Source organism: Pseudomonas sp. R84, from assembly GCF_009834515.1.
In the GTDB taxonomy this organism is placed as follows: Bacteria; Pseudomonadota; Gammaproteobacteria; order Pseudomonadales; family Pseudomonadaceae; genus Aquipseudomonas.
This window is the reverse complement of sequence record NZ_CP019426.1, coordinates 1,767,916-1,882,758: the sequence shown is the minus strand read 5'-3', so window position 1 is coordinate 1,882,758 and position 114,843 is coordinate 1,767,916. Positions and strand designations below refer to the sequence as shown.

Genomic DNA, 114,843 nt, shown 5'->3' with positions numbered 1-114,843 from the left:
GCGAACCCAACAGGCACACAGCAAAACGGCGATCCAAAGATCGCCGTTTGCATTCACTGCCCGAACTGCTTGCCCAACCCCGGTGGCACGCCGTGGACGTTGGTGTCTTCCCACGGGCCGTTGGGGCTGACCGAGCGGCTCCAGCCGTTGTTCCAGCGGTAGTAGGTGCGCTGGCGGTAGAAGGTGTTGGTCTGGTCGTCGAGGACGTAGACGCCGAGTTTCTGATCCCAGTGGCTGTTGCCGCCCGGTGGTGGTGCGAAGCTGGCTGAGGTGCGCGGCACTGGTTTGGTTGGTTTCGCCGGGATGCTTTTGCCTGGGGTCGGCGAGGTCGACGGGGTCGGGCTTGGCTGCGACGGTGGGATTGGCGGCAGGTTGGTGGTCGGTTCCGGTCGTTGCACCGCACATGCACTCAAGCCCAGGGCCAGTGTGAGGACTGTGATTCGGGCGATGGTGTGCATGGCGGTGCTTTCCTGTTGTGTCCGGCTATTGGTCCGGGCTGTCGATGGTCAGTTTTTGTAGCGCAGTGGTGCTGCTGGCCAGAGGGCCGCTGCGACCGACCCACTCACCGGCGGTCGGTTGACCAGCCCGTGAGATGCGCGCAACCAGTTGGACTTCAGGGAAGTTCGACAGTTTCAACTGCGGCATCATTGCGTCAGCATCGCCCAGTTCGACGGTCACCGGCAGATCGGCCACGGTCAGGCGTTTGGCCGCCAGCGGTGCTGGTGGGCCGGAGGTGGCGCGAGCGAAGATGAACACGCTGTCGCCCGGTTTCACTTTGCTTCTGAGTTCGCTGGCCAGATCGACGCTGACTTTCAACAGCGCGGCTTTCGCGGCTACCGGTGCCTGAGCGACTTTGCCGCCACTGGCTTCCAGACGCTCGGCGGCGCGTTTGATCCCGCCTTGCAGCGCAGCGCGGGAGCTGTCCTCCGGCGGCAATTGCGCGAGCAAGCGGTTCCAATAATCGATAGCCTCCTGATAACGCTCGCCTTCAAACGCAGCGATGCCGAGCAGGCCGAGGCTGGTGACTTCTTTCGGATCCGCCTTCAGCGCTTCGTCAGTCAGCGCCTGAATCTTCGCCGACCATTTCTTGCCATCCGCAAAGTACTGCGCCTGTGCCCACTGGCCGAGCAGTTCCGGCTGACGACCCGCCAGATTGGCGGCGCGTTCGAACATCTTTGCTGCGTCCGCCGGGCGCTCTTGCGCCATGTAGGTGCGGCCAAGGAAATACAGTCCTTCTGCAGAATCCGGTTGCGCTGCAACAGCACGCTCCAGACGCTGGGTCATCTCTTCCATCGACTGCGGCGCCTGGGCGAATTCGCGGGTCAGTTCGACTTTGTCGGCAGCGCCAAAATGCAGATACAGCCCCAGGCCCAACACCGGCACCAGCACAGCCGCCAACAACGGCAACGGTTTACCCAGTCGGGAAACCCGTGGCGCGCTGACGCCTTCGGTATCTGCCAGCAACTCACGTGCAGCCTCGGCACGACCACTGTCCATTTGCGCAGCGTCGAGCACGCCTTCAGCCTGTTGCGCTTGCAACTCGGCGACACGCTCCTGATACAGCGCGACGTTCAGGGCAGTACGATCCTCTTCACGCTGGGCGCGACGCTCACGCAGCACCGGGATCAGTAGAAAACTCAGGGCGACCAGAAGCAACAGCCCTGCGGCAAGCCAGAAATCAATCATTCTTGGTTTTTATCCAACAGTTGGTCGAGGCGCTGACGCTCTTCGCTGGACAGCGCTTGCGGTGTCTCGGCACGCTGGCCGCGACGACGGCGGACGATCACCGCGATCACCACCAGACCACCGAGCAGCAGGCCGGCCGGGCCGAACCACAGCAGTGCGGTCTTGGCATTGAGTGCCGGTTTGTAGCGGACGAAATCACCGTAGCGATCGACCATGAAGTCGATGATCTGCTGGTTGTCCTTGCCCTCGCCGAGCATGCGGAAAATCTCTTTGCGCAAGTCAGCGGCAATCGGCGCGTTGGAGTCGGCGATGTCCTGGTTCTGGCACTTGGGGCAGCGCAGTTCCTTGGTCAGTTCGCGGAAGCGCTCGCGATCGCCTTCTTTGGCGAACTCATACGTATCGATGGCAGCATGGGCGACACCGGCCAGACTCAAGCCCAATACCAGCGCCGCTAAAAAACGCTTCATGGCTTGGCCTCATCGACCAGTGCCTGATACTTGGCCGCGAGTTTTTCACGCCAGACCTGCTCGTCGATCACACCGACGTACTTGTCGCGGATGATGCCCTTGGCGTCGATGAAGAAGGTTTCCGGCGCGCCGTAAACCCCTAGGTTGAGGCCCAGCGAGCCTTCGTCGTCGCGGATATCCAGCGCATACGGATTGTGGAATTCGGCCAGCCATTTCAAGGCATCGGCGTTGGTGTCCTTGTAGTTGATGCCGTAGATCACCACGCCGCGCTCGGCGAGTTTGTTCAGCACCGGATGCTCGACCCGGCAGGAAATGCACCAGGTGCCCCAGACATTGACCAGTGCCGGTTTGCCGAGAATGTCAGCCTTGGTCAGGCTCTTGTCGCCCTGCACATTTGGCAGGGAAAACTCCGGGAACGGCTTGTTGATCATCGCCGACGGCAGCTCCGCCGGATCGAGGTACAAACCGCGATAAAGAAACACCGCCACCAGCAGGAAAATCGCCAGTGGTACCAGCATCAACCAACGTCTCATGCTGCCGCTCCCGTCATGCCCAGCGCTTCACGCACCTTGGCTTTCACCTTGACCCGATAACGTCGATCCAGCGCCGCCAGCAACCCACCGAAACCAGTCAGCAGCCCGCCGAACCAGATCCAGCGCACGAACGGTTTGACGTGTACGCGTACAGCCCAGGCGCCGTTGTCCAGCGGTTCGCCGAGGGCGACGTAAAGGTCACGGGTGAAACCGGCATCGATGCCGGCTTCGGTCATCATCGAACTCTGCACGGTGTACAGGCGCTTTTCCGGGTGCAGCACGCTGATTTCCTTGCCGTCGCGGATCACCCGAATGGTGCCCTTGTCGGAGGTGAAGTTCGGCCCTTCAAAGTGCTTGGCGCCTTCGAAAATGAAGTGATAACCGGCCAGGTTCATCGATTCGCCCGGCGCCAGACGCAGGTCGCGCTCGGCACTGTTTTGACTCGACAACACTACGCCCAGCGCGCACACCGCGATGCCGAGGTGAGCGATCTGCATGCCCCAATAACTGCGGGTCAGCGTTGGCAAGCCTTTGATCAGGCCTCTGTGGCGAGTCTTGTCGAAGATGTCACGGACACCGGCGAGCAATACCCACGCCGCGAGCAGGAAAGTCGCGATCACCGCCCAGTTGAAATCGCCGTAAGCGACACCGGCCACCACCGCCAGCGCGACGCTGCCAAGCAGCACTGGCGTGAGCATGCTGCCCAGCCATTTCACCGGGGTGTCCTTCCAACGCACGATCACGCCGACCGCCATCACCATCATCAGCAATGCCATCAACGGAATGAAAAGCGCGTTGAAGTAAGGCGGGCCGACTGACATCTTCGCACCGCTGAGGGCATCGAGGATCAGCGGATACAGCGTGCCGAGCAGGATCATCGACGCCGCCACCACCAGCACCAGGTTGTTGCCCAGCAGCAGGGTTTCCCGCGACCACAGGTTGAAACCGACCTGACTCTTGACCACTGGCGCGCGCAGGGCGAACAGGGTCAGCGAGCCGCCGACCACGAACAACAGGAAGATCAGGATGAACACGCCGCGCTCCGGATCAGAGGCAAACGCGTGCACCGAAGTCAGCACGCCGGAGCGCACCAGGAACGTACCGAGCAGGCTCAGCGAAAACGCGGCAATCGCCAGCAACACCGTCCAGCTCTTGAACACGCCACGTTTTTCGGTGACCGCCAGCGAGTGGATCAGCGCGGTGCCGACCAGCCACGGCATGAACGAGGCGTTTTCCACCGGGTCCCAGAACCACCAGCCACCCCAGCCGAGTTCGTAATAGGCCCACCACGAACCGAGGGTGATGCCGATGCCGAGGAAGGCCCAGGCAACGATGGTCCATGGACGCGACCAGCGCGCCCACGCGGCATCCAGTCGACCGCCCATCAACGCCGCGATGGCAAAGGCAAACGCCACCGAAAAACCGACGTAACCCATGTACAACATTGGCGGGTGCACGATCAGGCCGATGTCTTGCAACAGTGGATTCAAGTCAGCGCCATTGCTCGGCATTTGCGGCAGGATGCGCTTGAACGGGTTGGACGTCAGGATCAGGAACAGCAAGAAACCGGTGCTGATCATGCCCATCACCGCCAGTACACGAGCGAGCATGACTTGCGGCAACTGCCGCGAGAACACCGACACGGCGAAGGTCCAGCCGCCGAGGATCAGGGCCCACAGCAGCAACGACCCTTCGTGGGCGCCCCACACCGCGCTGAATTTGTAATACCACGGCAACGCGGTGTTGGAGTTGTTGGCGACATAGGCGACGGAGAAGTCATCAGTCATGAATGCGTAGGTCAGAATGCCGAACGCAAATAGCAAAAAGGCAAACTGACCCCACGCCGCCGGCTGTGCCAGGCTCATCCAGAAACGATCGCCGCGCCAGGCACCGATCAATGGCACCACGGCCTGCACCAGCGCAAAACACAGCGCCAGAATCATCGCCAGATGACCCAACTCAGGAATAAAAATCGCCGAGGTCATCGATCAACCCTCCTTCGCAGGCGTTGGTGCCGATTGACCGCTGTCTTTCAAGGCTTTGGTCACTTCCGGCGGCATGTATTTTTCGTCGTGCTTGGCCAGCACTTCATCGGCCACCACCACGCCGTCGGCGTTGAGCTTGCCGAGGGCGACGATGCCCTGCCCTTCGCGGAACAGATCCGGGAGGATGCCGCGATAGGCGATGGTCACGGATTTATTGAAGTCAGTGACGACGAATTTGACGTCCAGCGAATCCTTCGAGCGCTGCAGCGAACCGGCCTCAACCATGCCGCCGGCGCGGATGCGCGTGTCTTGCGGCGCTTCGCCATTGGCGATCTGCGTCGGCGTGTAGAACAGATTGATGTTCTGCTGCAGGGCGCTGAGGGCCAGGCCGACGGCAGCGCCGACCCCGACCAGAATGGCCAGAATGATGATCAGACGTTTCTTGCGCAGCGGATTCACTTGCCGTTCTCCCGGCGCAGACGACGCGCCTCTTGTTGCAGATAGCGCTTGCGGGCCGCAATCGGCGCCACCACGTTGAGGATCAGCACCGCCAGACAGATGCCATAGGCCGACCAGACATACAGGCCATGATGGCCCATGGCGAGGAAGTCGCCGAATGAAGCAAAACTCATCGAGCGGCCTCCAGACTGTGCTGCACTTCTTCTTTCACCCAACTGGCGCGGGCTTCGCGCTTGAGCACTTCCAGACGCATGCGCAGCAACAGCACGGCGCCGAAGAAGCAGTAGAAACCCAGCACCGTCAGCAACAATGGCAGCCACATTTGCGCCGGCATCGCCGGTTTTTCAGTGAGGGTGAAGGTCGCGCCTTGGTGCAGGGTGTTCCACCACTCCACCGAGTATTTGATGATCGGGATGTTGATCACACCGACGATGGCCAGCACGGCGCAGGCCTTGGCGGCGCTGTCGCGGTTGCTGATCGCATTGCCTAGCGCGATCACGCCGAAATACAGGAACAGCAGAATCAGCATTGAGGTCAAGCGCGCATCCCAGACCCACCACGAGCCCCAGGTCGGTTTGCCCCAGATCGCCCCGGTGACCAGCGCCACGGCGGTCATCCACGCGCCGATCGGTGCCGCGCATTGCAGGGCGACGTCGGCCAGTTTCATCTTCCACACCAGCCCGACCACACCGCACACCGCCAGCATCACGTAGATCGACTGAGCGAGCATCGCGGCAGGTACGTGGATATAGATGATGCGAAAGCTGTTGCCTTGCTGATAATCCGGCGGCGCGAAGGCCAGGCCCCAAACGACGCCGACGCCGATCAGTAGCAACGCTGCGATGCTCAACCATGGCAGGAACTTGCTGCTGATGCCGTAGAACCACTTGGGCGAGCCGAGCTTGTGAAACCAGGTCCAGTTCATACTGTTTCCATCACGGATGCCGCTCATCGGTGTGAGCTGGCATAGGGTCATGCTTTTATTAAAAAGCGGTTAATTTTAACCAGACCTCATTATTATTCGCCGACGCTGATCTTCAGGCCAGCAGCTATTGCAAAGGGTGTCAGGGTGATCGCCAGTGCGGTCAGGCTCCCAAGCCACAGCAGATACCCGGTCGCCGGCATGCCTTGGAGGGCTGCCTGCAAGGCGCCACTGCCAAGGATCAACACCGGGATGTACAACGGCAGAATCAGCAGCGCCAGCAACAGGCCGCCGCGTTTCAAACCGACCGTCAGTGCCGCGCCCACCGCGCCGAGCAAGCTCAGCACCGGTGTTCCCAGCAGCAACGAAAACAGCAAAACCGGCAGGCAGGCGGCAGGCAAACCGAGCATCAACGCCAGCAGCGGTGAGAGCAGAACCAGTGCCAGCCCGGAGAAAAGCCAGTGTGCCAGCACCTTGGCCAAGACCAGAAGTGGCAGCGGGTGCGACGAAAGGACCCACTGTTCCAGCGAGCCATCCTCGAAATCACTGCGGAACAGCCCGTCCAGCGAGAGCAGGACCGACAACAGCGCCGCCACCCAGACTAACCCGGGGGACAGGTTTTGCAACACTTGAGTTTCCGGGCCGACGGCCAGCGGGAACAAAGCAATGACGATGGCAAAGAAAATCAGCGGATTGGCCAGCTCCGCCGGGCGGCGAAACAGCAATCGGGATTCACGGGCAACCAGCAGGCCAAACACACTCATACTGCCCAGTTCCCCAGATCGATGTCGCGATAACCGGCAGGCATCCGGCTCAGCGTGTGGTGCGTGGTCAACACCACCAGACCACCGCGTTCGCAGTGTCCGGCCAGATGCTCTTCGAGCTGCGCCACACCTTGTTTGTCCAGAGCGGTAAACGGCTCATCGAGAATCCACAATGGCGGGCTGTCGAGATACAAACGCGCCAGCGCCACGCGACGTTGCTGACCGGCGGACAGGCTGTGGCAGGGAACATCTTCGAAACCGCGCAATCCTACAGCTGCCAGCGCTTGCCAGATGGCCTCGCGTTCGGCGGGATGATGCAGGGCACAAAGCCAGGAAAGGTTCTCTTCCGGGGTCAGCAGGTCCTTGATCCCGGCGGCGTGGCCGATCCACAGCAGGTTGCGTGCGAGTTCGCTGCGTTGTTCGGTCAGCGGCTGGCCATTGAGCAGGACGTGCCCGGCGGTCGGCTGCATCAGCCCGGACAACAGGCGCAAAAGGCTGGTCTTGCCGCTGCCGTTGGGTCCGCTGATCTGCACCATATCGCCGCTGGCGAGTCTCAATTCGAGATTTTCGAAGAGCAGCCGCAGATCACGTTCACACGCGAGGGCAACGGTTTGCAGGACAGGACTGGTCAAGGGATCACGGGCCTTATACGGTTCAAGTCGGCTCTGGCGCGGCCGTTAAAGAGATGCAGCATAGATGCATTGACGGCTCGATCTAGAGAGCTGGGTCAAACAATTGCTATGTTTTTTATTCGAAGCGCAAGACGGGCGGCATTATACATGTCGTGCCTTACTCTCAAGAGTGCATTTTCCTCAGGTTGTGTCCGCGTATGACAGGCGAAATGAACATCCTCCCGCTCCTGCCCACCACCCCGGCGACCGTGCGTCCGCAGGTCGGTGAGCTGCTCAAGCTGCTGACCCCGGTCGAAGGCCTGATCGGCGCCGGGCAAAGCGCCAAAGCCGAGGTGTTGTCGCTCAAGCAGGCGGATCAGACCTTTCAGTTATTGCTCAAGGTGACCGTCGACGGCGGACGCCAGACCACCGTGCAGGCGACCAGCAATCTGCCATTGCCGCAAGGCACCAGTCTGGCGATCACCCAGCCCTCGGCGGGCAACCTGGCGATTACCGTGCAGCAAGCCATCGCCAGCAGCGTCGCCACCCTCACCCGCATCGACACCGCGCAATTGCCAGTCGGCACGCTGCTGCAAGGCAAAGTGCTGACCTCGCAGGCGCTGCCGCAGACGCCGGGGCAAGCCGCGGTGTTCCGCTCGTTGGTCAGCCTGCTCAACACCGCACAGAGCGGCAGCACACTGACCATCGATAGCCCGCAGCCACTGCGCATCGGCACCTTGCTTTCGGCGCTGGTGGAAGATGCACAAACTCTCAAGTTTCTGCCGATGAGCAGCCGCCAGGAACAACTGGCCGTCAGTCAGCAACTGCTCGGCCAGCAAAGTCGTCAGGCCTCCCTGACAGGGTTGCTGAATGCTTTGCAGAATCTGCCGAGCGATACCGATCAGGCATCGCAGGATTTGCGCGCGGTGGTCGACAAACTCCTTGCCAGCCTGCCGGACGTGCAACAACTGAGCACCGCCAAAGGCGTGGCGCTGGCGCTGGCCAACAGCGGCGCGTTCCTCGAAGCCAAACTGTTGACCGGGCAGAACCCGACGCTGGCCCCGGACATGAAGGCCGACCTGCTGAAGCTGATCGCGCAACTGACTCCGGGCCTGCCGAGCAGCACCAGTTTCAACGCGATCATCGCCGCCAACACCCTGGCGCAAGCGCTGCCGAGTTTCGTGCGTAATGCGCTCGGCATGCTCGGTCAGGTCAGCGCGAAACCGGTGCCGAGCAGCTTCCCGCTGCCCGACCGCTTGCTGCAAAGTCTGGACGGCGAAGGCGATCTGGAACAGTTGCTGCGCCTCGCCGCCGCTGCGGTATCGCGCCTGCAAAGTCATCAACTATCAAGTCTGGAGCAGACCGGCGTTACCGACGATGGGCGTCTGCTCAGCACCTGGCAACTGGAAATCCCCATGCGCAATCTGCAGGACATCGTGCCGCTGCAGGTCAAGTTCCAGCGTGAAGAAGCCCCGGAGCGAGAGCCGCAACCGAACGAACGTCGCGAGGAACGCGAGCCCAAGCAACAACTGTGGCGCGTCGATCTGGCGTTCGACATGGAACCGCTCGGGCCGCTGCAGATTCAGGCGCAACTGATCGCCGGCAGCCTTTCCAGCCAACTGTGGGCCGAACGGCCGTACACCGCTGACCTGATCGAAAACAACCTGTTCGCCCTGCGCCAGCGCCTGCTTGATCGCGGGCTCAACGTTGGCGATATCGACTGCCATCTCGGCACCCCGCCGCAAGGCAATCAAACCCGTCTTGAGCACCGCTGGGTCGACGAAACCGCATGAACGATTCCACTGCCCCACGCCAGGCCATCGCCCTCAAATACGACGGCAACCACGCCCCGACCCTCACCGCCAAAGGCGACGAAGAGCTGGCCGAAGAAATCCTGCGCATTGCTCGCGATTGCGAAGTGCCGATTTACGAAAATGCCGAATTGGTGCGGCTGTTGGCGCGGATGGAATTGGGCGACAGCATTCCTGAGGAGCTGTATCGCACGATCGCCGAAATCATCGCGTTTGCGTGGAATCTGAAGGGGAAATTTCCCGAGGGGCAGGATCCGGATGCGCCGATGGTCGAGAAGGATGTGACCGATCGCGGGGATGATTACTGAGCCTTAAAAGCAAAAGATCGCAGCCTTCGGCAGCTCCTACATTGGAATGCGTTTCCCTGTAGGAGCTGCCGAAGGCTGCGATCTTTTGATCTTGCTTGCCGCTAAAAGCTCGAAGCTCTTAGCTGCCTTTATGTAGTTTGCGCATCAACTCCGCCTCAGCCTGGGTCAACCCGCAGGACTGAGTCAGTTCATCAACGCTCGCACCCATGCCCACCAGTTTCGCCGCTTGGGCGAATGACAGGCTCGATGGATCGCGCTGTTCCAGCTGAACGATTTTGTCCGGCAAAGGGCTGACTACCGCACGCAACTCGTGCAGCGCCTCGCCCATGCGCACATTACCGTTCTGGTAATCGTCGACACGCTTGGCCAGGTCCTTGATGCGCTGATCACGCAGCGCATCGCCCTGAGCCTGTTGCGCAGCAATGACTTTTTGCGCCTTGATGTACGACACAAACATTGCCAGCGTGCCTGCCCAGAAGAGGAACAGGACAATGACCGCAACCTCGAGAATCAATCAGATATTCTCCAGGTCCGACCATTCTTCTTCGCTCATCATCTTGTCCAGCTCGACCAGGATCAGCAACTCGTTGTTCTTGTTGCACACGCCCTGGATGAACTTGGCCGACTCTTCGTTGCCGACGTTCGGCGCCGTCTCGATTTCCGACTGACGCAGGTAAACCACTTCGGCCACGCTGTCGACCATGATGCCAACGACTTGCTTGTCGGCTTCGATGATGACGATACGGGTGTTGTCGCTGATCTCGCCGCTGTTCAGGCCGAAGCGCTGACGGGTGTCGATCACGGTAACCACGTTACCGCGCAGGTTGATGATGCCCAGCACGTAGCTTGGCGCGCCCGGCACCGGAGCGATCTCGGTGTAGCGCAGCACTTCCTGAACGCGCATCACGTTGATGCCGTAGGTTTCGTTGTCCAGTTTGAAGGTAACCCATTGCAGGATCGGATCTTCAGAACCTTTTGCATTCGTCGCCTGACTACTCATACCCTGACCCCTCGAAAAAACCGCGCTGAGCGGTGTGTGTTCTGTGTGGCGGCATTCAACAATGCCGTCGCCTGATTGTTATGTCGGCTGCTATGTCGGTTTATGTAGCGGCTTGTGGCCGCTCAGGTGCTTTGCCCCACCGCTGGCGATCAACTCGGCCAGTGCGGAAACGTCAAGCAATGCACACATGTGCTCAATCACGGTGCCGGCGAGCCATGGCCGCTGACCCCGGTGACTTCTCCATTTGATTTCATTCGGATCCAGACGCAACGAGCGACTGACCTGATGCACCGCCAGGCCCCACTCGTAACCTTGTACCGAAATCACGTACTGCAAGCCCTGACGGAAGTCATCGCGATAGCGATCCGGCATGACCCAGCGCGCGGTATCCAGCACTTTCAGGTTGCCGGCCTGGCTCGGCAGAATCCCGAGGAACCATTCCGGCTGACCGAACAGCGGCGTCAGCTCGTGGCCGGCCAGCGAATAGATCGAGCCAAGGCACACCAGCGGCACTGCCAGGGTCAGACCGGCGACGTCGAACAGCAGGCATTCGAAGGCTTCCGAGGCCCAGGCCGGGCGACCATCGGTTTCCACCGGTGGCGGCGTGTTGTTCGGCGGCAGATGCACTTCGACCAGCGGCGGAACCAGCGTTTGCTCGACGGGTGCGGGTGCAACTGGAGCAGGAGCCGGTTCGACCACGGCCGGTTCCGGCGCGGTTTTCAGCAGTTGGGTTTGCAGCAGCGGTGCCAGTGTCGAGACCGACGCGCGAACCGGCTCGGCCTCTTCGATCAATGCAACCGGTGCTTTGGTCACCGCTGCGGCGGCAGGCGCGGCAACCGGCGCAGCAGGCCGGGCAGCCTTCTGCGCATCACGTGCCTGCTCTTCCAGTACCGCAGCCTGGAACTCGTCCAGCGCCTCGCTGCTTTCCACAACTTCAGGCTGCGCCTCAATGACCGGCGGCAGCTCCTCAGGAATTTCCTGCAGCAAATTATCCAGATAAGACTGCAGCGCCAATTGCGGCTTAGACGTCAACTTCAAAGGCCGATTCATACACAACCCCATGTAGGAGCTGCCGCAGGCTGCGATCTTTTGATCTTTTCAGGAGCGCCACAAGGCAAGATCAAAAGATCGCAGCCTGCGGCAGCTCCTACAAGGTTCAACGTCATTCAAGCCACCTGCGGAACAAGTTGTTGCGCCAACAGGTGCTTGAGCAGCGCGCGATACGCCAGCACGCCACGGCTCTTGCCGTCGAATTGCGAAGGCGTGACGCCGGCTCGGCTGGCGTCGCGCAGACGGGTATCGACCGGGATATAACCCTGCCAGATCTCGTCGGGGAATTTGTCACGCAGCACGCGCAAGGTATGCATCGAGGCCTGGGTACGGCGATCAAACAGGGTCGGCACGATGCTGAACGGCAACGCCTGTTTGCGCGAGCGGTTGATCATCGCCAGGGTGTTGACCATGCGTTCCAGGCCTTTGACGGCCAGGTGTTCGGTCTGCACCGGGATCACCAGTTGCTGGCTCGCCGCAAGGGCGTTGACCATCAGCACGCCGAGCAACGGCGGGCTGTCGATCACCGCGTAATCGAAGTCCTGCCACAGTTGCGCCAGACTCTTGGCGATTACAAGACCGAGGCCACTCTGCCCCGGCGACTGCCGCTCAAGGGTTGCCAGCGCGGTGCTCGACGGCAGCAGGGAAATGCGTTCGTCACTGGTCGACAACAGCAACTGCCCCGGCAGGCCTTGCGGCACGCTGCCCTTGTGTAGAAACAGGTCGTAGTTGCTGTGTTCCAGGCTGTCGGGGTCGTAGCCGAAATAGCTGGTCATCGAGCCGTGCGGGTCGAGATCGACCACAACCACGCGCTTGCCCGCCTCGGCCAGCAACCCGGCTAAAGCGATGGAAGATGTGGTTTTACCGACACCACCCTTTTGATTGGCGACTGCCCAGACTCTCATTCAGTTCGTTCCTCCCGGCCGATATGCTCGACCGAGACATAGCTCAGCGTGTTAATGCGGGTGACGGAGAATTGACGGCACTCTCGCGTCCCGGCGTCTTGACCGGGGTCGGTGCAGTTTGTGTGCCAGCCCGCTTCAATGCAGCGTCCGGTTGCGCATTGGCGGTTCCGGTGCCCGTGAGGCTGCGACGTACATCGAGATTGCGCGAGACCACCAGCACCACCCGGCGGTTTTTTCCCCGGCCTTCAGCGGTAGCGTTGTTGGCCACCGGTTGAAACTCGCCGTAACCCACCGATGCCAATCGGCCAGGGTTCACGCCCTGCATGGCCAGCATGCGCACGATGCTCGCCGAACGCGCCGAGGACAGTTCCCAGTTGGTCGGGTACTGCGCGGTGCGGATTGGCTGATCGTCGGTGAAGCCTTCAACGTGGATCGGGTTGTCGAACGGTTTCAGAATCGCTGCAACCTTGTCGATGATGTTGAACGCAATGTCACTCGGCATGGCGTCGCCGCTGCCGAACAACAGGCTGGAGTTGAGTTCGATCTCGACCCACAGCTCGTTGCCACGCACAGTCATCTGGTTGGAGCTGATCAGGTCACCGAACGCGGCGCTGATGTCATCGGCGATGCTTTTCAGCGGATCGCTGGCACCGGCGATACCGGCATCGATCTGCTCGGCGTCCTTGACCAGCGGCTTGGCCGGAGTCACGGTTTTCGGTCGTTCGTCGCCGATCTGGATCGGTTTGAGCGCGCGGTCGGAGTCTTTGAAGACGCCGACCAGCGCTTCGGAAATTTCCTTGTACTTGCCTTCGTTGATCGACGAAATCGAGTACATGACCACGAAGAACGCGAACAGCAACGTGATGAAGTCAGCGTAGGAAACCAGCCAGCGTTCGTGGTTTACATGCTCTTCCTGGTGGCGACGACGTGCCATGAGGTTATTCCCTTAATCCATGAAGCCTTGCAGCTTCAACTCAATGGAGCGAGGGTTTTCACCTTCGGCGATCGACAGGATCCCTTCCAACAACATTTCGCGATAACGCGACTGCCGCAACGCAATTGACTTCAGCTTGGCAGCGATCGGCAGCAACACCAGGTTGGCACTGGCTACACCGTAGATGGTCGCGACGAACGCCACGGCGATGCCGCTGCCCAGTTGCGTCGGATCCGCGAGGTTGCCCATCACATGGATCAGGCCCATCACCGCACCGATGATGCCGATGGTTGGCGCGTAGCCGCCCATGCTTTCAAAGACTTTTGCCGCCTCAATGTCACGCGCTTCCTGGGTGTAGAAATCCACCTCGAGGATGCTGCGGATCGCTTCCGGCTCGGCACCGTCGACCAGCAGTTGCAGGCCTTTGCGCGAGTAATTGTCGGGTTCGGCATCGGCCACGCCTTCCAGACCCAGCAGGCCTTCCTTGCGTGCGGTGAGGCTCCAGTTGACGACGCGATCAATGCCACCGGCCAGATCGACCCGTGGCGGAAACAGAATCCAGGCAAGGATCTGCATGGCGCGTTTGAACGCGCTCATCGGCGATTGCAGCAGTGCGGCACCGATGGTGCCGCCCAGTACGATCAATGCCGCCGGGCCGTTGGCCAGCGCACCGAGGTGACCACCCTCAAGGTAGTTACCACCGATGATGGCGACGAACGCCATGATGATCCCGATAAGGCTTAAAACATCCATCAGAGACACGCCTCGACAATGTGTTTGCCGATGTCGTCGAGGCTGTACACCGCGTCGGCGAGGTCGGCTTTGACGATGGCCATCGGCATGCCGTAGATCACGCAGCTTGCCTCATCTTGTGCCCAGACCGCGCTGCCGCCCTGCTTGAGCAGACGCGCGCCCTCACGGCCGTCGGCGCCCATGCCGGTCAACACCACCGCCAGAACTTTGTCGCCGTAGGATTTCGCTGCAGAACCGAAAGTGATGTCAACGCAAGGCTTGTAGTTCAGACGCTCGTCGCCCGGGAGGATTTTCACCGCGCCACGGCCGTCGATCATCATTTGCTTGCCACCCGGCGCCAGCAACGCCAGGCCCGGACGCAGGATGTCGCCATCCTCGGCTTCCTTGACGCTGATGCGGCAGAGCTTGTCGAGACGCTCGGCAAACGCCTTGGTGAACGCTGCCGGCATGTGCTGGATCAGCACGATCGGCGCCGGAAAATTCGCCGGCAACTGAGTCAGCACACGTTGCAGGGCCACCGGGCCGCCAGTCGAGGTACCGATGGCAACCAGTTTGTAGGCTTTGCGTTTCGGCGCTGGCGACGAAGCGCTGGCGGCCGGAGCACGGCTTGGAGCAGGAGCAGGTGCATGCACAGGCGCGTGTGCCGGACGTGCCGGTGCGCTGGTGCTGTGGCTGCTGAAGCTGGATGGCGCCGGTGCAGGCGTTGGCGCTGCGGCTGGAGCCGGTGCGCTATAAGCACTGAAACGACGGTTACTGCGCGAGATGCTATGGACCTTCTCGCACAACAGTTGCTTGACCTTCTCCGGGTTACGCGAGATGTCTTCGAAATTCTTCGGCAGGAAATCCACCGCGCCAGCGTCCAGCGCATCCAGGGTGACCCGGGCGCCTTCGTGCGTCAGCGAGGAGAACATCAACACCGGGGTCGGGCAGCGCTGCATGATGTGCCGCACTGCCGTGATGCCGTCCATCATCGGCATCTCGTAGTCCATGGTGATCACGTCCGGCTTGAGTGCCAGGGCCTGATCGATCGCCTCTTTACCGTTGGTGGCGGTGCCGACCACCTGAATGCTCGGATCCGCTGAAAGAATTTCCGAGACGCGGCGGCGGAAAAAACCCGAATCGTCCACCACCAGGACTTTGACTGCCATAAACACTCCATTAGGTGCTGCGGGACGTTGTCGCCCCGCCGCCCCGGATTCAAATACGCCGTGCGGCGTAACGCTTGAGCATGCTTGGAACATCGAGAATCAGCGCGATGCGGCCGTCACCGGTAATGGTGGCGCCGGACATGCCCGGAGTGCCCTGCAGCATTTTGCCCAATGGCTTGATGACCACTTCTTCCTGACCGACCAGTTGATCGACGACGAAGCCGATCCGCTGAGTGCCCACCGAAAGGATCACCACGTGGCCTTCACGCTGCTCTTCGTGAGCGGCGGAGCTGACCAGCCAGCGCTTGAGGTAGAACAATGGCAGCGCCTTGTCCCGCACGATCACCACTTCCTGACCGTCGACGACGTTGGTGGTCGACAGGTCGAGGTGGAAGATCTCGTTGACGTTGACCAACGGGAACGCAAATGCCTGATTGCCGAGCATGACCATCAGGGTTGGCATGATCGCGAGGGTCAGCGGCACCTTGATGACGATCTTCGAGCCCTGGCCCTTGGTCGAGTAGATGTTGATCGAACCGTTGAGCTGGGAAATCTTGGTCTTCACCACGTCCATGCCGACACCACGACCGGAGACGTCGGAGATCTCGGTCTTGGTCGAGAAACCCGGGGCGAAAATCAGGTTGTAGCACTCGGTATCGCTGAGGCGATCGGCCGCGTCCTTGTCCATCACACCGCGTTTTACCGCGATGGCGCGCAGGACGTTCGGGTCCATGCCTTTGCCGTCATCGGAAATCGACAGCAGGATATGGTCGCCTTCCTGTTCGGCCGCGAGCACCACGCGACCGCCACGAGCCTTGCCCGACGCTTCGCGTTCTTCCGGCGACTCGATGCCGTGGTCGACGGCGTTGCGCACCAAGTGGACCAGCGGGTCGGCCAGGGCCTCGACAAGGTTTTTGTCGAGGTCGGTTTCTTCACCCACCAGTTCCAGGTTGATCTCTTTCTTGAGCTGACGCGCGAGGTCACGAACCAGACGCGGGAAGCGCCCGAAGACCTTTTTGATCGGCTGCATCCGCGTTTTCATGACGGCGGTCTGCAAGTCAGCCGTGACCACGTCGAGGTTCGACACGGCCTTTTGCATGGCTTCATCGCCGCTGTTCAGGCCCAGACGCACCAGACGGTTACGCACCAGCACCAGTTCGCCGACCATGTTCATGATTTCGTCGAGACGGGCGGTGTCGACACGCACGGTGGTTTCGGCTTCGCTCGCCGGTTTTTCCGGTGGCGGTGTAGCCGGCGCACGGGCCGGAGCCGGTGCAGCAGCGGCAGCCGGTTTTGGCGCCTCGGCTTTTGGCTCAGGCTTGGCGGCAGGCTTGGGCGCTGCAGCAGCGGCCGGTGCCTTGGCAGCAGGCGTGGCGACGGTCGAAGCACTGCCAGCAGCAGCGGTGCCGACTTCGGAGAACTTGCCTTTGCCGTGCAGTTCGTCGAGCAGCGATTCGAACTCGTGATCGCTGATCAGATCGCTGCCGGCAGCGGCGGCCGCTGGAGCAGCAGGCGCAGGTGCCGAAGCAATCGCCGACTCCAGCGCATCCACGGCAAAGTTGCCCTTGCCATGCAACTGATCGAGCAAGGCTTCGAATTCGTCGTCGGTGATGTCAGAGCTGTCGCCCTTGGCCGGAGCCGCAGGGGCTGCCGCCGCTGGCGCAACCGCGTCCACCGCAAACTGGCCCTTGCCGTGCAGTTGATCGAGCAACGACTCGAACTCGGCATCGGTGATTTCATCGCTCGCGGCTTCAGCGGCCGTTTGCGCAGGGGCAGCAGCGGCCGGGGCTTCGGCTTCAGCCTTGACGGCGTTCAGCGAATCCAGCAGCTGTTCAAATTCGTTATCGGTGATGTCGCCCGACGAGTCGCCTTCGACGACCAGTTCTTCGATCATCTCGGCCACTGGCGAAGCCGGGGCTGCGTCCGCCGATTGCGGTTCGGCCAGACGCGCCAAGGCGGCCAGCAGCTCCGGCGTGGCGGCGGTGATCGGAGCACGCTCACGAACTTCAGTGAACATGCTGTTCACCGCGTCCAGTGCTTCGAGGACAACGTCCATCAGTTCTGCATCAACGCGACGCTCACCCTTACGCAGGATGTCGAACACGTTTTCGGCGATGTGACAGCACTCCACCAGCTCATTGAGCTGAAGGAAGCCGGCGCCCCCTTTTACAGTGTGGAAACCGCGAAAAATTGCGTTGAGCAGATCTGCGTCATCCGGGCGGCTTTCCAGCTCGACCAGTTGTTCGGACAGTTGCTCAAGAATCTCGCCGGCCTCAACCAGGAAATCCTGAAGGATCTCTTCATCGGCGCCGAAGCTCATTAATGGGGTGCTCCTACAGGTCTAAAAACCCAAAAAACCTAAAATTCCAAAACTCTAGAACCCGAGGCTGGATAACAAATCGTCCACATCGTCCTGACCGGACACAACGTCTTCTCGTTTATCGGCATGAATCTGCGGACCTTCACCCTGCGAGAGATGTTTTTGTGGATCTTTTTCTGCAAGCATCGCGGCGCGGTCATGTTCGATGCCCGCAAAGCGGTCCACCTGACTGGCCATGAGCACGAGTTTGAGCAAATTGCTTTCGACTTCGGTGACCAGTTGGGTCACACGCTTGATCACCTGACCGGTCAGGTCCTGGTAATCCTGGGCCAGCAGGATGTCGTTGAGATTGCTCGACACCGCACGGTTGTCCGTGCTGCTGCGTGACAGAAAACCGTCGACCCGGCGCGCCAGTTCACGGAACTCTTCAGCCCCGACCTCGCGACGCATGAAGCGACCCCAATCGGCGCTCAAGGTCTGCGCTTCGTCAGCCAGACCATTGACCACCGGCGTGGCGCTTTCCACCAGATCCATGGTGCGGTTAGCCGCGGCTTCCGTCAGCTTGACCACATAACCCAGGCGTTCGGTGGCGTCGGTGATTTGCGACACTTCCTCGGCCTGCGGCATGTTCGGGTCGATCTGGAAGTTGACGATCGCACTGTGCAATTCACGTGTGAGCTTGCCGACTTCCTGGTACAGGCCACGGTCACGGGTCTGATTGAGCTCATGGATCAGTTGCACAGCGTCGCCGAACCTGCCTTTTTCAAGGCTTTCGACCAGTTCGACCGCGTGTTTTTTCAGGGTCGACTCGAAATCGCCCTGTGAAGATTCGTTATGCTCCATAGCTCCCCCGCGCGTTCATCAGCCGATGCGTTCGAAAATCTTCTCGATTTTGTCTTTCAACGCCTGAGCCGTGAAAGGTTTGACTACGTAGCCGTTTACACCGGCCTGAGCGGCTTCGATGATCTGCTCGCGCTTGGCTTCTGCAGTCACCATCAGCACTGGCAGGTGCTTGAGTTTTTCATCGGCACGCACGTGGCGCAGCAGGTCGATACCGGTCATGCCCGGCATGTTCCAGTCCGTTACCAGAAAGTCGATGCTGCCGCTGTTGAGCACTGGAATGGCAGTCACGCCATCGTCAGCCTCGACGGTGTTGGTGAACCCAAGATCACGCAGCAGGTTCTTGATGATCCGCCGCATCGTTGAGAAGTCATCAACGATGAGGATTTTCATGTCTTTGTTCAATTCGACCTCCAAGCAGTCTTAAACGCGCCCAGCACCTGGACGCGCCACTTCAATCAATCGGCGCAGCACTTGAAGACTGTCTGGAGCACAACAGAGCAAGACCGGTGCCGTTCATCACCGCACCAGCCTCGTTCGCAGTGTCCCCACACTGCCTTCAGCGCGCTCGCCACTCCCCCAAACGCCCCCGCAAACGGGCCGCGCACTGGCTGTGTAACTGGCTGACCCGCGATTCACTGACGCCAAGGACTTCACCGATCTCCTTGAGGTTCAGCTCTTCGTCGTAGTACAGCGCCAACACCAGTCGCTCACGCTCCGGCAAATTGGCAATCGCGTCCGCCAACGCTGCCTGGAAACGTTCATCTTCCAGATCGCGTGACGGCTCAAGATGAGCACTCGCGCCATCCTCGTGCAGCCCTTCGTGTTCGCCGTCCTGCAACAGATCGTCGAAACTGAACAGGCGACTGCCCAAGGTGTCATTCAAAATCCCGTAGTAATCGTCGAGACTCAATTGGAGTTCGGCTGCAACCTCGTGATCTTTAGCGTCACGGCCGGTTTTAGCTTCAATTGAGCGAATTGCGTCGCTGACCATACGGGTATTGCGGTGAACCGAGCGTGGTGCCCAGTCCCCTTTGCGCACTTCGTCGAGCATCGCGCCGCGGATTCGAATGCCCGCGTACGTTTCGAAACTGGCGCCTTTGCTGGCGTCATATTTGGTCGAGACTTCGAGCAGGCCGATCATCCCGGCCTGGATCAGGTCTTCGACCTGCACACTCGCCGGCAACCGTGCCAGCAAGTGGTAGGCAATGCGTTTGACCAGCGGCGCGTAACGCTCGATCAGCTCGTACTGAGCGTCGCGTGCCGACTTCTTGTAGTAGTTCATACCGCTTGCTGTCATAGCACGGGCCCTGCCGTTTGCTGCACGAGGCGCTCGACGAAAAACTCGAGATGGCCACGCGGGTTGGCGGGCAGCGGCCAGGTGTCGACCTTCTGTGCAATGGCCTTGAATGCCAGCGCGCACTTGGAGCGCGGGAAGGCTTCGTAAACGGCACGCTGCTTCTGCACCGCTTTACGCACGCTTTCGTCGTAAGGCACGGCGCCGACGTATTGTAGGGCCACGTCAAGGAACCGATCCGTGACCTTGGTCAACTTGGCGAACAGGTTGCGCCCTTCCTGCGGGCTCTGCGCCATGTTGGCGAGGACGCGGAAGCGGTTCATGCCGTAATCGCGGTTAAGCAGTTTGATCAGTGCGTAGGCGTCAGTGATCGAGGTTGGCTCGTCGCAGACCACCAGCAACACTTCTTGCGCGGCGCGTACGAAACTGACTACCGAGTCACCAATACCCGCAGCGGTGTCGATCACCAGTACGTCGAGATTGTCGCCGATGTCGCTGAACGCCTGAATCAGGCCGGCATGTTGCGCCGGGCTCAGGTGGACCATGCTCTGCGTGCCGGACGCGGCCGGGACGATGCGGATGCCACCGGGGCCTTGCAACAGCACGTCGCGCAATTCGCAACGGCCTTCGATCACGTCGGCCAGTGTGCGTTTAGGGGTCAGACCCAACAAAACGTCGACGTTCGCCAGTCCCAGATCGGCGTCCAGCAGCATGACCCGACGGCCAAGCTCTGCCAGCGCCAGAGACAAGTTCACTGACACGTTAGTCTTGCCGACGCCACCTTTGCCGCCGGTCACCGCGATCACCTGTACGGGATGCATGCTGCCCATGTTATTTCTTTACCTTGTCTTGCATAGACGGAGGCCACATTACTGGCTGCGCGTTCACAACCGGAACAATGCATGGCAGACCATCGATGTAGGTACAAAAACTGTTCATGAATACCTCAGCCTACCTGCTTGGTCGGGCTGTGATAGATATCAGCGAACATGTCAGCCATGGCTTCTTCGCTGGGTTCTTCCTGCATTTGCACGCTGACGGCGCGGCTGACCAGTTGATGACGGCGCGGCAGATGCAAATCATCCGGAATCCGTGGGCCATCGGTCAGGTACGCGACCGGCAATTCATGACTGATCGCCAGGCTCAACACTTCGCCAAGGCTGGCCGTTTCATCCAGTTTAGTCAGGATGCACCCGGCTAGCCCGCAACGCTTGTAACTGTGATAAGCGGCGGTTAGAACCTGTTTCTGGCTGGTGGTTGCCAAGACCAGATAATTTTTTGAACGAATGCCACGCCCGGCCAGGCTTTCCAGCTGCATGCGCAGCGCCGGATCGCTGGCTTGCAGGCCAGCAGTATCGATCAATACCACGCGTTTGCGCAGCAGTGGATCCAGCGCCTGCACCAACGATTGGCCCGGATCGACGTGGGTCACCGGCACATTGAGAATGCGGCCCAGCGTCTTCAGTTGTTCCTGCGCGCCGATGCGGAAACTGTCCATGCTCACCAGCGCGACATTCTGCGCGCCGTATTTCAGCACGTAGCGCGCGGCGAGCTTGGCCAGCGTGGTGGTCTTGCCCATGCCGGCAGGGCCGACCATGGCAATCACACCGCCCTCTTCCAACGGCTCGACTTCCGGTACGGCAATCATCCGCGCCAGGTGCGCGAGCAACATGCGCCAGGCCTGACGCGGCTCTTCGATATCAGTGATCATCGCCAGCAGATCGCGCGACAACGGGCCGGACAGACCGATACGTTGCAGACGACGATACAGATTGGCTTGCGCCGGACGGCTGCCTTGCAGCTGATTCCAGGCCAGAGTGCCGAGCTGAACTTCCATCAGCTCGCGCAGGCTGTTCAATTCGAAACGCATCGAATCCAGGGCACGCGGATCAACGCCGCCGGAAGACTGCGCAGGCGCCGGGGCCGGACGCGCTGGAGCAGCGTAAGTCGGCTCGCTCAGCGGTTCAGCGGCAGTCAGCGGCAGGCCAGCGGTCAACGGCAGCCCTGCGAAGATCTGGCGATTGCTGTTGCCGTCGGCTTCGCCACGCAGGCTCAGTTCGGCCTGGGCGGTGACGATGCGCGACTGAGTCTTGCGCAGCTCGTCTTCGAGTTCCATGTTCGGAACCCGTGGCGCCAGCGCCGACAATTTGTAATCCAGTGCCGCCGTCAGCTCGACACCGCCAGCAATGCGGCGGTTGCCAATGATGGCGGCATCAGCGCCCAGCTCATCACGAACCAGCTTCATGGCCTGACGCATATCGGCGGCAAAGAAACGCTTAACTTGCATAAACCACTACCTCAGCCGTTGGGCCCTACTGTCGCAACGATGGTCACTTGCTTGTTGTCCGGTATTTCCTGGTAGGCCAGCACATGCAATCCAGGGACTGCGAGGCGGCCAAAGCGCGAGAGCATCGCGCGGATCGGGCCGGCTACCAAAAGGATCACCGGCTGACCTTGCATTTCCTGACGCTGCGCCGCTTCGATGAGCGAACGCTGCAGCTTCTCGGCCATGCTTGGCTCCAGCAGAACGCCCTCTTCCGAGCCTTGTCCTGCCTTCTGCAGACTATTGAGCAATATTTGTTCCAACCTTGGTTCCAAGGTGATCACAGGCAGCTCCGACTCAGTGCCTACAATGCTTTGGACGATGGCGCGGGATACGCCGACCCGTACAGCGGCCACCAACGCGGCGGTATCTTGACTCTTCGCGGCGTTGTTGGCGATGGCTTCGGCAATGCTGCGGATATCGCGCACCGGCACGTGTTCGGCGAGCAGCGCTTGCAGCACCTTGAGCAACTGCGACAACGTGACCACGCCCGGCACCAGCTCTTCTGCCAGTTTCGGCGAGCTCTTGGCCAGCAATTGCATGAGTTGCTGCACTTCTTCGTGGCCGATCAGCTCGCTGGAGTGCTTGTATAGAATCTGGTTCAAGTGAGTCGCGACCACGGTGCTGGCGTCCACCACCGTGTAACCGAGGGATTGTGCCTGCGCACGCTGGCTGATTTCGATCCACACCGCCTCCAGGCCGAAAGCCGGATCTTTGGCGTTGATACCGTTGAGTGTGCCGTAGACCTGGCCCGGGTTGATCGCCAGTTCGCGATCCGGGTAGATCTCGGCTTCGGCGAGAATCACGCCCATCAGGGTCAGGCGATAGGCGCTTGGCGCCAGATCGAGGTTGTCGCGAATGTGCACAGTCGGCATCAGGAAGCCCAGATCCTGCGAGAGCTTCTTGCGCACGCCCTTGATCCGCGCCAGCAATTGCCCGCCTTGATTGCGGTCCACCAGCGGAATCAGGCGATAGCCGACTTCCAGGCCGATCATGTCGATGGGCGTCACATCGTCCCAGCCGAGCTCTTTGGTTTCCATGGCGCGGGCCGGCGACGGCAGCAGTTCCTGCTGGCGCTTGACCTCTTCCAACGCTACGACCTTGGCCACATTCTGTTTTTTCCAGAACAGGTACGCGCCGCCAGCGGCCAGCGCGGCCATGCTCAGGAACGAGAAGTGCGGCATGCCCGGCACCAAGCCCATGACCGCCATCAGACCGGCCGCCACCGCCAGCGCTTTCGGCGAGGCGAACATCTGGCGATTGATCTGCTTGCCCATGTCTTCCGAACCGGAAGCACGGGTCACCATGATCGCTGCTGCTGTCGATAACAACAGTGATGGCAATTGCGCCACTAAACCGTCACCGATGGTCAGCAAGGCGTAAACCCGACCGGCATCGCCGAACGTCATGCCATGCTGGAAGATACCCACGGCCATGCCGCCGATCAGGTTGATGAACAGAATCAGCAGGCCCGCGATGGCGTCACCACGGACGAACTTGCTGGCACCGTCCATCGAACCGTAGAACTCAGCCTCTTGGGCGACTTCCTGACGGCGCATCTTGGCTTGGTTCTGGTCGATCAGACCGGCGTTGAGGTCGGCGTCGATCGCCATTTGTTTGCCGGGCATCGCATCGAGGGTGAAACGCGCGCTCACCTCGGAAATCCGCCCGGCCCCCTTGGTCACCACGACGAAGTTGATGATCATCAAAATCGCGAAGACCACGATACCGACCACGTAGTTACCGCCGATCACCACCTCACCGAAGGCCTGAATCACCTTACCGGCAGCGGCGTGGCCGTCCTGACCGTGGAGCATGACCACCCGCGTCGAGGCCACGTTCAACGCCAGCCGCAGCAACGTCGCGACCAGCAGAATCGTCGGGAACACGGCGAAATCCAGCGGTCGCAGCGCATACACGCAGACCAGCAGGACGACAATCGACAAGGCAATGTTGAAGGTGAAGAACACGTCGAGCAGGAACGGCGGCACCGGCAACATCATCATCGCCAGCATCACCAGCAGCAACAACGGCACGCCCAGATTGCCTCGACTGAGGTCGGCAACATTCGTGCGAGCAGTGTTGAATAACTGAGAGCGATCCACCGGTTTTCCCCGTTCCTTTAAAGCAAACTTTTGACGCCCAGAGCGGGCTCACGGCGGGTACTGCAAGAAGCTTTCCAACTTTTGCCAATGAGTGAAACAGAGGGGTTTTGACCGTGAGTTTTCTGCTGACCGGGACGGCCCCTTCGCGAGCAGGCTCGCTCCCACAGGGGAATGCATTCCAAATTGGGAATGTGATGCAACCAAAGGAGGGATTGGAATGCATTCTAAATGTGGGAGCGAGCCTGCTCGCGAAGAGGCCCTTATGTCCGGCACAAATTTTTCGATTTAAACGACGCTGTTTAGCAGAAAATCGTTCCCGTACTATGCGTGGGAACGATCCACAGTGATGGCTCCAGAACGGCTTGCCCCGCCCGGAAAGCCGCTGAAAGCGGTGATCGCCGCCACTTTCAGCCATGACGCCTATCTGACTACGTCGGGAAATACCCCATTGCCCGAGAGCGAGTCGCCCCATCAGATAACAACACGTTGCGACTGCCCATGACCCCGTTGCTCACCAGCAACGAATGTTCGATTGCATACAAGTGCGGGTATGAAAGATTGGTCGAAACAAACCGCCCGTAATACAGGCCTCGCCCGCCATAAATGGGCGTCACGTCAACAAAGTTGTTATGCAAAATCCCCCATCCCATGGGTTGTCCACTGTTGTCCATGCTGACGGCACCGAACTGCCTGAACCAAGCGCCGGCCTCGGCTGCAGTCATGAAGGTATTGTTCAATATCAGCCGGTGGACATTCATCACACGCACCGGATAGGCAACCTGGTTTTCATCGGCATCCGTCACCGTGATGGTGGTTGATTGATTACTCAGCCCCGACACCTTGCCGTTGGCATCGACCGATGCTATGCCAGCATTGGCTGAACGATAGGAGTAAGGCGGCCGTCCACCCGTAGGCACGCGCATTTGCACATTGTTGACGACCTCTCGCTCGCGTAATCCATACGCTGCGCCGCCCAACAGTTTCCAGCCATTCAAAAGCATCGGCTGAGTATCAATCGCCAATTTCTCTGTGACTTTAACGGTATACCGCGCCACCGGAAGCACCAGTGCCGTGTCCTCACCATCAGAGCTGCCCAGTGCTATTTTGCAGGTCACCTCACAGTCAGAGAGATCCTTCAGATCATAGAACCAGCTTCGCGCGGCCTTGACGCTAATGCCTTGAGCGACTTCTTCGGCAGTCAACGCGGTACCGGGGCGCAATACCAAAGGCTTAGCGCCCTCGCTGCTGACCATGATCCAGACGCGCTGCCCGACCTCGGCTATCGGCAACGGCGGCTCGACCACGCATGTGAGGTCAGTCTGGATGATTCTCAGATCGATCAGCGGTACAGCCCCGGCTTCGACGATATGCGGCCGAGTCAGGACGGGATCACCGTCACTGATTGTCTTGACCGTCAACATCAACGGCCTGGACTGGATCGTCTTGCCATTTCTGATCAGCTCGTAAAGGACTTCAACCAGTTTTCCCAGATTTTCCGCAATGAATGAAGGCCGCAGCACAAAGAATGCAACGTTGTCAGCATTCAACTGCTGAGGAGCAAACGTCGGCGAGCCCTCTCCCGGCGCTCCTTTGACAATCAAACGCACTTGATCACCCGGGCGCGGACTGGCCAAATGGACGCGCGCGCGGGCACCTCCATTATTTTCCAACGGGTCAAGCACGCCATCTGGAGCGCGGCGGACAGTTGGCGGCTGCAACGACTGCGCCGGGTCGCCGATATACAACTCGAGCAATGCGGATGATTGCGGCAGCTCGTCTGGCCGCTCGATCCACCAAAGTAAACTGAAAAACTGCTCCCGATAGAACTTGATAGCCTCGCCGTCCAGCCAGAACTCCAGATCCTTACCTGCCCGGGTTTGATCAATCGGCAACTTGTCCCGAAACACTACCCCGCCCGCATCGCCCCGCCCCTCCACATGCACCACATCGCCCAGGCGGGTATACGAAGCTGCCGCGACCTGAATATCCGTTCCGTACGGCACTTGAGCAGGATTGAGCACACCATCGATGGCGCCAATGACCACTGGCGCAGGCAAGACGGGTTTGAAATCTTCCACACGCGCATTCAGCGCATCAGAAACCAGCGCAGGATTCAACGTGGCATGGTTGACCTCATACGAAACACCGACCGACCCTCGGATCAATGGAGCAATGTGGTTGCCAGTGACATTAAAGGCAATGGCTTGCCCCACCAAGCGATCGCTGACGTCGCGATACGTTTGATACAGGTGCGGACGCCCCGAGGCACTGGTCCCCAGCCACGTCAATGTGACTCTGAAGCCCTTTTTGATCCGGTCATCGGGCCCGCACAACACCGTGGTCCGGCTCAGCGCAGGATCGAGTGTGCCGCCGACCAGGTCCGGTATCTGCGGAGCCGGTAGTCGCAACGTCTTTCCTTGCAAGGTGAAGATGTAGACCTCTGAGCTATCCCGTGTGCCATCTGCTTGCGTGCGCAGGTAATCCACTTGCACCTGGCCGGAGGCGCTGGCAAGCACAACAGGATTGGGAACTTTAAAAGACTGAATGCCGAGACGAGTAATCGATTGCTCTTCACTGTGCTCGACCACTTCACCGCTCTGCGTTGTAGCCACCCATCGAAGCTGTAGTTTCTCTTTCAGCGCAAAACCGGGGCGCGTAATGATCTGAACCTCCAGGTCGTCGAATCCAACCGCATCAAGGCTGACCAGATCTTCATCGGCGAGAGGAACGAATACCGGATCGAGCCAGTTTTTGTCTGGATCGCTGACGACGGTCGTACGCTCCGAAAAATCACTGACGTTCTCCACCTGATCTTCGATCTGATAGACCACCACCGCCGGATTTGCGGGGCCCGCCTCCCGGATAATCTCTGGCGAAATGAAAACACTGATCTCTTTTCCGACCTCGCTCTCCAGCACCGTGTAGGGCGTGACAGCAACGCCGTGGAAACAGAGTTTCAACTTGTCCCCCTTGGTCATGAAGAGCCACGCAGAGATGATCGCCCAGACGCCCTCGGCAGCCACTTCCTCGTCAATGACTTGCCCGGGCTTCAACTGAAGTCGAGCCGGCTTGAGTCGTTGATGACCGGGCAAATCCGGCTCGGGATCGATGCCGCCCGGCGGATCGATCTTGAACAAGACGTCGAGTTGCGCCCCCTCCGGCGCCTGACCGCTTTTGCGCAAAATCTCGTAGCGCAAGGTATGCACGCCGGCCGGAACCAGCTTCGCAGCGATGTGCATCACCACATCGTGATTGCCGTGATCCGCAGGCAGCACCGACGTGGCAACCAGATTCTCATCGACGTACAGCCGAATGGTGTCGTCTTCGGCCATATTCAGATAGGCCTGAACCAGCACCCGAAGTCCATTGGCGCTTGTATGGAGCATGGGCCGATTGACCCCAACTTGCGCCGGCGGAAAATCGATACTTGTAAACTGTCCGGGAATATTGGGCGGGTACAACGAAAAAAGCCCCAGACCTCCGCTGGAGTCAAAAGGGGCAATGTCATGTTGCGTATCGTCGATAACGTCCTCAATCGGCATCACCATCAAACCAATCATTGCCCTGCTCCTGAAAAATTCCGTAGCGGTTTGCCAAGGATCTGCAGAGGCCATTGAAAACTTCACGAGAACATTCGACCACTGTCAGAACTAACAGGTGCGCGGGTTTTTCAGACGAATGGCACTGACACAGTTGGCGAAAAATACAATCTGGCGGAGTCGGCACATCGGCGCGGGAGGTGAAAACCGCGTTTTATTGCGCATTTAACTTCCATGTTTAAAAGACACCTCCAGACACGCCTTACAGGCTACAAATTCTTGCGCCATTGCCTACAGCTACGCCAGAATCCGCCGGCTTGTGCGCTTTGGGGTCGGGTTCTATTGTGGGTCGGTCGCTGACGAATCAGCGATCGGGTTTAGCGACTCGAACTCAAGTCAAAGGTGCATCGGCGTTCCAGGCTTCGTTGCGGATCTGTATTTTCGCGATTTCGTCATGGTGGCTGTATGCGGGAGACCCTCGGGTCTGCCGGGTGCCTTTGACCGGTTCGCTAACCTGCGTACAGCCGCCACCCACCTGTTTAGCGACAGGTTGTAGCGGCTCCACTTCAAAGGAGCGTCACCATGATCAAACCAACACCCAACCCACCCGAAACCGACCTCGCCTCTCCCTACGAATCCCTCGATTCAAAAAAGCTCAACGACGCCGCCGAACGCGCGCTCGATCACTACCTCTGCCCACCCGGCTCCACGCCACCGCCCCGTAAAACCCGCCGGATGTACGCCGTTACCGCTGACTTCAAAAACGAGGAGCTGCTGGCCGATGCCAGCGAAACACTCGCCTCAGCCAGAACCATCGCCCATGACTTTGCCCATCTCATACCCGCGTCGCAACGCAGGACGCTATTGGGAATTGCGCAACTGATCATGCTCGGCGAGTTGGCGGTGAATCGGGTGATGGATAATCTGGAGTTGCCGCAGTAGCGACACGCGATGATCGTTCCCACGCTCCTGCGTGGGAATGCCTCAACGGACGCTCCGCGTTCGGCTTTGGAAGGGACGCGGAGCGTCCCGGGCTGCATTCCTTTGCTGCGCGTGGGAACGATCATAAAAAACCGCCGCCCCGTTTTCAGCGGCTTTGCGATCGATTGCTCAATACCGAAGGATTTTCACTTTTCCATTCTTGTTCCTGGGCAATTCGAACTCGACCTCGCCGCCCACTTTGACGTTCGCCTGCCGGGCATCGGCCAATGGAATGCTGAATCGGTATTCTTTGGCGGTCAGAAAAAAACCGGTGGCCTCAGCAAAGGAAATACATCGTCCCGAGGGCTTCGGCGTGATGGTGCCTCTTCCGGTTTTTTCATCGTAGCTGCTGAAAATACCTTTCATTGTCTTGCTCCCTTGCACTCGCTCGCCTGACCGCGCCAGGTTCGCGGCGCCACCTTGCATCAAACTGCAAAATCACGGGAAGCGCACCTGTCAGAGTTGACAGTAATGGGGAGTCTCAGACCAATGGCTGCACAACAACGTCAGGAATCGCGGCGCAGATCCGGCGGAATCGGCAAATCGTCCTTGAGCGGATCCGGGCGTTTGCCTTTGCCGGCGCGGTACTGGCGGATCTGGTAGACGTAGGCCAAGACCTGAGCAACCGCCAGATACAGCCCGCCGGGGATTTCCTGCTCGAGTTCGGTGGAGTAATAGATCGAACGCGCCAGCCCCGGCGATTCGAGGAGCATGACGTTGTTGGCGACGGCGATTTCGCGGATTTTCAACGCGAGGAAGTCGCTGCCCTTGGCCAGCAGTACCGGGGCGCCGCCCTTCTCCGAGTCGTACTTGAGCGCGACGGCGTAGTGGGTCGGGTTGGTGATGACCACGTCGGCGTCGGGAATCGCCGCCATCATCCGCCGCTGGGACATCTCGCGCTGGGTCTGGCGGATGCGCTGTTTGACTTCTGGGCGCCCCTCCTGATCCTTGTGCTCGTCGCGCACTTCCTGCTTGGTCATCAGCAGTTTTTTGTGCGCTTCCCAGAGCTGCACCGGCACGTCGACGGCGGCGATGATGATCAGGCCGCAGGCCAGCCACAAAGTGCTCCAGCCGACCAGCGTGACGCTGTGAATGATCGCCATCTCAAGCGGCTCGTGAGCAATCCGCATCAAGTCATCGACATCCGACATCAGCACCACCAACGCCACCCCCAAGGTGACCAGAAACTTGGCCAGTGCCTTGAGCAGTTCGACCACAGCCTTGAACGAAAACATTCGCTTCAAGCCTGCCGCCGGGTTCATCCGGCTGAACTTGGGTGCCATGGAGCCGGCCGCAAACAACCAGCCCCCCAGGGAAATCGGCCCGATCAATGCGGCCAGCAATAGCGTGATCATGAACGGCTGGATGGCCACCAGCGCCATCTGACCCGACTTCAACAAAAATGCGCCCATGGAACCCTGATCCATGATCACCTCACGCGACAGCGTGAAGTTCAGGCGCATCAGCTCCATCAGGTCTTCAGCCAGCATGCCGCCGAACACCAGCAGCGCGCCGGCACCGGCCATCATCACGGCGAGGGTGTTGAGCTCTTTGGAACGGGCAATCTCACCCTTCTCACGGGAGTCCTTTTTACGTTTCTCCGTGGGGTCTTCTGTTTTGTCCTGACCGCTTTCGCTCTCTGCCATGACTCAGCGCGCCCGTGCCAGTTCGCGTAGCAGCTGCAAGGCTTCAGTGGCCAGCGGCTGGTACTGATTGAGAATATCCGCCAGGCCGACCCAGACGATAAACAAGCCGAGCACCAGGGTCAGCGGAAAACCGATGGAGAAAATGTTCAGTTGTGGCGCGGCGCGGGTCATCACGCCAAACGCGATGTTGACCACCAGCAACGCCGTCACCGCCGGCAACACCAGCAACAACGCGGCGCCAAGGACCCAGCCAAGTTTGCCGGCCAGCTCCCAGTAATGCGCGGTCATCAGACCGCTGCCGACCGGTAGCGTGGTGAAGCTTTCGGTGAGCACTTCGAAGACCACCAGGTGGCCGTTCATCGACAGGAACAGCAACGTCACCAGCATGGTGAAGAACTGCCCGATCACCGCCACCGAGACACCGTTGGCCGGATCGACCATTGAGGCGAAACCCATGCCCATCTGGATCGCGACAATCTGCCCGGCCACGGCAAACGCCTGGAAGAACAGCTGCAGGGAAAACCCGAGCACGGCACCGACCAGAATCTGTTCGGCAATCAACATCAAGCCACTGAGGTCCAACGGACTTACCGCTGGCATCGGCGGCAGGCTCGGGGCAATGCACACGGTGATCGCCACGGCGAAATACAGGCGTATCCGGCGTGACACCAGGGTGGTGCCAAACACCGGCATGACCATCAACATCGACGCCACGCGAAACAGCGGCAACATGAACGAGGCCACCCAGGTACTGATCTGGGTGTCGGTCAGCTGAAGCAGCGATTGCATGGCTTAGCCGATGACCATCGGGATGTTTTTGTACAACTGAATGATGTATTCCATGAACGTCTGCACGATCCACGGACCGGCGACGATCAACGTGACCAGCATCACCAGCAGACGCGGCAGGAAGCTCAAGGTCTGTTCGTTGATCTGTGTGGCAGCCTGAAACATCGCCACCAGCAGGCCGACCAGCAGACTCGGCACCACCAGAATCGCGACCATCAATGTGGTCAGCCAAAGGGCTTCACGAAAGATATCGACCGCAACTTCCGGCGTCATGGCGAGACACCTCCAAAACTGCTGGCCAGGGTGCCGATGATCAGCGCCCAGCCATCGACCAGCACGAACAGCATGATCTTGAACGGCAGCGAGATGATCAGCGGCGAGAGCATCATCATACCCATCGCCATCAGCACACTGGCCACGACGAGGTCGATGATCAGGAACGGAATGAAGATCATGAAACCGATCTGGAACGCGGTTTTCAGCTCGGAGGTGACGAACGCCGGCACCAGAATGGTCAGCGGCGCCTGATCCGGGGTGGCGATGTCGGTGCGCTTGGACAGGCGCATGAACAGCTCCAGATCACTGGTGCGGGTCTGGGCGAGCATGAAGTCCTTGATCGGTACCTGGGCTTTTTCTACCGCTTGCTGGGCGGTAAGTTTTTCCGCCAGATACGGTTGCAGCGCATCGTTGTTCACCCGGTCGAACACCGGGGCCATGATGAACATGGTGAGGAACAGCGCCATGCCGGTGAGGATCTGGTTCGACGGCGTCTGTTGCAGGCCGAGGGCCTGACGCAGGATCGAGAAGACAATGATGATCCGGGTGAAACTGGTCATCAGAATCACGGCCGCCGGAATGAAGCTCAGGGCGGTCATGATCAGCAGGATCTGCAGACTGACCGAATACTCCTGCGCGCCGTCGGCGTTGGTGCCCAGCGTGATCGCCGGGATCGACAACGGATCGGCGGCGAACGCCAGTGGCGCGGCCAGCAACAGGGCCAGCGTCAAGACGATGCGTAGCGCACCCATTACTTCGTATCCTTCTGATCCTTGCCGAGAATCTTCAGCAGATGCTGAGCAAATTCCGGAGTCGCTTTTTCACGGGTTACAGGCACGTCGACCGGTTCCTTGAGCACATGCAGCGCGGTGATGGTGCCCGGGCTCAAGCCGAGCAGAATCTGCTCGCTGCCAACCTGCACCAGCAGCAAACGGTCACGCGGACCGAGCGCGCGCGAACCGATCAGCTCGATCACCTGCCCCTTGCCGGCCGGACCTGCCTGCTGCACACGGCGCAGCAGCCAGGCGAGGAAGAAGATCACCCCCAGCACCAGCAACAGGCCGAACACCAGTTGCGTCAGTTGCCCGGCCACGCCGCTGCTGACCATCGGCGCGGTCGCGGCAGGCACCGTGGTGGCGGTCGACGGTTCGGCGGCCAGCACGCTCAGCGGCAATGCCAACAGAGCCCAGAGAAACCGTTTCACTCAGCGCAGCTTCTTGATGCGTTCGCTTGGGCTGATCACGTCAGTCAGGCGGATGCCGAACTTCTCGTTGACCACCACCACTTCACCGTGCGCAATCAGGGTGCCGTTGACCAGCACGTCCAACGGCTCACCGGCCAGACGATCAAGCTCAATCACCGAACCCTGATTGAGTTGCAGCAGGTTGCGGATGTTGATGTCGGTGCTGCCCACTTCCATCGAGATCGATACCGGGATGTCGAGGATCACGTCCAGGTTCGGGCCGTCGAGGGTCACCGGATCGTTGTTCTTCGGCACGCTGCCGAACTCTTCCATCGGCAGACGCGAGCCGCTGGCTGCGTCGGCGGCCAGCAGGGCGTCGATGTCAGCCTGACCATCACCGGTTTCTTCCAGGGCAGCAGCCCATTCGTCAGCCAGTGCCTGGTCGTCCTGGGCGTTCATATCGTCGTTCATCATTTGTCCTCGGCGGGCAAAAATTCAGTTAAATGCTTGGGGGTTGGAGCGCCGCTTCAGCGACGCTCGATCGGCTCGATCACCTGCAACGCGAGGTTGCCTTTGTGCGAGCCCATCTTGACCTTGAAGGCCGGCACGCCGTTGGCGCGCATGATCATTTCGTCCGGCATTTCGACCGGGATCACATCCCCCGGCTGCATGTGCAGGATGTCGCGCAATTTCAACTGGCGACGCGCGACGGTGGCACCGATCGGCACGTCAACGTCGAGCACGTCCTGGCGCAGGGCGTTGACCCAGCGCTCGTCCTGATCGTCGAGGTCGGACTGGAAGCCGGCGTCGAGCATTTCGCGCACCGGCTCGATCATCGAGTACGGCATGGTCACGTGCAGGTCGCCGCCACCGCCATCGAGCTCGATGTGGAAGGTGGAGACCACAATCGCTTCGCTCGGGCCGACGATGTTGGCCATGGCCGGGTTCACTTCCGAGTTGATGTACTCGAAATTGACTTCCATGATCGCCTGCCAGGCTTCTTTCAAATCGACGAAGGCCTGTTCCAGCACCATGCGCACTACGCGCAGTTCGGTCGGGGTGAATTCACGCCCTTCGATCTTGGCGTGACGGCCGTCGCCGCCGAAGAAGTTGTCCACCAGTTTGAACACCAGTTTGGCGTCAAGGATGAACAGCGCGGTGCCGCGCAACGGTTTGATCTTGACCAGGTTGAGGCTGGTCGGTACGTACAGCGAGTGCACGTATTCGCCGAACTTCATCACCTGCACGCCACCGACGGCAACGTCCGCCGAGCGGCGCAGCATGTTGAACATGCTGATGCGGGTGTAGCGGGCAAAACGCTCGTTGATCATTTCCAGAGTCGGCATGCGTCCACGGACGATGCGATCCTGACTGGTCAGGTCGTAGCTTTTGACACTGCCGGGTTCGGCAGCGTTATCGGTCTGTACCAGACCATCGTCGACGCCATGCAACAGCGCGTCGATTTCATCCTGGGACAGCAGATCCTGCACGGCCATGTCGTGTTCCTACTGCAGTACGAAATTAGTGAAAAGCAACTGTTCGATCACCACTTTGCCCAGCTCTTTCTGCGCCACTTCCTGGACGCTGGCGGTGGCCTTCTGGCGCAACATCTCCTGCCCGACCGGGGTCGCCAAGGTGGCGAAATCCTGACCGGAGAAGAGCATCACCAGGTTGTTGCGGATTACCGGCATGTGCACTTTGAGCGCTTCCAGATCGGCCTGATTACGCGCCAGCATGGTGATGCTCACCTGCATGTAGCGCTGACGGCCGTTCTGGTTGTAGTTGGCGACAAAGGCCGGCGCCATCGGTTCGAAGATCGCTGGCTGCTTGCCGACGGGCGCTGCATCAGCGGCCTCGGCAGGCTTGCTCTGGGCACTGTGCATGAAGAACCAGGTCGCCCCCACGGATGCACCAATGGCCAACAGCAACGCCAGCACGATCACAATGATCAGCTTGAGTTTGCCTTTGGTTGCGGGGTCTTTCACTGCTGCGGTTTCGCTCTTCGCCATGCCAATAATCCGTCACTATTCGGGTTTTCACAGTCGCACGGCAAGGCAAGAGCAAGTGTTATGCCAGAAGTGTCGGTAGTAGTGGAGACAACGCTAAAGTCAAAGTCAAAGGCACCCTCACCCCAGCCCTCTCCCGGAGGGAGAGGGAGCCGACCGAGTTGCTTTGTCGTGATACGTCGACCTGAAAGACCGAGTCGATTAGGGAGTCATCCATCAAGTCTTGGCGATCATGGATTCACAGACGCTATTTCAAGTCGGTGTAAATCTCCAATATCCCCCGATCAGTCCCCTCTCCCTCTGGGAGAGGGCTAGGGTGAGGGGCTCTTGATTTGATCAGGCGTAATAGTCGACGGCGCTGGTGCCAATCACGCTGGTGGTTTGAGCAGCGGCGTCAGCAATGGTGGCAGGCGCCAACTCTTCATCCGCCGAATCGAGGCGACCACCGGCAGCGCTGGTGCGACCACTCTGGCCCTGCTGTGCCTGCTCCTGACCTTGCTGCCCCTGCCAGCCACGGCTCTGGTCGGAGACATTGACGTCGACCTGGCCCATGCCCTGCTGGTTGAACATCTCGCGCAAACGATGCATCTGTCCGTCGAGTGCTTCACGCACGCTCGGATGCGCACTCATGAACGTCACTTGGGTCTGCTGATCCGGGACCATGTTGACGCGGATGTCCAGGCGCCCCAGTTCGGCCGGCTGCAACTGAATGTCCGCCGCTTTCAGATTGGCGCTCGACAGATACATGACGCGGTTGACCACTTCTTCGGTCCAACCGCTCTGGTGCATGGCGATTGGCTGGTTCACCGGCACGGCGTTCGCGGTCTTCGGCGTGGCGGCCTGCGTCAATGCCGCCAGACGGTTGGCGAAGTCATCCACGCGGGTATCGCTGGTGGCGGTTTTGAGGTCTTTGAGGCCATCGTCGATCAAACCGCTGAAGGCTTTTTCGCCGCCCTGGCTGGTGCTGTCCTTGTCGGCTTGTACGTCGAGCATGCTGGCCATGCCAGCAGCGAAGTTCTGCGCCGCAGTCAATTCGCCGTCGGCCTGTGCCTGAGCCGGCGAAGCCTTCGGTTGTGCCTGGCTGGCAGCGGAAATGTGCCCGCCCTGCTCCATCGCCATACGCACGGCCGGCATCGAGTCGAGGGGGTCGGCCGCAGGATCGAAATCGCTGTCGGTGGTCGGTGCCGGATCTTTGACCGTACCCGGCAACGCGGCGAGCGCAGGGTTTTCGGTTTCAGGCTGCGCAGAGGTTACAGCCGGGGCCGGCACCACAGGCGCCGTCACCACAGGCTGCACAGCGGTGGCCAATGCCGGATCGAGCGTCGGGTCGACCGGCGCAGCATCCACTACTGGAGCCTGAGGAGTGTCCGTGCTGTCGTCGCTGCTGGCGGTGGTGTCATCGGTTGCCGCCGTTTTATCGGCAGGCAAGTCGTTGCCGCTATCGGCAACCGCCGGTTGCGCAGCGGCAGACTGATCCTTGCCGACTTCCTTTTTACCGCTGTTGTCAGCGACTTTGTCACGCGACGACTTGGGCGAGTTGTCAGCGCTGGCAACCGGCTTGCTCGATCCCTGATCGGCGAACACTTTCGCGAAGCTTGAGGCTTTATCCCCGGTATCTACGGCCATGGCCGACGTTTTGGCCGAGGCGGCTTGCGCCTTGGCCTGAGCGGCATTCTGAAGAAGGATGTTGGGGGTCGCAGGCATGAAACGGTCTCCGCTGCACTGGGATCGTAGGTACAGTTGGGGGAGATAGCTGCAAGTGCCGGGCCAGTTTTGTCCGACGCTTGTGAAAAGCGCCGGACGGTGAGGTCAGTGAGTGGTGGCGTGCTGTCGCTCGTCTTCGTAAACAGAGCGAACCTCAGCGAATTCGACGCTGATATCAGCGACCAGCCTTACGATCTCGGCGGGACTTTTGTCTTTGGCGTTTGATTCCAGCTCCTGGCAAAGCGTCGCCAGTCGAACCGCACCCATATTGCTTGCGCTGCCCTTGAAGCTATGGGCAACTTCCGACAGTTCCTTGGCATCTGCAGTCTCTTGCAATTGCTCCAGGCGAATTTTCGAATCACTCAGAAAGGTGTCCAGCAAATCCGGATAGCTGTCTTCCATAACGTCGCGCAAGGTGTCGAGCACTTCGCGATCTACATGTATGTCAGTCACTTGCTCACTCCTTGATCAAGAATTGCGCGGATTATGCCTCAACCTCCCAGCAAAACTCCACGCGAGCACTACGACCTTCGTCCGACCAACTGGCGTTAAGCCCCAATTGTCTGACCAGACTGACGCCACGCCCCGACAAACGGACACCGTCCAGCGGCCGCTGCATGACCCGCGCCACATCAAAACCCTTGCCGCTGTCTTCCACGCAAATCACCAGACAACCGCCCTCGCCCCGTGGCTGCACCTGCAAATGCACGCGCACGAAACCGTCCTGCAGCGCCTCCAGCCGATCATTGCGCTGCTGATAATACTGAGCAAAACCCGCCGCATCGCGCTTGAGACTGGAGTCCAGCCCCAGCACGCCGTGCTCCAGCGCGTTGGAATACAACTCGGCGAGCACACTGTATAAAGCGCCACTCTGCGCCCGCAGCCCATGCACCTCAAGCAGCAACTGCAACAGGTACGGCAACGGATTGAAACGTTTGAGCGTGGCGCCGCGAAACTCGAAACTCACCGACCAGTCCAGCGGACAAGACTGGCCGCTGTCGGAGTACAACGGCGCCGACGGTTTGACCTGCGCCGGCTCCAGCAGGCTGACCTCGACCATGCTGACGTCGTCGCGCGCCTCGCCGCGAAAATCCCGCAGCGCCTGTTCGATGTCCTCGAACAATCGGTCAGGCTCGCGATTGGCGGCGAACACTTGCTGTAAACGCTCGACACCGAACAGTTGATCACTGGCATCACTGGTGTCGATCACCCCGTCCGACAACAGAAAGACCCGATCACCAGCGCCCATCGGATGCACTTCAGTACGATCATCGAACGCCTGCGCGCTCAGTACGCCCAACGGCAAGTGCCGCGCCGCCAGCGGCACACGCTCACCGCTGACAATCCGATGCAGATAGCCGTCAGGCATGCCGCCGTTCCACACTTCGACCGAACGCCGCTGAAAACTCAGACACAGCAGCGTGGCGCAGCAGAACATGTCCACCGGCAGGATGCGTTTGAGTTTGGCGTTCATTTCGCGCAGGGTTTCAGCGAGGCCGTAGCCCTTGGCGGTCATGCCGTAGAAGACTTCGGCGAGCGGCATGGCACCCACTGCTGCCGGCAGCCCGTGACCGGTGAAATCGCCGAGCAGCACATGCATGTCACCGGCCGGCGTGTAGGCTGCCAGCAGCAGGTCACCGTTGAACAGCGCATAAGGTGATTGCAGGTAGCGGATGTTCGGCGCACTCAGGCAACCGGAATGGGCGACCTTATCGAACACCGCTTTGGCCACGCGCTGTTCGTTGAGCAGGTAATCATGGTGTTTGGCGATCAGGTCGCGCTGTTGCAAGACAGTCGCCTGCAAACGGCGCAAGCGATCCATCGCCTTGATTTTGGCGGCGAGAATCACCTGGTTGTAGGGCTTCGCCAGAAAGTCGTCGCCGCCAGCCTCCAGACAACGGGCCAGCGCTTCGCTTTCGGTCAGCGAGGTGAGAAAGATGATCGGCACTAGCATCTCGCCCGCCAACGCCTTGATCTGCCGCGCCGCTTCGAAGCCATCCATGACCGGCATCATCGCGTCCATCAGCACCAGATCGGGTTGCTGCCGGCGAAACAGATCGACCGCTTCGGCACCGTTGGCCGCCGTCAGGACTTCATGGCCCTGGCGGCGAACGATGGTCGAGAGCAGCAGGCGGTCGGCGGCACTGTCTTCTGCGATCAGGATAATCAGCGGCTCTTGCGCCAGCATGGCCGTCAACTGATGTCGAAGAGTTTGTCGAAATTGGAGATGGCGAGGATCTTGCGCACGTCGGAGCTGCTGTTCACCACCCGCACATCCGAGTTATCGCCACCGGCGTGATCCCTCAGCAGGAGCAGCATGCCCAATGCGGAGCTATCGAGATAGGTGGCCTCTTTCAGATCAACCACGATGGAGTCGGGCTTCTTGGCAAGATGCTCGTAGGACTCACGAAATTCCTGATGGCGACCGAAATCGAATCGCCCCTTGACCGAGATCGTCAGTTTTTGACCATCTGGAGAGACTTCTGTAACGACTGACATTGACTGGCTTCCTTGTCATTGACGAACCTGTACAAGGTTTAGCACCTGCACAGAGTTGCAGCAAGGTTAGAAGCCAGATCAAAAGATCGCAGCCTTCGGCAGCTCCTACACTGATCCCCCTGTAGGAACTGCCGAAGGCTGCGATCTTTTGATCTTGTTTTAAAAGGGATTCTGGCGGGGCAAGCGCTGCGACAACTCGTCGAGCAGCTTCTGCTCGCGCTTGTCTTCGAGGCGTTGCGCCTCTTCGCGATAACGCTGCACCAGTTTGCGCAGACCTTCGACCTTGGCAAACGCCTGTTGCCATTCCTCACGCGCCTTGTCGAGTTTGTTCTGGTGCCAGACCAGGCTCTGCCGCTGCTGATCAACAGCAGTGTCGAGCTGCGCCAGAAAGCCCTGAAAGCCCAGTAACCATTGCCCGCTCACGCCGGTGGCGCCGCGCACGATCCATTGCTCGGAATAATCCAGACGAAAGGCATTGAGGTCAGCCAGTTTGCTTTCCGCAACTTTTACCTGACCCTGAAAATAGCCCAGGCGTTGAACGGCGGCTTTCTCGGCCTGTTCGGCCATGTCCACCACCGGCGCCAGACGCGCGGCTCGACTGACGGCAGCCATGGCCGGTTAGCCGCCCGCCGCTGGGGCAAACAGGGTTGCGAGGTAAGCCTGGCTTTCGCCCATGTTGATTTTGTCGTTGAGGCCCTGACGCTGGTAGCGAACCAATTGTGGTTGCAGGGAGATCGCCAGATCGGTCTCGCGATCGCCGCCGGCAACGTAGGCGCCAACGCTGATCAGATCGCGACTCTGCTGATAACGCGACCACAACTGTTTGAAGTACTGCGCGCGCTGCATGTGCTCTGGCGAAACCACCGCTGGCATCACCCGGCTGATCGACGCTTCGATGTCGATGGCCGGATAGTGACCCTCTTCAGCCAAGCGCCGCGACAACACGATGTGGCCGTCGAGCACGCCTCGGGCCGAGTCGGCAATCGGATCCTGCTGGTCATCGCCTTCGGACAGCACGGTGTAGAACGCGGTAATCGAACCACCGCCCTTCTCTGCGTTACCGGCGCGCTCGACCAGTTTCGGCAATTTGGCGAACACCGATGGCGGATAACCCTTGGTCGCGGGCGGCTCGCCGATGGCCAAAGCGATTTCCCGCTGCGCCTGAGCGAAACGGGTCAGCGAATCCATCAGCAACAGGACGTTCTTGCCCTTGTCGCGGAAATACTCGGCGATGCGCGTGCAATACATCGCAGCGCGCAGACGCATCAACGGCGCATCGTCCGCTGGCGAGGCAACCACCACGGAACGCTTGAGGCCTTCTTCACCGAGGCTGTGCTCGATGAATTCCTTAACTTCGCGACCCCGCTCGCCGATCAGGCCGACGACGATGATGTCGGCCTCGGTGAAGCGGGTCATCATGCCCAACAGCACGGACTTACCGACACCGGTACCGGCGAACAGACCGAGACGCTGGCCGCGACCGACCGTCAGCAAACCGTTGATGCAACGGATACCGACATCCAGCGGCACGCTGATCGGGTCACGGTTGAGCGGGTTGATCGTCGGGCCGTCCATCGGCACCCAGTCTTCGGCTTTCATGCCGCCCTTGCCATCCAGCGCACGGCCCGCACCGTCGAGGACGCGACCGAGCATGCTCATGCCCATCGGCAAACGACCGGTATCAGCCAGTGGCACCACGCGAGCGCCAGGGGCGATGCCGGCGACACTGCCGACCGGCATCAGAAAGACTTTGCTGCCGGAAAAGCCCATGACTTCCGCTTCCACCTGGGAGGGGTGATAGCTGTCGTCATTGATCACCAGGCAGCGCGTGCCCATGGCCGCGCGAAGGCCTTCGGCTTCGAGGGTGAGGCCGACCATGCGCAGCAGGCGGCCTTCAAGAATCGGCGCACCGGCAATCTCGGTGGCCTCAGCGTAAGTGCTCAGGCGCTTGGCGAAACTGGTGCGTTCAAGGCGCATCGGGTTCGTCCGCGAGCGGCTCTTCAGGCGAGGCCGCCGGTTTTACGTCTTCTGGAATGTCCAGAGTCAGATCCGCTTCAGCAGGGTGCAAAGCCTGCTCGTGCAACTGATCGAACAGTTTGGCCATGACCTGAGTAACGCGGGTTTCAATGCTCGCATCAATGCGGCTGTGCTCGGTTTCAACCCGGCAGCCACCCGGCAGCAGCGATTCATCTTCGACGATGCGCCAGTTTTCCTCATGACGTTCGCGCAAGGCCTTGGCCTGCTCGAAGTCCTGCGGATTGACGTACAGACGCACGTTATCGACGCCCAGCGGCAACAGCTTGAGGGCATCACGCATGACGTGTTCGATCTGGCTGGAATCGATGGCCAGTTCGCGCTTGATCACCTGTTTGGTGATGTGTTGCACGAGGTCGACCAGCGACTTTTCGATCTGCGTGTCTTGCTCAGCGATGGGTTCGAACAGGTTCGCCATCAACTGCTCAAGGCTGGCAAGTTTTGCCGCCAACGCCACTTCAGCTTCCTGACGGACCTTGAGCGTGGCACTGTGAAAACCTTCCTTTTCGCCGATGCCGAAGCCCTCGTTGTAAGCCTCCTGACGGATGCTTTCGAGTTCTTCCAGAGTCAGTGGCTGGACTTCTTCCAGCGGCACTTCTTCCATTTCCGGCGGTTCGGGTTCCGGCTCAGGCTCGGGTTCCGGCTTCGGCGGATCGAAGCTGGGCATGGCCCAGGATTCGAAACCACGGACATCGCGGGCACGGATCAGATCCGTCACATCGTCGTCGTGCTTGTCCATGGGCTTAGATCATTTCCTCGCCACCTTTGCCACCGAGGACGATTTCGCCGGCTTCGGCCATACGACGGGCAATGGTGAGGATTTCTTTCTGTGCGGTTTCGACGTCGCTGACGCGTACCGGGCCTTTGGCCTCGAGGTCGTCGCGCAACAGTTCGGCAGCACGTTTGGACATGTTCTTGAAGATCTTCTCTTTGACGCCTTCGTCGGAACCCTTGAGGGCCAGCACCAGCACGTCGGAAGACACTTCGCGCAGCAACGCCTGAATGCCACGGTCGTCGACATCGGCGAGGTTGTTGAACACGAACATGAGGTCTTCGATCTGACCGGACAGGTCTTCGTCGACTTCGCGGATCGAGTCCATGAGCTGGCCTTCGATCGAGCTGTCGAGGAAGTTCATGATGTCCGCCGCACGCTTGATGCCACCCAGGGTGGTGCGCGAGGCATTCGAGTTGCCGGAGAACTGCTTCTCGAGAATCTGGTTGAGCTCTTTCAATGCTGCTGGCTGTACGGTGTTCAACGACGACACGCGCAGGATGATGTCCAGACGCACCTTGTGGTCGAAGTTGCCCAGCACTTCACCGGCCTGATCCGGGTCGAGGTACGCGACCACGATCGCCTGAATCTGCGGGTGTTCGTAACGGATCACGTCGGCAACGGCGCGCGGCTCCATCCATTTCAGGCTGTCGAGGCCACTGGTGTTGCCACCGAGCAGGATGCGGTCGATCAGGCCGTTGGCCTTGTCTTCACCCAGGGCCTGGGTGAGCATTTTGCGCACGTAGTCGTCGGAACCGACACCCAGGCTGGTCTGGTCGCCGACGATGTCGACGAACTCGCTCATGACCTGCTCGACCTGTTCGCGATGGACGTTGCCCATCTGCGCCATGGCCACACCCACACGCTGAACCTCTTTCGGGCCCATGTGGCGCAGCACTTGCGCAGCATCGGTCGAACCCAGGGACAGCAGCAGAATTGCGGCTTTGTCGACCCGGGACAGTTTAGCGACAGCGGCTCGGTTATCACTCATCTGCGTTAATCCACTCTTTCACGACCTGGGCCACGCGACCCGGGTCTTCTGCCACCAGACTCTTGATTGCATTCAGTTGCGCGTCATAACCCTCACTCGGGCTCGGCAACAGAATGCTCTGCGGACCACCGAGGCTCACGCGGTCGTTGGAAAGTTCGCCGTCCAGGCCGCCCATGCCACCGAGTTCCACGTCGCTGCCAAGACCGGCCAGCTCCTTGCCTTTGCCGCCGCCGGTGATGTTGTTGAGCACCGGACGCAGCACACCAAACACCAGCACCAGGATGAACAACACACCCAGCACTTGTTTGACGATGTCCCAGAACCATGGCTGGGAGTAGAACGGAATATCGGCAATCACTTCGCCGCGCTCGGCAGAGAACGGCATGTTGATCACGCTGACGCTGTCGCCACGGCTGGCGTCGAAACCGACGGCATCCTGGACCAGACGAGTGAAGCGCGCCAATTCGTCGGCGCTCCACGGCGTACGGCTGGTTTCGCCGTTGGCCGCGTTGACCTTGACCTGATCGTCGACAACAACCGACACCGACAGACGATTCAGGCGACCCTGCTGCTGTTTGGTGTGGCTGATGGAACGGTCGAGCTCGAAGTTCTTGGTCGATTGTTGACGCTTGTCTGCCGGGTACGGCGCGAGCATCGGCTGGCCGGTGGCCGGGTCCATGATCTGCTGACCGTTGGCGTCAACCAACGGCTGACCTGGCTGCACCATCGCGGCTGGCGCTGCGGCACCACCGGTGGTTTGCGGCGCCGAGGCTGGCGACGGCGGCTGGTTGCTCAGGGCACCCGGCACACCTTGCGGGCCATTGCTGGCGGTGCGTTGTTCGTTGACCGACTGCTCGCTGCGCAACGCCGGTTGATCCGGGTTGAACTGCTCGGCCGTCGACTCGACAGCGTTGAAATCGATGTCAGCCGAAACTTCCGCCTTATAGCGATCGTTGCCCAATACCGGTTGCAGAATGTTGTGCACGCGCTGGGTGAGCATGCTTTCCATGCGGCGGCTGTAATCGAACTGCTTGCCGGCCATGGTCATTTCGGAGTTTTCCGCCTGATCAGAGAGCAGGTTGCCCTTCTGGTCGACGACGGTGATCTGCGATTTGCTCAACTCGGGAACAGAAGTCGCCACCAGGTTGATGATCGCAATCACCTGACCCGGCTCCAGCGAACGACCGGAGTACAACTCGATCAGCACCGAAGCGCTTGGCTTGCGCTCGTCACGGACGAACACCGAGCTTTTCGGAATCGCCAGGTGCACGCGGGCACCCTTGACGTTGTTCAGGCTGGAAATGGTCCGCGCCAGTTCACCTTCGAGGCCGCGACGATAACGCGTCGCTTCCATGAACTGGCTGGTGCCCAGCCCCTGTTCCTTGTCGAGGATTTCGAAACCGATATTGCCGTCGCTGGGAGTGACACCAGCAGCCGCGAGTTTCATCCGCGCACGGGACAGGTCGTCGGCCTTGACCAGCAAGGCGCCGGAGTTCGGTTCGACGTTGTAAGGAATGTCGGCGGCGGCCAGGGTTTCCATGACCTGCTTGGCGTCCATGCCGGCAAGGCTGCCGTACAACGGACGGTAATCCGGCTGCTGCGACCACAGCACCACGGCAAAGCCAATCGCCACGCTCGCAGCCAGGCCGACCAACAGGCCCACCTGACGCAGCATGGTCATCTCGGAGAGGTTTTCCAGGAAGGACAGGCCGAACAGCGGCGGTTTGCCGTCTATCGGGGTGGCCTTGGCCGGAACGTTATCGGCGACTGCTTCTGCCATGACTCAATCTCGTCCTTAAACCGGCATCTGCATGATGTCTTGATAAGCCTGAACCAGCTTGTTGCGCACCTGGGTCAGAGCCTGGAACGACACGCTGGCTTTTTGCGAAGCGATCATCACGTCCGTCAGATCGACGCCGCTCTTGCCCACTTCAAAGGCATTGGCCAACTGAGTCGACGCGGTCTGGGTATCGCTGACCTTATTGATCGCCTGACCGAGCATGTCGGAAAAGCTGCTGCCTCCCAGCTCAGGGACAGCGGTCGTCGATTTCGGCGCAGACATGGCATCCAGTTTCATGGCCTTCATGTCTGTCATCAACCGATTAAATTCAATACCTTGGCTCATGGTCTACTCTCTTGGGCGGCCCGCAATTTTTTGACACTCACTCGGCGGGTACACAGGTATTAGCAACAAGGGTGCCAGCTCATGGGCACCTCTTTCAGAAAAGCGTTTTCAACTTTTTCATCACGCCTCAGGTGGCGAACAGATAACCTTCGACGTCCATCCCGGCATCGCGCATTTGCGCCAGTTTGTAGCGCAGGGTACGCGGGCTGATGCCGAGCTTTTCTGCGGCTTCCTTGCGTCGTCCACGCTCGGCGCGCAGGGTGTCGATGATCATCTGAAACTCCCGGCGGCGCAGGTCATCACCCAGTGCACCGGCGGAATCCGCATCGATTTCCACCTCGCGAATCACCGCAGACACCGGCGCGGCGACGGGCACCGCGGTGTACGTCACGGGACCTGCCAGACAGAAATCCTGCGGCTGAATCAAACCGCCCTGCTGCAGGATCAGCGCTCGCTGAATGGCGTTATCCAGTTCACGCACATTACCCGGCCACGGGTACGCGATCAGGCAGGCTTGTGCGTCAGGCGAAAGTTTCGCTGCGGCGTGCTTCATTTTATTGACGTGTTTGGCCAGCAACCTTTCGGCCAGCGGCAGGATATCGGCAGTGCGCTCGCGAAGTGGACGCCACGCGAGAGGGAAAACCGACAAACGGTAATAAAGGTCTTCACGGAAACGCCCCGCCGCCACTTCGCCCACCAAGTCGCGGTTAGTGGTGGCGACCACGCGAATATCCAGGGCAATCGGCTTACGCGCACCGACACGCTCGACTTCGCGCTCCTGCAACACGCGTAGCAGTTTGGCTTGCAGGCCAAGGGGCATTTCGGAGATTTCGTCGAGCAGTAATGTGCCGCCGTCCGCCTGTTCGAATTTGCCGGCCTGCGCGGCGATGGCACCGGTGAACGAACCCTTCTCGTGACCGAACAGCGTCGCCTCGAGCATGTTGTCAGGGATCGCCGCACAGTTGATCGCAATGAACGGCTGGCTGGCGCGATGGGATTGCTGATGAATGTAGCGCGCCAGCACTTCTTTACCCGTACCGGATTCGCCGGAGATCAGCACCGTGGAATCGCTGCGCGCCACTCGTGCGGCCAATTCGAGAAGTTGCGCACTGGCCGGCTCGACGGCGATAGGGCCTTCAATGTCGCTCACGCCAATATTGCCCAGCGCATGCCGCGCCACCAGATCCAGCAAAGCCTTGGGCTCGAACGGTTTGACCAGATAGTCCGCCGCCCCCTGACGCATCGCATCGACCGCGCGCTCGACCGCACCGTGCGCCGTCATCAGCAGCACCGGTAATTGCGGCTGGCGGGCACGCAGCAGTGCAAGCAATTGATGACCATCCATGCCGGGCATGTTGACGTCACTGACTACCAGACTGAACGCTTCGCGCGCTACTGCCGTCAGCGCGTCTTCAGCGCAACCGACCGAGTGATAATCGTGGCCGGCCAGCAACAGCGTGTCGGCCAGCGCTTCGCGCAACGAACGGTCATCTTCGACCAGCAAAACCTTGATGCCCATGTCTTTCACTCAGCTCCCTGTACCGCGGAAAACAGCGGCAGAATCACCTGCGCGCACGTGCCGCGCCCGACCCGCGAACGCAGCAGCAATTCTCCCTGATGTGCCCGAGCCACAGCCTTGACCACGGTCAGGCCGAGGCCGGTACCGGTAACTTTGGTGGTAAAAAACGGTTCGCCGAGCCGCGCCAGAACGGCTGGCTCGATGCCGCTGCCACTGTCGCTGATGCACAGGCGCAGGCTGTTGTCGCGGGTGTAGCAATGGACTTTCAGGCGGACGTCGCCGGCACTGGCCTGAATCGCGTTTTCGATCAGATTCAACAGCGCGCCGACCAACGTGTCGCGATTACACAGCAGCTCGCCGACATGACTGTCGCACTGCCAGCGGATTGGCAGATCCTGCACATGGGTCAGCGCCGCCGCTTGCAGCGCCTGCATCAAAGCGTTGGGTGTGAGGCGATCGGTCAGCGGCAATTCACCGCGAGCGAACACCAGCATGTCGCGCACCTGGTGCTCCAGCTCATGCAGGCGCTCTTTCAGGCGCCCCGCGAAACGCTGCTGAGTGGCCACCGGCAATTCCTGCTCAGTCAAATGACTGGCGTAGAGCAACGCTGCGGACAACGGCGTGCGGATCTGATGCGCCAGCGAAGCGACCATACGGCCCAACGAGGACAAGCGCTCGTGGCGCGCCAGTTGATCCTGCAGATGACGGGTTTCTGTCAGGTCGTTGAGCAGCACCAGTTGCCCCGGCTCGGCGTCCAGCGAGCGGGTGGCAATCGACAGGCGCCGACCGTTTTTCAGGGAAATTTCATGGCCATCGTCTTCACGCGGGGCGAAGCAGCGGGCAATCACATGGCGCCATAATTCGCCTTCAAGCGGCAGCCCCAGCAACTCGATGGCGGCCGGGTTGGCCTCATGCACAATGCCGTGACCGTCGATGACGATAACGCCACCGGGCAACAGATCAAGAAGGTTTTGCAGACGGTTGGCCAAGCGTTCCTTTTCGGCCAGCTCCTGCATGCGCTGGGCGCTCACCACTGCCAGCTCACCCTTAAGCTCGGTTACCCGCGCTTCAAGCATGCTGTAAGAGTCAGTCAGTTGGCTGGACATTTGGCTGAACAGCTCGAATGCCTGCTCAAGGCCCTGCCGGCTTGCCTGCTCTACGGAGGACGGTTGCCCCTCGGGACTGGAGGCAGAAGACATCTGGGCGTGGGGCATTGTGCTTTCTCGCTTGGCTGACCGTCAGTTAAACGGAACGTTGCGAGGGCTATAGCAATACCCGTGCCTAAAAAAAACTGCTTATAAATGAAGCAGTTGAAAAACAGGCGTCAATCCTCCGCCTGTTCATCTCCATCGCGTCGGCTCATGCCGTACTTGCGCATCTTCTCGACCAGGGTGGTACGACGGATACGCAGACGTTCAGCCGCACGCGCGACAATGCCATTGGCATCGTCCAGCGCCTGTTGAATCAGCCCCTGTTCCAGACCACCGAGATAGTCCTTCAGGTCCAGGCCTTCCGGCGGCAGCATGGCGTTGGCGGTGAAGTCCGGCGTATGACCATTGATCGCCACGCGCTCTTCGAGATCACTGCGCAGGCTGTCGACCATTTGCTCGTCTTCGTCGTCGACGTAGCGGAATTTCTTCGGCAGTTCGACCACGCCGATCACCCCGTACGGATGCATGATCGCCATGCGCTCGACCAGGTTGGCCAGCTCGCGGACGTTGCCCGGCCAGCCGTGACGGCACAGCGACATGATCGCCGCCGAGTTGAAGCGGATCGAACCACGCTTCTCATGCTCCATGCGCGAGATCAGTTCGTTCATCAACAACGGAATGTCTTCGACGCGCTCACGCAGCGGCGCCATCTCGATCGGGAACACGTTGAGGCGATAGTAGAGGTCTTCGCGGAAGGTGCCGATCTCGATCATGCTTTCGAGATTCTTGTGCGTCGCAGCGATGATGCGCACGTCGACGCTCTGGGTCTTGTTGCTGCCCACGCGCTCGAAGGTGCGCTCCTGCAGGACGCGCAGCAGCTTGACCTGCATCGGCAGCGGCATGTCGCCGATTTCATCGAGGAACAGCGTACCGCCATTGGCCAGTTCGAAACGCCCGGCACGACTGGTGATTGCGCCGGTGAAGGCGCCCTTCTCGTGACCGAACAATTCGCTTTCGAGCAGCTCTGCCGGGATCGCCCCGCAGTTGACCGGCACGAATGGCGCATCGCGACGCTTGGAATGGTAATGCAGGTTGCGCGCGACCACTTCCTTGCCGGTCCCGGACTCGCCGAGGATCAGCACGCTGGCGTCGGTGTCGGCCACTTGCTGCATCATCTGGCGCACGTGCTGGATCGCACGGCTGGTGCCGACGAGGCTACGGAACAGATTGGGTTCGCGATGACGACCGCGCTCACGGGCCTGATCATACATCTCGCGATAGACCTGGGCACGGTGCAGGGAGTCGAGCAATTTGCTGTAGCTGGGCGGCATTTCGAGGGTCGAAAGCACTCGGCGACGCTGATCTTCAGGCAAGTCGACGGAAGAATTATCGCCCATCAACAAAACCGGAAGGAACTCATCCCAGGTTGAGAGTGTCTTTAGCAAGCCCAAAAGCGCACCAGGAGCATTAACGGTCCCGATCAGTACGCAAATGACCTCACGACTAGACGACAAAGAGCCGACTGCCTGCTGCCAGTCATGGCTGCCGCAGGGTAAATTTTCTTCGCCAAGAAAATTTAGAATCACCGCCAGGTCGCGGCGGCGGACGCTATCGTCATCGATCAGCAGAATTTTGGTTTCACGCCACATGCAATAGCAACTTCCCTAGTCAACTCAATGCCCAAAATAAGGGGCAAGCGAGACGCTTGCAGGACACCATGTGCCTGTAGACGCCTGAAATCTGAAAACAGCCACTAGTTAAGTCAAAAAACCGTGCACAGTCAAATTTATGGCGCACATGTCTGGATTAACTGGGGGTTAATTAACCAAACAGATGGTAAACCTTTGCCGCCTTTTGCGCTTGGGTGATCTGCGACATCTCGTTGGCTATCGCCTGTCGCTCCCCCATCGCCACCTCAAGAAGCTCCTTGTAGACATGGAGCAACTCCTCAAGATTATCGCGCAACGCGACTTCATCCAGCGCAGCTTCAGCCATGACGTCTTCCATGCAGGAACGGCAAGCCAGATCCAGCTCGCCAATGGCTTCCCAGTTGCGTTCGGCCAGCGCGGTGACCAACGCTTCACGGGTATCGGCGATTCGCTGCAATACTAGACTCATGACGATCTCCTTCAGAACTGCGGAGCTGGCACAGGAGCAATGGCATCCCAGCCTTCTTTCACCGTGCCCAGCAAGCCTGCAACCTCATCGAGAATGCGCGGATCGCTGCTGATGTTCGCCTCGGCGAGGCGCTTCATCATGTAGATGTACAGCCCGTCCAGATCAGCCAGGGTGTCTGCGCTGTTCTCCAGATCGAGGCCTTCGCGCAGGCCGCTGACAATGCCAATCGCTTTGCTGATCGAAGTGCACTTGCCAGGAATGTCCTTGCGCTCGATGGCGCCTTTGGCCTGAGCGATACGGGCCAGTCCACCTTCCATCAACATTTGCACCAGACGGTGCGGGCTCGCTTCGGATGTCTGAGCGTGTGCGCCGACTTTCTGGTACTGCCGAAGGGCTAACATCGGATTCATGTTCTACCTCATTGCCACAATGACTCGTATAACCAGTGTATCGCCAACGAATCACAGAACTTTAGTTCAAAAGACAAAAACCCGGCGCACGCCGATAAAGCGTAGCCGGGTTTTTGTCGTTACTGCCTGTTACTTCGCGGACTGCTGAGCGTTCAGGGAGCTGAAGAACGACGTGATATTACTCGCCGTTGCTTTCATCTGCCCGACCAGCAGGTCCATGGCGTTGTACTTGGCCGTCAGCGTCTTGGTCAGGTTATCGACGCGCAAGTCCAGGGCCGTCTGCTGCTTTTGCAGGGCCGAGGTGATGTTCGTCAGGTTGGAACTGCGCTGATCGAGCAGGCCACCGGTCTTGACGTACGGATCAACCGCCGCGTTCATGCGTGCCAACAAACCATTTTTGGCGTCGGTACCACTGAACAGCTGTTGAACCTGACCAGCCATGCCCGGGAGTTCCATACGCTTGTTGAACACCGCCGTGTCGAGCGTCAGCAAACCGGTTTTACTGTCAGTCAGAACACCCATCTGCGACAGCACGGACAATTGCCCTTTGCCACCAGCCCCTGGATCAGTCAGCTGAGCACGCACATCAGCCATCAACGAGCGCGGCAGCGCATCACCGGTGAAAGCCGATGAAACGGTCAGATTGCCATCGGCGTCCGGCGTCGCCTTGGACAGCGTGTCGACGGTTTTCTTCAGGGTGTTGTAGGAATCGATGAACGTCTGCAGCGACGTCTGGATACCGGCGGTATTGGTCGCAACCGAAACCGTCGCCGGGGTTGCCGTGCCGTTGACGACAGGGCTCGCAGCCACCAGATTCAGCGTCATGCCGCTGATTGCGCCTGTTACCGTGTTGGTCTTGCTGCTGACAGCCAGCCCGTCAATGGTGAGGTTGGCATCTTTGGCCACCTTACCGACCGCCCCGGAAGCGCCTGCCGCCGGGTTGTCACCCATTTCCTGGGTGCCATCGATCTCAAGACCCGCGATACCGCTGACCTGCAGGTCCATGCCGGCGCCAGTCTTGTTCGAGCTCAGCACCAGGCGCGAAGAACCGCTACTGTCGGTCACGATGTTGGCGGAAATACCGTTGCTGGCCTGCGCCGTGTTGATCGCGTCCCGCGTGGACTGCAAGGTGGCATTGGCCGGAATCGCAACATTGTAATCAATGCCATTCTGACTGATTTTCAGAGTACCACTCGGAATAGCACTGGCGGCACCGCCGGCAAATGCGGCACTGGCGACTTTCGAGCCGGTGGCCAGGTTCTTCACAACAACGCTGTAAGTACCCGGTACGGCCGTTTTGTCCGATGTTGCACCGACAATCGTTGGTGTGTCCGACGTTGCGGTAAAACCGGCAAATGCCGGGCTCGACGCTTTATTAAGGTCGGTCATCGCCTTCTGATACGCCGCCAGTGCGCTTTTCAGCGAACCGACACCGGAAATCTTCAGCGAGTTGGTTTTCGTCTGAGTGTCGATCTGCGTCTGCTTGGCAGACTTGTCGGCGTTGACCAGCGCGGTCACGATCGCGCCGATGTCCAGGCCGGAACCCAGTCCGGAACCCGGTAGAATTGGACTTGCCATGTGCATCTCCCTTCAGATTGTTGCCATTCTTTTGACCGTTACACGCGTCCTGAGAACGTACAAACATTATTCATGCCAGCTATCAGACTTTGGCGTCGAACAGAACGTGGCTCGCATTGGCGAGGCTGTCTGCCAGCTTGAGGGCTTCTGCGGAGGGAATCTGTCGAACGACCTCACCCGTCTCGCTTGCGATCACCTTGACGATGACCTTACCGGAATGCTCATCGATCGAGAACTCCAGATTGCGCTTGATCGATTGAACGAACTTCTCGATCTCCTGCACAGCCAGTTTCAACTTGGCGTCATCCGTGTCCTGACTTTTGCGGTCAGCAACCGGAGCATCGGCCTTCGCAACTTTTGGCGTCTCTGACGGCTTGTCAGCAACAGGGGTCGCTGGCTTGGGAGCCGGATAAGACACGTTAAGCTTTACGCTCATGTCCATGCCCATCACCTCTTAACGAAAAAAGCGAGAGAGCGCGACAAGCACACTCCCCCGCTTAAACTTATTCCGAAATTACTGAAGCAGCTTCAGTACAGCGGAAGGCAGTTGGTTGGCTTGAGCCAGAACAGAGGTCGAAGCCTGTTGCAGGGTTTGCTGCTTGGTCAGGTTAGCAGTCTCTGCGGCGAAGTCGGTATCTTGTACGCGACCTTGTGCAGCAGTGGTGTTCTCGGTGATGTTCTGCAAGTTCTGGATGGTGCTGGTCAGACGGTTTTGCGAAGCACCCAGGCTGGCACGAGTCGAACCGATTGCAGCGATAGCGGCGTCGATTGCAGTGATAGCGCTGTCGATGTTGGTAGCAGCGCCAGAAACGCTAGCACCGGTCAGGGACAGAGTACCGCTGCCTACCGACAGGCTTACTGCGTCGAACTTGGAGCTCAGTACCAGGTCGATGTGGTTAGCCGAACCGGTGTTTGCGCCCACTTGCAGGGTCACAGTACCAGCCGAACCGTCCAGCAGGTTTTTGCCGTTCAGGTTGGTCGAAGCCGAGATACGGGTGATTTCGTCAGACATCTGAGCGAATTCAGCGTTGGTAGCGGTCTGGTCAGCAGTGCCGTTGGTACCGTTACGTGCTTTAACAGCCAGTTCACGCATACGCTGCAGAATGTCGGTAGTGGCTTGCAGAGCGCCTTCAGCGGTCTGAGCTACGGAGATACCGTCGTTGGCGTTCTGGATAGCCTGGGTGTTACCGCGGATCTGGGAAGACATACGGTTGGAGATTTGCAGGCCAGCGGCGTCGTCTTTAGCGCTGTTGATTTTCAGGCCGGAAGACAGGCGCTGCATCGAAGTCGACAGAGCGTCGGAAGCGCGGTTCAGGTTTTTCTGAACGTTCAACGACGTAGTGTTGGTGTTTACTGTTAAAGCCATGACGAATTCCTCGTTGGTTGGGTACTGCGGCTTCCGGCCCTGGCAACCGCCGGGTATGGCCTAGAGAACCTTCGTAATAGTTATCGTCGGGTTTGCAGGTTGCTTGAGGGCTTTTTGAAAAAAATTTGCCATCACCCTGCCACCCCCGAGAAAACAAAGACTTAGCAGTCCATCCACCGCGAATAAATGACGTCATAAAACCGACTGTCGCGCAAACCTGCGGGCCAGTGCTGTCGGCACACTCAGGCCGGGACACTTTCCAGCAAATCCACCAGTTCATACTCCATAGCGTCAGCCAGCCCCAGCCAGTCCTGGCGCTCCTGGGAAGCGAGCATTTGCAGTAACAGCTGCGCCCACATCTGCTGCACCTCTGCAGAAGCAGACGATAAACACTGCTGGGCCTTTTCAAACACATCGACCATCGCCAGCGCCGCCTCGACATCGCGACCCAGACGAAACAACCCTGCGCACTGGCGACATTCATCCTTACAGACACTCAGCGCACTCATTGCACAAACTCCGGATTGAAAGCGGTTCCGGCGATCAGCGCCCCGCCGCGGCTGCTGTTGAGAAACCCGACCTGTGGATGCGCAGCGATGTAGCGCTCCAGCACGCACAGATAACCGCGAAAATTGAGTTGCGTGCTGACCCGTTGGCCATGGCCATCGCGCACCCAATGCCGCGCCTGATTCACCGACGGCCCCAGCTCGCCGTCGTTCCAGCCGGCATGGGTCTTGTTCATCGGAAAAGCGAAGTCAGCGCCAAACAGCGTAATGCTGGCGGCCCCCATCTTTACCGCCAGATCCACCGCCGGGTGAATCACACTGCCGCCAACGTGCAACTGCGCTCGCGGATGCTGCTCACGCAAGTTCGCGTAGATCGGACTTGCGGAATAACCACCGTAACGTTTGCCCTTCCACGCCTTCAACACCGCCGGATCGCTCATCGGCAGATACACCAGCGGGATGCAGTCGGACTCTTCGAAGGGCAGATGACGAAAACTGATGCGCTGATCAATGCTCACCACCAGATCAGGCACAATCCCGTGTTCGCGCAGCGGTCGATACGCAGTGTCGACACAGATGAATAGCGGGCGTTCGGCGCGCTGGCGGATTGCAGCGAGACGCTGGTAATGCTGCTCCAGTGTCGGCCCGGTGGCGATCACATAGATTTCCCGACCCACACACGTGCCGAACAACTGCGCCACATCCGCATCGGCGAGCAGTACAGGCAGGCACGCCTGCAAACGCTGTTGAATCTCCGGCGACTGCGGATCGAAATCCCGATTGTTGAAACTCAGGTGCACTTCACTGACCAAGCGATCACGGACTTTCGCGTTGAAGTCATCGGCCAGCAGCATCTCGGCGGGCAAGGCAAAAAACGGCGTGAAAAAATCCGCGTGATCACCGGCATAAAACAACTCGACGCGCGGATCGTCCAGCCATTCACGCTGATCAAGCAGTTGCACCACCAGCGCAAACAACGCGCCGTTAAGGATGTGCACGTACAAGCGTTGCAGCCCTTCGCGTTCAAGCAGCACCCCGGGCAAATCACCGAGGCCCGTGCCATAAACATGCAATTGTGCTTTTTCTGGCAGGCTGGCCGCCTGAGTCCGCGCTTCATGGAGGCGGTCATGGCGGCTGGTGAGTTGAATGCCGTTGATGCTCAGCGTCGAGCCATGCCCCTCAACCAATTGAGCTGGAACGGCCGCACTGTCTTCAGCCATCAGTCGCTCGAACAGCGCCGGCCAGCGCCGTTGCAACACCTCGGCATTGGCTTGGAAAAACTCGCTCATGGCGCCTCGCGCTCCGTTTCAGGCAAAAAAATAGCGTTCAAGGTTAACCTTGAACGCTATTTTTGTATCCGCCGTTTTTGCTCGGACTCAAGGACGATAGATGATCGCCGAGCCCCACGACAGACCGACACCGAAACCGCTCAGCGCAATACGTTGCCAGTCGGAATCGAGTACGTGTTTTTCCAGCAGCAACGGAATGCTCGACGACACGGTATTACCGGTCTCGACCATGTCCTTGATGAACTTCTCCGGCTCGCCTTCGAAACGCCGCGCCACGGCATCGACAATCGCCGCACTGCCCTGGTGAATGCAGAACGCATCGATGTCATCGGCCTTCAGACCGGAATCATCGAGCAGTTCGTGCAAGTGTGCCGGGACTTTGAGCAGTGCGAAGTTGAAGACCTGACGACCGTTCATGAAGAACACGCCATCGGTGACTTTCAAGTGCGGCGCACCTGAGCCGTCAGTGCCGAACTTGGCCTTGCCCAGCGCCCAGGTCGGATCTTCGCCCATCCACGTAGCGGTCGCGGCATCGCCAAACAGCATGGTGGTGTTGCGGTCTTCCGGATCGACGATTTTCGAATACGGGTCAGCAGTGATCAGCAGGCCGTTCTTCAGACCGGCGGCTTCCATGAAGCCCTTGATCGCGTAGATGCCGTAGACATAACCGGAGCAGCCCAGGGAAATGTCGAACGCCGCCACGTTGGTCGGCAGACCGAGCTTGTCCTGTACGATCGCGGCGGTGTGCGGCAGGCCTTCTTCATCACCGTTCTGAGTGACGACGATCAAGGCGTCGATCGATTCACGTTTCAGTCCAGGGTTGCTGGCAAACAGCGCATTGGCCGCTTCCACGCACAGATCGGAGGTTTCCTGTTCAGCATCTTTGCGCGGCAGGAACGCCGAGCCGATCTTGCCAAGGATGAATTCTTCATCCTTCTCGAATTTTGCACCTTGTGCGTAATTGTCCACGCCGGCTACAGGAACGTAGCTCGCAATGCTTTTTATGCCAATCATTACGGCTTCCCAATAAAAAACAGCCCAAGACCACCGCTCGCAAGGATTTCGAGGGGCGCCGACAAACGAAAACGGCCGCCACAACGGGCAGCCACGGGGAGCGCAAAGGGCTATCACTGGAATCGAAAACGAGCCAGGCGCCATCTCCCCGATCAATACAATACAGTGAAGATGCGCGTTATGACTCGCAGGTCACGCTATTTTGCCGATTCGGTGCAGATCAGCTTATTCGACCAGCGACCAGTCCAGCGGCGTGCCGCGCTTGATCGGCGCACGCGCGCGGCGACCGAGGACGGCCTCGGTGTGCTTGGGCGGCAGTCCGAGACCGGGGCGAATCGCCCGCAGATTGTCCCCGGTAAAGGTGTCACCAGCGGCCATGTCGGCGGTAACGTACAGCGAGCGGCGATACACCACAGATTTCAGTTCGGCGTCGGTGGCGCCATAGCGCACCTGACCCAAGGCCTGCCAGGCTCGTTCGGTTTCCACTACCAGACTGGCCATTTCCGCCGGCTCCAGCGAAAAACTCGCATCGACGCCACCTGCCGAACGGTCGAGGGTGAAGTGTTTTTCCACCACCGTCGCGCCCAGCGCCACCGCCGCCACCGACACGCCAACGCCCATCGAGTGATCGGACAGCCCCACTTCGCAACCGAACAATTCACGCAGATGGGGAATCGTGCGCACGTTGCTGTTGAGCGGCGTCGCCGGATAAGTGCTGGTGCACTTGAGCAGCACCAGATCCTTGCAGCCGGCCTCGCGGGCGGCACGCACGGTTTCATCCAGCTCGGCGATGCTGGCCATGCCGGTGGAGATGATCAGCGGCTTGCCGGTGGCGGCCACACGACGGATCAACGGCAGGTCGGTGTTTTCGAAACTGGCGATCTTGTAGGCCGGCACATCAAGACTTTCGAGAAAATCCACCGCTGTGGCATCGAACGGTGTCGAGAATGCAAGCATGCCCAGTTCTTTTGCGCGGGCGAAAATCGGTGCATGCCACTCCCACGGCGTGTGGGCTTTTTCATACAAGTCGTAGAGCGAAGTACCCGCCCACAGACTGCCCGGATCCTTGATAAAGAACTCGCCCTCAGCCAGGTCCAGGGTCATGGTTTCGGCGGTGTAGGTCTGCAGCTTCAGGGCATGCGCGCCGGCCCTGGCCGCGGCCTCGACAATTTGCAGGGCCACGTCCAGCGACTGGTTATGGTTGCCACTCATCTCGGCAATGATGAAGGGCGGCGCATCGGCGCCGATCAAGCGGTTGCCGATCTTGAAACTAGTCATGCGGGTGATCCTTCAAAACACGGGTGAACGCGCAGGCCCCTTGGGTAAACCCGGCGTCACGAAACACATTCAATGAGGGCAGATTGTCCGGCAGGACGCAGGCGTTGATGACCGCCAGTTGTGGCCAGTGCGCGGCGACGAATGCCTGACCACGGGTCAACAGCGCCCTGCCCCAGCCGAGGCCGATACGCCCTTGCAGCAAGTAGATCGAGACTTCGGCTTCAAATCCGCGCAGGTCATAACGCACAACACCGACGGCGCCATCGTCTGCCTCGGCGATCAACAGCAGGCGCTGCGGATTACGCAAACTTGCCGTCAGCCAGTTGAGGTGTTGCACCCAATCGATCGCGCCAGTCTGCGGCGACCAGCGCCGCACGGCTTCGGCATTACGCCCCTCGAACAACAATTGCGCATCGTCCAGCGTCGCCGGGCGCAACTTGAGCACCGCGCCAGCCAGCGCTGCCGCAACGCGCTCGGCGCCGCGACCATCGACCAATTGCCGCGAACGTTCGGCCAGGCTCTGGCGCAGAAAATGATTGCCCACCACAAAACCGACAGCGTCACGCAATTGCTCGACACTGACCTGCTCACGGGCGCCCATGAACACATGCGCCCCCGCTGCGGCCATGACTTCGCCGTTGACCTGCTGGTTGTTCGACACCGCGATACAAATCGTCGGCAGCCCCAGCGCTGCACGCTCCCAACTGGTACCGCCGCCGGCACCGATAAACAGATCGGCTTCGCTCATGCGCTGGTAGAAATCACTGACGAAGCTGTGCAGGCGCCAGTTCGGCCGCGTCTCGGCCAAGGCCTGCATCTGCGCCCACGCCGGGTTGTCGGCACCAGCAACGAAATCCACCTGCAACTCGCTGAAATCAGCGAGGGCGAGCATCGCGTGATGAGTCTGCATCGCCGCATCGAAGCCGCCGAAATTCACCAGTACCCGGCGAGCCGTGGGTTTGATGTCGATGGCCGGGCAATTGAACTCTTCGCGCAGCATGGCGTAGCGCGGGCCCAGCAACGTGCGGCAACCCTCAGGTAGCAAGGGTGTGTAGTTTTCGCTGAGGCCGGACAAGTTCTGATTGAGCAACAGATCAACGCTGTAGCGCCGGGTCGCCAGATCATCCACCGCCGCGATGCGATGTGCCCAGCGGCGTGCAGCGGTTTGCCAGTGATGATCGAGGCCGTAATGATCGACGATGATCCAGTCGAACTCGGCATGGCCGTCCAGCAGCAGACCGAGTGCGTCGATATCGGCCTGCCACGGCAGCATCGACTCGATGGCTTGCTGTGGGTCTTCAGCGAGGTAACGATCAGGCAGCGCAAAGGTTTCAAACCCTTCGTCGTTCAGCGCCTCCAGCCGATGCCCCGGCAATTGCCGACAGGCAAACGCGACATGGCTGCCCTGCCCGCGCAACACCCGCGCCAGCGTCAGGCAACGGGCAATATGGCCACTGCCGATGGTCGGCGAGGCGTCGGCGCGAATCAGCACTCTCATTGCAGCTCTCCGCCCGCCTTGAGCGCGGCGTACAAGTATTCGGCGCGCTTCCAGTCTTCGGGCGTGTCGATGTCCTGCACCAGGTGCCGGGGCAAAATCACCGGCAGACTGGCCGGCGAATAAACCACCTCACCACGCAACCAGGCCTCACTGCGGCCCCAGTAGAACTGACCGGCATCCTGAAACGCTTCGGGCAGATCCTGCGAGCGGGTATTACGAAATTCGGGATACAACGCAGTCAGCGCGCCCTGCCCGTCCAGCGTCAGCGCACGCTGCACCGGAAAACCGAAACTGCACACGGAAAACGCAAAAGACTTGTCGCGACGCTGTTCCAGTAATTCCAGTCCCTGATGCAGATAGCGCGCCTGCAGCAGCGGCGCCGTGGCGTACACACAGCAGGCGAAATCGAAGGTTGGCAACTGCTGCAAGGCATGCACGATCACTGCCGCCGTACCGGTGAAATCGTCAGCCAGTTCCGCCGGGCGCAGGAACGGCACTTGCGCGCCATGGGCTCGCGCGACATCGGCAATCTCGGCATCGTCGGTGCTGACCACGACCTGATCGAACACGCCCGACTCCAGCGCAGTGCGGATCGAACGGACAATCATCGGCACACCGTCGAACGGCAAGAGATTCTTGCGCGGGATGCGCTTGCTGCCGCCGCGGGCCGGAATGATTGCAACGTTGCTCAAGGACGTTTTTCCATCAGGAACCAAGTGACGTCATCCGCCGGGAACTGCGGGTCACGATGGTAAACAAAGCCGTAATCCAGCAGTTGCAGATCAGCGTAGCGATCGAGCATTTCACCGGCGAAATCACGCTTGAACAGCTTGCCGCTGTTACCGCGATAGGACACTTCCACCGGTGCCGGGTTGTAGTACTCGGCGATCAAAATATAGCGCTGGCTCAACGCGTACAACTGCGCATAAGCGGTCGGCAACAGTTCAGGGGCCAGATGGATCAGCACACCTTTGCTCAGGGTCAGATCGTAGCGGCGCTCGCGCGGGAAATCGAACAGCGAGCCATGCCAGATCTGCGCAATGTTCAACGCCCGTGCCTGAGCAAAAGCGCTGTCATTGATCTCGACCCCAAACAGCTCACAGCGCGGCAGCAACTGATGCAGCGCCTGCAAATTATTGCCGGCATTGGTGCCCAGCTCCACCAGGCTTTCAATGCGCCCGGCGCGGCTCAACGCTTTGGCAAACAAGGCAAGATTGGCCGCCACCAGCGGTTGGCCGATATTGCGCTCAACGTACTGGTTGCCGAACTCACCCTGCCAGAACTTTTCCTGCTCGCTCAGATTACGCATGACTCAGTCTCACCCACCGCCACGGCGGTATTCATTCGGTCAGTCGACGCAATTGCTCGACTACATAATCCTGCTGCTGATCACTCAGCAACGGGTACAGCGGCAAGCTGATGGCCTCGGCGTAATAGCGTTCGGCCTCGGGAAAATCGCCCTCGGCAAAACCCAGGTCACGATAGTAGGGCTGCAAATGCACGGGAATATAGTGCAGGTTTACGCCGATCCCGGCGGCGCGCAAGCCTTCGAAAACCTGACGATGATTAAGGCCGATGCGCTCGGTCTGCAAGCGAATCACGTACAGATGCCACGCCGACTCCGCTTCCGCCTGAGGGCTGGGCAGCGTCACCGGCAAATACGCCAGCAAACGATCGTAACGCGCCGCCAGTTCGCGACGCCGGGCGATGAAGTCGTCCAGCTTGTTCAACTGAGACAAGCCCAGCGCAGCCTGCAGATCGGTAATCCGGTAGTTGAAACCCAGCTCGACCTGTTGGTAGTACCACGGCCCATGACTGGATTCGGTCATTTGCTGCGGATCACGGGTCATGCCGTGGCTGCGCAAACGTTGCAGGCGCTCGGCCAGATGCGGGCGGTTGGTTAGCACCATGCCACCTTCAGCACTGGTGATGATTTTCACCGGATGAAAACTGAACACGGTCATCGCCGCGAATTCACCGCAGCCGACCGGGCGCCCGGCGTAACTGGCACCGACGGCGTGCGAGGCATCCTCGATCACCGTGAAGTTGTAGCGCTCGGCCAATTCAGCAATGCGCCGCATGTCGCAGCTCTGCCCGGAAAACGCCACCGCCACCAGCACTTTCGGCAAAGTGCCGTCCTGTTCGGCCTGATCAAGCTTCGCTGCGAGGGCGAAGGCATCAAGGTTCCAGGTCAGCGGATCGATATCGACGAAATCGACCTCAGCGCCGCAATAGCGCCCGCAATTGGCCGAAGCGAGGAAAGTGTTTGGCGTCGTCCACAAGCGATCGCCCGGACCCAGGCCAGCGGCCAGACAGGCAATGTGCAGCGCCGCCGTGGCATTGCACACCGCAACGGCGAAGTCCGCCTGACAACGTTCGGCCATCGCCTGCTCGAAGCGTTCGATGGTCGGCCCCTGGGTCAGCCAGTCCGATTGCAGCACTTCGACGACCGCATCGATGTCTGCCTGATCGAGGCTTTGCCGACCGTAGGGAATCATGTCGAGAGCTTCGCGTGCAGGTCGGCGATCTGCCCGACCGAGAGAAAGTGCGGATTGGTGTCGGAGCGATATTCGAAATCTTCACTCACGGCAAGCCCCTGCTCGCCAAGCTTGTCGACGGCAAAATCGACATCGACGCTGGTGAAGCGGATCGACGGCTGGATGGTGTAGTGATCTTCGAACTCAAGGGTCATCCGCGCGTCGTCCAGCGGCACCATCAACTCATGAAGCTTTTCACCGGGACGAATGCCGACGTGCTTGTGTGGCAGATGTTCGGCCATGCCGCGCGCCAGATCGACAATGCGGATCGACGGAATCTTCGGCACGAACACTTCACCACCGTGCATCCGCGCAAAGCTGTCGAGGACAAACTGCACGCCGTGGTCGAGGGTGATCCAGAACCGCGTCATGCGTTCGTCGGTGATCGGCAACTCCTGAGCACCGTCGGCGATCAACTTGCTGAAAAACGGCACCACCGAGCCACGCGACCCGGCGACATTACCGTAGCGCACCACGGCAAAGCGGGTTTCCTGCTCGCCGGCAATGTTATTGGCGGCGACGAACAATTTGTCCGAGAGCAACTTGGTCGCGCCGTACAGGTTGATCGGGCTGGCCGCCTTGTCGGTGGACAGCGCCACAACCTTTTTCACGCCGTTATCGATGGCGGCGGCGATGATGTTTTCCGCGCCATTGACGTTGGTGCGAATGCATTCGGTGGGGTTGTATTCCGCCGCCGGCACCTGCTTCAACGCCGCAGCATGCACCACGTAGTCGATGCCGCGCATGGCCTGACGCAGACGGTCTGCGTCACGCACATCACCAATGAAGTAACGCATGCACGGCGCGTTGAACGTCTGCTGCATCTCGTACTGTTTCAGCTCGTCACGCGAGAACACCACCACGCGCTTGGGCTGGTATTGCTCAAGCAGTCGAGCGATGAATTTGCGCCCGAACGAACCGGTGCCGCCGGAGATGAAAATCGATTGACCGTTGAACATATGCTGATTCCTGTCCGGCACGCTTAAGCGAGCAACTGCGCCCAGTTGATCGAGGCATTTTCACCCAGGGTGAACCCTTTGCCGGTCAGGGCCAGGTTGGCGTTGTATGCCGAATCCTGAGCGAAAGCGCCGCTCCATTTTTCACGCAATGCCGCCAGTGCTTGCGGCGCCTGTGGCAGCTCGCCGGTATGCAGCACCTGCACCAACGGCGTCCACACGATGAGGTAACCGGACTGACCCGCCTTGAGGCACAGATCGACATCGGCATAACCCTCGGCGAACGTCACTTCATCCAGCCCGCCAAGGGTGTTGAACAGCTCTTTGCGCACCATCAGACACACCTTCGACACGGCCGAGTAATTCTGCTCGACCGTCAAACGATGCATGTAGCTGTCTGCGCTGTGTTTTTCGCCGATGAAGGGCGAACCCACGCCGTCATTGAGGCCAAGAATCAGACCGGCCTGAGCGATGTTGCCGTCGCGGTCGACCAGTTTGGCACCGACGACGCCCACTTCCGGACGCTGGGCGTGGTTGAGCAACGAATCGATCCAGTTCGGATTGACCACTTCGCTGTCAGCGGCCAACAGCACCAGATACTCACCCTGAGCCTGCTCGCTGGCGGCGTTGTACAACGCGACCTCACTCAGTGGCTGATCGGCACGCAGCACATTGACCTTGGCGTGGCGCAGGGTGCCCAGCCAGTCGTTGACCGCTGCCGACTGATTGGCGTTTGCCGCCAGCAACACTTCATAACGGCTGTAACGCGTTCTGAGCAGCACGCCTTCCAGGCAGCGGCGCAGCACCGGCAGATCGTCGATCACCGGCAGAATAATCGACACCAGCGGCTGTTCGCTGTGGCGGTAATCGATCTGCCAGGTGCCCGGCGCCGACGACGTGACCTTGGCCTTGTAGCCGCGATTGCCCAGATGACGCAGCAACGCCTGACGTTCGTGGGCGTTTTCTTCCAGCTCCGCCGCCTGCGTGATCAGCAACGGCTCGTCGAGGTGCGCCAAGCCGTCGAGGCCGCCCTGCTCGATGATGCGCAGCAACAGGTCAAACTCCAGCGCCTTGCTGAAGTCAGCCTGATAACCACCGGCGTCGAGCAACACTTCGCGACGGATCAACCAGTGGCGCGCCATCAGTGACGGTACGCTTTGCAGCAGATCCAGATTGAAGCCCGGGCGGAATACGTCAACCAGTGCGCCATTGTCCTTGCGCTGGATTTCATCGGTGGCAACGGCACGCACACCGTCGGCGGACATCAGTTCCAGACTGGCGCGCAACAGGCCGCTGCTGGTGAACTGGTCACCCGCCTCACACAGCAGCAACCAATCGCTTGGCGACTGCTGAGCGCTGAGGTTGAGCTTGTCGACAACGTTGCTCTGGGTGACACGCACAAAGTGCAGGGTGTTTTGCGCGGTCGTCGCCGCCGGCGCTTCACCGGTGGTGAACACCACCACCCTGAACGCTTTGCAGTGACCTTCGAGCAGGCTGTCGAGCGTTACCTGCAACTTGTCGATGTCGTTGTCCAGGTCGAGCACGAAAATGCCGAATTGCGGACCACCGCCTTCAGTCGCCAGATGTTCGCCGATCGACTCGAGTGGCTTGATTGCCGGCGCGCGAGCCGCCAGCCACTGCAACAGACGACCGGACTTCATCTTATCGAAGGCCGGCTGATTATCTTCAACCGTCAGCACTTCGAGGCGGGCGATCCACTCGTGCATGGCTTGCGCGGCGCTCTCGTCACCGACGATATCCAGTTGCGCCGCCAGACGTTTGACCACGGTCTGGTTGAACGCATTCAGATCATGCGCCTGCCACAACCGGTCCAGCACACTTTCCGCTGTATCGTTGTTGCGCGCCTGCAACAGGTGCGCCTGACGCGTCCACACGCCTTCCAGCCCTTCCAGTTGCATGCGGCCGGCCGGCAGGGCGTGCAAGATGAATTCGAACTGTTCCAGACGTTCGAAGAATGCCTGGTTGTAAAACGGCATTTCGACATACTGCAGCGGGCCAAAACGACGATCCGGCGCCTTCAGTTCCTGGTTCCAGGTCGACTCGATAATCAGCTCGGCGGTCAGCGCCCGCCCGGACTTCAGGCTGTCGGCCATTGCCTCGAAACTCTCCAGGGCAAAGGCCTTGGCCTGCCCGGCATCCAGCCCTTCGATAGCGGTGGGCAGCGAGACGAGGAACTCGGCAAACGCCTCGCGTTCGGCGACCGATTTGGCGTCGACGTAGGTCAGCGAGTGATACACATCGGTGTTGTGCTCGGAGACACCGTAGTTGATCTCGCGCACTACGTACGGAATCGGCAGGATGCGGGCCTTGGCACTGGCCAGCAGGTAGTAGATGTGGCCAATTTCCTGCCACTGGAAATTGGTCCCCGGCGGCAACGCCGCGTGCCAGTTTTTCATCAGGTCAGTACGGGTTACCGCGTAGAACGGCGGGATGTACTGGTGCATGTAATCGAGGACACGATCCTGCGCCCGCTCGGACGCATAGTCTTCCTGGACTTTCTTGTCACGGCGGTAGTAGTTCACGCCATGGGCCAATGACAGGTACATCAGGCAATAGCCGTGGCACATACCGTAATCAGGGTTGGCATGCAGGAAGCCAACGGACTCTGCCAGTGAATCATGCAGGATGAAGTCGTCGTCGGCCGCCAGCACCATATACGGCGTGGTCAGATGCTCGACACCATAGGCCAGTTTGGCCTGCATGCCCCAGTACGCGAACTGCGGCACGTGGTGGTAGTCGACAGCGGAAAAGTCGCCTTCAGGTCGATCCAGAGTCGAATCGAGCACCATGATTCTGCAGGGCAAGCTGCTGTAATACTTCACCGCCCGGCGCAAAAACGCCGGCCGATTGTGAGTAATCAGGACGACGGTCAATAGCTCATTGAGCGGTAGCGCCAGTTCAGTACTGTACTTGCCTTGCATAACTTCTCTCCACAACCGGCGACTCGCCGAAACAACGCTTGGTGATGTTGCGAATTAACGGACGCGACGCAGATAGCCGTCCGGCGCCACGGTGATCAGCAGCTTGTTCTGCAACTGCTGGTCGATCTCGAAATCCTGGTTCTCTTCCAGGTATTTCCACACGGCGGTTTTCGGGTTATCGCCCGGGCCCCATGGACGATCCGGGAAGAAATCGGCCGGCATGTCTTCAACCACGGTGTCCATCACCACGCAATAGCTGTCGACCGACACCAGCGGTGCGTACAGACGCAGCTCTTCGAGGACGTGATCGTGGGTGTGGTTGGAGTCGAGGACCAGAATGACTTTCTTGCCTTTCGCTGCAGCCTGCACTTGGGCGGCAATGCCGGCGTCGATGCTCGAACCTTCGATCATCTTGATGCGTTTGGCCATCGGGTGGCTTTCGATCGCTTCGCGGTTGTGCGGGCGAATGTCGAGGTCGATGCCCAGCACTTCGCCGTGGCCTTGCAGCTCCAGCAACGAGGCGTAGTAGATGATCGAACCGCCGTGGGCGATGCCGCACTCGATGACCAGATCCGGTTTGACCTGCCAGATGATCTCCTGCATGGCCATCATGTCTTGTGGCAACTGGATGATCGGGCGGCCCATCCACGAGAAGTGATAGCTGTATTTGTGCTTGGCCGATTCATTGAAGAAATCGCGGGCCAGGCCGGTCAGTTTCTGGTCGTCACCCTGCTGGGCAATCTGTTCCCGGCACTCTGCTTCGAAGGCTTGGTTGATGCTGTTGTCGGTCATTTTAATAATCTCTAGGGTCACTGAAACGAAGCGCTGTCGACGGCGTGATAGACGTAGCGTCCACCGGTCATCCGCTTGATCTCTTCGAGGTAATTGGAATTCATCACAAACAGGTGGGCACCTTCAGGCAGCGCGTCCATCGCCTCTTGCGGCGAGGAAACCCGCGCGCCGCTCAACGGCAGATAACGCCCCTGCTTGGCCGGGTTGATATCCACTACGCGATCCACTGCGACACCTGCGCGTTGCAGGAATAGCGAATAGATCACGCCTTTGGACGAGGCGCCCCAGATCGCCGAACCCTGCTCGGGGGCGGACTGAATGATCTGCACCGCACGATCGAGGCTGGCGGTAAAACCGTCAGGCAGCGCCAGTCGCGGCACCGGTTGATCCGGGGTCAGGCGCAACGTCGACAGGTCGGCGACGATGTACAGGTATTGGCCACCGAACAGATGACCGGCCTCATGCACGGTGCCGAACATCCGCCGCAGGTCATCGAGGCGGAAATAATTGACGTGTTCGTAGAACAGGTCGAACCAGGCTTTGTGTTCGAGAATCCAGTCGAAGCACGGCACTTCGATGTAGATCTGCCCGCCCTGATTGGCATTGGCGATTTCGGCGAGGAAGCTCACCGGATCCTGAATATGCTCCAGCACATGGCGCAGCACGATGGCGTCTGCCGCGAGCCCCAGGCCGCGAGTGAACGGCGCCTTGATCACGTCGGCGTTTTCGCCTTCGTAAGCCGGATCGATGCCGGTGATCGAATAACCGAGGCCCTTGAGCAACTCCAGGAAATAGCCTTTGCCGCAGCCGACTTCGATCAGCTCCTGGCCCTTGAAGTGCTTGGCGATGATGCCTTCGACGTCGCTCAAGTGCTTCTGGAACTGGCCGGAATGCGCCTGCTCGTTCTGGTAATCGGCGTCGTAGCTGAGCTTGTCGGCATCGAACGCCGCATTGAAGATCAAACCGCTGCGCTCGTCCTGCACCAACAACATGTCGGCGCTGGCCGAGGCCTGCGCTGATGCGGCATCGGCAAAGGTGCGGTTCTGCAGCACCGGCAGGTCGGTGACCCGGTACAACTCGTGCGTCATTGCGGCTCTCCCAGTAACTGTTGCAAACGCTCGGTCACCGCCCAGAACGCCAGGGGTTCGTGGGTCGGATACGGGTAGTGGCCGAGGTTCAGATGCAGCGTCGCGCCGCGTTCGCGCAGGCGTTGTTCGACCAATGAGCGAACCGAAATCGGCTGGCCGCTGGCGCAATTGATCACGCCGTTGAAGTCGGTTTTTTGCAGGATCGCGGCGAGGTAACCGGCAGCGTTTTCAATCGGCAGAAAATCACGCAGTTGCTCGCCGGCGGACATGTTGAACGACGGCTCACCGGCATCGATCGCCCGGTCCAGTGCGGCCAACAGACTGTTGGGGTTCTGCCCTTCGCCATGCAGATAGAACAAGCGCGCCCACTGCAAGGTGAACGGTTTTTCCTGCTGCAGATTTTGCAAAAACAGCTGTAGCGTGTGCTTGGCCAGACCGTAAGGATTGCTCGGCTGCGGCTCGGTACTTTCGCTGAGCGGCCCGCTTTGCATGCCGTATTCGAAACAAGTGCCGGTGACCAGCACCTGCTGCACGCCCGCCTCGACCGCGCTTTTGATAAAGCGATAGTCGGCCATCAGGTTGTGTTCGAAATGGAACAGCGCCCGGTAGTTCGGCAAACCCGGCCAGGCCAGGTGCGCCAGTGCGTCGATGCCATCGGTCAACGCGTGGATATCGAGATCGGCGGCGTGAATATCCACTGCGATGAACTCGACGTTGTTGATCCACGGCATGCCTTGTGCGGTTTCTGCGTTACGCGCCACGGCGCGAACATCGCAGCCGCGTGCAAGCAACGCCGCGACCAGATGCCGACCGACAAACCCTGTGGCGCCAGTGACCAGAACCTTCACAGAACGCTCAACTCAGGCACGGCGATCACGAAGCGGCCATCCCACTGACGCACTTGCGCCAGTTGCTGGCTGACTTCGTGGAGCAGGTTCCACGGCAACACCAAAACGTAGTCCGGTTTGTCGATATCGATCTGCGCCGGCGCCACGATCGGAATGCGGCTGCCCGGCATAAACTTGCCCTGCTTGTGCGGATTGGCATCAGCCACCCAGGCCAGCAGGTCCGGTTTGACCCCGGCGTAGTTGAGCAAGGTGTTGCCCTTGGCCGCCGCGCCATAACCGACCACGCGTTTGCCGTCGGCCTTGGCCTGCAACAGGAAGCGCAGCAAGTCATGCTTGATACGCTCGGCAGCAGGCGCGAGGGTCGCGTAGTACTCGGCGGTTTTTACCCCGGCATCCAGTTCGGCTTGCAATTGTTGCTGCACCGCAGGTTGAACCGCGCGGCGCTGGCCGTCCTTGCGCTGCACGAACACGCGCAGCGAGCCACCGTGGGTGGTCAGTTGGCTGACGTCGAACACTTCCAGGCCATTGCGTTCGCACAGTGTCTGCACGGCGGTCAGCGACAGGTACGAATAGTGTTCGTGATACAGCGTGTCGAACTGCGCGCCAGCCATCAGCGTCAGCAGTTGCGGGAATTCGAAGGTGGCCACGCCGGTCGGCTTGAGCAGTGTCGCGAAGCCGCCGAGGAAATCGTTAATGTCCGGCACATGCGCGAGCACATTGTTGGCCGCCATCAGGTCGGCGCCCCAGCCTTCGCTTTTCAATTGCGCGGCGGTGTCGCGACCGAAGAACAGTTCGCGGATTTCCAGGCCCTTCTCGCGTGCTGCTTGTGCGGTGCTGCGCGTCGGCTCAACACCCAGGCAGGCAATGCCGCGACCAGCGACGTATTGCAGCAGGTAACCGTCGTTGGCGGCGACTTCCACTACGCGGCTGTCGGCGTTCAGACCGAAACGCTCGACCATCTCGGCGACATACCGTTCGGCATGGGCCAGCCACGTGCTGGAGAACGAACTGAAGTAGGCGTACTCGGCGTCGAACAGGCTGTCGGCTCGGGTGTAATCCTCGGTCTGTACCAGCCAGCATTGCTGACACACGGCGACCTTCAACGGCACCCACTGCTCGGCCTGCTCCAGGCGATCAGCGTGGACGTAGGCGTTGGACGGTGGCGAGGTGCCGAGGTCGATCAGCGGCAGGCTCAGCGGTGCGGCGCACCCACGGCAGTTCATAGACGCACTCCAGCAAAGTGTTGATCGAGCGCGGGATGGCTGGAATCACGCGCTGACAAATTATTGACAGGCAACGGCCAGGCAATCGCCAGCCGTGGATCGTTCACCGACAGCCCGCCCTCGTGCTCCGGCGCGTAATCGGCGCTGTGCAGGTAGAGCAATTCGGCGTCTTCGCTCAGCGTCTGGAAACCGTGGGCGAACCCGGCCGGGATCAACAGGCTGCGACCATCGCCGGCCTTCAGGTGTTCGGCGTGCCAGTGCAAAAAGGTTTCGGAATCCGGACGCAGATCCACCGCCACGTCCCACACTTCACCGCGCAGGCAGGTGATCAGTTTGGCTTCCGGCGCGTTAGCGTTCTGATAATGCAGACCGCGCACACTGCCCTTCTCGCGGGTGCAGGAATGGTTGATCTGGCGGATATGAAATTCGCTACCGAACGCACTCAGGCTGCCTTCGCAAAACAGCCGTGCGAAGTGCCCGCGCTGATCTTCGAAACGTTTGTGCTGGACGCTGAACAATCCGGCCAGCGGCAATGCCTTCAGGGAAAACTCGCTCACAGCGCGCCTCGGTACAGGTTCAGTTGACCGAGAGTGACGCTGCGCATGTCATCGCCGTTCTGCCAGGCCAAGTGCCAGTCGACGGTCTGGGTCAGGCAGGCCTGCAAGGTCCAGCGTGGCTGCCAGCCGAGCACTTGCCGCGCGCGACTGCTGTCCAGACGCAACAGACCGGCTTCGTGCAGTTCGCTTTTCTCGATGCGCAAACCGCGCGCCTGCGGCCAGCGGCTGGCGAGCAGTTCGACCACTTCGCCAACGCTGCACATGTCCGCCTCGCCCGGGCCGAAGTTCCACGCACCGGCGTATTCCGGCCCTTGTTCGTAGAGGCCGGCGGCCAGTTGCAGGTAACCGGCCAGCGGCTCCAGCGCGTGCTGCCACGGGCGCACGGCCTGCGGGTAGCGCAAGGTCACCGGCTCGTCGGCAGTCCACGCTTTGAGCACGTCGGGAATCAGTCGCTCAGGAGCAAAATCGCCGCCGCCGAGGACGTTGCCGGCACGCGCAGTGGCCAAGGCCAGACCGTGTTCGGCGTACTTGTCCGCCGGAAAAAACGACGCGGCATAGGATTGCGCGAGCAGTTCACAGCAGGCCTTGCTGCTGCTGTAAGGGTCGTGACCACCGAGGGCTTCGTCTTCGCGGTACGGCCACAGCCATTCCTTGTTGGCGTAGACCTTGTCAGTGGTGACCAGCACGCAAGAGCGCACGCAACCGACCTGACGAATCGCTTCGAGCAGGTTCAGCGTACCCATGACGTTGCTGGAGTAAGTGCCAAGCGGGTCGCGATAGCCTTCGCGCACCAACGGCTGCGCGGCCAGGTGCAGAACGATTTCCGGCTCGGTGTCGGCGATGATTTCCAGCAGAGCGCCAAGATCACGCAGATCACCGCGCTGATCGTTGATGCCTTCATGCACGCGCGCCAGTTCGAACAGGCTCGGTTCAGTCGACGGATCCAGAGAAAAGCCGCTGACTTGCGCGCCGAGGCTTTGCAGCCACAGGGTCAGCCAACTGCCTTTGAAACCGGTATGTCCGGTGACGAGAACGCGTTTGCCGCGCCAGAAATCCGCACTCAGGCCCATTGCTTCCATGGGGCCTCCCCGCTCTGCCACAGCGCTTCGAGATGGTTCTTGTCGCGCAGGGTGTCCATCGGATGCCAGAAACCTTCGTGTTCGAAGGCTTTCAGTTGTTCGTCCGCGGCCAGACGCGCCAAGGGTTCGGCTTCCCAAGTGGTCGCGTCATCGGCGATGTACGGCAGCACTTTGGGCGACAGTACGAAAAAGCCACCGTTGATCCAGCCACCGTCACCGCGAGGTTTTTCGGTAAAACCCAGCACTTGATCGCCTTGACGCTCAAGCGCGCCGTAACGACCCGGCGGTTGCACGGCAGTGACGGTCGCGAGACGGCCGTGGCCTTTATGGAAATCCACAAGTTGCGCAATGTTGATATCGGAAACGCCGTCGCCGTAGGTGAAGCAGAACGCCTCTTCATCCTTGAGGTAACGGCTGGCGCGCAGCAGACGGCCACCCGTCATGGTTTCTTCACCAGTGTCGATGAGGGTGACGCTCCACGGTTCGCTGTAGTTCTGGTGCACATCCATGCGGTTTTCGCGCATGTTGAAGGTGACGTCAGAGGTGTGCAGAAAGTAGTTGGCGAAGAAATCCTTGATCGCATAGCCCTTATAGCCAAGGCAGATCACGAAGTCGTGAATTCCGTGGGCGGAATACTGCTTCATGATGTGCCAGAGAATTGGCTTGCCACCGATCTCGATCATTGGCTTGGGCTTGAGGTGCGACTCTTCACTGATGCGCGTGCCGAGGCCACCCGCCAAAATAACTGCCTTCATCGTCTCCCCTCTTGTTCTTCAGCGGGCTGCGCATGGCTTTGTTGAGCGCTGCGGGCCGTCTGGCTAAACCTTTTGCCGCTCCGGGCGCCGCTGGAGTGACCGCGAGCGCTCGTTTTATGGCGATTTACAGGGGACTTGCAGGAAACGCGCCAGCTCCACAAGCCCCTCACCCTAACCCTCTCCCAAAGGGAGAGGGGACTGATCGAGGTGTCTGGGAGAGTTACGCCGACGTGCAATTCCGCGTTGAACTCAGATTTTGAAAGGCCCACAAATCGGCTCCCTCTCCCTCGGGAGAGGGCTGGGGTGAGGGGCAGCCCCACCGCAAAACCAAAGCGGAACACCCGCCCCTCACCACTCAACAGGATGAGCGTTAGCTCGGCTGCGGCTTTTGATCTGTAGGGCGACGTCGGAAGGCTGAGTGGAGGGATTGATCCGGGCGTGGGAGCGCAGCGACCGTTTGGCGAAGCCAAACACAGCGAGAGGAGGTGCAGCGAAGCAAACCGTAGGCGCTGCGCCCGGATCGATCCCGGAGCGAAGGAACCCCGAGCCCCAGCGAGCGGGCCGCACGCAGGAGCAAGCCTTTTTGGTTACTTTTTCGGCGTCTGGGAAAAGTGACCCGCCGTAAGGGCGGAACCCTAATCAGCAACACCCGCAGCAACGGATACCCCCCCCAAAACCCCAAGAGCATGGTCGGCCCAAAGGCCGCCAAGCCCCAGACAACCCAGATCAACAATGCAAACGACTACCCAAACATGGCAAACCCATCACCACTCACCGGCACTTCAAACGCCTGACCATCGGCAGTCTGAAGGTGCTCGATGGTGTTGAACCCGGCATACCAATCCGCCAGTTTCACGCCGTTATCCGGCACACCACTGCTACCGTCATTGGCACTGTGCAGATAAGCATCGTTGCCAATACGGGTCACACTCAACTGACTGGCATTGGCGATCGTATTCAGGATCAGCGTGTCATTGATATCCAGCCCCTCATCCTTGATTGTCACCAGGCCAGACGTATTCACCACGTAGCTGTCATCGCCCTGCCCGCCATACGCACTGCCGCCGGAATTCGACTGACCGGCAAGGTTGAGAATCAACACATCATTGCCGCCATCGCCCTGCAGCATGTAGTCGCTGCCAGTGCCGGTCAGCACGTCATTACCCGCGCCGCCGAAAGCAAACCCTCGCCCCAGCGTGATGCTGTCATTGCCATCGTCACCACTGGCCCAGGTGAACAGATCATTGACCGCACCAACGATAACGTCATCACCAGCGCCACCCGACAGGCTATCGGACTGACCGCCGACATCGAGACCAGAGGCCAGCCCACCATAAATGTGATCGTTGCCATCGCCCCCCTGAATCTGGTCGTCGCCCGCGCTGCCTTCAAGAATGTTATCGCCCCAATCGCCTTCCAGAACGTCATTGAACTGGCTACCGCGCAGGCCTTCGATATCGATGTAAACATCGTGGAATGCAATCCCGCTCTGCACGCCCCATTTCAGCGAAGCGCTCAAGCCTTCGGTACTGTCGTCGTAGCTGACGATGTCGATACCAGCGCCACCCTCAAAGTTATCGGCACCCGCACCGCCCAACAGCAGATCATTGCCGGCACCGGAGACGATGGTGTTGTTCTCGTCATTGCCGTAGCCGATGAAGTCCGCGCTGCCGGTATAGGTCAGGTTTTCAACGAACGCGCTCAGTCTCAACTCGGACAGGCTGGTGTACACGCGATCGGTACCGCCCATGTAGCCTTCGATTTCCTCGATGGTCACGCCGGTGCTGTTGATCATGTAGACATCGTCACCGCCACCGCCAGCGACGACCACACCACTGGTGTTCACGGTGAAGTGGTCGGCATCGGTGGAACCAATAACCTCTTCCACATTAATCAGTGTGTCGCCCGCAGCGTTGACGCCGCCGCCGATCAAAATGTTGACCGGATCGAAAGCGTAGCGATAACTCACGGTGTCATGGCCGTCAGCACCGTCGATGTTCATAAAGTCTTTATGACGATAAATCACATCATCAAAGCCCGAACCCTGCAGCGCTTCAATGCCGGTGAAGGTGTCACCGTAGGCAATGGTCAGGCCGTCGTAGTTGGCGAAGTCTGCGACTCTCACGCCCTCAAGGCTGTCGCTGTAGCTGACGGTATCGTAACCCTCGCCACCGACGAAATGATCGGCGCCATCCCCGCCCCACATCCAGTCATTGCCGTCGGTGCCCAACAGGACATCCGCTTCACTCGTTCCATTTACTACTGACATTTGCGTCTTCCTTGCGTTGTTGTTGAAAGCGGTTCTGTCGGCAGGGAGAGACCGCTCAAGCGTGCAATCCCTGCCGGATGAGTAAACGAATAAAGAGCTATCGACTGCAAAGACGCGAAGCTTGAGCGTCGGCAAAAATTTGTATCGAGACTGATGCAAAGACGATTTTCAACGGCAAAAAAAACAGGCGGCTATAAAAGTCGCCTGTTTTCTGTTGATCACGCCCCGCTCGATCAATCGGCCAGCCAGCCGTATTCCCAGTAGCGCAGGTTATCGCCGCGCAACACGTAATCGCGCAGCACCACCTCACGCAATTCATCACCCATGCGATAACTGGCATCCGGATCCGCCAGGTGCATGCGGATCGCTTGCAGCCATTCATCCGTGCTGTTGGTCTTGATCCGCGTGCACGGCAAATAACCGCGATAGGCCTCAGTATCCGTGCAGATCACCGGGTAACCGCAGGCGCCGTATTCCAGCAGCCGCAAGTTGCTCTTGCAGTCGTTGAAGATATGGAACTCCAGCGGCGCCAACGCGAGATCGAGGTTGAGGCTGGCCAGTTTCGCCGGGTACACGTCCAGGCCGATGACGCCATGGAACTCATGCATGTAGGGACGCAGGTCATCCGGGCACATGCCGAAGAACACCCAGTCGACTTCATTGGCCAGTTCACGAACGACCTCGGCGATCACCGCCAGATCACCGTGGTGACTGGTGCCGCCGCCCCAGCCGACCCGTGGTTTCTTCGAGGTCCGACGCTGGCTGCGCAGATGGCCCCACAAGTCCTTGGCCAGCATGTTCGGCACCACACGAATGTCGTGGTGCATGTCCGACAGCACGTTGGCCAGCGGCGCGGTGGAAACGACCGCGCGATCGCACAGCCCGATCGCACGCCGCACCATGCGCTCCATGTCCTGCTTGCTCGGCATGTTGCGGATGTGCGCGTTGCGGTGAGGAACGTCGATGACATAGTCGTCGAGTTCGAAGATCCGCCGAGCATTGAAGTATTTCTTCAGCGGTGGAATTTCATCGATGGCGTGCTCCGAGTAGCGCCCTTGCAGGACGATCACGTCGGGTGACTGACGCTCGATATCGATGATCGACGGCAGGCCGTAGCAAATGCGCCCTTCTGCCCGGTTGGCCGCTTCCAGCTCGATCATCGGCTGGCTCATGCGGTAATGGCCGATGGCCGAAGCGTTGATCGGCACCACTAGCAGGTTGGGCAACTGTGCCTTGGAGAATGCACTCCAGCCAGTGCGCAGGCCCGGCTCCAGACTGAAGTTGGTGGCGCCCACGCCCTGCAACGTCAGGTTGACGTTGTAGGCCGGGTCGCGCGCCACCAGCGGCAGCCAGCGCTGGTAAAACGTGTCCCTCTCCTCAAGGTGCTGCGCTTCTTCCTCAGGCGTCGCCACGGCATTCGGCCGCGCCCCCACGGCCAGCACGGCATGGGGGTTCAACACCACCAGATAACCGTCGCGGCCAACACGCAGACACAGGTCCACGACATTGAGCGTTTGCTTGAAGTCCTGCTCGTCCAGCCCGCCGGCGGCTTCGAACACCGACTTGCGAATCATCAGGCAATCGCCGCCGACGGCACTCAGGTCATGCACCGCTTGCAGGCGGTGCATGTACCCTTCCGACTGCACCGGCTGGCCATAGAACGGCAACCCGACCGGCCCGTTCAAGCCAAGAATCAGCCCCGCGTGCAGCACGCCTCCGTCCGGGTTGAACAGCTTGGCGCCGACCACGCCGACCTCAGGACGCTGCGCATGATTGAGCAGTTCGTCGAGCCAATCGCTCTGGGTGATCACCGCAAAGGCATTGAGCATCAACACATACTCACCGCGCGCCTGGCTGACGGCAAAGTTGTGCACCGCTGCCGCGTTGCCCTTTTGCGGATAGCTCAGCACGCGAATCCGCTCGCTGCCCATTTGCGCCATACCGTCCAGCCACGCCAACGCTTCGGCGCTTTTGCAGCCGTTATCGACCAAGAGCAATTCGTACTCGGTGTAGGCGGTCTTCTCCAGCAGTGTCTCGACGCAGCGCTGCAACGCGGCAGTCTGGTCCTGCGTGACAATGACCACCGACACCAATGGGCGCCGGGCATGGTGATAGTCGACACGATTGAGCAGCCCGCTGTTACCGTCGCGGATTTCGTGAGCGATGCCGAGACGTTGCAGATGCGCTTCGAGAATGCGCGGGCTTTGCTGCGCAACGCCAGGATCAGTGAGCCATTGCGACAGGTCGAATTTCGACTCCAGCAACACTTCAGCAATGTGCCCGACCACTTGCAGGCCATCGCTTTCAACCATACGCCACAGCACATCGTGGGGCGCCAGTTCAGCGAACGTCGAGGCAAAACCGCCGAGCGCCAGAAACCGTTCGCGCTGGAACGCCAGGGCACGCCCGACGTAGGGGTAACTGCGCATAAGGTCGAGGTTGAAATCCGGCTTGAACGCAGGCTCGGCCGACTCGCCATCGCGTAGGCTGCCTTCGTCGCTGTACAGGCACGTCAGCGCACTTGAGTGCGCAATGCGATCGGCCATCACCAGCAGCGCCGCTGCCACCGGGCAATCACCCGACTGCAGCAGATAGAACCAGTCGGCGCCGTCCAGTTGCGGCAGCAACGTGTTGATCTGCTCCAGGCCGTCATCCTGCAACGGCATGTGGAACACCCGACCATCCAGCTGCGCTTCGGTGCACGCCGCAGACAACACCAGCACCAGCTCCGGCGGATAATCCTGAGCGGCGAGTGCCTCAAGGGTGCGCTCCAGGCCATCGCGACTGCCTTGGGCATCAATGATGATCGGTACGATGCGCGGCTGATGCGGCCAGCCCGCGAGGGTTTCCGGCAGCCATTGGCGCTGCGCCTCGGTCAGCACGCGAACTGCCAGCCACTGCGCATAGAGTTCGCCGAAACTGAAGCTGTCGACACCGACCCCCAGCTCCTGACGGCTCTGCTTGGCGCCGAGGGTGCGGCTCAGCGGCAGCTCTTCCCAGACCCGAGGCGACTCGTCAGCCTTGGTCAACGGCACATAACGAACCCAGCCCGACGCCGGCGCCGACTCGCCGCTGCGGACCTTGAGCATTTGCGAGATCCACTCGCGCTCGATCTCCGCCGCGTCTTTCATCGGTTGCTGCGCGCTCAGACGCTCGGGGTAAAGACGCTCGGCACTCAGCACATTGTTGGAGACCACCAGGTTGCCGCGCCGCAGCAGGCAGACATACAAGGCAAAATCCAGGGTCGCGACGAAGCAGGCAGCGTCTTCGGTCAGGGCCGGCAACAGTCCGGCGACATCCGCGCGCCGGAACATTGCGCTGCTGAAACCGCCAAGCACGTTGACCGGAAATTTCTCAAAGATGCTCAGTACATCATCACCTTTGAGCAAGCCACTGGCCGGCGACAACGAGCTGTTTTCGAGACGTGCCGGCAGGATGATGTCGTTGGCATCCCACAGCAGCCGCTGCGCCACCACCAGACTGACTTCCTCACGGCGCATCTCATGGGCTTGCTGTTCGATACACGCCGAATAGAGCAAGTCATCGTCACACAGGAACTTGATGAACTCGCCCCGGGACTGCTCAAGGCAGACCTTCAGGTTACCGACCAGCCCCAACGTACGTGGATTGCGCACGTAACGCACCACCGCCCCCGTCTGCTCCATGACCGACTTGACGATGTCTTCGATCTCGTCGCCACGACTGTCATCGCACACAATGATGTCGAGATTGCCGTAGTTCTGGCTCACGGCACTGTTCAACGTCCGCTCGAAAAAGCGCGGATTGAAGGCGGGAATGGCAATGCTGACGAGGGGGAGTGAATTCACGGCGGGCTCACAGGCGGTACGAGCCTGCTCGGAAAAGCGAGCCCTGATACCGCTAAAAAACATTAACTGAGGGACAGGGCAAACGGGCGCTCACGCGCCCGCCAACCGTCAGATCTTGTTGAACAGACCCAACTGACTGATCTTGCTGAACGCCAGTTGCGCGGCCTGCAGCATGGTTTGCTGCAAGGTCAGGCGAGTCATGACTTCGGCCGGATCCGAATCACGGATCGAGCCTTGGGTCGTGGAGTTCGCCGTGCTCAGGCTCGAGTTGGTGATGGTCTGCATGTCCAGCGACTGGCCGCGCGCACCAATGGTGGTGACGGAAGTGCCAATCTGGTTGGCTGCGGCGTCGAGGTTGCCCAGGCCCGCCTCCATGGCGCCCTGCAGCTTCTGCTTGGCGACCGCATCACCATCGACTGGGGTGTTCAGCGCCGTGATCATCTGGCCCAGGGTGTCGAGCACGTTCTGGGTCTGGTGATTGTTCGGCTGGATCGAGAACTGATCGCCCGCCGCCGGCGTGCCGCCCAAGGCGAAGGTCACACCCGCTGCTGTCGCGTTACCACCGGCCACAGTGCCCGACGATACCGGCTTGCTGTCAGCCGTGACCGGCGCCGCGTACAGATCGAAAGCCGTCGCGCTGGTGAACTTGAGAACCGCGCCACCCTGCGGGAATGCTGCGGTGTAGGCCGCCTGGTTGGTGATGCTGGAACCGGTGATGACGGTCGTCGACGGGTTGCCCGGGTTGCGCGTGGTGGTGAACGAGTCCGGCGAAGTCGACAGCTGGAAGCTGTGCCCGGCAATCACGGCATCCGGGTTGGTGTCGCCGGCCTTCAGGTTGATGTTCAGCTTCATGTCGACGCCACGGAAGCTGACGGTCTGGTTGGCGCCGCTGCTGTTGCTGACCAAGCCGTTCTGGCTCGCCTCAGCGGTCACGTCGTTGCCCAGGGCATCGGTGATTTTCAGCTGGGTGCTGCTGACGAAAGCCACGGTGTAAGGCTGGCCGGCAGTAAACTTGGCATCGTAGGTTGCAGCGGTGCCAACGGTACCGTTGGACAGCACTACACGACCGTCATCCACCGCCGGAGCGGTCATCTGGGTGTTGGTGCGACCGGTGTTGATGGTTTGCTGGAACGCATCCCAACCGGTGGTATTGGTACCAACGGTCATCCCATCGCCGATGTCCAGATTGATCGTGGTCTGGTCACCGTTGTAAGAGAAGGTGCCGTCGGCATTCTTCGAGTACGGCGCGGTATCGGTTTTCGAACCGGAGAACAGGTAATTGCCGTTGGCATCCTTGGCGTTCATCAGACCCAGCACTTGTTGCTGGATCTCGCCCAGTTCCGAGGCGTAAGCCTGGCGGTCCTTGTCGGTGGCGGTGCCGTTGTTCGCGGCCAGGGCCAGCTCTTTGGCACGACCCAACGCTGTGGTGATGGCATCCAGCGTGGATTCCTGCACGTTCAACGCACTCTTGGCGCTGTTGACGTTAGTGCCGTACTGATCCAGCAGCGCGGCCTGCTGGCCCAGTTGCAGCAAACGACCGGCGCCGATCGGATCATCGGACGCATTGGTGATGCGCTGCAGGCTGCTCGCCTCACTGGCGGTGGCGACAGCCTTGTTGAAGTTACGTTGATAGTCCGACGCTTGCGTGCCGTAATACTGGGCGGTGGAAATGCGCATGAATTACGACTCCTTAAAGGCTGTTGATCAGCGTGGCGAAAGTTTCCTGCGCAGCTTTGATGATCTGCGAAGACGCTGTGTAGTACTGCTGATATTTGACCAGGTTGCCGGTTTCCTCATCCAGGTTGACCCCGGACAGCGAATCGCGCGCGCCTTTGGCGTTATCGAGAATCGCCGAGGTCGCGGCGCTGTCGGACTTGCCTTGGGCGGTCTTGGTGCCGACGTTGGTCACCAGCTTGTTGTAGGCGTCAGTCAGGCTGATGCCCTTGCTCGCCGAACCGGTATCGACGGTCTGCGCAGTTTGCAGGGCGACCAGCGATTGCGCGTTGCGGTTGTCCGAAGACGCCGCACCGGTCAGGTTCATGGTGAAGGTTTCGCCAGGCTTCGGTGTGCCGCCAACGGTGGTCTGTACGGAGAAGGTTTTCTGTACGTTCGGCGTGACGCTGGTGTCCAGCACCGGGTTGCCGCTGGCATCGACGATGCCGACTTTAAGTTCCAGCGCGTTCGATTGACCGGGAACGATAGTGCCGCTGCTGATGAGGCCGCCCTTGGCATCCACGAAAGTGTAAGACTGGCTGCCCCCGGTAACCGCACCAAACACCAGTTTCACCGGCGTCGAATTCTTCAGCGCCGCCTGCATGTCAGCCTGGGCAGTCGGGTTGTAGATATCGATCTTGCTGGTCAGCGTCGGCTGGGTGAAAGTGCCCAGACCGTTGGCGCTGGCCACACCGGTCAACGGACCGGCCGCAGCGATTTTCTTCGGATCGGTAAGCACCGTCTGGATGCTCGCGGCCGCATTGCGGGTCGGGGTGATTTTGAAGCTGTCACCGGCGCTCAACGCACCACCCTTGAGTGCAAGGGTGAAACCGTCGATCACTGGCGGCGGATTGGTTGTGGTGCTGAAGGCGCCCAGGTCGGTGCCGTCGGAGCGCTTGACCGTGTAGTCAGTGGCGCTGGTGAACGTCACTTGATAATCGCTGGTGGTCAGCTTGCCGGTGTCCTTGATGGTGACATCGAGGTTACCCGAACCGGTGCTGTTGCCCGACTGCGCGATGCTGCGCGAACTGACCAGCGCGGCACTGTTGATGTTGTTGAAAATTGCCGCGCCGAAGTCACCGTTCTTGTCGATGCCCTGGGCTTGCTGACTGTTGACCTGATCAGCGATCACCAGTGCCACACGCCCCAGTTCGTTGAGCGACGGGTCGAGGACTTCTTTGCGATAGGTCAGCAGACCACCGATTTCGCCACCGCTCATCGCCGAGGTGATGTCGATGGTGCTCGAACCGCGATCCATCTGGATGGCCATGCGCGACGGATCGTCTTTGCTCGCGACCATGCTCAGCGTGTTGGTGGTGTTGCCGATCACCAGCGGCTGACCGCTGCCGACGTAGACGTCGAAACTGGTGCCACGCTCGACGACCTGTGCACCGGTCAGTTCGGAGAGCTGGCGTACCGCTTCGTTACGGCTGTCGAGCAGGTCGTTCGGCGCACCACCGCTGGTGGAGATCTCGCCGATCTTCTGGTTCAGGTTGGCAATCGCCGTGGCCAGCTTGTTCACCTGGGACGTCATGTCGCCGAGGCTGCCATTGATGGTGGTGTTCTGGTCGTTGAGCTGTTTGGCGATGGTATTGAAGCGACTGGTCAGCGCCTGCGCACCGGTCAGCACCGATTGACGGGAGGTGTCATCGGTCGCCGACGTCGAGACGCCCTGCATGGTGGTGAAGAATTTCTGCAGCACGCCGGTCAGGCCGGTATTGGTGTCCGACAGCATCGAGTCCAGCGGTGTGGCCTGCGCCAGATAAGCAGCCGATTCACTGTCGAGCGAAGTAGCGGTGTGCAGTTGGCTTTCCAGGTACGAGTTGTACACCCGGCGCACGTCAGCCAGGGTGGTGCCCGTACCGATGAACACGGTGCCGAACTGCTGCGAGGATTTGGTGCCCTGCACGGTTTGCTGACGTGAATAACCGGCGGTGTCGACGTTGGCAATGTTGTTGCCTGTCGTAGCCAAAGAGGACTGGCTGGCCGACAGTCCCGACATCCCGATATTGAGCAAACTCATGGTTCAGACCTTATACCTTGTGCCTTATAAAGGCGTGGTGGATACACCCGCCGCAGCGTAGTTTTGGAAACTGTTCATCTGCTTGGCTATCTGCGAAATCTTGCTTGCGTAGTTAGGGTCGGTGGCGTAACCGGCCTTTTGCAACTCGCGTACAAACTGTTCTGGGTTATCGGCAGACTTCAGCACATCTTGATAGCGATTATTGCTCTGCAGCAAAGTCACCAGATCGTGGAAGCTGTCCTTGTACGAGGCGTAGGAACGGAACTCGGCCGTCTCCTTGACCATCGCGCCATCGCGGAACTCGCTGGTGATCGCGCGGGCCGAATCGCCCTTCCAGTTGCTGCTCGCCTTGATGCCGAACAGGTTGTGGCTGCTACTGCCATCCTGGGCACGCATGACCGACTTGCCCCAACCGGTTTCCAGCGCCGCTTGCGCCACCAGATAACGCGGATCGACGCCGATACGGTCAGCCGCTTCCTTGGCCATCGGCAGCATGGTGTTGACGAATTCGTCGGCGGAACTGAAGGCTTTCTTGGCCGGCGCCAGCGGAATCTGCGCCATGGCACGACCGTAGACCTGCATCTGCCCGCCAGAGGCCTTTTCGCCCTCGGCGCGCGCCAGCCAGTCGCCGTTGTACAGCGGGCCGGCGCCGGTGGTGGCCGCTGTGGCCGCGCGCTGCGGCAATTGCGTGGCGGCTGCCGGCGTCGCCGACGGTACCAGCCCGGCGAGCAAACGATCGGCCAGTTTCGGTGGCAAGGCCAGACGACGCTGATTGATCAATTCCATGTCGTTGCGATGAGCCAGCTGCGTGTTCGGTGCGCTCACCGAACGCGATGCCCACAACGGACGCTCGCCATTGAGTCGCGACAACGGGCCGTTGGTGGCAACGGTGCCAGCGGCAACCGGTGTGACCACGGCCGCAGCTTTCGCCTTGGCCTCTTCCTGCTTGGCGGCGGACGCGGCCGCAGCCTCACCCGGTGCCAGCGGTTTGTTCTTCGACATCTGGCGCATCAGCACGTCGGCCAGACCGATACCACCACCCTCGCGGGACATGGAAACGGCCAATTGCTGGTCGTACATTTCCTGATACTGCTTGGCCGCTGGCGTGTTGAGCGGATTGTCTTCACCCAAGGCGTTGGTCGCCGAGCGCATCGACTTAAGCATTTCGCCGAGGAACAGCGATTCGAATTCCTGCGCCACTTTGCGCAGGTTCGCATCGCTGTTCTTGTCGCCGACCTTGAGTTGGTTCAGGCGATTAAGGTCCGAGTAGGAACCCGAATCGCTGCTGCTGACCAGACCACTTTTGCGCATGTCCATAAGGGTCGGCCTCAGATCACGATCAGGTCGGCTTGCAACGCGCCGGCCTGCTTCAAGGCTTCGAGGATCGCCATCAAGTCACCCGGTGCCGCGCCGACCTGATTCACCGCACGGACGATCTCGTCGAGAGTGGTGCCAGGGCCGAACTTGAACATCGGCTTGGCTTCCTGCTCGGCATTCACCCGCGAGCGCGGCACGACAGCGGTCTGGCCGTTGGACAACGGGCCCGGCTGGCTGACGATCGGGTCTTCGGTGATGGTCACGGTCAGGCTGCCGTGGGTCACGGCGGCTGGCGACACTTTCACGTTCTGGCCGATGACGATGGTGCCGGTACGCGAGTTGATGATGACTTTCGCCACCGCCTGCCCCGGGTCGACTTCGAGGTTTTCCAGGATCGACAGGTAGTCGACGCGCTGGCTTGGATCGAGCGGTGCGGTGACGCGGATCGAACCACCGTCGATGGCTTGCGCAACGCCAGGGCCGAGCATGTCGTTGATCTTGTCGACGATGCGTTTGGCGGTGGTGAAGTCGGAACGGTTGAGGTTCAGCGTCAGGCTGTTGCCTTGATTGAAACCGCTCGGCACCGAGCGCTCCACAGAGGCACCGCCGGGGATGCGACCGGCTGACGGAACGTTGACGGTGATCTTCGAACCGTCACGGCCTTCGGCGTCGAAACCGCCAACCACCAGGTTGCCCTGAGCGACCGCGTAGACGTTGCCGTCGATACCCTTGAGCGGGGTCAGCAACAGCGTGCCGCCGCGCAGGCTCTTGGAGTTACCGATCGAGGACACCGTGATGTCGACCTGCTGACCTGGCTTGGCGAACGCCGGCAAATCAGCACTGATCGACACCGCCGCGACGTTCTTCAACTGCACGTTGCCCGATCCCGGCGGCACCTTGATGCCGAACTGCGAGAGCATGTTGTTGAAGGTCTGCAGGGTGAACGGGGTTTGCGTCGTCTGGTCGCCGGTGCCGTTAAGCCCGACCACCAGGCCGTAACCGATCAACTGGTTGGAACGCACGCCGGAAATGCTGGCGATATCTTTCAGCCGCTCGGCTTGTGCATTGAAGGCCGCCGACATCAACAGCGCGGCCACCATAAGGCTTTTCAGATTCAACGTAGCCACCTAGAAAGGGAACAGCGGGCTGAGGAAGAAACGGTCGAACCAGCCTGGCTGACTCGTATCGGCAAATGCGCCGGTACCCGAGTAGGTGATGCGTGCATCGGCGACCCGGGTCGACGACACGGTGTTGTCCGTGGCGATGTCATCGGCACGCACCAGGCCGGCGATGCGCACCAGTTCGTCACCGGTATTGAGCGTCAGCCACTTCTCGCCACGCACGGCGATGATGCCGTTGGGCAGCACGTCAGCGACGGTCACGGTGATCGAACCGGTCAGGCTGTTGCTCTGCCCGGACTTGGCGTCGCCCTTGGTCGAGCGGTCGGCACTGTAGCCGGCGTTCAGACTCAGGTCGTTGCCCCCGATCGGGTTGTTGGTGGTCAGGCTGGAACCGAACAACGAGGTCAGACCGACCTTGTTGTCGCTGTTCTTGTCCATCTGCGAGTTGGCGTTCTTGCTCGCCTGCGTGCGCTCGTTCAGGGTGATGGTGATGATGTCACCGACCCGGAAAGCCTTGCGGTCGCTGTACAGGTTCTGCTCGAAACCGGCCTGATAGATCGAGCCGTTATTGGCGGCAGCCGGCAGCGGCGTGCGCGGCAACACCGGGGCGTAGTAAGGGTCATTGGGCTTGGGCGTCGGGGCGACGCAGCCCGCGAGCGAGACGACCCCACTCAATGCCAGAACAGATACAAAGCGATTCATGACCCTACCTCACGGTGTTGCAGGCGACCTCATGGCCGCCTCATAGACTTGATTACAGATTCTGCGTTACGAACGAGAGCATCTGGTCAGCGGTGGAGATCACCTTGGAGTTCATCTCGTAAGCGCGCTGAGTGGTGATCATGTTGACCATCTCTTCAACAGTGCTGACGTTGGAGGTTTCCAGGGTGTTCTGCAGGGTGGTACCGAAACCGGCCAGACCCGGGGTGCCGACTTGCGGCGCGCCGGAAGCGGCGGTTTCCAGGAACAGGTTGTTGCCCACGGCTTGCAGACCGGCCGGGTTGATGAAGTCGGCGGTTTGCAGATTGCCGATCACCTGAGACGCAGCGTTGCCAGCAACCGTGATGGACACCGTGCCGTCACGGCCGACGGTGAAGGTCTGGGCATCGTTCGGAATGACGATGGCCGGTTCCAGAGCGAAACCGCTGGCGTTAACGATCTGGCCGTTGGAATCGAGGTGGAAGGTACCGTCACGGGTGTAGGACGTGGTGCCGTCCGGCTGCAGAATCTGGAAGAAACCGCGACCGTCGATGGCCATGTCCAGCGGCTGCTCGGTGGTTTGCAGGCTACCGGCAGTGAAGTTTTTCTGGGTGCCGACGATGCGCACACCGGTACCCAGTTGCAGACCCGACGGCAGTTCGCTGTCCTGGGTCGACTGGGCGCCTGGCTGGCGTTTGATCTGATAGAGCAAGTCCTGGAACTCGGCGCGATCACGTTTGAAACCCGTGGTCGACACGTTCGCCAGGTTGTTGGAAATGGTGGTCAGGTTGGTGTCCTGGGCGGACAGACCGGTTTTGGCAACCCATAGAGCCGGAAGCATTCGATTCTCCTCGTGCGCCTGTTTTTCGGCGCGACGTTCTGATAATTAGCTGATCTGCAAGACCCGAGCCATGGCCTGGTCGTCGTCTTTGGCGGTGTTCATCATCTTGACGTGCAACTCGAACTGCTTGGCCAAGGCCAGCACCGAGGTCATCTCTTCGACGGCGTTGACGTTGCTCGACTCAAGGAAACCCGACACCAGTTTGACGTTAGCATCGGCCTGCGCCGGCTGGCCGTCCTTGGTGTAGATCGAGCCGTCGAGGCCCTTGTTCATGTTCTTGATGTCCGGGTTGACCAGTTTGATCCGGTCGACTTCCGCCATGACGCGCGGGCCCTCACCCATCGCACGAATACTGATGGTGCCGTCTTCACCGACTTCGATCTGCTGCTCGGGCGGCACGGCGATCGGGCCGCCGTTGCCGATCACCGGCATGCCGTTGCCGGCGCGCAGAACGCCGAGGGCGTCGACGTTGAGGCTGCCGGTGCGCACGTAGCTTTCGCCGCCGTTAGGGTTCTGCACGGCAATGAAACCGTTGCCGGTCACCGCGACGTCCAGGTCACGACCGGTCTGCACCAGCGAGCCCGGGGTGAAGTCGGTGGCGGGCCGTTCGCTCATGGCAAACGCACGCGCCGGAAAGCTGTCACCGAACACCGGCATCGAACGCGCCTGCTCCAGGTCGCGCTGAAAACCGTTGGTGGAGATGTTCGCCAGGTTGTTGGCATGCGCCTTTTGCGCCAGCGCATTCTGGCTGGCGCCGGTCATTGCCACATAAAGGTACTTGTCCACACTCTTTCCTCTGCATGCCGGACGTTTGCCGCCCACCGCTGTACTGCTGAGCCATAAGCAATTTGCAGACCAACTTTTTTCTGGCGCACAAAGGCCCGGTAAACAAAGGACTTGAGGGATGGCGAGGGGAAATCTGAAATGTATCGAAGTCGAAAAACCGGCGGTGTTATGCCGCTTCGCGGCAAAGGCTCAAAAGATCGCAGCGTGCCGCAGCTCCTACATTTGAAATACGTACTCCTGTAGGAGCTGCCGAAGGCTGCGATCTTTTGCTCTTAAGCTTCAGGATCTTTGCCGACTTCGTATTCACGCAGTTTGTTGGCAATCGTCGTATGCGATACCCCCAGCCGCTTACCCAACTGCCGACTGCTCGGATGCTCGGAATACAACCGCTCCAGCACCGCTTTCTCAAAGCGCCCGACAATTTCGTCCAAGCCACCTTCCAGCGAGAAATCGCCAAGCGGCTGACGCACGCCGTAATCCGGCAGCCGAATATGCTCTGCCTTCACCGTGCCGCCATCGCACAGCGAAACCGCCTGGAACAGCACGTTCTCCAGTTGCCGCACGTTACCCGGCCAATGGTAATGACTGAGCCGATCCATCGCCGCCGGCGCCAGTTTCGGCAGCGAACAGCCGATCTGCCGACTGGCCTGATCGAGAAAGTGTTCGACCAGCGGGGTCAAGCCGTCGAGGCATTCGCGCAGCGGCGGGATGTGCAGGGAGAGCACGTTCAAGCGGTGATACAAATCCTGGCGAAACTCGCCGCGTGCGCACAGCTCGGACAAGTCCACCTGGGTGGCACAGATCACCCGCACATCCAGATAAACCTCCTCATCACTGCCGACCCGGCGGAAGCAACCGTCCTGTAGAAAGCGCAGTAACTTCACTTGAAGACGCGGACTCATTTCGCCGACGCCGTCGAGAAACAATGTGCCGCCCGCCGTCAATTCCAACAGACCGAGCTTGCCCTCAGCGCGCGCGCCTTCGAATGCACCCGGGCCATAACCGAACAGCTCGGTCTCGGCCATCGACTCAGGCAGGCCTGCGCAGTTGAGCGCCATCAACGGCGACTGCCCGCGCGGACTGGCGAGGTGGCAGGCACGCGCCAGCAACTCCTTACCGGTGCCGGTTTCGCCTTCAATCAATAGCGGCGCATCCAGCGGGGCCATACGCCGCGCTTCACGCACCACGGCGGCCATGACTTTCGAACTTTGGAAAATGCTGTCGAAGCCACGCAGCTCCTGCTTGCGCACGTTGTAGATGCGCTCGCCTACGCGGTCGGCGCGGTGCAAGGTCAGCACGGCGCCGGCCATGGCCTCGCTGTCGTCATGCTCTGATTGCAGTGGCGCGATGTCAGCCAGAAAGATGTCGCCCTTAACCTTGACCCGCATGCCGTTGATTCGCGATTTGTTCGCGCGCACCAGTTCCGGCAAGTCGAAATCTTCGGCGTAACGCGACAGCGGAATACCCGGCACCTCATCGACGCGCACCCCGAGCAACTGAGCGGCCGCGCGGTTGGCAGCGACGATCGATCCGCCCATGTCGATCGACAGCACTGGAAACTCCAGCGCGCCGAGCAAGGCATTCAACTCCATGTGCCGTCGTTCGCTGGGCATCAGCCCTACCCGCTTGACGCCAAACACCCCGGCGATCGCCTCGAACTTTGGACGAAGCGCCTGGAACTGGATATTGATCAGGTTCGGGCAATGCAGATAGATCGCATTGCCGTGCTCGCCACCGACCTCACCGCGCGCGACGTTGATGCCGTAGGCCACCAGCAGGTTGAGAATGTCGCGCAGGATGCCGATGCGGTTCTGGCAGTGGACTTTGATGCGCATATAAATCGCCCGAATAAACGATGAAGAACCTGTAGGAGTGAGCCTGCTCGCGATGGCTTTGGGTCAGTTGATATTGATGCTGACTGATACACCGCTATCGCGAGCAGGCTCACTCCTACAGGGGGACCGCGCCAGACTTTTCTGTGGCGGCACGCAGATAGTTGTCAAGATTATGTGACAGCCAACCGCCTTTTCAAACCCATGAATCACTGCAAACGCGAGATATCCGCCAAACCGTAACGATAACTTTACGAATTAAAGAGAAATTTCCTACGCATAGGCCATTCAACCTGCTGCACATCAACCCGCTCTCAGGTAATTCTGAATCCATCGCTGGACATAACAAGAACGAATTCCCTAGCAGGAGAGCAGTATGAAGCAGACGCAATACGTGGCCCGCGAGCCCGATGCGCAAGGTTTTATCGACTACCCCGCCGAAGAACACGCGGTGTGGAACACGCTGATCACTCGCCAGTTGAAAGTGATTGAAGGGCGTGCCTGCCAGGAGTACCTGGACGGTATCGAAAAACTCGGTCTGCCCCACGACCGCATTCCGCAACTCGGCGAGATCAACAAAGTGCTCGGCGAGACCACCGGTTGGCAGGTCGCCCGCGTTCCGGCACTGATCCCCTTCCAGACCTTTTTTGAACTGCTGGCCAGCAAGCAATTTCCGGTCGCGACCTTTATTCGTACCCGCGAAGAGCTGGACTACCTGCAAGAGCCGGACATTTTCCACGAGATCTTTGGTCACTGCCCGCTGCTGACCAATCCGTATTTCGCCGAATTCACCCACACCTACGGCAAGCTCGGCTTGCAGGCGACCAAGGAAGAACGCGTGTACCTGGCGCGTCTGTACTGGATGACCATCGAGTTTGGTCTGGTCGACACCCCACAAGGCAAACGCATCTACGGCGGCGGCATTCTGTCTTCACCGAAAGAAACCGTTTATTCGCTGTCGGACGAGCCTGAGCATCAGGCGTTCGATCCGCTCGAAGCCATGCGCACGCCGTATCGCATCGACATCCTGCAACCGCTGTACTTTGTCCTGCCGAACCTCAAGCGTCTGTTCGATGTGGCCCATGAAGACATCATGGCCATGGTTCGCCAAGGCATGCAGCTAGGTCTGCACGCACCGAAATTTCCGCCGAAACCGAAAGCCGCGTGAACCGCGACTTTTGCTGACAATTGAGCCTGTCAGTCGCCGCCACTTTGGTTTAGCGTGACGGCATTGACGGCTCCAACGCTTTAATAAAAAAAACACACTCGATTTCAGGAATACACCATGTCGACTTTGAACCAAGCCCACTGCGAAGCCTGCCGCGCCGATGCGCCACAAGTCAGCGACGAAGAACTGCCGATCCTGATCAAGCAGATCCCTGACTGGAACATCGAAGTACGCGACAGCATCATGCAACTGGAGAAGGTCTTCCTGTTCAAGAACTTCAAGCACGCGCTGGCGTTCACCAACGCTGTCGGTGAAATCTCCGAGGCCGAAGGTCATCACCCGGGCCTGCTGACCGAGTGGGGCAAAGTCACCGTGACCTGGTGGAGCCACTCGATCAAAGGCCTGCACCGCAACGACTTCATCATGGCCGCGCGCACTGACGAAGTGGCCAAGACTGCAGAAGGACGCAAGTAATGCATTTCGACGCCATCGGCCGGGTACCCGGCGACCCGATCCTCGGCTTGATGGAGGCGTATGCGCAGGACAGCAACCCGCGCAAATTCGACTTGGGCGTTGGCGTCTACAAGGACGCTCAGGGCCTGACACCGATCCCGGAAGCGGTGAAAATCGCTGAAGCGCGCCTCGTCGAAAGCCAGGACACCAAGACCTACATCGGTGGCCACGGCAACCCGCTGTTCGGCAAAGTCATCAACGAGCTGGTGCTTGGCGCCGACTCGAAGCTGATCGCCGGACAACGTGCCGGCGCCACCCAGACCCCGGGCGGCACCGGTGCCCTGCGTTTGGCGGCTGACTTCATCGCCCAGTGCCTGCCGGGCAAAGGCGTTTGGCTGAGCAACCCGACCTGGCCGATCCACGAAACCATTTTCGCCGCGGCCGGGGTCAAGGTCAGTCACTACCCATACGTGGGCAGTGACAACCGCCTCGACGTCGACGCCATGCTCGCGGTGCTCAACCAAGTGCCGAAAGGTGATGTGGTGCTGCTCCACGCGTGCTGCCACAACCCGACCGGTTTTGACTTGAGCCATGACGACTGGCAGCGCGTGCTCGATGTGGTGCGCGCGCGCAATCTGCTGCCGCTGATCGACTTTGCCTACCAGGGCTTTGGCGATGGTCTGGAACAGGATGCGTGGTCGACCCGCTTGTTCGCGGCAGAGGTGCCCGAGCTGCTGATCACCAGCTCCTGCTCGAAGAACTTCGGCCTGTACCGCGACCGCACCGGTGCGCTGATCGTCTGCGCAAAAACCGCCGACAAGCTCATCGACATCCGCAGCCAACTGGCCAACATTGCCCGCAACCTGTGGTCGACGCCGCCGGATCACGGTGCGGCGGTGGTCGCGACCATCCTCGCCGATCCAGAACTGAAAGCCCGTTGGGCCGATGAAGTGGAAGCCATGCGTCTGCGGATTGCGCAACTGCGCAGCGGTCTGGTCGAAGCGCTGGAGCCGCACGGCCTGCGTGAACGCTTTGCGCACATTGGCGTGCAACGCGGGATGTTCTCTTACACCGGGCTGTCGCCGGAGCAAGTGAAACAACTGCGCGAGCATCACCATGTGTACATGGTCAGCTCGGGCCGGGCTAACGTCGCCGGTATCGACGCCACCCGCCTCGCCCTGTTGGCCGAAGCCATCGCCAGCGTCTGCAAATAATCAAAACACCGCAGTACCCCTGTAGGAGCTGCCGAAGGCTGCGATCTTTTGATCTTGTTTCTAAAGCAGGATCAAAAGATCGCAGCCTTCGGCAGCTCCTACATTTGTTTTGTGGTGACCTTTCGTTTTTGCCCTCCCCTGCGGCCATCTGTCGCATTAATTTGAATTAAAAGTCTGATTGTCATTTTTCCTGCTGTATCCTGCGCAGGCTTTCAAGAAGCGCGGATCTACCAGATCTATCAACAGACTTAGCGAGGAGCGCAACCATGCACGAGATTCCTAATCTCCCCTTCCCAAGCCTGCACGTACCTGAGCAGACGACCACGCAACAAGCCGGCGCGGGGCAACCCGAGCCGAAAGAAGCCGTTGAGAGCCGCCCGGCCGACAACGAAGAGTAAGACCCGTCGTACAGACCGTGTGGAAAGCGCTAACATGCGCTTTCCACACTGCCTGAACCCCGAGCCCGCCATGACCGACGAATTCTCCGAAAGCCAAGCTGCCGTCCTGATCGGCGCCACCGAGAAAATGATCGAGATCTGGAACCGTCTCTCGCCCGAGAAACAAGCCGCCCTGCTCGCCCGTTTCGGCAGCGAAGAAAATGCCCTGGCGGCGCTGGTCACCACACAACTGGTTGCCCCGGCCAAATCCTGAAGTAGCCTCCCGACAAATAGTTTTACTTTTCCCGCCCCAGATCCGTCCGCGCCGGTATCATAAGCAGCCTATCTAATCTGCCGTTCCCGTGGATCGTTACCCATGTCATCCTCTATGCCAGAACCCCAGCGCCCCCTGGCGGTCACGCTGCAAGTCGTCTCCATCGTCCTCTTCACCTTTATCGGTTACCTGAACATCGGCATTCCGCTCGCGGTGTTGCCGGGCTATGTGCACAGTGATCTAGGCTTTGGCGCGGTGATCGCCGGTCTGGTGATCAGCGTGCAATACCTCGCGACCTTGCTCAGCCGTCCGTACGCCGGCAAGATCATCGACAACCAGGGCAGCAAACGCGCGGTGATGATTGGCCTCGCCGGGTGTGGCCTGAGCGGTGTGTTCATGCTGATTTCGGCGTGGACACCGAACCTGCCGATGCTCAGTCTGATCAGTCTGTTGATCGGTCGTCTGGTGCTGGGCAGCGCTGAAAGCCTCGTGGGTTCCGGCTCGATTGGCTGGGGCATAGGCCGGGTTGGCGCAGCAAACACCGCCAAGGTGATTTCCTGGAACGGCATCGCCAGTTACGGCGCACTGGCGGTCGGCGCCCCGTTCGGCGTTTGGCTGGTCGGCCAATTGGGTCTGTGGAGCATGGGCGTCAGCATCATCCTGCTCGCCGCGCTGGGCCTGTTGCTCGCCTGGCCAAAAACCCCGGCACCGATTGTCGCCGGCGAACGCCTGCCGTTCATGCATGTGCTCGGTAAGGTGTTTCCCCATGGCTGCGGTCTGGCGCTGGGCTCGATCGGCTTCGGCACCATCGCCACCTTCATCACCCTGTATTACGCGACCCAGCATTGGGACAACGCCGTGCTGTGCCTGAGTTTGTTCGGTGCCAGCTTCATTGGTGCGCGCCTGCTGTTCGGCAACCTGATCAACCGCCTCGGCGGCTTTCGCGTGGCGATTGCCTGTCTGTCGGTGGAAACCCTTGGTCTGCTGCTGTTGTGGCTGGCGCCGGACGCACATTGGGCGCTGGCCGGTGCGGCGTTGAGCGGGTTTGGTTTCTCGCTGGTGTTCCCGGCGCTGGGTGTGGAAGCGGTGAATCTGGTGCCGGCCTCCAGTCGCGGCGCAGCCGTCGGTGCTTACTCGCTGTTCATCGACTTGTCGCTGGGGATCACCGGGCCATTGGCCGGGGCGATTGCGGCGGGATTCGGTTTTGCCTCGATTTTCCTCTTCGCCGCCCTCGCCTCGCTAAGCGGATTGGCACTGAGCGTGTATCTGTACAAGCACACCGCCAAGTATCGCGAAGACTAGAAATCCACCTTGCCGCGCCCGGCCTTGATACTGCCGCGCTTGGTTTTCGATTCGAGTCGGCGCTTCTTTGAGCCGAGGGTCGGCTTGGTCGGACGGCGTTTCTTTTCGACTTTGGTCGCGCTGAGAATCAGCTCGACCAGACGCTCCAGCGCATCGGCGCGGTTGGCTTCCTGCGTGCGGTATTGCTGGGCTTTGATGATCAACACGCCGTCGCTGGTGATGCGACTGTCACGCAGCGCCAGCAGCCGCTCCTTGTAGAACTCGGGCAACGACGAGGCCGGTATGTCGAAGCGCAAGTGCATGGCGCTGGAGACCTTGTTGACGTTCTGCCCACCGGCGCCTTGCGCGCGGATGGCGGTCAGTTCGATCTCGGCATCCGGCAGATGCACGTTGTTGGAAATCACCAGCATGGAAAAACGTCCGTAATCAGAACGCGCAGGATACCGCGAAACAGACCCACAACCTGCTGAAGATCCACTGCAGACCTTCGCCTGTTCACGCTGAGGTCAGTGCAATCGCCATCGATTTGGCAGAAATCGATCAGCCGCCCAAGTGCGCAACTTCTTGCGCACCTGCCTTCGAAAAAGCGCCCGCCAATCGCCTGCAGCCAACGTCACACGGGCCCTGTAGCCGAGTGCGCAAGAAGTTGCACAGCACTGCGCAACTTCTTGCGCACTTTGACGCGGTTTCCCACAGCAAAAATCGATTTATCCCGCAGACACACGGCGCAAACCCTTGCCGCGTAATGGCCATATAGTGGCTGGCACGGATTTTGATATCAAATCGGCACTAACGCGTGCTGAACGCAGGCAGGAAAGACAGGGTTGCTCGCCGAGCCAGCCACCCTCGGTCAAAGGAATGACGCAATGAAAGACGCAATTCGCTTGGGCGACGCCACCACGCACGGTGGCAAAGTCCTCGAAGCCTTCTCCCAGACCGACCTCAACGGCAAACCGATTGCCGGAGTCGGGCACAAAGTCAGCTGCCCGCTGTGCAAAGGGGTTTTCCCGATTGCCGAGGGCAGCAGCACCTACACCGTCGATGGCACCCCCATCGCACTGGACGGCATGAAAACCGCCTGCGGCGCCGCCTTGATCGCCAGCGGCCCGAAAGGCGCTGTCGTCAGCTAATCCCGTTTTTTCACTTTGATGCGTACCTCTGAGAGGCGGCTTTTTCTCGCCCGCTCATTGAGGTCTTCAATTTTTGCCCGCAAAGCCCGGACCTTGTCGCCGGGTGAGATGCCGTGATGACCACTGAAACTGCTGTCGCAAAACGTGAGCCCCAAGCCGCCATCGTTCCACTCAATGCCATCGACGTTCAGGACGTCGCCAGCAGTGCGGCGGCTTTCGATGCCTGGCTGCAATCCGCCACCGATGGTGTGGTTACGCTTGATCGGATCAAGAACTACGCCGGTTTCTTGCCGGTGGTCGGCAACATCATGGCGCTGGTCGATGCGCTGAGTGACATCGTCACCCTGTCGGACGCCAAGCAACGCGACTTGCTCACGTGGGCCAGCCTCGGCATCAATCTGATCGGCGTCTTGCCGTTGCCACCGTCGATGGCCGCAGCGCGCATGACCCTGCGGCCGACGCTGTTTCTGGTGCGTCAGGAGATGAGAGCCAGCAGCAAGTTGTTGCTCAGCACCTCCGTGATCGAGGTGCTGGTCGGTCACCTGAACGCCTCGATCATCGGCACCCTCGATGACTTTGTTGAGCAAGCCAAAGGCAAGTTGCCGGGCATTTTGGCGGACGCTGGCAAGCTCGGCGAACAAATCATCAACGAGATTGCCACCGGTATCGAAACAACGGCCCTTGGCCGGCTGGATGCCAAGGGTGATCTGGAGGAAGCCAGCGCGAGAGCCAGCGTCGGCCGCGGCCAACTGCTCAACGACCCCCTCGCGACGGCCGACAACTTTTTAGCGGCCGCCAACAGCGCCTTGAAAGCGGCAGGCAAGGGCTTGGCCAACAGCGTCGCGCAGAATCTGGTGTCGACCAAGCTCCAGACACAGATCACCACCGAGACCGGCAAACTGCGCGCGATGGGCCCGGAGCTGCGCACGCAGTTGAGCAAGCTCGACGATAAAAACGTGCAGAATTCCATCGGCTGGCTGCTGCAGATCCTCTCCAGTGCCGTGATCCTGTGGCGCAAGCGCAATGCCCATGGCCAGAACGCCGCGGTCCATACGGAGAAGACCGGTAAGGCCACCCACACGGCAGCGGAAGGCGAACTGGGTGTTAACAACAAGCAAGCCCCAGCGAAAAGCGCGCCCAATCCGGAGAAAGGTCCCTGTAAATGCGCCACTGAATTCAGCATCAACTTTGCCTTGGGTTCGGAAAGCCTCAGCCATACCGATTTCAGCCTGCCCGGCCCCTTCCCGATCGAATGGACGCGCACCTACAACTCACGCCTCGACGCTTACGATCAGAGCGACCTCGGCGCTCGCTGGATCAGTGAATTCACCACACGCTTTGACTGCGTTGACGATGGCCTGATGTTCTATGGCGCCGATGGCCGCGACCACAGCTATCCGTTGCCTAAGGTCGGCCTGTTCCACTACGACGCCATCGAAGACATCACCCTGGTCCGCAACAGCGAAGATCAACTGCTGCTGTGCCGTGGTTTCGAGCGCAAGGAAACCTACGTCCGCCGTGGCCAGCGCTATGTGCTGAGCAACATTTCGATGCGCAACGGCGCCGGGATCATGCTGCATTACGAGCACCGTCACGGCGAACACTCGCTGCTCTCCGACCTGATCACCTATCAGGAAAACGACTTCACCAAAGTCCATTTGCACCTCGGCACGATGATCGACGAGCACGGCCGGTTTATCGGTCTCTGGCAGATCGTTGATGGCGAACCACTGCGCCAGCTCTGCGCCTATCAGTACGATGCCTATGGCGACCTGATTCAGGCACAAGACGAGAACGGTGCAGTCTGGTCGTATCAGTTCGAGCATCACCTGATCACCCGCTACACCGACCGCACCGGGCGCGGCATGAACCTGCAGTGGGACGGTTCAAGCGCCAAGGCCAAAGCCGTGCGCGAATGGGCCGACGACGGCAACTTCGACACGCGCCTGGAGTGGGACGAAAACATCCGTCTGACCTACGTCACCGACGCCCTCGGCAACGAGACCTGGCACTACTACGACATCCTTGGCTACACCTACCGCATCCGTTACGCCGACGAGCGTTCGGAATGGTTCTTCCGCGACGAGGCCAAGAACATCGTGCGCCGCGTCAATGCCGACGGCAGCACTGATCGCTACAGCTACGATGAGCGCAGCAACCTGCTCGAACACATCCGCGCCGATCACACGGTGATGCATTACGCCTACGATGATCAGGATCTGCTGATCAAGATCAGCGATGCCGAGGGCGGTCAGTGGCAGCGCGCCTATGACGATCAAGGCAACCTGGTCGAAGCGCTCGATCCGCTGGGCAACAAAACCGAATACGCCTACAACAAATCCGGCCAGCCCACCGCGATCAAGGACGCCAACGGCAACGAAAAAACCCTCGACTACAACGACGCCGGGCAACTGGTCGAGTACGTCGATTGCTCGGGCAAAACCAGCGCCTGGGACTACAACGAACTCGGGCAGATGATCTGCTTCACCGACGCCGCCGGAAACGCCACCGAGTACGAGTACAAGGCCGGCCAGCTAGTGCGGATCAAGCACCCGGACAAGACCGAAGAGCGCTTCGAGCGCGACGCCGAAGGTCGGTTGTTGGCGCACGTTGATGGACTTGATCGTTGCACCACGTGGAGCTACAGCGCCGCCGGTTTGATCGCTGAACGTGTCGACGCAGCCGAACAAACCCTGCGCTATCGCTGGGACCGTCTCGGACGGTTAACGGCTTTGGAAAACGAAAACGAACAACGAGCGCACTTCCACTACGACCCGGTCGGTCGTCTGCTCGAGGAACGCGGTTTCGACGGCCGCAGCACGCGCTATCAGTACGACCCACTCACCGGCCGCCTCGCGCAATCGATCAATGGCCAACGCGTCATCTCTTTGAGCTTCGACCCGATGGGCCGCTTGACCGAGCGTCGCGCCACTCTGGGCGACCAGTCGCAAAGCGAAACCTTTGCCTACGATGGCAACGGCAACCTGGTGCTGGCCGACAACGCCGACAGCCGTCTGCAATGGTTTCACGACCCGGCCGGCAATCTGCTGCGCGAACACCAGCATTATCTCGGCCTGGAAAAACCCACCGTCGCGATCTGGCAGCACGAGTACGACGTACTCAACCAACGAGTCGCCAGCGTGCGCCCCGACGGCCACCGCGTCAGTTGGCTGACTTACGGCAGCGGCCACCTGCTGGGCCTGCGCCTCGATGAACACGAACTGATCGGCTACGAGCGTGACGACCTGCACCGCGAAGTCGCCCGCCATCAAGGCAACCACCTGCTGCAAACCCAAAGCTGGGACCCGGCCGGCCGCTTGCAGGAACAGTTGCTGGGACGCAGCGACGACAAATCCACCCTGCTCAAACGCGAGTACAGCTACGACGCCGCCGGCCAACTGACCGACATCAACGACAGCCGCCGCGGGCCGCTCGCCTATCGCTACGATCCGGTCGGCCGACTGCTCAGCGCCACCACACGTCAAGGCGTGGAAACCTTCGCTTTCGACCCGGCCGGCAACCTGCTCGACGACAAGGCGACAGAGATTCGCCGCCCACTGGACCTGACCCCACCACGCAGCAAACTGGTCGACAACCTGCTGCGCGAATACGCCGGCACCCACTACGACTACGACGAACGCGGCAACCAGATCCAGCGCTGGCACAACGGCCAACGCAGCGATCTACAGTGGGATTTGTTTGATCGACTTGTGCATTTCGAAGACCCGCGCCTAAGCGTGGATTTCGCCTACGACGCACTGGGACGCCGCCTGCACAAAAAATCCCGCGCGCATTACAAACAACGTCCTGAAGCAGGTTCCCTCTGGAACAGAAACGAGCACGCGCGCAAACAACGCGAACTCGGCTGCGGCTTCACCTTGTACGGCTGGGATGGCGACAACCTCGCCTGGGAAAGCAGCCCAGCGCAAAGCGATGGTGAACCGGGTCGCACGGTGCACTACGTCTTCGAACCGGGCACTTTTGTCCCTGTGGCACAGGCTGTACGGCACGCGCCAATCGATCTGATTGGGCTGCCGGATTACAGCGGTGAATACAGCCTCGATGAAGACCCGGTGTGGAATCACAAGGCAACGGCTTTACCGTTTGATGCGTTGGCCTGGTATCAGTGTGATCACCTCGGCACACCGCAGGAATTGACGGACTCGCAAGGCAACCTTGCCTGGACCGCGCAATACAAGGCGTGGGGACAGGTGACGGAGCAGCGCTCGGAGTGGGCGCGGCAGCATGGCGTGATGAACCCGATACGGTTCCAGGGGCAGTATCACGATCATGAGACGGGGCTGCATTACAACCGGCATCGGTACTATGATCCGGGAGTTGGGCGGTTTATCAGTAAGGATCCAGTTAGCTACGTGGGCGGTTTGAATCTGTATGCCTACGCGCCCAATCCGCTTAGCTGGCTCGATCCACTTGGATTGACGAAGTCGCCAAATGGTGCGGGGCGAAAACCTAAGTCTGATAAACCAAATCAAAACTCCAAATGCCCGTGCAGGAAAAAATGGGAAGTTAATCGGTATGATCGAGTTTGTGAAGGGAACGTGGCTGGCGTTGGTTACGCGAAGTACCATCACGACACTAAAACCGATACATGGTGGTCAGAGGACAAAACGGGTCATGGTGAGAGTGCGTGGAAGGTCTACGACCAAAAAGGAGAATGGATTGCTGACGCTGACACCTACGGTGACTACATGAGCAAACATAAGAGTGAGACAGGGAAGAATATAAACTTTAAGTCTTTGAAGTGTAAGGATGCTAAATGATTACGTCTGCTGAAGAATTTGTCGCGCTGCGCGATAGTGAAATAAAAGTCGATTATGATCGAGCAGCAATGGAAGAGGCTCCTCTTTCAGTGTGGCGCGAAGTAATTGAAAGATTTCCTGAGCATAGAAGATGGGTGGCTCACAATAAAACAGTACCACTGGAAATTCTTGAAGAGCTATGTGCGTTCGATGCCAGTGTCCGACGTTTCGTTGCATCCAAGCGAAAATTATCACTTACATTGTTCGAGCGACTTTCCTTGGATCCCTGCTCCGTGGTGAGAGGTGCAATAGCTGCAAATAGAAAAACACCTATCGAAATTCTTGAAAAGCTGCTCAATGATGAAAGCGAGAACGTTGCAAGAGTGGCGGAGTGTAATTACAAAGAAAGAAAGCCTTGATTGTGTGGCCTTGAATTAGATCTTGCGGAGCATATAGGGGGGGGGATCATATGGTCAAAAAACCAACATACACCGTCTACCCCTAACAAGATCGGCACCCTAACATCTGTTCTTGATCCGCGAGCCGTTCATCTTGAACCAAGTAAAGTGCCTCAGGGTTGATAATCCGTCTAAACTAACACTATATTAGATTACAAAAAGTCCTGACCCACATATGGTTTCTACTGATTTTCATCAGCTTGTTGAGTTGTTCATAGAGGGGTCGGGTAATCTTCAGCCAAGTATTTTTGGGGTTGGACAGCCTTTCCGAGTCGGATTTCATTAGCGCCGATTTTGAAATGATCGGCGATTCAAATGGTTTTCATTCTTTCGAGAAAGCATACGACGTTCCTTATTTTCGTAGAAAAATAACGGTAGTGTTCAAGCAGTATTTTTTTGCGCGTGGGAGTTTGGGGGGAGGACTTGGTATTGCAGGTGGGGTAAGGCTGACATCGCTTTTGAGAAAACAGCCATTTGCTACATCAATGGGGCATGTCGATACGAATCACGTGGTGTTCTTTTTCTTCGAGGACAAAAGTGATGGGGCACTGATTTTCGACGAAAAAATCGTCATAAGGTTTGACCAGTGGTCCAAGCGCAATTCTTATATGGTTTCAACGGTAGAGTGTGATTTTGATAATGTGCAGTTCAATGAAATAGCAAAGAAAGCGGTTCGCGAAACGTTTGAACCGTCCACTCACGATTCGATGATCAGAGATGCAAAGCAACGAGGCTGCTCACGTGCGTTTAATCGTTTGATTGAAAAGCTTTAGCTCGACATGCACATGCGATAAACCAATGGAGACTCCAGGCCGGCCAGCGCTTGGGGTTGAGGAATGGAGACACCTCTCAGAATCGAGGTATCCCAGTACCACCAGAAGTCGACAAACGATTCAGCGCAATGAAAAAAGACTGCTATTGCAGGAGAGTGAAATGACTGACCCACATGTTAAGGTTGATGTATTTTTATCGGAAGATAAACGGTACATATTCACACGCTGCTGCTTTATTTTTGAGTCGATAACCATTGGCGACTTCGAACAAATCATCTTAGGGAAAAATCTGATTGGAGTTCTCGAAGATCTAATTTTTCGACTTGAAGAATATAGCTCAATTGATTGCGAGCCAGACAAACTGGAGGAAACACTTTCGTCACTTATCAACAATGATATTAGACACTCCTGCTTGCCTCTCGGAATTGAAGCATTCGATGGCGACACGGGTGCATTTTTTAGTGTAGCAGGTGATAGCTATATAGTTTTGAAGCCTTGGGAAAGAAACAATATTTTTACTGAAAAGATGAGCATCAGCCATTATCTGGACATCATAACATTGAGCAAAAAGATATTAGCAAGCAAAATACACGATCTTCAAAACGAAATTAACGAACCGTTCGAATAATATAAAACTGTCGAGCCCCACAATTAAATCATGAAAAACCTAAAAAAACTCACTATTTATGGATCTTCTACTGGAAAACGCAAAAGCATCAAACTGGATGAAATTTCAATTCTCGCAGATCCTGCAACTATAAAACGCTTAGGGTTATTTTTGATCAATGCTGCGTACGAAATGGAGACCAACGAGTTAGAGCACATGCATCTACAAGACATGCTCGGAAACTTTTCGCACAAAAGACATGTTGACGTCATTGCGATCAATCAGAAATTTGTCAAGTCCTTGAAAAAATGAAAGCCGAGTATCCAGCCTCTGTTATTTGTTATCGGGCAAAATTCGATGATTTCAAAAAATCATCTAGCGGTCGCATTAGGAATCTCCCTGCGGAAATTAATGACGATTTCGCAGTGCTAGCCTCTGTTGGTCAAAAAGGCTCCATCGGGTTCGATAAATCTAAGGAAGGCGCTGCTGCGCTTAAATCTCTAATCAGCAATTGTTACTACATCGATATCGACGGAAAACTTCAGCCCCCCTCAAGCAAAGAACTTCATTACATGCCATTTTTTATATTTAGAGATAAAGATGGGGAGTTCGAGCGCGCAGTGAACGCGTATAGACGATACGAAGTGGACATCAAAAAATATGAAATACTATCAAGGCATCGAAGCGTGGAAAAACCTACGCCTCCCGCCTTAACTGTTTTCTTGCAGAGCAATGATTTCTCCATAAGCCAAGAGACATATAAGCTTTTCAAAAACTCCTGCCAATATGTCGCGATCGCAAAAACTTCAGGCGAGTATGGGCATGGCGCATTTGACGTTTTTTCCAGCGACTTAAATTGCTTTTTTGACGAATTTTACAGTGTTGCAGGGGAGTCCGCGGAGTGGATCATGATTGATAATCCATCTCAACTCACAATACACTAGCTTACAAAAAGCCTTGGCCTACATATGATTTCAACTGATTTTCATAAGCTGATTGAGTTGATTATAGATGGCGTGGTTAATCTCCACGCAGTCTGGCCTGGCTTATTGAATTTCTTGAATATAGTCCACCCTTGAAAAAATTAAGATAAAGTTAAAGGCAATCAGTTTAACTCGATATGCTCTGGGGTTAGGATCTTGAAATTTGACGACGTCTGGTGCGTGGAAATTGATGGAAATTACGACATGGATGCCGACCCTACTTCACTTGCCCAGATACGCGAGGATGGAGAGCTTTACATAATTGGTCGACAGATAAAAATCCTCGAGATTGCAGACTGATTTTTATAGACTTGATTTCCAATCATATCATTTGACCAGCGAGCAGCCCGTCTGCTCGTGATTACTTTTCATTATGAAACTCTTTGCGGACGAATCACGTCCTTGAGAATTAATAAAGTATAGCTTTCGTCTAACAACCACCTACTGCCCGAGAGAGGGCAGCAAAAAAAAGGCTCTAAAGTGGATCAGGCCGCTCGCGGACTCACGCGCGCCTCTGGACTCTGCACCGAACTCCATCCCTATTTCGAGTATCATCTCCACCTTTGCCCTCAAGACCTCAATGCAGGAAGCATAACCATGACCAACAAAGCAGTTATCGTATTCAGCGGCGGGCAGGACTCCACCACGTGCTTGATCCACGCCCTGACCCACTACGATGAAGTCCACTGCATCACGTTCGACTATGGTCAGCGTCATCACGCGGAAATTGAAGTGGCGCAGCATCTGTCGAAAAAGCTCGGTGTGACCGTGCATAAAACGCTGGATGTGTCCTTGCTCAATGAGCTAGCCATCAGCAGCCTGACGCGCGATAACATTCCGGTTCCGACCGTGAATAGCTCTGGCGAGAGCCTGCCAAGCACCTTCGTTCCAGGGCGGAACATTTTGTTTCTGACGCTGGCTTCTATCTATGCCTATCAAGTCCAGGCCAAAACGGTCATTACCGGTGTCTGTGAAACCGACTTCTCGGGCTATCCCGATTGCCGGGATGAATTCGTCAAGGCCTTGAATAAAGCCCTTGAATTAGGCATGGATTACAAACTGAAACTGGATACGCCGTTGATGTGGCTGAACAAGGCAGAAACCTGGGCCTTGGCTGATTACCACCATCAACTGGATCTGGTTCGCGAAGAAACACTGACTTGCTACAACGGCATCAAAGGTACTGGATGTTCCGATTGTGATGCCTGTAATCTTCGTGCCAAAGGCTTGAATGAGTTCCTGAACAATAAAGTACAGGTAACTCAAAGCTTGAAAGGGAAACTTGGCTTAAAGTAATACCGCAACAAGGAGCGCTCACTCGAGCATGTTGGCAACAACGTGCCGAGTGAGCGCCCTCCTCTGCTTACTGCGTTTGCGCACCCGTCAGGTACTTCTTGAACAATGATCTTGCGCCGTAGGCCGGCAAGATATTAAAGAAGGCAAAACCTACCTTGATTGCGATCTGAACGTAGATCATGCCCAGTATCGCGCTATTTTCCATCGTCCCGTAAAACGCGATATAGCAGAACAGAAAACTGTCGATGATCACGGCAAACAACGTGCTTAAAAATACTCGCAAAAACAGAAACCTGGAATTTGTGAGTTCTTTAATCTTGCAAAACAGATACGAGTTTATGTTCTCGGAAACCAGAAACGATATAGAAGACGCTACCAGAACTGCTGACAACTGACTAATAACATCATTGTAAGCGCCATCGAGCTTCCAGCCCGGCAATCCCGGAAGATGGGTCGTGATGGCCAGCAGAATGATAATCGCGGCGTTGCTGATGAACGCGAACAGAATCGCTTTTCGCGCCAGCCTCAGGCCAAACGTTTCATTGAGCAAGTCAACGATCAGAAACGTCAGCGGATAGAGGAAGGTGCCCGGCGTTACGACAATATCGAAATACTCGAGGTAGATCGGTTTTGTCGCTGCAATACTGGTAAAAATGTAAAGCGTGAACAGCATCAGGTTCAGGATGATGTAGATCATCCAGGAACTCTCATGGCGGTCATTTATTTCGTAAGCGGTGAGTGCTCCGCCCTGGGAGTAAAACTTCTTGTAGAGGTTTTTCACTTCGATCTTATTCAGATTATCCATAATCTCACTATTCAACACTTCACTTAGCTTTATTTTAATTATTTTGCCTGTCGCGATGACCATGATGACGGCCAGGCTTTTACCATTTTCGAACCCCAGCAACTTGTACTTGCTGTTTTCAACGTCAACACTGCAATCCATTAAATCGTTCCTCGATTACATCTCCGATCACGCATACACGATCCGTATCAAAGCTGCCTTCATGGCTTATAGATAACTTCGTTGTGATTTTGTCATACACCAGCTTTTCCCTGTCGCTGGTCGATGCTCCTTTCTGCACGATCAATAGATCGCCGGGTTCATTCATGCCACTGATTTCATTTTCCAGAAGTACGCCAATCAGGTTAAAGGACGCGCCAAAATAGTAAGTCAGGGGATAAATAGTGGCCAACTCGCCAATTCTTTTATCCAGACTTTGCAGCAGCATACTTTCCTTGATGACAGGCACCGCCGCCGGATTCATGTTCCCCTGTGGCGAAATACTGCTTTCGATGATTTCCTTCTCTTCAAAATCAATCGTCTCTATTTCTTCGTAAGACACCCCGAAGAAATCAGAAATCTTGCGCACAGTGGACTGCTGGACATTGACCACCTTGCCTTCAAGGATGTTGTAGATGGTCGTTCGGGTCAAACCACTGGAGTTGCACAAGGACAGTTGCGTCTCCCCGCGACTCTTTATCAGGTATTTGATGTTGTTCTTCAGATTCTCCGATCTTTCTCTTCTGTGCATCACATGCTTATCATCCATTTTTAACTGCAATCAATGTCACGCCCCGAATGATCATTCCGGACATACACAAGTGAGGTAGGAAATTGCAGTTATATCCCTGTCAGTGCCGCGCAGGATCATAGCATTCTCCCTCCCTGGGCTCGGTATAAAAAGTCAGCTTTCACAGGCTGCTTCCGCCAACATGCGGGGCTTTCAGCCTCGCTAATGACTCGTCAGTTCCTGTCCACTTCCACCCTTGGCCTGAAAATCGGCTCCGGGCAATGCCTGTTTTACACCCGACGCGACTACAAAAAGAATCATTTTCTTTGAAGAATGTTCATTTTTTTGATTAATTCTGTGGCGTTCCTCACTGAAAAATCTATGATGCGTCAATCCGGCGTCGCATTCTCAAGAGTGAAAGAACGAAAAACCGGGAGGCCTGTACAGGGTTTAGTTTTGCACGCACAGCGGTCAAAACACGGATTCGCCTGTACAGATCTGGCAAGCAAGGACATGCGCAAATCACGCAAAACCAGGGAAGGAATCAAGCAATGGCCGTCATTACTGAACCGCTCAAGAACCAGGCTGACTTGCTGCGACGCGGCCTGGCGGATCTTCGCGCAGAAGACGCCGAACTGGCGGCAATTCTCGACGCTGAAATCACGCGTCAACAGCACACGCTTTCACTGGTCTCCTCCTCCTGCGCAGTCCAGCCGCGAACCTTGGCGGCCTCCGCCTCTGTGCTGGTCAACGTGACCGCAGAACGCATGTCCGGCAAGCGTCACAGCGCTGGGTGCGAAAATGTCGAGCTGGTCGAATCGCTGGCCATCCGCCGGGCGCGGCAACTGTTCGGCGCGCAATACGCCAACGTGCAGCCACACTCAGCGTCGAACGCCGTTTACCAAGTGCTCACGGCCTTGCTTGAGCCCGGCGATACCTTGCTGGGCATGGCGGTGGAACACGGCGGTCATCTGACGCATGGCAGCCTCGCCGCGTTTTCCGGCGCCTACTACAAGGCGATCCAGTACGGCACGACAGCAGACGGTCTGATCGATTACGACAAAGTGCGCCTGCTCGCACTCGCCCATCGCCCACGCGTCATCCTCTGCGGCGCCAGCGCCTATTCGCGCGAAGTGGACTTCAAGCGCTTTCGCGAAATTGCCGATGAAGCCGGGGCCATCCTGCTCGCCGACATTTCGCATATCGCCGGGCTGGTCGCCACCGGGCGCCATCCAAGTCCGATCGACGCCGCCCATGTCACCGTCACCTGCACGCACAAGCAACTCGCCGGGCCTCGCGGCGGGGTGATTCTCAGCGGTGCTGATGCGAACACCAAGATTCCCGGTTTGCGGACCACCTTCAGTCGCCTGCTTGATCAAGCCGTTTACCCGCGAATGCAGGGCGCGCCTGCTGCCAACATGATCGCTGCGAAGGCTGCAGCGCTGGGTTATGCAATGTCCGCAGCATTCGACGCCTGCATGGCGCAGATCCGCAGCACGGCCGATGAAATGGCCAAAGCGTTTCAGGCCAAGGATTATGAAGTGGTTGGCGGCTGCAGTGAAAACCATACGGTGCTGATTCGCTTGCGGGGTGGCATCACGGGAGCTATCGCGGAGGCGGCGCTGGGGCACTGCGGGATCATCGTCAACAGACATCGCGTACCCGACGATCACCGTTCGGCACTTGTCACCAGCGGGCTTCGAATCGGCACGGCTGCTCTGGCGCAACGCCGGGTCGATGTCCACGGCAGCCGCCAGATCGTCGATTTGATCGTGCGGATTCTGAACACGGTGGCGCCGCTCGGCGAACAGGATTACACCCTGGAGCCCTTGCTCCTTGCGCAGTTTCGCTCAGAGGTCGAAACCCTGTGCAGGGACTATCCTTTCGCCGACTATCAATAGCGCTTCAACATTTGCATCCATAAAAAAACCCGGCACTCAGGCCGGGTTTTGTGTTTCTGCGTCAGCGCTTACTTGGCAGCACCTGCCGCGTGCACGGCCTGCTGCGCACCGCGCTTGTTCTTGATCACGTAGCAAACCCACATGAACACCACCCACAGCGGAATCGCATACACCGAGATCTGAATGCCCGGGATCAGCAGCATCACACCAAGGATGAACGCAACAAACGCCAGGCAGATGTAGTTGCCGTACGGGTACCACAGCGCCTTGAACAGCGGCGTCTGCTGGGTCTTGTTCATGTGCTGACGGAACTTGAAGTGCGAGAAGCTGATCATCGCCCAGTTGATCACCAGCGTTGCAACCACCAGCGACATCAGCAGTTCCAGCGCGTGTTGGGGGATCAGGTAGTTGAGCAGCACCGCAACCAGTGTCACAGCAGCCGAAGCCAGGATCGACCGCACCGGCACGCCACGCTTGTCGATCTTCGCCAGACCTTTCGGCGCATCGCCCTGCTCGGCCATGCCCAGCAGCATGCGGCTGTTGCAGTAGGTGCCACTGTTGTACACCGACAACGCAGCAGTCAGGACCACGAAGTTGAGGATGTGCGCGGCGGTGTTGCTGCCGAGCATCGAGAACACTTGCACGAACGGGCTGCCGCTGTACGAGTCGCCGGACGCGTTGAGGGTTGCCAGCAGACTGTCCCATGGCGTCAGCGACAGCAGGATCACCAGTGCACCGATGTAGAAAATCAGGATCCGGTAGATCACCTGGTTGATCGCTTTCGGGATCACGGTTTTCGGCTTGTCGGCTTCAGCAGCGGTGAACCCGAGCATTTCCAGACCGCCGAAGGAGAACATGATGATCGCCATGGCCATCACCAGACCGCTCACCCCGTTCGGGAAGAAACCACCGTGCGACCACAGGTTGCTTACCGAGGCCTGCGGGCCGCCATTACCGCTGACCAGCAAGTAGCTGCCGAGTGCAATCATGCCGACGATCGCCACGACCTTGATGATCGCGAACCAGAATTCGGCTTCACCGAAGACTTTGACGTTGGCCAGGTTGATCGCATTGATCAGCACGAAGAAGGCTGCCGCAGAAACCCAGGTCGGGATATCCGGCGCCCAGTAGTGGATGTATTTGCCGACCGCAGTCAGCTCCGACATGCCCACCAGAATGTACAGAATCCAGCAGTTCCAGCCCGACAGGAACCCGGCAAAGCCGCCCCAGTACTTGTGCGCGAAATGGCTGAAGGAACCGGCCACCGGCTCTTCAACGATCATCTCGCCGAGCTGGCGCATGATCATGAAGGCGATGAAGCCGCAGATGGCGTAGCCGAGGATCATCGACGGGCCGGCGGATTTCAATACCCCGGCCGAGCCGAGGAACAATCCGGTACCGATCGCGCCACCGAGGGCGATCAGTTGAATGTGGCGATTTTTCAGGCCGCGTTTCAGCTCGCCTGATTGCGAGGGTTGTCCACTCATGAAAAAGGTCTCACGCAAGGTTTGATGGTGTTCAGTAGACGTTGCTGCAAGGTTGCGATTTCAGGCAGCCCCGATCAAACCCCAGCGCAGGCACCAGGAGTTCAGCTTGTTTACAACGGTCATGCGTCACCTGTTTGTTTTTATCTGTGACGAAATCGAACCCGAAACGCTTGTGGCGCCACGGAGTGAACAAGGCGGATAGCCTTGAGATTTGCGCGATTACGCAGAGGGTCACAGTTAAAACGCGGCGCATTGTACACCGCTAACCCCCTGCTGCCAGACCCCGCTGGATCAGCGTGTCGGTTGCCGGGATTGCGTGTGTCCGCCTCGAGACACTCGAGCGGCTGCAAAAATTGAGTCAGGCCTTTGCAGGCCATCGGCATGGACGAGGAAAAAACCGTCCCACGGAGAGAGGTGGAGATCAGTCACGGCGTTCATTGCGCCTCCTTCTTGTTATGCACCTGCACGACAGGCATGGGGCGCATATCACCCTGCAAACGCCGCTGAAACAAGCGCGCCAGAGCCCTGCCCAGCCCGCGGCGGAGCAGGCTGCGGCAGCTTTTCCTTACAGCGGCCATGGCGGGTTGGATTCACTCAGGTTTACCGGGTTTTTCGTAAATATTTATTTACAATGCGTAACGCAAAGTTTCCATTTCAGAAATATCTGTCAGACGTCTGCAAATTGACGGTAGCTAGCTTGCTAATGAAACGCGCTATTTAGTTTTTTGTTTTCAAATAAGAAAACTTACGCTGAAAAACAGAATAAAAAGTCTATTTAAAAATTAAATGAATAATTTTTTGCATTACAAAAAACTCTGAACTAGGTTCTTCACGTCTTGCCGGCCACCTCGACCGGCCAGTCACAACCGTGAAAGTCATCTAGGAGATCGACCATGCAAGCACTGGAAAAAGACTTGGATACCGAACTGCAACTGGACGAATGGTTTGAAGCACCGACCCATGAGGCAGCAGTGGAAATGATGCAAGCCGATGCGGTAGTTCCGTTCGGCACGGCGATGTGGCCTCTGTAAGACATCCCCGGGCAGGCACGATCCGGCCGGTCGTGCCTGCCGCTTTCTTCACGGTCAGTCAGGGAGGACTCATGGATAAGCCCCGCGCGATCTCGCATTTCCTTTACTACCTCGAACATCACCCTGCCCTTGCCGGCCTCGACTCGGCGAAGGTATTGCTCGGCCACACAGCTGATTACCAAGCGCTGACCGGCGCCATCGCCGAACAGGCTGGCGATCATCCACGCTTCCAATTCAGTGCCCGACGCCTGGACCTGGAAAGCACCACAGCGCTGACCTCGGCTATCACCGACAGCGATCTGTACATTTTCTTCTACGACTCTTCCACCCTGCCCAATCCGCGCCCCGACGGCCCGGAATTCGTCCGCGCGCTGCAAGGCGTGATGGCAGAAAACTGGAAAAAGTCGCTGCTGTTCAAGGATTACGGCGATTATTTCTACGACACCTTCAGCGTCACGCCGCAGCGGATTGCCGGCCTGAACAGCCACTTGATCCAGCGTATGTCCCAAGCGACCACGCTGAGCTTCAAGGACGATGAAGGCTCATGGTTTGAAACACCGCTGAGCAGCATCAAGAAGTGGACTGACATCAACGGTGTCGGCAACTTTGACTTGGCGCCCGGTGAGATCGCTACTCACAGTGAGGAAATCAACGGCCATGTGAAGTTCAAGGGCACATTCCTCAGCACCATCCCGTTTGCGCGCAAATACGGCGTGCTGGAATCACCGCTGGAACTGTGGATCGAGAACTCGACCATCAGCCGCATCGCCACCGAGGTGCCGGGGCTGGAGCATGATTTCAACAAGTACTTGGATGCGAATCCGTCGAACCGGCGGATTGAGGAGTTGGGGATTGGTACCAATGAAGGTGTGAAGGATCTGTATGCGCGCAATGCCGGGTTTGAGGAGCGGCATTGTGGCTTGCACCTTGGGTTGGGTGGTGGCGCCAAGGGTAGTCATCATCTGGATCTGATCTTTTCTGGCGGGGTGTTGGCGCTGGATGACAAGCCGGTGTTTGATGGACGGTTTGTGTTCTGACTTTAAGCTTTGTGTTGATGCCACCGACGTCATCGCGAGCAGGCTCACTCCTACAGGGGAACGCATTTCAAATTGTAGGAGTGAGCCTGCTCGCGATAGCAATCTCTCAACCACTACAACTCTTTCGCCAGACGAAAAAAAACGCCAACCCTGAGATTGGCGTTTCTGCTTTGGCTTGAAGCTTGCCGGTAGAAGCTCACACCTGCCTTATTCCGGCTTTTTACGACCGAAACCCGGACGCTGACCGGAACCGGCCGGTGCGCCACGGCGCTTGCCCGACGGCTTGTCGCCGTCAACCAGCTTGATCCCCGGACGCTTCGGCGCAGGCTTGGCCGGGCGCTTGTTGGTGGTGTCCGCTGGACGATCCGCCACAGGCGTGCCACGACCGGCAGGTGCACCACGTTCGCCACGCTCGGTGCGACCGTTGGCCGGACGCGGAGCGCGCTCGCCGTCACGGGCGGCAACTGGCTTGCGACCTGGGCGCTCGCCTTCGATCTGCGGCTCACGGCTCGGGCGTGGGCCAGTCGGCGCGCCAGCAGCCGGACGCAACGTGCGTACGCGCTCGGTCTTGCCCATCGGACGCGACGATTTGCGCTGCATACGCTCAAGCTTGTCTTTGCTCTTGGCGTTCAGTTGCGGCATCGCTACCGGCGTCAGGCCGACTTCAGCACTGAGGATGTCGACTTCGTACTGGCTCATTTCGCGCCAGCGGCCCATCGGCAGGTCGGAGTTGAGGAACACCGGGCCGAAACGCACGCGCTTCAGACGGCTGACCACCAGACCTTGCGATTCCCACAGACGACGAACCTCACGGTTACGGCCTTCCATCACCACGCAGTGGTACCAGTGGTTGAACCCTTCGCCGCCCGGTGCCTGTTTGATGTCGGTGAACTTCGCCGGGCCGTCTTCCAGCACCACGCCAGCTTTCAGACGCTCGATCATTTCGTCGTCGACTTCACCGCGTACACGCACGGCGTATTCACGGTCCATCTCGTAGGACGGGTGCATCAGGCGGTTGGCCAGCTCACCATCGGTGGTGAACATCAGCAGACCGGTGGTGTTGATGTCGAGACGACCGATGTTGATCCAGCGACCTTCTTTCGGACGCGGCAGCTTGTCGAACACGGTCGGACGGCCTTCCGGATCGTCACGGGTACAGATCTCGCCATCGGGTTTGTTGTACATGATCACGCGGCGTACCGATTCGGCCGCCTCTTCACGCTTGATGACCTTGCCATCAATGGTGATGGCGTCGTGCATGTCGACGCGCAGACCGAGGGTGGCGTCTTTGCCATTGACCTTGATCCGGCCCTGGCTGATCCAGGACTCCACGTCACGGCGCGAGCCGACGCCGATACGGGCGAGGACTTTCTGCAGTTTTTCGCCTGCGGGGCCGATTTCCTGGTCGTCTTTCTGAATGATGTCGCTCATCTGGGCACCTCCCGGTGTGGTCTGTTCAGGCGGCGCCTGAAGCATTGAAATCTGGGTTCTCGGCCGAAGGGATCGGCGAAGGGTCGAGAATCATACGCGGATGTGCGCCGTCGCGCATCAGAGACTAGCTGATCGATCGACAGTTATTTCTTTTTCCGCCGACCGGCGCCACCGAGTTTGATCAGGCGCAGCGCAGCTTCGGCCAGTACGCTGCGCTTGTCGTCCTTGTCGAGTTTCTTCCAGGCTTTGATTTCGCGCTTGCTGCGACCGCAGCCGAGGCAGATGTCGTCGCTGAATTTGCAAACGCTGATGCACGGGTCTTTGGTGGAACTCATCGCAGTCTCCAGAAACACACAAATCCCTGTAGGAGTGAGCCTGCTCGCGATAGCGGTGTGTCAGTCGACATCTTCTTGGCAGATACACCGCTATCGCGAGCAGGCTCACTCCTACAGGGGATCGCGGTGGTTTTGAGGGCGGCTCAGTCTTCGAATTCGCGGCGTTCGGCTTCGATGGCTTCGGCCAGGGCGCGGGCTTCGGCTTCTTCTTCGCTTAGCTCCGGTTCAGGTTCTGGCGCCGGTTGTTCGAGGGCGGCGACGGCGGCCAACAGCTTTTCGCGGGCCTCAGCGACACCAAGAATGTCCTCGTCCGGTTCGGCTTCGGGCTCGGCTCCAAGTTCAACTTCGATGGTTGGCTGGGCGATCTGCGGCTCAGGCTCAGTCTCGATTTCTGCTTCAGGCGTCGGCGCCTCACCATCCGCCGCATCCCGCAGCAAGTCGTCGAAGTCGGTCTTGATCCCCTCCTCCATGCTGTCCAGCTCCAACAGCAAGGTGTGGAAACTGGTCTCTTCCTTCTCCTCCTCCGGCTCGGCGCTGGCGTCGGCCAGTTCCTGCAGGCCCTGCGGCACCGGGGCGTCGTCGAAATCGAGTACCGGGTCGGTTTCCATCTCGCGCAGTTCGGCCAGCGGCGGCAGGTCTTCGAGATTTTTCAGGTTGAAGTGATCAAGAAACATCTTGGTGGTGGCAAACATCGCCGGTTTGCCCGGCACGTCGCGGTAACCAACGACGCGAATCCACTCGCGCTCCAGCAAGGTTTTGACGATGTTGCTGTTCACCGCCACGCCACGCACGTCTTCGATCTCGCCCCGAGTAATCGGCTGGCGATAAGCGATCAGCGCAATGGTTTCCAGCAACGCACGGGAATAACGCTGCGGGCGTTCCTCCCAGAGTCGGCCAACCCATGGCGAAAACTTCTCGCGAATCTGCAAGCGATAGCCCGACGAGACTTCTTTGAGCTCGAACGCGCGGCCTTCGCAGGATTTGCCCAACAGGGTCAGGGCTTTCTTGAAAACCGCAGGCTCGGGCCGTTCGCCTTCTTCAAACAGTTCAAACAGGCGCTCAAGGGATTGCGGCTTTCCCGAGGCCAACAGAAAGGCTTCAAGCAGGGAGGCCAGCTCGCGGGGTTCAGTCAGGTTCATGTTTCGACTCGTTATTCGGCTCGGGCTCGCACGTGGATCGCGGCGAACGGCTCATTCTGCACCAGCTCGACCAAGGATTCCTTGACCAGTTCAAGGATTGCCATAAAGGTCACCACCACACCCAGCCTGCCCTCTTCGGCAGTGAACAACTCGACGAACGGCACAAAACCGCCGCCCTTGAGCCGTTCCAGCACATCGCTCATGCGCTCGCGGGTGGACAATGCCTCGCGGCTGACCTGGTGGCTTTCAAACATATCGCCACGGCGCAGCACTTCGGCCATGCACATCAAAATCTCTTCCAGCGCGACATCCGGCAACAGCTTGCGCGCGCGGGCTTCCGGGGCGTCGAGCTTGGGCACGATCACGTCACGACCGACCCGGCTCAAGCCGTCGATACCTTCGGCGGCCGCCTTGAAGCGCTCGTATTCCTGCAAGCGGCGGATCAGTTCGGCGCGCGGGTCGTCTTCTTCGTCTTCGACGGTTTCGGCGCGCGGCAGGAGCATGCGCGACTTGATCTCGGCGAGCATCGCGGCCATCACCAGATACTCGGCGGCCAGCTCCAGACGCACCGACTGCATCAACTCGACATAGCCCATGTACTGACGGGTGATTTCCGCCACCGGGATGTCGAGGATGTTGATGTTCTGTTTGCGGATCAGGTACAGCAGCAGGTCAAGCGGGCCTTCAAACGCTTCGAGAAAGACTTCCAGTGCATCCGGCGGGATGTACAGGTCGAGCGGCATTTCCATGACCGCCTGGCCATAGACCATGGCAAACGGCAGCTCTTGCTGAGCGCCGGCCTGGGGATCGACAACGGTTTCCACTGCGGACATTCAGGCCTCGACCATGAACGGCGTCGGATCGCCGCAACCGACGCGAACCACTTCCGGGTCGTCGCCAGTCAAGTCAATCACCGTGGAGGCCTTGATGCCGCCGAAGCCGCCATCGACGATCAAGTCCACTTGGTGCTCAAGCAACTGGCGCATTTCGTACGGATCGCTCAGCGGGTCTTCATCGCCAGGCATGATCAGGGTCACACTCATCAGCGGCTCGCCGAGTTCGGCCAGCAGCGCCAGCGCAATCGGATGGCTCGGCACACGCAGGCCGATGGTGCGCTTCTTCGGATGCAGCAAAAGACGCGGCACTTCGCGGGTGGCGTTGAGAATGAAGGTGTATGGCCCCGGCAAATGTGCTTTGAGAATGCGGAAGGTGCCGGTGTCGATCTTGGCGTAGTTGCCCAGTTGCGACAGGTCGCTGCAGATCAGCGCAAAGTTGTGCTTTTCATCGAGCTGACGCAGGCGACGAACACGCTCGATCGCGGTTTTATCGCCGATCTGGCAACCGATCGCGTAGGAAGAGTCCGTGGGATAAACCACCACCCCGCCCTTGCGGATGATCTCGACCGCCTGCTTTATCAGGCGCGCTTGCGGGTTTTCCGGATGAATCTGGAAAAATTGACTCACATTCTCTACCTGTTCAGACGGCGGCAATATCTGTGTCATGTTTGAACCGACACCACAGGGGTGGAAGGTCCTCGGGTACCGGCCGGTACTGGCCGATCTCGGACCAGCCGCCAGGGCCATGGAAGTCACTGCCGGCGCTGACCAGCAGACCGAACTCACGGGCAAGGATTGCCAGGCTGCCCACCTGTTCCGCAGGCTGATGGCCATTGACCACCTCGATCGCATGCCCGCCTGCTTGAATATAGTCGGCAATCAGCTTCCGGCGCTTGCTGCGGGTGAAATCGTAGTGCCACGGATGCGCCAGGCTGACCCAGGCCCCGGCGGCGCGCAGTGTGCCAACGGTGTCTTCCAGCGTCGGCCAGTGCAACTTGACGTCACCCAGCTTGCCGGCGCCGAGCCATTTGCGGAAGGCTTCGGCGCGATCCTTTACAAAACCTTCACGCACCATCCAGTCGGCGAAATGCGGACGGGCCGGGGCGTTGCCGCTGTCGCCCAGTTCCTGCTGAACCTGCCGGGCGCCTTCGAGGGCACCGGGCATGCCCTTGAGGGCGAGCTTGCGGCTTATTTCTTCCGACCGCAGCCAGCGGCCATCGTGCAATTTGGCAATCGCCTCGACCAACGGCGCGGCATTCACATCAAAACCGTAGCCCAACACATGAATGGTCGCGCCGCCCCACGTACAGGACAATTCGACGCCGTTGACCAGTTGCATGCCCAACTCATTGGCAGCCACGCGCGCTTCGGCTAGGCCTTCGAGGGTGTCGTGGTCGGTCAACGCCAGGACTCGCACGCCGTTCTCGAACGCACGCGCAACCAGAACCGCAGGCGCCAGGGCGCCATCGGAGGCCGTGCTATGGCAGTGCAAATCAACATTCACGGGGAGTTGTAACCTCAAATCAGCTGGCGCTATCGCGCGCCCATATGTTTGTTATTATGCCGCCACATCCAGCTTCTGGCTCTCACTGTGAAACAATTCATCGATTTCATCCCGCTTCTGCTGTTCTTCATCGTT

The 114,843-nt window shown here is 59.1% G+C and carries 109 protein-coding genes (1 of these 109 only partly in view); 20 read left to right on the top strand and 89 right to left on the bottom strand.

Annotated features, from left to right (window positions below):
- Positions 1–53: 53 nt before the first annotated feature.
- The 10 genes from PspR84_RS08510 to ccmA all read right to left on the bottom strand — a co-directional run bounded on the left by PspR84_RS08510 (position 54) and on the right by ccmA (position 7,448).
- Positions 54–458, bottom strand: a complete 405-nt coding sequence (locus PspR84_RS08510) for a hypothetical protein (RefSeq protein WP_160056842.1) — start codon at positions 456–458, stop codon at positions 54–56.
- 25 nt (positions 459–483) lie between these two features.
- Positions 484–1,686, bottom strand: a complete 1,203-nt coding sequence (gene ccmI, locus PspR84_RS08505) for a c-type cytochrome biogenesis protein CcmI (RefSeq protein ID WP_160056840.1) — start codon at positions 1,684–1,686, stop codon at positions 484–486.
- A complete protein-coding gene (locus PspR84_RS08500) occupies positions 1,683–2,153 on the bottom strand; it encodes a cytochrome c-type biogenesis protein (RefSeq protein WP_122855443.1) in 471 nt (156 codons plus the stop codon). The genes ccmI and PspR84_RS08500 overlap by 4 nt, the downstream gene beginning before the upstream one ends.
- Positions 2,150–2,686, bottom strand: a complete 537-nt coding sequence (locus PspR84_RS08495) for a DsbE family thiol:disulfide interchange protein (protein WP_007919961.1) — start codon at positions 2,684–2,686, stop codon at positions 2,150–2,152. The genes PspR84_RS08500 and PspR84_RS08495 overlap by 4 nt, the downstream gene beginning before the upstream one ends.
- Positions 2,683–4,671, bottom strand: coding sequence for a heme lyase CcmF/NrfE family subunit (locus PspR84_RS08490; protein WP_160056838.1), 1,989 nt, complete (start codon positions 4,669–4,671; stop codon positions 2,683–2,685). Before PspR84_RS08490 ends, PspR84_RS08495 begins: the two co-directional genes overlap by 4 nt.
- A gap of 3 nt (positions 4,672–4,674) precedes the next feature.
- On the bottom strand, positions 4,675–5,130 hold the full coding sequence (gene ccmE, locus PspR84_RS08485; RefSeq protein WP_007919964.1) for a cytochrome c maturation protein CcmE: 456 nt from the start codon (positions 5,128–5,130) through the stop codon (positions 4,675–4,677).
- Positions 5,127–5,303: a heme exporter protein CcmD gene (gene ccmD / locus PspR84_RS08480; protein WP_003222944.1), complete on the bottom strand. Its 177-nt coding sequence runs from the start codon at positions 5,301–5,303 to the stop codon at positions 5,127–5,129. Before ccmD ends, ccmE begins: the two co-directional genes overlap by 4 nt.
- A complete protein-coding gene (locus PspR84_RS08475) occupies positions 5,300–6,055 on the bottom strand; it encodes a heme ABC transporter permease (RefSeq protein ID WP_160056836.1) in 756 nt (251 codons plus the stop codon). The genes ccmD and PspR84_RS08475 overlap by 4 nt, the downstream gene beginning before the upstream one ends.
- 92 nt (positions 6,056–6,147) lie before the next feature.
- On the bottom strand, positions 6,148–6,816 hold the full coding sequence (ccmB, locus tag PspR84_RS08470; protein ID WP_008083427.1) for a heme exporter protein CcmB: 669 nt from the start codon (positions 6,814–6,816) through the stop codon (positions 6,148–6,150).
- The gene (ccmA, locus tag PspR84_RS08465) at positions 6,813–7,448 is read right to left on the bottom strand and encodes a cytochrome c biogenesis heme-transporting ATPase CcmA (RefSeq protein ID WP_095050200.1); all 636 of its coding nucleotides are present in this window, start codon (positions 7,446–7,448) and stop codon (positions 6,813–6,815) included. Before ccmA ends, ccmB begins: the two co-directional genes overlap by 4 nt.
- A gap of 197 nt (positions 7,449–7,645) precedes the next feature.
- Here ccmA and PspR84_RS08460 point away from each other — a divergent pair, with 197 nt between their 5' ends.
- Positions 7,646–9,220 (top strand): flagellar hook-length control protein FliK, encoded by a 1,575-nt coding sequence (locus tag PspR84_RS08460; protein WP_160056834.1) that lies wholly within the window; start codon positions 7,646–7,648, stop codon positions 9,218–9,220.
- Complete coding sequence (locus tag PspR84_RS08455) at positions 9,217–9,546, top strand: EscU/YscU/HrcU family type III secretion system export apparatus switch protein (RefSeq protein ID WP_160056832.1); 330 nt, start codon at positions 9,217–9,219, stop codon at positions 9,544–9,546. Before PspR84_RS08460 ends, PspR84_RS08455 begins: the two co-directional genes overlap by 4 nt.
- Before the next feature lie 118 nt (positions 9,547–9,664).
- On the opposite strand, the gene PspR84_RS08450 is transcribed toward PspR84_RS08455, so the two are convergent.
- The 15 genes from PspR84_RS08450 to PspR84_RS08380 form a co-directional block, all read right to left on the bottom strand.
- Positions 9,665–10,060, bottom strand: a complete 396-nt coding sequence (locus tag PspR84_RS08450) for a DUF2802 domain-containing protein (RefSeq protein ID WP_160056830.1) — start codon at positions 10,058–10,060, stop codon at positions 9,665–9,667.
- Positions 10,061–10,546: a chemotaxis protein CheW gene (locus PspR84_RS08445; RefSeq protein WP_007919980.1), complete on the bottom strand. Its 486-nt coding sequence runs from the start codon at positions 10,544–10,546 to the stop codon at positions 10,061–10,063.
- 90 nt (positions 10,547–10,636) lie between these two features.
- Positions 10,637–11,596, bottom strand: a complete 960-nt coding sequence (locus PspR84_RS08440) for a CheW domain-containing protein (RefSeq protein ID WP_160056828.1) — start codon at positions 11,594–11,596, stop codon at positions 10,637–10,639.
- 116 nt (positions 11,597–11,712) lie between these two features.
- Positions 11,713–12,501: a ParA family protein gene (locus tag PspR84_RS08435; protein ID WP_008077691.1), complete on the bottom strand. Its 789-nt coding sequence runs from the start codon at positions 12,499–12,501 to the stop codon at positions 11,713–11,715.
- A gap of 43 nt (positions 12,502–12,544) precedes the next feature.
- A complete protein-coding gene (motD, locus tag PspR84_RS08430) occupies positions 12,545–13,435 on the bottom strand; it encodes a flagellar motor protein MotD (RefSeq protein ID WP_064390875.1) in 891 nt (296 codons plus the stop codon).
- Positions 13,436–13,447: 12 nt separating this feature from the next.
- Positions 13,448–14,188: a flagellar motor protein gene (locus PspR84_RS08425; protein WP_016987476.1), complete on the bottom strand. Its 741-nt coding sequence runs from the start codon at positions 14,186–14,188 to the stop codon at positions 13,448–13,450.
- Complete coding sequence (locus tag PspR84_RS08420) at positions 14,188–15,336, bottom strand: chemotaxis response regulator protein-glutamate methylesterase (protein ID WP_160056826.1); 1,149 nt, start codon at positions 15,334–15,336, stop codon at positions 14,188–14,190. Before PspR84_RS08420 ends, PspR84_RS08425 begins: the two co-directional genes overlap by 1 nt.
- Positions 15,337–15,385: 49 nt before the next feature.
- A complete protein-coding gene (locus PspR84_RS08415; protein ID WP_160056824.1) occupies positions 15,386–17,656 on the bottom strand; it encodes a chemotaxis protein CheA in 2,271 nt (756 codons plus the stop codon).
- A gap of 54 nt (positions 17,657–17,710) precedes the next feature.
- Positions 17,711–18,499 (bottom strand): protein phosphatase CheZ, encoded by a 789-nt coding sequence (locus PspR84_RS08410; RefSeq protein WP_034151516.1) that lies wholly within the window; start codon positions 18,497–18,499, stop codon positions 17,711–17,713.
- An 18-nt stretch (positions 18,500–18,517) separates the two neighbouring features.
- Entirely contained in the window at positions 18,518–18,889 is a 372-nt protein-coding gene (locus tag PspR84_RS08405) for a chemotaxis response regulator CheY (RefSeq protein WP_161986607.1), read from the bottom strand.
- A gap of 166 nt (positions 18,890–19,055) precedes the next feature.
- Positions 19,056–19,796, bottom strand: coding sequence for an RNA polymerase sigma factor FliA (fliA, locus tag PspR84_RS08400; RefSeq protein WP_007920004.1), 741 nt, complete (start codon positions 19,794–19,796; stop codon positions 19,056–19,058).
- Positions 19,793–20,623, bottom strand: a complete 831-nt coding sequence (gene fleN, locus PspR84_RS08395; protein WP_003222917.1) for a flagellar synthesis regulator FleN — start codon at positions 20,621–20,623, stop codon at positions 19,793–19,795. Before fleN ends, fliA begins: the two co-directional genes overlap by 4 nt.
- A gap of 116 nt (positions 20,624–20,739) precedes the next feature.
- Complete coding sequence (gene flhF, locus PspR84_RS08390; RefSeq protein ID WP_008077677.1) at positions 20,740–22,080, bottom strand: flagellar biosynthesis protein FlhF; 1,341 nt, start codon at positions 22,078–22,080, stop codon at positions 20,740–20,742.
- An 11-nt stretch (positions 22,081–22,091) separates the two neighbouring features.
- Positions 22,092–24,221, bottom strand: a complete 2,130-nt coding sequence (gene flhA / locus PspR84_RS08385; protein WP_038363869.1) for a flagellar biosynthesis protein FlhA — start codon at positions 24,219–24,221, stop codon at positions 22,092–22,094.
- Between the two features lie 428 nt (positions 24,222–24,649).
- Positions 24,650–27,781: an Ig-like domain-containing protein gene (locus PspR84_RS08380; RefSeq protein ID WP_160056822.1), complete on the bottom strand. Its 3,132-nt coding sequence runs from the start codon at positions 27,779–27,781 to the stop codon at positions 24,650–24,652.
- Positions 27,782–28,342: 561 nt separating this feature from the next.
- Here PspR84_RS08380 and PspR84_RS08375 point away from each other — a divergent pair.
- Positions 28,343–28,702, top strand: coding sequence for a hypothetical protein (locus tag PspR84_RS08375; protein WP_008083868.1), 360 nt, complete (start codon positions 28,343–28,345; stop codon positions 28,700–28,702).
- Between the two features lie 168 nt (positions 28,703–28,870).
- Here the strand turns inward: PspR84_RS08375 and PspR84_RS08370 are convergent, their stop codons facing one another.
- The 54 genes from PspR84_RS08370 to PspR84_RS08105 form a co-directional block, all read right to left on the bottom strand.
- Positions 28,871–29,107, bottom strand: coding sequence for a hypothetical protein (locus PspR84_RS08370; protein WP_160056802.1), 237 nt, complete (start codon positions 29,105–29,107; stop codon positions 28,871–28,873).
- 140 nt (positions 29,108–29,247) lie between these two features.
- Positions 29,248–30,387 carry a flagellar biosynthesis protein FlhB gene (gene flhB, locus PspR84_RS08365; protein ID WP_160056800.1) on the bottom strand — a complete coding sequence of 380 codons (1,140 nt, stop codon included), beginning with the start codon at positions 30,385–30,387 and terminating at the stop codon, positions 29,248–29,250.
- Between the two features lie 3 nt (positions 30,388–30,390).
- A complete protein-coding gene (gene fliR / locus PspR84_RS08360; protein WP_038363857.1) occupies positions 30,391–31,176 on the bottom strand; it encodes a flagellar biosynthetic protein FliR in 786 nt (261 codons plus the stop codon).
- A 3-nt stretch (positions 31,177–31,179) separates the two neighbouring features.
- A complete protein-coding gene (fliQ, locus tag PspR84_RS08355) occupies positions 31,180–31,449 on the bottom strand; it encodes a flagellar biosynthesis protein FliQ (protein ID WP_007920026.1) in 270 nt (89 codons plus the stop codon).
- Positions 31,446–32,204: a flagellar type III secretion system pore protein FliP gene (gene fliP / locus PspR84_RS08350; RefSeq protein ID WP_064121002.1), complete on the bottom strand. Its 759-nt coding sequence runs from the start codon at positions 32,202–32,204 to the stop codon at positions 31,446–31,448. Before fliP ends, fliQ begins: the two co-directional genes overlap by 4 nt.
- On the bottom strand, positions 32,204–32,656 hold the full coding sequence (gene fliO, locus PspR84_RS08345; RefSeq protein WP_160056798.1) for a flagellar biosynthetic protein FliO: 453 nt from the start codon (positions 32,654–32,656) through the stop codon (positions 32,204–32,206). Before fliO ends, fliP begins: the two co-directional genes overlap by 1 nt.
- Positions 32,657–33,109, bottom strand: coding sequence for a flagellar motor switch protein FliN (gene fliN, locus PspR84_RS08340; RefSeq protein WP_162835973.1), 453 nt, complete (start codon positions 33,107–33,109; stop codon positions 32,657–32,659). It abuts the gene before it with no gap.
- 53 nt (positions 33,110–33,162) lie between these two features.
- Positions 33,163–34,131, bottom strand: a complete 969-nt coding sequence (fliM, locus tag PspR84_RS08335) for a flagellar motor switch protein FliM (RefSeq protein ID WP_007920032.1) — start codon at positions 34,129–34,131, stop codon at positions 33,163–33,165.
- Between the two features lie 9 nt (positions 34,132–34,140).
- Positions 34,141–34,644: a flagellar basal body-associated protein FliL gene (gene fliL, locus PspR84_RS08330; protein ID WP_007920033.1), complete on the bottom strand. Its 504-nt coding sequence runs from the start codon at positions 34,642–34,644 to the stop codon at positions 34,141–34,143.
- A gap of 333 nt (positions 34,645–34,977) precedes the next feature.
- Complete coding sequence (locus tag PspR84_RS08325; protein ID WP_160056796.1) at positions 34,978–36,345, bottom strand: flagellar hook-length control protein FliK; 1,368 nt, start codon at positions 36,343–36,345, stop codon at positions 34,978–34,980.
- Positions 36,346–36,450: 105 nt separating this feature from the next.
- The gene (locus PspR84_RS08320) at positions 36,451–36,798 is read right to left on the bottom strand and encodes an Hpt domain-containing protein (RefSeq protein WP_160056794.1); all 348 of its coding nucleotides are present in this window, start codon (positions 36,796–36,798) and stop codon (positions 36,451–36,453) included.
- Positions 36,799–36,829: 31 nt separating this feature from the next.
- Positions 36,830–38,533 carry a fused response regulator/phosphatase gene (locus PspR84_RS08315; RefSeq protein WP_160056792.1) on the bottom strand — a complete coding sequence of 568 codons (1,704 nt, stop codon included), beginning with the start codon at positions 38,531–38,533 and terminating at the stop codon, positions 36,830–36,832.
- A 5-nt stretch (positions 38,534–38,538) separates the two neighbouring features.
- Positions 38,539–38,844 (bottom strand): STAS domain-containing protein, encoded by a 306-nt coding sequence (locus PspR84_RS08310; RefSeq protein WP_160056790.1) that lies wholly within the window; start codon positions 38,842–38,844, stop codon positions 38,539–38,541.
- A 159-nt stretch (positions 38,845–39,003) separates the two neighbouring features.
- Complete coding sequence (gene fliJ / locus PspR84_RS08305; RefSeq protein ID WP_160056788.1) at positions 39,004–39,456, bottom strand: flagellar export protein FliJ; 453 nt, start codon at positions 39,454–39,456, stop codon at positions 39,004–39,006.
- A 6-nt stretch (positions 39,457–39,462) separates the two neighbouring features.
- The gene (gene fliI, locus PspR84_RS08300; protein WP_160056786.1) at positions 39,463–40,821 is read right to left on the bottom strand and encodes a flagellar protein export ATPase FliI; all 1,359 of its coding nucleotides are present in this window, start codon (positions 40,819–40,821) and stop codon (positions 39,463–39,465) included.
- The gene (fliH, locus tag PspR84_RS08295; protein ID WP_160056784.1) at positions 40,811–41,617 is read right to left on the bottom strand and encodes a flagellar assembly protein FliH; all 807 of its coding nucleotides are present in this window, start codon (positions 41,615–41,617) and stop codon (positions 40,811–40,813) included. The genes fliI and fliH overlap by 11 nt, the downstream gene beginning before the upstream one ends.
- A gap of 4 nt (positions 41,618–41,621) precedes the next feature.
- Positions 41,622–42,641 carry a flagellar motor switch protein FliG gene (gene fliG, locus PspR84_RS08290; protein ID WP_007958288.1) on the bottom strand — a complete coding sequence of 340 codons (1,020 nt, stop codon included), beginning with the start codon at positions 42,639–42,641 and terminating at the stop codon, positions 41,622–41,624.
- Complete coding sequence (fliF, locus tag PspR84_RS08285; RefSeq protein ID WP_160056782.1) at positions 42,634–44,421, bottom strand: flagellar basal-body MS-ring/collar protein FliF; 1,788 nt, start codon at positions 44,419–44,421, stop codon at positions 42,634–42,636. The genes fliG and fliF overlap by 8 nt, the downstream gene beginning before the upstream one ends.
- Positions 44,422–44,436: 15 nt before the next feature.
- A complete protein-coding gene (fliE, locus tag PspR84_RS08280; protein WP_007920044.1) occupies positions 44,437–44,766 on the bottom strand; it encodes a flagellar hook-basal body complex protein FliE in 330 nt (109 codons plus the stop codon).
- Between the two features lie 127 nt (positions 44,767–44,893).
- Positions 44,894–46,285 (bottom strand): sigma-54 dependent transcriptional regulator, encoded by a 1,392-nt coding sequence (locus PspR84_RS08275; protein ID WP_160056780.1) that lies wholly within the window; start codon positions 46,283–46,285, stop codon positions 44,894–44,896.
- Between the two features lie 5 nt (positions 46,286–46,290).
- Positions 46,291–47,484 (bottom strand): ATP-binding protein, encoded by a 1,194-nt coding sequence (locus PspR84_RS08270; protein WP_174244496.1) that lies wholly within the window; start codon positions 47,482–47,484, stop codon positions 46,291–46,293.
- 125 nt (positions 47,485–47,609) lie between these two features.
- The gene (locus PspR84_RS08265) at positions 47,610–49,085 is read right to left on the bottom strand and encodes a sigma-54 dependent transcriptional regulator (protein ID WP_007920053.1); all 1,476 of its coding nucleotides are present in this window, start codon (positions 49,083–49,085) and stop codon (positions 47,610–47,612) included.
- 172 nt (positions 49,086–49,257) lie between these two features.
- Complete coding sequence (locus PspR84_RS08260) at positions 49,258–49,554, bottom strand: hypothetical protein (protein WP_016984299.1); 297 nt, start codon at positions 49,552–49,554, stop codon at positions 49,258–49,260.
- Between the two features lie 11 nt (positions 49,555–49,565).
- Complete coding sequence (gene fliS, locus PspR84_RS08255; RefSeq protein WP_141128979.1) at positions 49,566–49,964, bottom strand: flagellar export chaperone FliS; 399 nt, start codon at positions 49,962–49,964, stop codon at positions 49,566–49,568.
- 129 nt (positions 49,965–50,093) lie between these two features.
- Positions 50,094–51,542, bottom strand: a complete 1,449-nt coding sequence (fliD, locus tag PspR84_RS08250) for a flagellar filament capping protein FliD (RefSeq protein ID WP_160056776.1) — start codon at positions 51,540–51,542, stop codon at positions 50,094–50,096.
- An 82-nt stretch (positions 51,543–51,624) separates the two neighbouring features.
- Positions 51,625–51,984: a flagellar protein FlaG gene (locus PspR84_RS08245; protein ID WP_160056774.1), complete on the bottom strand. Its 360-nt coding sequence runs from the start codon at positions 51,982–51,984 to the stop codon at positions 51,625–51,627.
- A gap of 72 nt (positions 51,985–52,056) precedes the next feature.
- A complete protein-coding gene (locus tag PspR84_RS08240; RefSeq protein WP_141128976.1) occupies positions 52,057–52,908 on the bottom strand; it encodes a flagellin domain-containing protein in 852 nt (283 codons plus the stop codon).
- A 242-nt stretch (positions 52,909–53,150) separates the two neighbouring features.
- Positions 53,151–53,417, bottom strand: coding sequence for a hypothetical protein (locus PspR84_RS08235; protein WP_160056772.1), 267 nt, complete (start codon positions 53,415–53,417; stop codon positions 53,151–53,153).
- Complete coding sequence (locus PspR84_RS08230; protein WP_160056770.1) at positions 53,414–54,703, bottom strand: 6-hydroxymethylpterin diphosphokinase MptE-like protein; 1,290 nt, start codon at positions 54,701–54,703, stop codon at positions 53,414–53,416. Before PspR84_RS08230 ends, PspR84_RS08235 begins: the two co-directional genes overlap by 4 nt.
- Positions 54,704–54,790: 87 nt before the next feature.
- A complete protein-coding gene (locus PspR84_RS08225) occupies positions 54,791–55,717 on the bottom strand; it encodes a ketoacyl-ACP synthase III (RefSeq protein ID WP_160056768.1) in 927 nt (308 codons plus the stop codon).
- A gap of 225 nt (positions 55,718–55,942) precedes the next feature.
- Entirely contained in the window at positions 55,943–56,995 is a 1,053-nt protein-coding gene (pseI, locus tag PspR84_RS08220; RefSeq protein WP_160056766.1) for a pseudaminic acid synthase, read from the bottom strand.
- On the bottom strand, positions 56,988–58,493 hold the full coding sequence (pseG, locus tag PspR84_RS08215) for a UDP-2,4-diacetamido-2,4,6-trideoxy-beta-L-altropyranose hydrolase (RefSeq protein WP_160056764.1): 1,506 nt from the start codon (positions 58,491–58,493) through the stop codon (positions 56,988–56,990). Before pseG ends, pseI begins: the two co-directional genes overlap by 8 nt.
- Positions 58,490–59,185 carry a pseudaminic acid cytidylyltransferase gene (gene pseF, locus PspR84_RS08210; RefSeq protein ID WP_160056762.1) on the bottom strand — a complete coding sequence of 232 codons (696 nt, stop codon included), beginning with the start codon at positions 59,183–59,185 and terminating at the stop codon, positions 58,490–58,492. Before pseF ends, pseG begins: the two co-directional genes overlap by 4 nt.
- Positions 59,182–59,802: a pseudaminic acid biosynthesis-associated methylase gene (locus PspR84_RS08205; protein WP_160056760.1), complete on the bottom strand. Its 621-nt coding sequence runs from the start codon at positions 59,800–59,802 to the stop codon at positions 59,182–59,184. Before PspR84_RS08205 ends, pseF begins: the two co-directional genes overlap by 4 nt.
- A 31-nt stretch (positions 59,803–59,833) precedes the next feature.
- Positions 59,834–60,991 carry a UDP-4-amino-4,6-dideoxy-N-acetyl-beta-L-altrosamine transaminase gene (gene pseC, locus PspR84_RS08200; RefSeq protein ID WP_160056758.1) on the bottom strand — a complete coding sequence of 386 codons (1,158 nt, stop codon included), beginning with the start codon at positions 60,989–60,991 and terminating at the stop codon, positions 59,834–59,836.
- Positions 60,988–61,989 (bottom strand): UDP-N-acetylglucosamine 4,6-dehydratase (inverting), encoded by a 1,002-nt coding sequence (gene pseB, locus PspR84_RS08195; RefSeq protein ID WP_160056756.1) that lies wholly within the window; start codon positions 61,987–61,989, stop codon positions 60,988–60,990. Before pseB ends, pseC begins: the two co-directional genes overlap by 4 nt.
- Before the next feature lie 23 nt (positions 61,990–62,012).
- On the bottom strand, positions 62,013–64,928 hold the full coding sequence (locus PspR84_RS08190; RefSeq protein WP_160056754.1) for a TIGR00180 family glycosyltransferase: 2,916 nt from the start codon (positions 64,926–64,928) through the stop codon (positions 62,013–62,015).
- A 54-nt stretch (positions 64,929–64,982) separates the two neighbouring features.
- Positions 64,983–65,720, bottom strand: coding sequence for a cephalosporin hydroxylase family protein (locus PspR84_RS08185; protein WP_093439633.1), 738 nt, complete (start codon positions 65,718–65,720; stop codon positions 64,983–64,985).
- Positions 65,721–65,737: 17 nt separating this feature from the next.
- Positions 65,738–66,808 carry a class I SAM-dependent methyltransferase gene (locus PspR84_RS08180; RefSeq protein WP_160056752.1) on the bottom strand — a complete coding sequence of 357 codons (1,071 nt, stop codon included), beginning with the start codon at positions 66,806–66,808 and terminating at the stop codon, positions 65,738–65,740.
- Positions 66,805–67,656, bottom strand: a complete 852-nt coding sequence (locus PspR84_RS08175) for an NAD(P)-dependent oxidoreductase (RefSeq protein WP_160056750.1) — start codon at positions 67,654–67,656, stop codon at positions 66,805–66,807. The genes PspR84_RS08180 and PspR84_RS08175 overlap by 4 nt, the downstream gene beginning before the upstream one ends.
- On the bottom strand, positions 67,653–68,879 hold the full coding sequence (locus PspR84_RS08170) for a class I SAM-dependent methyltransferase (RefSeq protein WP_160056748.1): 1,227 nt from the start codon (positions 68,877–68,879) through the stop codon (positions 67,653–67,655). The genes PspR84_RS08175 and PspR84_RS08170 overlap by 4 nt, the downstream gene beginning before the upstream one ends.
- Positions 68,876–69,436, bottom strand: a complete 561-nt coding sequence (gene rfbC / locus PspR84_RS08165) for a dTDP-4-dehydrorhamnose 3,5-epimerase (protein WP_095122729.1) — start codon at positions 69,434–69,436, stop codon at positions 68,876–68,878. The genes PspR84_RS08170 and rfbC overlap by 4 nt, the downstream gene beginning before the upstream one ends.
- On the bottom strand, positions 69,433–70,515 hold the full coding sequence (rfbG, locus tag PspR84_RS08160) for a CDP-glucose 4,6-dehydratase (RefSeq protein WP_160056746.1): 1,083 nt from the start codon (positions 70,513–70,515) through the stop codon (positions 69,433–69,435). The genes rfbC and rfbG overlap by 4 nt, the downstream gene beginning before the upstream one ends.
- On the bottom strand, positions 70,497–71,270 hold the full coding sequence (gene rfbF, locus PspR84_RS08155; RefSeq protein ID WP_141128961.1) for a glucose-1-phosphate cytidylyltransferase: 774 nt from the start codon (positions 71,268–71,270) through the stop codon (positions 70,497–70,499). The genes rfbG and rfbF overlap by 19 nt, the downstream gene beginning before the upstream one ends.
- A gap of 742 nt (positions 71,271–72,012) precedes the next feature.
- On the bottom strand, positions 72,013–73,539 hold the full coding sequence (locus PspR84_RS08150; RefSeq protein ID WP_238785236.1) for a calcium-binding protein: 1,527 nt from the start codon (positions 73,537–73,539) through the stop codon (positions 72,013–72,015).
- 233 nt (positions 73,540–73,772) lie between these two features.
- Positions 73,773–77,366, bottom strand: coding sequence for a glycosyltransferase (locus PspR84_RS08145; protein WP_160056744.1), 3,594 nt, complete (start codon positions 77,364–77,366; stop codon positions 73,773–73,775).
- A 108-nt stretch (positions 77,367–77,474) separates the two neighbouring features.
- On the bottom strand, positions 77,475–79,043 hold the full coding sequence (locus PspR84_RS08140) for a flagellar hook-associated protein 3 (RefSeq protein WP_160056742.1): 1,569 nt from the start codon (positions 79,041–79,043) through the stop codon (positions 77,475–77,477).
- 13 nt (positions 79,044–79,056) lie between these two features.
- Positions 79,057–81,102, bottom strand: coding sequence for a flagellar hook-associated protein FlgK (gene flgK / locus PspR84_RS08135; protein ID WP_160056740.1), 2,046 nt, complete (start codon positions 81,100–81,102; stop codon positions 79,057–79,059).
- A gap of 24 nt (positions 81,103–81,126) precedes the next feature.
- Positions 81,127–82,419 (bottom strand): flagellar assembly peptidoglycan hydrolase FlgJ, encoded by a 1,293-nt coding sequence (flgJ, locus tag PspR84_RS08130; protein WP_160056738.1) that lies wholly within the window; start codon positions 82,417–82,419, stop codon positions 81,127–81,129.
- A gap of 11 nt (positions 82,420–82,430) precedes the next feature.
- The gene (locus tag PspR84_RS08125; protein ID WP_064119566.1) at positions 82,431–83,519 is read right to left on the bottom strand and encodes a flagellar basal body P-ring protein FlgI; all 1,089 of its coding nucleotides are present in this window, start codon (positions 83,517–83,519) and stop codon (positions 82,431–82,433) included.
- 27 nt (positions 83,520–83,546) lie between these two features.
- The gene (gene flgH / locus PspR84_RS08120; RefSeq protein ID WP_038363773.1) at positions 83,547–84,242 is read right to left on the bottom strand and encodes a flagellar basal body L-ring protein FlgH; all 696 of its coding nucleotides are present in this window, start codon (positions 84,240–84,242) and stop codon (positions 83,547–83,549) included.
- A gap of 52 nt (positions 84,243–84,294) precedes the next feature.
- A complete protein-coding gene (gene flgG, locus PspR84_RS08115) occupies positions 84,295–85,080 on the bottom strand; it encodes a flagellar basal-body rod protein FlgG (protein ID WP_007920118.1) in 786 nt (261 codons plus the stop codon).
- Between the two features lie 45 nt (positions 85,081–85,125).
- Positions 85,126–85,866 carry a flagellar basal body rod protein FlgF gene (locus PspR84_RS08110; protein WP_038363771.1) on the bottom strand — a complete coding sequence of 247 codons (741 nt, stop codon included), beginning with the start codon at positions 85,864–85,866 and terminating at the stop codon, positions 85,126–85,128.
- 272 nt (positions 85,867–86,138) lie between these two features.
- Positions 86,139–87,701: a sigma-54-dependent phenylalanine hydroxylase transcriptional regulator PhhR gene (locus PspR84_RS08105; protein ID WP_007920121.1), complete on the bottom strand. Its 1,563-nt coding sequence runs from the start codon at positions 87,699–87,701 to the stop codon at positions 86,139–86,141.
- A gap of 373 nt (positions 87,702–88,074) precedes the next feature.
- On the opposite strand from PspR84_RS08105, the gene phhA reads away from it, so the two are divergent.
- The 6 genes from phhA (at position 88,075) to PspR84_RS08080 (ending at position 92,486) form a co-directional block, all read left to right on the top strand.
- The gene (phhA, locus tag PspR84_RS08100) at positions 88,075–88,866 is read left to right on the top strand and encodes a phenylalanine 4-monooxygenase (RefSeq protein ID WP_007920123.1); all 792 of its coding nucleotides are present in this window, start codon (positions 88,075–88,077) and stop codon (positions 88,864–88,866) included.
- Between the two features lie 117 nt (positions 88,867–88,983).
- On the top strand, positions 88,984–89,340 hold the full coding sequence (locus PspR84_RS08095) for a 4a-hydroxytetrahydrobiopterin dehydratase (protein WP_003222798.1): 357 nt from the start codon (positions 88,984–88,986) through the stop codon (positions 89,338–89,340).
- Positions 89,340–90,533, top strand: a complete 1,194-nt coding sequence (locus PspR84_RS08090; RefSeq protein WP_160056736.1) for an amino acid aminotransferase — start codon at positions 89,340–89,342, stop codon at positions 90,531–90,533. The genes PspR84_RS08095 and PspR84_RS08090 overlap by 1 nt, the downstream gene beginning before the upstream one ends.
- A gap of 266 nt (positions 90,534–90,799) precedes the next feature.
- Positions 90,800–90,931, top strand: coding sequence for a hypothetical protein (locus PspR84_RS29770; protein WP_016987951.1), 132 nt, complete (start codon positions 90,800–90,802; stop codon positions 90,929–90,931).
- A 70-nt stretch (positions 90,932–91,001) separates the two neighbouring features.
- Positions 91,002–91,184, top strand: a complete 183-nt coding sequence (locus PspR84_RS08085; RefSeq protein WP_025113527.1) for a hypothetical protein — start codon at positions 91,002–91,004, stop codon at positions 91,182–91,184.
- A 114-nt stretch (positions 91,185–91,298) separates the two neighbouring features.
- Entirely contained in the window at positions 91,299–92,486 is a 1,188-nt protein-coding gene (locus PspR84_RS08080; RefSeq protein ID WP_174244495.1) for an MFS transporter, read from the top strand.
- Here the strand turns inward: PspR84_RS08080 and arfB are convergent.
- Entirely contained in the window at positions 92,483–92,896 is a 414-nt protein-coding gene (arfB, locus tag PspR84_RS08075; protein WP_007920134.1) for an alternative ribosome rescue aminoacyl-tRNA hydrolase ArfB, read from the bottom strand. The two genes, PspR84_RS08080 and arfB, sit on opposite strands and share 4 nt — an antisense overlap.
- A gap of 456 nt (positions 92,897–93,352) precedes the next feature.
- Between arfB and PspR84_RS08070 the strand changes: the two genes are divergently transcribed.
- The 7 genes from PspR84_RS08070 (at position 93,353) to queC (ending at position 102,493) form a co-directional block, all read left to right on the top strand.
- Positions 93,353–93,616 (top strand): PAAR domain-containing protein, encoded by a 264-nt coding sequence (locus PspR84_RS08070; protein WP_160056732.1) that lies wholly within the window; start codon positions 93,353–93,355, stop codon positions 93,614–93,616.
- Positions 93,617–93,732: 116 nt separating this feature from the next.
- Positions 93,733–98,397 (top strand): RHS repeat-associated core domain-containing protein, encoded by a 4,665-nt coding sequence (locus tag PspR84_RS08065; RefSeq protein ID WP_238785234.1) that lies wholly within the window; start codon positions 93,733–93,735, stop codon positions 98,395–98,397.
- Positions 98,394–98,795, top strand: coding sequence for a hypothetical protein (locus tag PspR84_RS08060; RefSeq protein WP_160056731.1), 402 nt, complete (start codon positions 98,394–98,396; stop codon positions 98,793–98,795). The genes PspR84_RS08065 and PspR84_RS08060 overlap by 4 nt, the downstream gene beginning before the upstream one ends.
- Before the next feature lie 293 nt (positions 98,796–99,088).
- A complete protein-coding gene (locus PspR84_RS08055) occupies positions 99,089–99,607 on the top strand; it encodes a hypothetical protein (protein WP_160056729.1) in 519 nt (172 codons plus the stop codon).
- Between the two features lie 160 nt (positions 99,608–99,767).
- Positions 99,768–100,235, top strand: a complete 468-nt coding sequence (locus PspR84_RS08050) for a hypothetical protein (protein WP_160056727.1) — start codon at positions 99,768–99,770, stop codon at positions 100,233–100,235.
- A gap of 287 nt (positions 100,236–100,522) precedes the next feature.
- Positions 100,523–101,158: a hypothetical protein gene (locus PspR84_RS08045; RefSeq protein WP_160056725.1), complete on the top strand. Its 636-nt coding sequence runs from the start codon at positions 100,523–100,525 to the stop codon at positions 101,156–101,158.
- A gap of 636 nt (positions 101,159–101,794) precedes the next feature.
- Positions 101,795–102,493, top strand: coding sequence for a 7-cyano-7-deazaguanine synthase QueC (gene queC / locus PspR84_RS08040; protein WP_160056723.1), 699 nt, complete (start codon positions 101,795–101,797; stop codon positions 102,491–102,493).
- Positions 102,494–102,560: 67 nt separating this feature from the next.
- Here queC and PspR84_RS08035 read toward each other — a convergent pair whose 3' ends face one another.
- The gene (locus PspR84_RS08035) at positions 102,561–103,439 is read right to left on the bottom strand and encodes a queuosine precursor transporter (protein ID WP_160056722.1); all 879 of its coding nucleotides are present in this window, start codon (positions 103,437–103,439) and stop codon (positions 102,561–102,563) included.
- Positions 103,423–104,028 (bottom strand): helix-turn-helix transcriptional regulator, encoded by a 606-nt coding sequence (locus tag PspR84_RS08030; protein ID WP_160060061.1) that lies wholly within the window; start codon positions 104,026–104,028, stop codon positions 103,423–103,425. The genes PspR84_RS08035 and PspR84_RS08030 overlap by 17 nt, the downstream gene beginning before the upstream one ends.
- A 530-nt stretch (positions 104,029–104,558) precedes the next feature.
- Between PspR84_RS08030 and PspR84_RS08025 the strand changes: the two genes are divergently transcribed.
- A complete protein-coding gene (locus PspR84_RS08025; protein ID WP_160056720.1) occupies positions 104,559–105,908 on the top strand; it encodes a serine hydroxymethyltransferase in 1,350 nt (449 codons plus the stop codon).
- Positions 105,909–105,976: 68 nt separating this feature from the next.
- Here the strand turns inward: PspR84_RS08025 and PspR84_RS08020 are convergent, their stop codons facing one another.
- On the bottom strand, positions 105,977–107,395 hold the full coding sequence (locus tag PspR84_RS08020) for an amino acid permease (RefSeq protein WP_160056718.1): 1,419 nt from the start codon (positions 107,393–107,395) through the stop codon (positions 105,977–105,979).
- 893 nt (positions 107,396–108,288) lie between these two features.
- On the opposite strand from PspR84_RS08020, the gene PspR84_RS29455 reads away from it, so the two are divergent.
- Entirely contained in the window at positions 108,289–108,426 is a 138-nt protein-coding gene (locus tag PspR84_RS29455; RefSeq protein ID WP_003222780.1) for a hypothetical protein, read from the top strand.
- A gap of 71 nt (positions 108,427–108,497) precedes the next feature.
- Complete coding sequence (locus tag PspR84_RS08015) at positions 108,498–109,463, top strand: leucyl aminopeptidase (protein ID WP_160056716.1); 966 nt, start codon at positions 108,498–108,500, stop codon at positions 109,461–109,463.
- Positions 109,464–109,670: 207 nt separating this feature from the next.
- Here the strand turns inward: PspR84_RS08015 and rluB are convergent, their stop codons facing one another.
- From rluB to PspR84_RS07985, 6 genes are all read right to left on the bottom strand, one after another.
- On the bottom strand, positions 109,671–110,894 hold the full coding sequence (gene rluB / locus PspR84_RS08010) for a 23S rRNA pseudouridine(2605) synthase RluB (RefSeq protein ID WP_141127197.1): 1,224 nt from the start codon (positions 110,892–110,894) through the stop codon (positions 109,671–109,673).
- 143 nt (positions 110,895–111,037) lie between these two features.
- Positions 111,038–111,229: a DUF1289 domain-containing protein gene (locus PspR84_RS08005; protein WP_160056714.1), complete on the bottom strand. Its 192-nt coding sequence runs from the start codon at positions 111,227–111,229 to the stop codon at positions 111,038–111,040.
- A 143-nt stretch (positions 111,230–111,372) separates the two neighbouring features.
- Complete coding sequence (gene scpB / locus PspR84_RS08000; protein WP_160056712.1) at positions 111,373–112,368, bottom strand: SMC-Scp complex subunit ScpB; 996 nt, start codon at positions 112,366–112,368, stop codon at positions 111,373–111,375.
- A gap of 11 nt (positions 112,369–112,379) precedes the next feature.
- A complete protein-coding gene (locus PspR84_RS07995) occupies positions 112,380–113,078 on the bottom strand; it encodes a ScpA family protein (RefSeq protein WP_172828192.1) in 699 nt (232 codons plus the stop codon).
- A gap of 123 nt (positions 113,079–113,201) precedes the next feature.
- A complete protein-coding gene (locus tag PspR84_RS07990; RefSeq protein WP_038363745.1) occupies positions 113,202–113,831 on the bottom strand; it encodes an L-threonylcarbamoyladenylate synthase in 630 nt (209 codons plus the stop codon).
- Between the two features lie 13 nt (positions 113,832–113,844).
- The gene (locus PspR84_RS07985; protein WP_160056710.1) at positions 113,845–114,708 is read right to left on the bottom strand and encodes a PHP domain-containing protein; all 864 of its coding nucleotides are present in this window, start codon (positions 114,706–114,708) and stop codon (positions 113,845–113,847) included.
- Between the two features lie 87 nt (positions 114,709–114,795).
- On the opposite strand from PspR84_RS07985, the gene PspR84_RS07980 reads away from it, so the two are divergent.
- Positions 114,796–114,843: the 5' portion of a septation protein A gene (locus PspR84_RS07980; RefSeq protein WP_007919675.1), read on the top strand. 552 nt of this gene lie beyond the right edge of the window; 48 of the gene's 600 nt are visible here — the first part of the coding sequence; the start codon lies at positions 114,796–114,798; its stop codon lies off the right edge, out of view.

Excerpts from the sequence above, each read along its gene's own strand:
- PspR84_RS08510 (WP_160056842.1), bottom strand. The coding sequence starts at position 458 with ATGCACACCATCGCCCGAATCACAGTCCTCACACTGGCCCTGGGCTTG.
- ccmI (WP_160056840.1), bottom strand. The coding sequence starts at position 1,686 with ATGATTGATTTCTGGCTTGCCGCAGGGCTGTTGCTTCTGGTCGCCCTG.
- PspR84_RS08500 (WP_122855443.1), bottom strand. The coding sequence starts at position 2,153 with ATGAAGCGTTTTTTAGCGGCGCTGGTATTGGGCTTGAGTCTGGCCGGT.
- PspR84_RS08495 (WP_007919961.1), bottom strand. The coding sequence starts at position 2,686 with ATGAGACGTTGGTTGATGCTGGTACCACTGGCGATTTTCCTGCTGGTG.
- PspR84_RS08490 (WP_160056838.1), bottom strand. The coding sequence starts at position 4,671 with ATGACCTCGGCGATTTTTATTCCTGAGTTGGGTCATCTGGCGATGATT.
- ccmD (WP_003222944.1), bottom strand. The coding sequence starts at position 5,303 with ATGAGTTTTGCTTCATTCGGCGACTTCCTCGCCATGGGCCATCATGGC.
- PspR84_RS08475 (WP_160056836.1), bottom strand. The coding sequence starts at position 6,055 with ATGAACTGGACCTGGTTTCACAAGCTCGGCTCGCCCAAGTGGTTCTAC.
- ccmB (WP_008083427.1), bottom strand. The coding sequence starts at position 6,816 with ATGAGTGTGTTTGGCCTGCTGGTTGCCCGTGAATCCCGATTGCTGTTT.
- PspR84_RS08460 (WP_160056834.1), top strand. The coding sequence starts at position 7,646 with ATGACAGGCGAAATGAACATCCTCCCGCTCCTGCCCACCACCCCGGCG.
- PspR84_RS08455 (WP_160056832.1), top strand. The coding sequence starts at position 9,217 with ATGAACGATTCCACTGCCCCACGCCAGGCCATCGCCCTCAAATACGAC.
- PspR84_RS08445 (WP_007919980.1), bottom strand. The coding sequence starts at position 10,546 with ATGAGTAGTCAGGCGACGAATGCAAAAGGTTCTGAAGATCCGATCCTG.
- PspR84_RS08440 (WP_160056828.1), bottom strand. The coding sequence starts at position 11,596 with ATGAATCGGCCTTTGAAGTTGACGTCTAAGCCGCAATTGGCGCTGCAG.
- PspR84_RS08435 (WP_008077691.1), bottom strand. The coding sequence starts at position 12,501 with ATGAGAGTCTGGGCAGTCGCCAATCAAAAGGGTGGTGTCGGTAAAACC.
- motD (WP_064390875.1), bottom strand. The coding sequence starts at position 13,435 with ATGGCACGTCGTCGCCACCAGGAAGAGCATGTAAACCACGAACGCTGG.
- PspR84_RS08425 (WP_016987476.1), bottom strand. The coding sequence starts at position 14,188 with ATGGATGTTTTAAGCCTTATCGGGATCATCATGGCGTTCGTCGCCATC.
- PspR84_RS08420 (WP_160056826.1), bottom strand. The coding sequence starts at position 15,336 with ATGGCAGTCAAAGTCCTGGTGGTGGACGATTCGGGTTTTTTCCGCCGC.
- PspR84_RS08415 (WP_160056824.1), bottom strand. The coding sequence starts at position 17,656 with ATGAGCTTCGGCGCCGATGAAGAGATCCTTCAGGATTTCCTGGTTGAG.
- PspR84_RS08410 (WP_034151516.1), bottom strand. The coding sequence starts at position 18,499 with ATGGAGCATAACGAATCTTCACAGGGCGATTTCGAGTCGACCCTGAAA.
- PspR84_RS08405 (WP_161986607.1), bottom strand. The coding sequence starts at position 18,889 with ATGAAAATCCTCATCGTTGATGACTTCTCAACGATGCGGCGGATCATC.
- fliA (WP_007920004.1), bottom strand. The coding sequence starts at position 19,796 with ATGACAGCAAGCGGTATGAACTACTACAAGAAGTCGGCACGCGACGCT.
- fleN (WP_003222917.1), bottom strand. The coding sequence starts at position 20,623 with ATGGGCAGCATGCATCCCGTACAGGTGATCGCGGTGACCGGCGGCAAA.
- flhF (WP_008077677.1), bottom strand. The coding sequence starts at position 22,080 with ATGCAAGTTAAGCGTTTCTTTGCCGCCGATATGCGTCAGGCCATGAAG.
- PspR84_RS08380 (WP_160056822.1), bottom strand. The coding sequence starts at position 27,781 with ATGATTGGTTTGATGGTGATGCCGATTGAGGACGTTATCGACGATACG.
- PspR84_RS08375 (WP_008083868.1), top strand. The coding sequence starts at position 28,343 with ATGATCAAACCAACACCCAACCCACCCGAAACCGACCTCGCCTCTCCC.
- PspR84_RS08370 (WP_160056802.1), bottom strand. The coding sequence starts at position 29,107 with ATGAAAGGTATTTTCAGCAGCTACGATGAAAAAACCGGAAGAGGCACC.
- flhB (WP_160056800.1), bottom strand. The coding sequence starts at position 30,387 with ATGGCAGAGAGCGAAAGCGGTCAGGACAAAACAGAAGACCCCACGGAG.
- fliR (WP_038363857.1), bottom strand. The coding sequence starts at position 31,176 with ATGCAATCGCTGCTTCAGCTGACCGACACCCAGATCAGTACCTGGGTG.
- fliQ (WP_007920026.1), bottom strand. The coding sequence starts at position 31,449 with ATGACGCCGGAAGTTGCGGTCGATATCTTTCGTGAAGCCCTTTGGCTG.
- fliP (WP_064121002.1), bottom strand. The coding sequence starts at position 32,204 with ATGGGTGCGCTACGCATCGTCTTGACGCTGGCCCTGTTGCTGGCCGCG.
- fliN (WP_162835973.1), bottom strand. The coding sequence starts at position 33,109 with ATGATGAACGACGATATGAACGCCCAGGACGACCAGGCACTGGCTGAC.
- fliM (WP_007920032.1), bottom strand. The coding sequence starts at position 34,131 with ATGGCCGTGCAGGATCTGCTGTCCCAGGATGAAATCGACGCGCTGTTG.
- fliL (WP_007920033.1), bottom strand. The coding sequence starts at position 34,644 with ATGGCGAAGAGCGAAACCGCAGCAGTGAAAGACCCCGCAACCAAAGGC.
- PspR84_RS08325 (WP_160056796.1), bottom strand. The coding sequence starts at position 36,345 with ATGCCTGCGACCCCCAACATCCTTCTTCAGAATGCCGCTCAGGCCAAG.
- PspR84_RS08315 (WP_160056792.1), bottom strand. The coding sequence starts at position 38,533 with ATGCTGGCGCAAGAGCCGCTGATTATCCTGATCGCAGAAGACAGTGCC.
- PspR84_RS08310 (WP_160056790.1), bottom strand. The coding sequence starts at position 38,844 with ATGTCAGTCGTTACAGAAGTCTCTCCAGATGGTCAAAAACTGACGATC.
- fliJ (WP_160056788.1), bottom strand. The coding sequence starts at position 39,456 with ATGGCTGCCGTCAGTCGAGCCGCGCGTCTGGCGCCGGTGGTGGACATG.
- fliI (WP_160056786.1), bottom strand. The coding sequence starts at position 40,821 with ATGCGCCTTGAACGCACCAGTTTCGCCAAGCGCCTGAGCACTTACGCT.
- fliH (WP_160056784.1), bottom strand. The coding sequence starts at position 41,617 with ATGGACAAGCACGACGACGATGTGACGGATCTGATCCGTGCCCGCGAT.
- fliG (WP_007958288.1), bottom strand. The coding sequence starts at position 42,641 with ATGAGTGATAACCGAGCCGCTGTCGCTAAACTGTCCCGGGTCGACAAA.
- fliF (WP_160056782.1), bottom strand. The coding sequence starts at position 44,421 with ATGGCAGAAGCAGTCGCCGATAACGTTCCGGCCAAGGCCACCCCGATA.
- fliE (WP_007920044.1), bottom strand. The coding sequence starts at position 44,766 with ATGAGCCAAGGTATTGAATTTAATCGGTTGATGACAGACATGAAGGCC.
- PspR84_RS08275 (WP_160056780.1), bottom strand. The coding sequence starts at position 46,285 with ATGGGCATCAAGGTTTTGCTGGTCGAAGATGACCGTTCGTTGCGCGAA.
- PspR84_RS08270 (WP_174244496.1), bottom strand. The coding sequence starts at position 47,484 with ATGTCTTCTGCCTCCAGTCCCGAGGGGCAACCGTCCTCCGTAGAGCAG.
- PspR84_RS08265 (WP_007920053.1), bottom strand. The coding sequence starts at position 49,085 with ATGTGGCGTGAAACCAAAATTCTGCTGATCGATGACGATAGCGTCCGC.
- PspR84_RS08260 (WP_016984299.1), bottom strand. The coding sequence starts at position 49,554 with ATGAGTCTAGTATTGCAGCGAATCGCCGATACCCGTGAAGCGTTGGTC.
- fliS (WP_141128979.1), bottom strand. The coding sequence starts at position 49,964 with ATGAATCCGATGTTAGCCCTTCGGCAGTACCAGAAAGTCGGCGCACAC.
- fliD (WP_160056776.1), bottom strand. The coding sequence starts at position 51,542 with ATGGCAAGTCCAATTCTACCGGGTTCCGGACTGGGTTCCGGCCTGGAC.
- PspR84_RS08245 (WP_160056774.1), bottom strand. The coding sequence starts at position 51,984 with ATGGACATGAGCGTAAAGCTTAACGTGTCTTATCCGGCTCCCAAGCCA.
- PspR84_RS08240 (WP_141128976.1), bottom strand. The coding sequence starts at position 52,908 with ATGGCTTTAACAGTAAACACCAACACTACGTCGTTGAACGTTCAGAAA.
- PspR84_RS08235 (WP_160056772.1), bottom strand. The coding sequence starts at position 53,417 with ATGAGTGCGCTGAGTGTCTGTAAGGATGAATGTCGCCAGTGCGCAGGG.
- PspR84_RS08230 (WP_160056770.1), bottom strand. The coding sequence starts at position 54,703 with ATGAGCGAGTTTTTCCAAGCCAATGCCGAGGTGTTGCAACGGCGCTGG.
- PspR84_RS08225 (WP_160056768.1), bottom strand. The coding sequence starts at position 55,717 with ATGATTGGCATAAAAAGCATTGCGAGCTACGTTCCTGTAGCCGGCGTG.
- pseI (WP_160056766.1), bottom strand. The coding sequence starts at position 56,995 with ATGACTAGTTTCAAGATCGGCAACCGCTTGATCGGCGCCGATGCGCCG.
- pseG (WP_160056764.1), bottom strand. The coding sequence starts at position 58,493 with ATGAGAGTGCTGATTCGCGCCGACGCCTCGCCGACCATCGGCAGTGGC.
- PspR84_RS08205 (WP_160056760.1), bottom strand. The coding sequence starts at position 59,802 with ATGCGTAATCTGAGCGAGCAGGAAAAGTTCTGGCAGGGTGAGTTCGGC.
- pseC (WP_160056758.1), bottom strand. The coding sequence starts at position 60,991 with ATGATTCCCTACGGTCGGCAAAGCCTCGATCAGGCAGACATCGATGCG.
- pseB (WP_160056756.1), bottom strand. The coding sequence starts at position 61,989 with ATGTTCAACGGTCAATCGATTTTCATCTCCGGCGGCACCGGTTCGTTC.
- PspR84_RS08190 (WP_160056754.1), bottom strand. The coding sequence starts at position 64,928 with ATGCAAGGCAAGTACAGTACTGAACTGGCGCTACCGCTCAATGAGCTA.
- PspR84_RS08185 (WP_093439633.1), bottom strand. The coding sequence starts at position 65,720 with ATGACCGACAACAGCATCAACCAAGCCTTCGAAGCAGAGTGCCGGGAA.
- PspR84_RS08180 (WP_160056752.1), bottom strand. The coding sequence starts at position 66,808 with ATGACGCACGAGTTGTACCGGGTCACCGACCTGCCGGTGCTGCAGAAC.
- PspR84_RS08170 (WP_160056748.1), bottom strand. The coding sequence starts at position 68,879 with ATGAACTGCCGTGGGTGCGCCGCACCGCTGAGCCTGCCGCTGATCGAC.
- rfbG (WP_160056746.1), bottom strand. The coding sequence starts at position 70,515 with ATGGAAGCAATGGGCCTGAGTGCGGATTTCTGGCGCGGCAAACGCGTT.
- rfbF (WP_141128961.1), bottom strand. The coding sequence starts at position 71,270 with ATGAAGGCAGTTATTTTGGCGGGTGGCCTCGGCACGCGCATCAGTGAA.
- PspR84_RS08150 (WP_238785236.1), bottom strand. The coding sequence starts at position 73,539 with ATGTCAGTAGTAAATGGAACGAGTGAAGCGGATGTCCTGTTGGGCACC.
- PspR84_RS08140 (WP_160056742.1), bottom strand. The coding sequence starts at position 79,043 with ATGCGCATTTCCACCGCCCAGTATTACGGCACGCAAGCGTCGGACTAT.
- flgK (WP_160056740.1), bottom strand. The coding sequence starts at position 81,102 with ATGAGTTTGCTCAATATCGGGATGTCGGGACTGTCGGCCAGCCAGTCC.
- flgJ (WP_160056738.1), bottom strand. The coding sequence starts at position 82,419 with ATGGACATGCGCAAAAGTGGTCTGGTCAGCAGCAGCGATTCGGGTTCC.
- PspR84_RS08125 (WP_064119566.1), bottom strand. The coding sequence starts at position 83,519 with ATGGTGGCCGCGCTGTTGATGTCGGCGGCCTTCAATGCACAAGCCGAG.
- flgH (WP_038363773.1), bottom strand. The coding sequence starts at position 84,242 with ATGAATCGCTTTGTATCTGTTCTGGCATTGAGTGGGGTCGTCTCGCTC.
- flgG (WP_007920118.1), bottom strand. The coding sequence starts at position 85,080 with ATGCTTCCGGCTCTATGGGTTGCCAAAACCGGTCTGTCCGCCCAGGAC.
- PspR84_RS08105 (WP_007920121.1), bottom strand. The coding sequence starts at position 87,701 with ATGCGCATCAAAGTCCACTGCCAGAACCGCATCGGCATCCTGCGCGAC.
- phhA (WP_007920123.1), top strand. The coding sequence starts at position 88,075 with ATGAAGCAGACGCAATACGTGGCCCGCGAGCCCGATGCGCAAGGTTTT.
- PspR84_RS08095 (WP_003222798.1), top strand. The coding sequence starts at position 88,984 with ATGTCGACTTTGAACCAAGCCCACTGCGAAGCCTGCCGCGCCGATGCG.
- PspR84_RS08090 (WP_160056736.1), top strand. The coding sequence starts at position 89,340 with ATGCATTTCGACGCCATCGGCCGGGTACCCGGCGACCCGATCCTCGGC.
- PspR84_RS29770 (WP_016987951.1), top strand. The coding sequence starts at position 90,800 with ATGCACGAGATTCCTAATCTCCCCTTCCCAAGCCTGCACGTACCTGAG.
- PspR84_RS08085 (WP_025113527.1), top strand. The coding sequence starts at position 91,002 with ATGACCGACGAATTCTCCGAAAGCCAAGCTGCCGTCCTGATCGGCGCC.
- PspR84_RS08080 (WP_174244495.1), top strand. The coding sequence starts at position 91,299 with ATGCCAGAACCCCAGCGCCCCCTGGCGGTCACGCTGCAAGTCGTCTCC.
- arfB (WP_007920134.1), bottom strand. The coding sequence starts at position 92,896 with ATGCTGGTGATTTCCAACAACGTGCATCTGCCGGATGCCGAGATCGAA.
- PspR84_RS08070 (WP_160056732.1), top strand. The coding sequence starts at position 93,353 with ATGAAAGACGCAATTCGCTTGGGCGACGCCACCACGCACGGTGGCAAA.
- PspR84_RS08065 (WP_238785234.1), top strand. The coding sequence starts at position 93,733 with ATGACCACTGAAACTGCTGTCGCAAAACGTGAGCCCCAAGCCGCCATC.
- PspR84_RS08060 (WP_160056731.1), top strand. The coding sequence starts at position 98,394 with ATGATTACGTCTGCTGAAGAATTTGTCGCGCTGCGCGATAGTGAAATA.
- PspR84_RS08050 (WP_160056727.1), top strand. The coding sequence starts at position 99,768 with ATGACTGACCCACATGTTAAGGTTGATGTATTTTTATCGGAAGATAAA.
- PspR84_RS08045 (WP_160056725.1), top strand. The coding sequence starts at position 100,523 with ATGAAAGCCGAGTATCCAGCCTCTGTTATTTGTTATCGGGCAAAATTC.
- queC (WP_160056723.1), top strand. The coding sequence starts at position 101,795 with ATGACCAACAAAGCAGTTATCGTATTCAGCGGCGGGCAGGACTCCACC.
- PspR84_RS08035 (WP_160056722.1), bottom strand. The coding sequence starts at position 103,439 with ATGGATTGCAGTGTTGACGTTGAAAACAGCAAGTACAAGTTGCTGGGG.
- PspR84_RS08030 (WP_160060061.1), bottom strand. The coding sequence starts at position 104,028 with ATGCACAGAAGAGAAAGATCGGAGAATCTGAAGAACAACATCAAATAC.
- PspR84_RS08025 (WP_160056720.1), top strand. The coding sequence starts at position 104,559 with ATGGCCGTCATTACTGAACCGCTCAAGAACCAGGCTGACTTGCTGCGA.
- PspR84_RS08020 (WP_160056718.1), bottom strand. The coding sequence starts at position 107,395 with ATGAGTGGACAACCCTCGCAATCAGGCGAGCTGAAACGCGGCCTGAAA.
- PspR84_RS29455 (WP_003222780.1), top strand. The coding sequence starts at position 108,289 with ATGCAAGCACTGGAAAAAGACTTGGATACCGAACTGCAACTGGACGAA.
- PspR84_RS08015 (WP_160056716.1), top strand. The coding sequence starts at position 108,498 with ATGGATAAGCCCCGCGCGATCTCGCATTTCCTTTACTACCTCGAACAT.
- rluB (WP_141127197.1), bottom strand. The coding sequence starts at position 110,894 with ATGAGCGACATCATTCAGAAAGACGACCAGGAAATCGGCCCCGCAGGC.
- PspR84_RS08005 (WP_160056714.1), bottom strand. The coding sequence starts at position 111,229 with ATGAGTTCCACCAAAGACCCGTGCATCAGCGTTTGCAAATTCAGCGAC.
- scpB (WP_160056712.1), bottom strand. The coding sequence starts at position 112,368 with ATGAACCTGACTGAACCCCGCGAGCTGGCCTCCCTGCTTGAAGCCTTT.